The 111,540-nt window shown below is 64.8% G+C and carries 111 protein-coding genes and 4 tRNA genes (1 of these 115 only partly in view); 63 read left to right on the top strand and 52 right to left on the bottom strand.

The genetic code is table 11. The annotated features are described in order from the left end of the window. The 6 genes from BLT16_RS09010 to BLT16_RS08985 all read right to left on the bottom strand — a co-directional run. On the bottom strand, positions 1 to 649 hold the 5' portion of the coding sequence (locus BLT16_RS09010) for an ABC transporter permease (protein WP_089658204.1). The gene continues 113 nt to the left of window position 1, outside the view; only the first 649 of its 762 coding nucleotides appear in the window; it begins with the start codon at positions 647 to 649; its stop codon lies off the left edge, out of view. Continuing rightward, positions 646 to 1,638, bottom strand: a complete 993-nt coding sequence (locus BLT16_RS09005; RefSeq protein WP_422717926.1) for an ABC transporter ATP-binding protein — start codon at positions 1,636 to 1,638, stop codon at positions 646 to 648. The genes BLT16_RS09010 and BLT16_RS09005 overlap by 4 nt, the downstream gene beginning before the upstream one ends. Beyond that, the gene (locus tag BLT16_RS09000) at positions 1,631 to 1,837 is read right to left on the bottom strand and encodes a DUF6494 family protein (RefSeq protein ID WP_089658202.1); all 207 of its coding nucleotides are present in this window, start codon (positions 1,835 to 1,837) and stop codon (positions 1,631 to 1,633) included. Before BLT16_RS09000 ends, BLT16_RS09005 begins: the two co-directional genes overlap by 8 nt. Positions 1,838 to 1,898: 61 nt before the next feature. After that, positions 1,899 to 2,177 (bottom strand): peptidylprolyl isomerase, encoded by a 279-nt coding sequence (locus BLT16_RS08995; RefSeq protein WP_089658201.1) that lies wholly within the window; start codon positions 2,175 to 2,177, stop codon positions 1,899 to 1,901. An 18-nt stretch (positions 2,178 to 2,195) separates the two neighbouring features. Beyond that, positions 2,196 to 3,314, bottom strand: coding sequence for a serine hydrolase (locus BLT16_RS08990; protein ID WP_245701560.1), 1,119 nt, complete (start codon positions 3,312 to 3,314; stop codon positions 2,196 to 2,198). Beyond that, positions 3,311 to 4,465 carry a heparan-alpha-glucosaminide N-acetyltransferase domain-containing protein gene (locus BLT16_RS08985; protein WP_089658199.1) on the bottom strand — a complete coding sequence of 385 codons (1,155 nt, stop codon included), beginning with the start codon at positions 4,463 to 4,465 and terminating at the stop codon, positions 3,311 to 3,313. The genes BLT16_RS08990 and BLT16_RS08985 overlap by 4 nt, the downstream gene beginning before the upstream one ends. Positions 4,466 to 4,602: 137 nt before the next feature. On the opposite strand from BLT16_RS08985, the gene BLT16_RS08980 reads away from it, so the two are divergent. Then, positions 4,603 to 7,746, top strand: a complete 3,144-nt coding sequence (locus tag BLT16_RS08980; protein WP_089658198.1) for a transglycosylase domain-containing protein — start codon at positions 4,603 to 4,605, stop codon at positions 7,744 to 7,746. 8 nt (positions 7,747 to 7,754) lie between these two features. Here the strand turns inward: BLT16_RS08980 and BLT16_RS08975 are convergent, their stop codons facing one another. Both BLT16_RS08975 and BLT16_RS08970 read right to left on the bottom strand, forming a co-directional pair. Beyond that, positions 7,755 to 8,159 (bottom strand): hypothetical protein, encoded by a 405-nt coding sequence (locus tag BLT16_RS08975; RefSeq protein ID WP_245701558.1) that lies wholly within the window; start codon positions 8,157 to 8,159, stop codon positions 7,755 to 7,757. Between the two features lie 104 nt (positions 8,160 to 8,263). Further along, on the bottom strand, positions 8,264 to 8,533 hold the full coding sequence (locus BLT16_RS08970; protein ID WP_089658197.1) for a hypothetical protein: 270 nt from the start codon (positions 8,531 to 8,533) through the stop codon (positions 8,264 to 8,266). 179 nt (positions 8,534 to 8,712) lie between these two features. Here BLT16_RS08970 and BLT16_RS08965 point away from each other — a divergent pair, with 179 nt between their 5' ends. The 3 genes from BLT16_RS08965 to BLT16_RS08955 all read left to right on the top strand — a co-directional run bounded on the left by BLT16_RS08965 (position 8,713) and on the right by BLT16_RS08955 (position 12,069). Next, positions 8,713 to 9,342: a glutathione S-transferase family protein gene (locus tag BLT16_RS08965; RefSeq protein WP_089658196.1), complete on the top strand. Its 630-nt coding sequence runs from the start codon at positions 8,713 to 8,715 to the stop codon at positions 9,340 to 9,342. 115 nt (positions 9,343 to 9,457) lie between these two features. Beyond that, the gene (thiI, locus tag BLT16_RS08960; RefSeq protein WP_089658195.1) at positions 9,458 to 10,942 is read left to right on the top strand and encodes a tRNA uracil 4-sulfurtransferase ThiI; all 1,485 of its coding nucleotides are present in this window, start codon (positions 9,458 to 9,460) and stop codon (positions 10,940 to 10,942) included. A 26-nt stretch (positions 10,943 to 10,968) separates the two neighbouring features. After that, positions 10,969 to 12,069 carry an LBF_2804 family protein gene (locus tag BLT16_RS08955; RefSeq protein WP_143025056.1) on the top strand — a complete coding sequence of 367 codons (1,101 nt, stop codon included), beginning with the start codon at positions 10,969 to 10,971 and terminating at the stop codon, positions 12,067 to 12,069. Positions 12,070 to 12,075: 6 nt separating this feature from the next. Here BLT16_RS08955 and BLT16_RS08950 read toward each other — a convergent pair whose 3' ends face one another. Then, a complete protein-coding gene (locus BLT16_RS08950; RefSeq protein ID WP_245701556.1) occupies positions 12,076 to 14,451 on the bottom strand; it encodes a DNA polymerase II in 2,376 nt (791 codons plus the stop codon). 153 nt (positions 14,452 to 14,604) lie between these two features. Here BLT16_RS08950 and metG point away from each other — a divergent pair, with 153 nt between their 5' ends. The 5 genes from metG (at position 14,605) to BLT16_RS08925 (ending at position 21,196) form a co-directional block, all read left to right on the top strand. Continuing rightward, on the top strand, positions 14,605 to 16,650 hold the full coding sequence (metG, locus tag BLT16_RS08945; RefSeq protein WP_089658192.1) for a methionine--tRNA ligase: 2,046 nt from the start codon (positions 14,605 to 14,607) through the stop codon (positions 16,648 to 16,650). A 147-nt stretch (positions 16,651 to 16,797) separates the two neighbouring features. Further along, the gene (locus tag BLT16_RS08940) at positions 16,798 to 18,396 is read left to right on the top strand and encodes a sensor domain-containing diguanylate cyclase (RefSeq protein ID WP_089658191.1); all 1,599 of its coding nucleotides are present in this window, start codon (positions 16,798 to 16,800) and stop codon (positions 18,394 to 18,396) included. 78 nt (positions 18,397 to 18,474) lie between these two features. Further along, entirely contained in the window at positions 18,475 to 19,470 is a 996-nt protein-coding gene (locus BLT16_RS08935) for an RnfABCDGE type electron transport complex subunit B (RefSeq protein ID WP_089658190.1), read from the top strand. Then, positions 19,467 to 20,102 (top strand): endonuclease III, encoded by a 636-nt coding sequence (nth, locus tag BLT16_RS08930; protein WP_089658189.1) that lies wholly within the window; start codon positions 19,467 to 19,469, stop codon positions 20,100 to 20,102. The genes BLT16_RS08935 and nth overlap by 4 nt, the downstream gene beginning before the upstream one ends. A gap of 20 nt (positions 20,103 to 20,122) precedes the next feature. Beyond that, positions 20,123 to 21,196: a carboxysome shell carbonic anhydrase domain-containg protein gene (locus BLT16_RS08925; RefSeq protein WP_089658188.1), complete on the top strand. Its 1,074-nt coding sequence runs from the start codon at positions 20,123 to 20,125 to the stop codon at positions 21,194 to 21,196. Here the strand turns inward: BLT16_RS08925 and BLT16_RS08920 are convergent. The 3 genes from BLT16_RS08920 to BLT16_RS08910 all read right to left on the bottom strand — a co-directional run bounded on the left by BLT16_RS08920 (position 21,193) and on the right by BLT16_RS08910 (position 24,420). Continuing rightward, on the bottom strand, positions 21,193 to 22,200 hold the full coding sequence (locus BLT16_RS08920) for an ArsA family ATPase (protein ID WP_089658344.1): 1,008 nt from the start codon (positions 22,198 to 22,200) through the stop codon (positions 21,193 to 21,195). The genes BLT16_RS08925 and BLT16_RS08920 overlap by 4 nt on opposite strands. A gap of 215 nt (positions 22,201 to 22,415) precedes the next feature. Then, the gene (locus BLT16_RS08915) at positions 22,416 to 22,718 is read right to left on the bottom strand and encodes a cory-CC-star protein (RefSeq protein WP_089658187.1); all 303 of its coding nucleotides are present in this window, start codon (positions 22,716 to 22,718) and stop codon (positions 22,416 to 22,418) included. Positions 22,719 to 22,740: 22 nt separating this feature from the next. Further along, a complete protein-coding gene (locus tag BLT16_RS08910) occupies positions 22,741 to 24,420 on the bottom strand; it encodes a carbon starvation CstA family protein (protein ID WP_089658186.1) in 1,680 nt (559 codons plus the stop codon). Between the two features lie 241 nt (positions 24,421 to 24,661). Here BLT16_RS08910 and BLT16_RS08905 point away from each other — a divergent pair, with 241 nt between their 5' ends. Then, on the top strand, positions 24,662 to 24,940 hold the full coding sequence (locus tag BLT16_RS08905) for a hypothetical protein (RefSeq protein ID WP_089658185.1): 279 nt from the start codon (positions 24,662 to 24,664) through the stop codon (positions 24,938 to 24,940). A gap of 234 nt (positions 24,941 to 25,174) precedes the next feature. Then, a complete protein-coding gene (locus tag BLT16_RS08900) occupies positions 25,175 to 26,233 on the top strand; it encodes a phytoene/squalene synthase family protein (RefSeq protein WP_089658184.1) in 1,059 nt (352 codons plus the stop codon). A 24-nt stretch (positions 26,234 to 26,257) separates the two neighbouring features. On the opposite strand, the gene BLT16_RS08895 is transcribed toward BLT16_RS08900, so the two are convergent. Further along, entirely contained in the window at positions 26,258 to 26,938 is a 681-nt protein-coding gene (locus BLT16_RS08895; protein ID WP_089658343.1) for a glutathione S-transferase family protein, read from the bottom strand. 130 nt (positions 26,939 to 27,068) lie between these two features. Here BLT16_RS08895 and BLT16_RS08890 point away from each other — a divergent pair, with 130 nt between their 5' ends. The 5 genes from BLT16_RS08890 to BLT16_RS08870 all read left to right on the top strand — a co-directional run bounded on the left by BLT16_RS08890 (position 27,069) and on the right by BLT16_RS08870 (position 33,854). Further along, positions 27,069 to 27,440 carry a response regulator transcription factor gene (locus tag BLT16_RS08890; protein ID WP_089658183.1) on the top strand — a complete coding sequence of 124 codons (372 nt, stop codon included), beginning with the start codon at positions 27,069 to 27,071 and terminating at the stop codon, positions 27,438 to 27,440. Then, positions 27,440 to 29,527, top strand: a complete 2,088-nt coding sequence (locus tag BLT16_RS08885; RefSeq protein ID WP_089658182.1) for a 3'-5' exonuclease — start codon at positions 27,440 to 27,442, stop codon at positions 29,525 to 29,527. The genes BLT16_RS08890 and BLT16_RS08885 overlap by 1 nt, the downstream gene beginning before the upstream one ends. Beyond that, complete coding sequence (locus tag BLT16_RS08880) at positions 29,524 to 29,802, top strand: hypothetical protein (RefSeq protein WP_340148253.1); 279 nt, start codon at positions 29,524 to 29,526, stop codon at positions 29,800 to 29,802. Before BLT16_RS08885 ends, BLT16_RS08880 begins: the two co-directional genes overlap by 4 nt. After that, on the top strand, positions 29,799 to 32,534 hold the full coding sequence (locus tag BLT16_RS08875) for a sensor histidine kinase (protein WP_089658181.1): 2,736 nt from the start codon (positions 29,799 to 29,801) through the stop codon (positions 32,532 to 32,534). The genes BLT16_RS08880 and BLT16_RS08875 overlap by 4 nt, the downstream gene beginning before the upstream one ends. A gap of 96 nt (positions 32,535 to 32,630) precedes the next feature. Further along, complete coding sequence (locus tag BLT16_RS08870) at positions 32,631 to 33,854, top strand: EAL and HDOD domain-containing protein (RefSeq protein ID WP_089658180.1); 1,224 nt, start codon at positions 32,631 to 32,633, stop codon at positions 33,852 to 33,854. Between the two features lie 7 nt (positions 33,855 to 33,861). Here the strand turns inward: BLT16_RS08870 and BLT16_RS08865 are convergent, their stop codons facing one another. The 3 genes from BLT16_RS08865 to BLT16_RS08855 form a co-directional block, all read right to left on the bottom strand. Continuing rightward, the gene (locus BLT16_RS08865) at positions 33,862 to 34,995 is read right to left on the bottom strand and encodes a DUF294 nucleotidyltransferase-like domain-containing protein (protein ID WP_089658179.1); all 1,134 of its coding nucleotides are present in this window, start codon (positions 34,993 to 34,995) and stop codon (positions 33,862 to 33,864) included. Positions 34,996 to 35,132: 137 nt separating this feature from the next. Continuing rightward, positions 35,133 to 35,423 carry an HlyU family transcriptional regulator gene (locus BLT16_RS08860; RefSeq protein ID WP_089658178.1) on the bottom strand — a complete coding sequence of 97 codons (291 nt, stop codon included), beginning with the start codon at positions 35,421 to 35,423 and terminating at the stop codon, positions 35,133 to 35,135. A 25-nt stretch (positions 35,424 to 35,448) separates the two neighbouring features. Further along, complete coding sequence (locus BLT16_RS08855) at positions 35,449 to 36,669, bottom strand: argininosuccinate synthase (RefSeq protein WP_089658177.1); 1,221 nt, start codon at positions 36,667 to 36,669, stop codon at positions 35,449 to 35,451. Between the two features lie 163 nt (positions 36,670 to 36,832). On the opposite strand from BLT16_RS08855, the gene rnt reads away from it, so the two are divergent. Continuing rightward, positions 36,833 to 37,498: a ribonuclease T gene (gene rnt, locus BLT16_RS08850; RefSeq protein WP_089658176.1), complete on the top strand. Its 666-nt coding sequence runs from the start codon at positions 36,833 to 36,835 to the stop codon at positions 37,496 to 37,498. Between the two features lie 152 nt (positions 37,499 to 37,650). On the opposite strand, the gene grxD is transcribed toward rnt, so the two are convergent. Further along, the gene (gene grxD / locus BLT16_RS08845; protein ID WP_089658175.1) at positions 37,651 to 37,986 is read right to left on the bottom strand and encodes a Grx4 family monothiol glutaredoxin; all 336 of its coding nucleotides are present in this window, start codon (positions 37,984 to 37,986) and stop codon (positions 37,651 to 37,653) included. Between the two features lie 150 nt (positions 37,987 to 38,136). Between grxD and argF the strand changes: the two genes are divergently transcribed. After that, positions 38,137 to 39,057: an ornithine carbamoyltransferase gene (argF, locus tag BLT16_RS08840; protein ID WP_089658174.1), complete on the top strand. Its 921-nt coding sequence runs from the start codon at positions 38,137 to 38,139 to the stop codon at positions 39,055 to 39,057. Positions 39,058 to 39,179: 122 nt separating this feature from the next. Here argF and BLT16_RS08835 read toward each other — a convergent pair. Beyond that, positions 39,180 to 39,255, bottom strand: a tRNA-Ala gene (locus BLT16_RS08835). 243 nt (positions 39,256 to 39,498) lie between these two features. Here BLT16_RS08835 and uvrY point away from each other — a divergent pair. The 7 genes from uvrY to nadB all read left to right on the top strand — a co-directional run bounded on the left by uvrY (position 39,499) and on the right by nadB (position 44,805). Beyond that, on the top strand, positions 39,499 to 40,152 hold the full coding sequence (gene uvrY / locus BLT16_RS08830) for a UvrY/SirA/GacA family response regulator transcription factor (RefSeq protein ID WP_089658173.1): 654 nt from the start codon (positions 39,499 to 39,501) through the stop codon (positions 40,150 to 40,152). 52 nt (positions 40,153 to 40,204) lie between these two features. Further along, positions 40,205 to 42,019: an excinuclease ABC subunit UvrC gene (gene uvrC / locus BLT16_RS08825; RefSeq protein WP_089658172.1), complete on the top strand. Its 1,815-nt coding sequence runs from the start codon at positions 40,205 to 40,207 to the stop codon at positions 42,017 to 42,019. A 73-nt stretch (positions 42,020 to 42,092) separates the two neighbouring features. Further along, positions 42,093 to 42,641 (top strand): CDP-diacylglycerol--glycerol-3-phosphate 3-phosphatidyltransferase, encoded by a 549-nt coding sequence (pgsA, locus tag BLT16_RS08820; protein WP_089658171.1) that lies wholly within the window; start codon positions 42,093 to 42,095, stop codon positions 42,639 to 42,641. Positions 42,642 to 42,724: 83 nt separating this feature from the next. Beyond that, positions 42,725 to 42,799 (top strand) — tRNA-Gly (locus BLT16_RS08815). Between the two features lie 105 nt (positions 42,800 to 42,904). Continuing rightward, a tRNA-Cys gene (locus BLT16_RS08810) sits at positions 42,905 to 42,978 on the top strand. 36 nt (positions 42,979 to 43,014) lie between these two features. Beyond that, a tRNA-Leu gene (locus tag BLT16_RS08805) sits at positions 43,015 to 43,101 on the top strand. 117 nt (positions 43,102 to 43,218) lie between these two features. Continuing rightward, positions 43,219 to 44,805, top strand: coding sequence for an L-aspartate oxidase (gene nadB, locus BLT16_RS08800; RefSeq protein WP_089658170.1), 1,587 nt, complete (start codon positions 43,219 to 43,221; stop codon positions 44,803 to 44,805). Here the strand turns inward: nadB and BLT16_RS08795 are convergent. Beyond that, entirely contained in the window at positions 44,802 to 45,149 is a 348-nt protein-coding gene (locus BLT16_RS08795) for a hypothetical protein (RefSeq protein ID WP_089658169.1), read from the bottom strand. The two genes, nadB and BLT16_RS08795, sit on opposite strands and share 4 nt — an antisense overlap. Positions 45,150 to 45,156: 7 nt before the next feature. Next, positions 45,157 to 45,450: an FAD assembly factor SdhE gene (locus tag BLT16_RS21020; protein ID WP_281243301.1), complete on the bottom strand. Its 294-nt coding sequence runs from the start codon at positions 45,448 to 45,450 to the stop codon at positions 45,157 to 45,159. A gap of 151 nt (positions 45,451 to 45,601) precedes the next feature. Between BLT16_RS21020 and BLT16_RS08785 the strand changes: the two genes are divergently transcribed. Genes BLT16_RS08785 through lapB form a run of 3 tightly spaced genes read left to right on the top strand, consistent with a single transcriptional unit; the run spans position 45,602 to position 47,454 of the window. Then, positions 45,602 to 45,928, top strand: coding sequence for an integration host factor subunit beta (locus tag BLT16_RS08785; RefSeq protein WP_163504325.1), 327 nt, complete (start codon positions 45,602 to 45,604; stop codon positions 45,926 to 45,928). A 44-nt stretch (positions 45,929 to 45,972) separates the two neighbouring features. Next, positions 45,973 to 46,278 (top strand): lipopolysaccharide assembly protein LapA domain-containing protein, encoded by a 306-nt coding sequence (locus BLT16_RS08780; protein ID WP_089658167.1) that lies wholly within the window; start codon positions 45,973 to 45,975, stop codon positions 46,276 to 46,278. Then, positions 46,279 to 47,454 carry a lipopolysaccharide assembly protein LapB gene (lapB, locus tag BLT16_RS08775; RefSeq protein ID WP_089658166.1) on the top strand — a complete coding sequence of 392 codons (1,176 nt, stop codon included), beginning with the start codon at positions 46,279 to 46,281 and terminating at the stop codon, positions 47,452 to 47,454. Positions 47,455 to 47,463: 9 nt separating this feature from the next. Here the strand turns inward: lapB and pyrF are convergent, their stop codons facing one another. Next, positions 47,464 to 48,165, bottom strand: a complete 702-nt coding sequence (gene pyrF, locus BLT16_RS08770; protein WP_089658165.1) for an orotidine-5'-phosphate decarboxylase — start codon at positions 48,163 to 48,165, stop codon at positions 47,464 to 47,466. A gap of 237 nt (positions 48,166 to 48,402) precedes the next feature. Here pyrF and BLT16_RS08765 point away from each other — a divergent pair, with 237 nt between their 5' ends. Then, positions 48,403 to 48,669: a ComEA family DNA-binding protein gene (locus tag BLT16_RS08765; RefSeq protein WP_089658164.1), complete on the top strand. Its 267-nt coding sequence runs from the start codon at positions 48,403 to 48,405 to the stop codon at positions 48,667 to 48,669. A gap of 123 nt (positions 48,670 to 48,792) precedes the next feature. Here the strand turns inward: BLT16_RS08765 and BLT16_RS08760 are convergent, their stop codons facing one another. Beyond that, the gene (locus tag BLT16_RS08760; protein ID WP_089658163.1) at positions 48,793 to 49,554 is read right to left on the bottom strand and encodes an SDR family oxidoreductase; all 762 of its coding nucleotides are present in this window, start codon (positions 49,552 to 49,554) and stop codon (positions 48,793 to 48,795) included. Positions 49,555 to 49,824: 270 nt separating this feature from the next. Here BLT16_RS08760 and BLT16_RS08755 point away from each other — a divergent pair, with 270 nt between their 5' ends. The 4 genes from BLT16_RS08755 (at position 49,825) to BLT16_RS08740 (ending at position 53,478) form a co-directional block, all read left to right on the top strand. Further along, positions 49,825 to 50,343: an FxsA family protein gene (locus BLT16_RS08755; RefSeq protein WP_089658162.1), complete on the top strand. Its 519-nt coding sequence runs from the start codon at positions 49,825 to 49,827 to the stop codon at positions 50,341 to 50,343. 212 nt (positions 50,344 to 50,555) lie between these two features. Then, complete coding sequence (locus tag BLT16_RS08750; protein ID WP_089658161.1) at positions 50,556 to 50,849, top strand: co-chaperone GroES; 294 nt, start codon at positions 50,556 to 50,558, stop codon at positions 50,847 to 50,849. A 59-nt stretch (positions 50,850 to 50,908) separates the two neighbouring features. Next, entirely contained in the window at positions 50,909 to 52,549 is a 1,641-nt protein-coding gene (gene groL / locus BLT16_RS08745; RefSeq protein ID WP_089658160.1) for a chaperonin GroEL, read from the top strand. 158 nt (positions 52,550 to 52,707) lie between these two features. Then, positions 52,708 to 53,478, top strand: coding sequence for an RNA methyltransferase (locus tag BLT16_RS08740; protein ID WP_089658159.1), 771 nt, complete (start codon positions 52,708 to 52,710; stop codon positions 53,476 to 53,478). Positions 53,479 to 53,663: 185 nt separating this feature from the next. On the opposite strand, the gene BLT16_RS08735 is transcribed toward BLT16_RS08740, so the two are convergent. From BLT16_RS08735 to BLT16_RS08695, 9 genes are all read right to left on the bottom strand, one after another. Continuing rightward, positions 53,664 to 54,635, bottom strand: a complete 972-nt coding sequence (locus BLT16_RS08735) for a branched-chain amino acid transaminase (RefSeq protein ID WP_089658158.1) — start codon at positions 54,633 to 54,635, stop codon at positions 53,664 to 53,666. 29 nt (positions 54,636 to 54,664) lie between these two features. After that, entirely contained in the window at positions 54,665 to 55,939 is a 1,275-nt protein-coding gene (locus BLT16_RS08730) for a D-amino acid dehydrogenase (RefSeq protein WP_089658157.1), read from the bottom strand. A gap of 53 nt (positions 55,940 to 55,992) precedes the next feature. Continuing rightward, a complete protein-coding gene (locus BLT16_RS08725; protein WP_089658156.1) occupies positions 55,993 to 57,096 on the bottom strand; it encodes a class II histone deacetylase in 1,104 nt (367 codons plus the stop codon). Beyond that, complete coding sequence (gene lhpI, locus BLT16_RS08720; protein WP_089658155.1) at positions 57,093 to 58,034, bottom strand: bifunctional Delta(1)-pyrroline-2-carboxylate/Delta(1)-piperideine-2-carboxylate reductase; 942 nt, start codon at positions 58,032 to 58,034, stop codon at positions 57,093 to 57,095. Before lhpI ends, BLT16_RS08725 begins: the two co-directional genes overlap by 4 nt. A 1-nt stretch (position 58,035) precedes the next feature. Beyond that, a complete protein-coding gene (locus tag BLT16_RS08715; protein ID WP_089658154.1) occupies positions 58,036 to 58,392 on the bottom strand; it encodes a RidA family protein in 357 nt (118 codons plus the stop codon). A gap of 56 nt (positions 58,393 to 58,448) precedes the next feature. Continuing rightward, the gene (locus BLT16_RS08710; protein ID WP_089658153.1) at positions 58,449 to 59,483 is read right to left on the bottom strand and encodes a histone deacetylase family protein; all 1,035 of its coding nucleotides are present in this window, start codon (positions 59,481 to 59,483) and stop codon (positions 58,449 to 58,451) included. A gap of 12 nt (positions 59,484 to 59,495) precedes the next feature. Then, on the bottom strand, positions 59,496 to 60,791 hold the full coding sequence (locus tag BLT16_RS08705; protein WP_089658152.1) for a TRAP transporter large permease: 1,296 nt from the start codon (positions 60,789 to 60,791) through the stop codon (positions 59,496 to 59,498). Then, a complete protein-coding gene (locus tag BLT16_RS08700; RefSeq protein ID WP_089658151.1) occupies positions 60,791 to 61,333 on the bottom strand; it encodes a TRAP transporter small permease in 543 nt (180 codons plus the stop codon). Before BLT16_RS08700 ends, BLT16_RS08705 begins: the two co-directional genes overlap by 1 nt. A gap of 85 nt (positions 61,334 to 61,418) precedes the next feature. Continuing rightward, positions 61,419 to 62,396 carry a TRAP transporter substrate-binding protein gene (locus tag BLT16_RS08695; RefSeq protein WP_089658150.1) on the bottom strand — a complete coding sequence of 326 codons (978 nt, stop codon included), beginning with the start codon at positions 62,394 to 62,396 and terminating at the stop codon, positions 61,419 to 61,421. A gap of 268 nt (positions 62,397 to 62,664) precedes the next feature. On the opposite strand from BLT16_RS08695, the gene BLT16_RS08690 reads away from it, so the two are divergent. After that, a complete protein-coding gene (locus BLT16_RS08690) occupies positions 62,665 to 63,453 on the top strand; it encodes an SDR family NAD(P)-dependent oxidoreductase (protein WP_089658149.1) in 789 nt (262 codons plus the stop codon). On the opposite strand, the gene BLT16_RS08685 is transcribed toward BLT16_RS08690, so the two are convergent. Beyond that, positions 63,429 to 64,322, bottom strand: a complete 894-nt coding sequence (locus BLT16_RS08685; protein WP_089658148.1) for a LysR family transcriptional regulator — start codon at positions 64,320 to 64,322, stop codon at positions 63,429 to 63,431. The genes BLT16_RS08690 and BLT16_RS08685 overlap by 25 nt on opposite strands. 139 nt (positions 64,323 to 64,461) lie before the next feature. Here BLT16_RS08685 and BLT16_RS08680 point away from each other — a divergent pair, with 139 nt between their 5' ends. After that, on the top strand, positions 64,462 to 65,667 hold the full coding sequence (locus tag BLT16_RS08680; RefSeq protein WP_089658147.1) for a CaiB/BaiF CoA transferase family protein: 1,206 nt from the start codon (positions 64,462 to 64,464) through the stop codon (positions 65,665 to 65,667). 15 nt (positions 65,668 to 65,682) lie between these two features. Continuing rightward, positions 65,683 to 66,609, top strand: coding sequence for a hydroxymethylglutaryl-CoA lyase (locus tag BLT16_RS08675; RefSeq protein WP_089658146.1), 927 nt, complete (start codon positions 65,683 to 65,685; stop codon positions 66,607 to 66,609). A 21-nt stretch (positions 66,610 to 66,630) separates the two neighbouring features. On the opposite strand, the gene BLT16_RS08670 is transcribed toward BLT16_RS08675, so the two are convergent. Both BLT16_RS08670 and BLT16_RS08665 read right to left on the bottom strand, forming a co-directional pair. Then, positions 66,631 to 67,893, bottom strand: a complete 1,263-nt coding sequence (locus BLT16_RS08670; protein WP_089658145.1) for an ArgE/DapE family deacylase — start codon at positions 67,891 to 67,893, stop codon at positions 66,631 to 66,633. Next, positions 67,887 to 68,627 carry a GntR family transcriptional regulator gene (locus tag BLT16_RS08665; protein ID WP_089658144.1) on the bottom strand — a complete coding sequence of 247 codons (741 nt, stop codon included), beginning with the start codon at positions 68,625 to 68,627 and terminating at the stop codon, positions 67,887 to 67,889. The genes BLT16_RS08670 and BLT16_RS08665 overlap by 7 nt, the downstream gene beginning before the upstream one ends. A gap of 201 nt (positions 68,628 to 68,828) precedes the next feature. Between BLT16_RS08665 and BLT16_RS08660 the strand changes: the two genes are divergently transcribed. From BLT16_RS08660 to BLT16_RS08630, 7 genes are all read left to right on the top strand, one after another. After that, complete coding sequence (locus BLT16_RS08660) at positions 68,829 to 70,382, top strand: ABC transporter substrate-binding protein (protein WP_089658143.1); 1,554 nt, start codon at positions 68,829 to 68,831, stop codon at positions 70,380 to 70,382. A 75-nt stretch (positions 70,383 to 70,457) separates the two neighbouring features. Continuing rightward, a complete protein-coding gene (locus BLT16_RS08655) occupies positions 70,458 to 71,435 on the top strand; it encodes an ABC transporter permease (RefSeq protein WP_089658142.1) in 978 nt (325 codons plus the stop codon). Next, complete coding sequence (locus BLT16_RS08650; RefSeq protein ID WP_089658141.1) at positions 71,432 to 72,268, top strand: ABC transporter permease; 837 nt, start codon at positions 71,432 to 71,434, stop codon at positions 72,266 to 72,268. Before BLT16_RS08655 ends, BLT16_RS08650 begins: the two co-directional genes overlap by 4 nt. A 12-nt stretch (positions 72,269 to 72,280) precedes the next feature. After that, positions 72,281 to 73,903, top strand: a complete 1,623-nt coding sequence (locus BLT16_RS08645; RefSeq protein WP_089658140.1) for an ABC transporter ATP-binding protein — start codon at positions 72,281 to 72,283, stop codon at positions 73,901 to 73,903. A gap of 19 nt (positions 73,904 to 73,922) precedes the next feature. Then, positions 73,923 to 75,317 (top strand): FAD-binding oxidoreductase, encoded by a 1,395-nt coding sequence (locus BLT16_RS08640; protein ID WP_089658139.1) that lies wholly within the window; start codon positions 73,923 to 73,925, stop codon positions 75,315 to 75,317. Continuing rightward, on the top strand, positions 75,314 to 76,237 hold the full coding sequence (locus BLT16_RS08635) for a DMT family transporter (protein ID WP_089658138.1): 924 nt from the start codon (positions 75,314 to 75,316) through the stop codon (positions 76,235 to 76,237). Before BLT16_RS08640 ends, BLT16_RS08635 begins: the two co-directional genes overlap by 4 nt. A gap of 14 nt (positions 76,238 to 76,251) precedes the next feature. Then, positions 76,252 to 77,358, top strand: a complete 1,107-nt coding sequence (locus tag BLT16_RS08630) for a pyridoxal phosphate-dependent aminotransferase (protein WP_089658137.1) — start codon at positions 76,252 to 76,254, stop codon at positions 77,356 to 77,358. A gap of 16 nt (positions 77,359 to 77,374) precedes the next feature. Here the strand turns inward: BLT16_RS08630 and BLT16_RS08625 are convergent, their stop codons facing one another. Beyond that, entirely contained in the window at positions 77,375 to 77,593 is a 219-nt protein-coding gene (locus tag BLT16_RS08625) for a hypothetical protein (protein WP_089658136.1), read from the bottom strand. Positions 77,594 to 77,793: 200 nt separating this feature from the next. Beyond that, complete coding sequence (locus BLT16_RS08620) at positions 77,794 to 78,678, bottom strand: helix-turn-helix transcriptional regulator (protein ID WP_089658135.1); 885 nt, start codon at positions 78,676 to 78,678, stop codon at positions 77,794 to 77,796. A gap of 118 nt (positions 78,679 to 78,796) precedes the next feature. Here BLT16_RS08620 and BLT16_RS08615 point away from each other — a divergent pair, with 118 nt between their 5' ends. The 3 genes from BLT16_RS08615 to BLT16_RS08605 are packed head-to-tail and all read left to right on the top strand — an operon-like array spanning position 78,797 to position 81,108. After that, positions 78,797 to 79,501: an ABC transporter permease gene (locus BLT16_RS08615; RefSeq protein ID WP_089658134.1), complete on the top strand. Its 705-nt coding sequence runs from the start codon at positions 78,797 to 78,799 to the stop codon at positions 79,499 to 79,501. After that, positions 79,498 to 80,253: an ATP-binding cassette domain-containing protein gene (locus BLT16_RS08610; protein WP_245701553.1), complete on the top strand. Its 756-nt coding sequence runs from the start codon at positions 79,498 to 79,500 to the stop codon at positions 80,251 to 80,253. Before BLT16_RS08615 ends, BLT16_RS08610 begins: the two co-directional genes overlap by 4 nt. A 39-nt stretch (positions 80,254 to 80,292) precedes the next feature. Then, positions 80,293 to 81,108, top strand: a complete 816-nt coding sequence (locus tag BLT16_RS08605; RefSeq protein WP_089658133.1) for an ABC transporter substrate-binding protein — start codon at positions 80,293 to 80,295, stop codon at positions 81,106 to 81,108. A gap of 124 nt (positions 81,109 to 81,232) precedes the next feature. On the opposite strand, the gene BLT16_RS21110 is transcribed toward BLT16_RS08605, so the two are convergent. Next, positions 81,233 to 81,367, bottom strand: coding sequence for a hypothetical protein (locus BLT16_RS21110; protein ID WP_281243300.1), 135 nt, complete (start codon positions 81,365 to 81,367; stop codon positions 81,233 to 81,235). Positions 81,368 to 81,609: 242 nt separating this feature from the next. Here BLT16_RS21110 and BLT16_RS08600 point away from each other — a divergent pair, with 242 nt between their 5' ends. After that, positions 81,610 to 83,055 (top strand): GntP family permease, encoded by a 1,446-nt coding sequence (locus BLT16_RS08600; RefSeq protein ID WP_089658132.1) that lies wholly within the window; start codon positions 81,610 to 81,612, stop codon positions 83,053 to 83,055. Between the two features lie 67 nt (positions 83,056 to 83,122). Here BLT16_RS08600 and yddG read toward each other — a convergent pair whose 3' ends face one another. Next, a complete protein-coding gene (gene yddG / locus BLT16_RS08595) occupies positions 83,123 to 84,019 on the bottom strand; it encodes an aromatic amino acid exporter YddG (protein WP_089658131.1) in 897 nt (298 codons plus the stop codon). A gap of 42 nt (positions 84,020 to 84,061) precedes the next feature. Continuing rightward, a complete protein-coding gene (locus BLT16_RS08590; RefSeq protein ID WP_089658130.1) occupies positions 84,062 to 84,793 on the bottom strand; it encodes an AraC family transcriptional regulator in 732 nt (243 codons plus the stop codon). A gap of 145 nt (positions 84,794 to 84,938) precedes the next feature. Between BLT16_RS08590 and BLT16_RS20820 the strand changes: the two genes are divergently transcribed. Both BLT16_RS20820 and BLT16_RS08585 read left to right on the top strand, forming a co-directional pair. Then, the gene (locus BLT16_RS20820; RefSeq protein WP_176817197.1) at positions 84,939 to 85,097 is read left to right on the top strand and encodes a hypothetical protein; all 159 of its coding nucleotides are present in this window, start codon (positions 84,939 to 84,941) and stop codon (positions 85,095 to 85,097) included. Next, the gene (locus tag BLT16_RS08585) at positions 85,088 to 85,270 is read left to right on the top strand and encodes a VOC family protein (protein ID WP_218124428.1); all 183 of its coding nucleotides are present in this window, start codon (positions 85,088 to 85,090) and stop codon (positions 85,268 to 85,270) included. The genes BLT16_RS20820 and BLT16_RS08585 overlap by 10 nt, the downstream gene beginning before the upstream one ends. Positions 85,271 to 85,287: 17 nt before the next feature. Here BLT16_RS08585 and BLT16_RS08580 read toward each other — a convergent pair whose 3' ends face one another. Genes BLT16_RS08580 through cysK form a run of 3 tightly spaced genes read right to left on the bottom strand, consistent with a single transcriptional unit; the run spans position 85,288 to position 87,772 of the window. Next, positions 85,288 to 85,632 carry a TfoX/Sxy family protein gene (locus BLT16_RS08580; protein ID WP_089658129.1) on the bottom strand — a complete coding sequence of 115 codons (345 nt, stop codon included), beginning with the start codon at positions 85,630 to 85,632 and terminating at the stop codon, positions 85,288 to 85,290. A 51-nt stretch (positions 85,633 to 85,683) separates the two neighbouring features. Then, positions 85,684 to 86,268, bottom strand: a complete 585-nt coding sequence (locus BLT16_RS08575; protein WP_089658128.1) for a carboxymuconolactone decarboxylase family protein — start codon at positions 86,266 to 86,268, stop codon at positions 85,684 to 85,686. Positions 86,269 to 86,281: 13 nt separating this feature from the next. Next, the gene (cysK, locus tag BLT16_RS08570; protein ID WP_089658127.1) at positions 86,282 to 87,772 is read right to left on the bottom strand and encodes a cysteine synthase A; all 1,491 of its coding nucleotides are present in this window, start codon (positions 87,770 to 87,772) and stop codon (positions 86,282 to 86,284) included. A 148-nt stretch (positions 87,773 to 87,920) separates the two neighbouring features. Between cysK and BLT16_RS08565 the strand changes: the two genes are divergently transcribed. The 4 genes from BLT16_RS08565 (at position 87,921) to BLT16_RS08550 (ending at position 92,795) form a co-directional block, all read left to right on the top strand. After that, positions 87,921 to 90,185 carry an ATP-binding protein gene (locus BLT16_RS08565; protein ID WP_176817199.1) on the top strand — a complete coding sequence of 755 codons (2,265 nt, stop codon included), beginning with the start codon at positions 87,921 to 87,923 and terminating at the stop codon, positions 90,183 to 90,185. After that, entirely contained in the window at positions 90,182 to 90,730 is a 549-nt protein-coding gene (locus tag BLT16_RS08560; RefSeq protein WP_089658125.1) for a DUF4242 domain-containing protein, read from the top strand. Before BLT16_RS08565 ends, BLT16_RS08560 begins: the two co-directional genes overlap by 4 nt. Positions 90,731 to 90,978: 248 nt before the next feature. After that, entirely contained in the window at positions 90,979 to 91,539 is a 561-nt protein-coding gene (locus BLT16_RS08555) for an OsmC family protein (RefSeq protein ID WP_089658124.1), read from the top strand. Continuing rightward, complete coding sequence (locus BLT16_RS08550) at positions 91,536 to 92,795, top strand: flavin-containing monooxygenase (RefSeq protein WP_089658123.1); 1,260 nt, start codon at positions 91,536 to 91,538, stop codon at positions 92,793 to 92,795. The genes BLT16_RS08555 and BLT16_RS08550 overlap by 4 nt, the downstream gene beginning before the upstream one ends. A 53-nt stretch (positions 92,796 to 92,848) precedes the next feature. Here the strand turns inward: BLT16_RS08550 and BLT16_RS21105 are convergent, their stop codons facing one another. Both BLT16_RS21105 and BLT16_RS08545 read right to left on the bottom strand, forming a co-directional pair. Then, positions 92,849 to 92,983: a hypothetical protein gene (locus BLT16_RS21105; RefSeq protein WP_281243300.1), complete on the bottom strand. Its 135-nt coding sequence runs from the start codon at positions 92,981 to 92,983 to the stop codon at positions 92,849 to 92,851. A 541-nt stretch (positions 92,984 to 93,524) separates the two neighbouring features. Continuing rightward, positions 93,525 to 94,322, bottom strand: a complete 798-nt coding sequence (locus BLT16_RS08545) for an amidohydrolase family protein (RefSeq protein WP_089658122.1) — start codon at positions 94,320 to 94,322, stop codon at positions 93,525 to 93,527. Between the two features lie 154 nt (positions 94,323 to 94,476). Here BLT16_RS08545 and BLT16_RS08540 point away from each other — a divergent pair, with 154 nt between their 5' ends. From BLT16_RS08540 to BLT16_RS08525, 4 genes are read left to right on the top strand one after another with little or no spacing between them, the layout of a single operon-like run. Then, on the top strand, positions 94,477 to 95,235 hold the full coding sequence (locus tag BLT16_RS08540) for a GntR family transcriptional regulator (RefSeq protein ID WP_089658121.1): 759 nt from the start codon (positions 94,477 to 94,479) through the stop codon (positions 95,233 to 95,235). Positions 95,236 to 95,288: 53 nt separating this feature from the next. Then, positions 95,289 to 96,251, top strand: a complete 963-nt coding sequence (locus tag BLT16_RS08535; RefSeq protein WP_089658120.1) for a tripartite tricarboxylate transporter substrate binding protein — start codon at positions 95,289 to 95,291, stop codon at positions 96,249 to 96,251. 23 nt (positions 96,252 to 96,274) lie between these two features. After that, the gene (locus tag BLT16_RS08530; RefSeq protein ID WP_245701551.1) at positions 96,275 to 96,733 is read left to right on the top strand and encodes a tripartite tricarboxylate transporter TctB family protein; all 459 of its coding nucleotides are present in this window, start codon (positions 96,275 to 96,277) and stop codon (positions 96,731 to 96,733) included. Between the two features lie 12 nt (positions 96,734 to 96,745). Beyond that, positions 96,746 to 98,236 carry a tripartite tricarboxylate transporter permease gene (locus tag BLT16_RS08525; protein ID WP_089658118.1) on the top strand — a complete coding sequence of 497 codons (1,491 nt, stop codon included), beginning with the start codon at positions 96,746 to 96,748 and terminating at the stop codon, positions 98,234 to 98,236. A gap of 103 nt (positions 98,237 to 98,339) precedes the next feature. On the opposite strand, the gene BLT16_RS08520 is transcribed toward BLT16_RS08525, so the two are convergent. From BLT16_RS08520 to BLT16_RS08510, 3 genes are all read right to left on the bottom strand, one after another. Further along, complete coding sequence (locus BLT16_RS08520) at positions 98,340 to 98,717, bottom strand: group I truncated hemoglobin (RefSeq protein WP_089658117.1); 378 nt, start codon at positions 98,715 to 98,717, stop codon at positions 98,340 to 98,342. A gap of 108 nt (positions 98,718 to 98,825) precedes the next feature. Further along, complete coding sequence (locus BLT16_RS08515; protein ID WP_245701549.1) at positions 98,826 to 99,416, bottom strand: TetR/AcrR family transcriptional regulator; 591 nt, start codon at positions 99,414 to 99,416, stop codon at positions 98,826 to 98,828. Positions 99,417 to 99,458: 42 nt separating this feature from the next. After that, positions 99,459 to 100,442 (bottom strand): LysR family transcriptional regulator, encoded by a 984-nt coding sequence (locus BLT16_RS08510; protein ID WP_089658115.1) that lies wholly within the window; start codon positions 100,440 to 100,442, stop codon positions 99,459 to 99,461. Between the two features lie 112 nt (positions 100,443 to 100,554). On the opposite strand from BLT16_RS08510, the gene BLT16_RS08505 reads away from it, so the two are divergent. Further along, positions 100,555 to 101,496 (top strand): sodium-dependent bicarbonate transport family permease, encoded by a 942-nt coding sequence (locus BLT16_RS08505; RefSeq protein ID WP_089658114.1) that lies wholly within the window; start codon positions 100,555 to 100,557, stop codon positions 101,494 to 101,496. Here the strand turns inward: BLT16_RS08505 and BLT16_RS08500 are convergent. Further along, positions 101,493 to 102,377: a class I SAM-dependent methyltransferase gene (locus BLT16_RS08500; RefSeq protein ID WP_089658113.1), complete on the bottom strand. Its 885-nt coding sequence runs from the start codon at positions 102,375 to 102,377 to the stop codon at positions 101,493 to 101,495. The genes BLT16_RS08505 and BLT16_RS08500 overlap by 4 nt on opposite strands. A gap of 258 nt (positions 102,378 to 102,635) precedes the next feature. Between BLT16_RS08500 and BLT16_RS08495 the strand changes: the two genes are divergently transcribed. From BLT16_RS08495 to BLT16_RS08475, 5 genes are all read left to right on the top strand, one after another. Next, a complete protein-coding gene (locus BLT16_RS08495) occupies positions 102,636 to 103,805 on the top strand; it encodes an isovaleryl-CoA dehydrogenase (protein ID WP_089658112.1) in 1,170 nt (389 codons plus the stop codon). A gap of 149 nt (positions 103,806 to 103,954) precedes the next feature. After that, positions 103,955 to 105,562 carry a carboxyl transferase domain-containing protein gene (locus tag BLT16_RS08490; protein ID WP_089658111.1) on the top strand — a complete coding sequence of 536 codons (1,608 nt, stop codon included), beginning with the start codon at positions 103,955 to 103,957 and terminating at the stop codon, positions 105,560 to 105,562. Positions 105,563 to 105,777: 215 nt separating this feature from the next. Further along, entirely contained in the window at positions 105,778 to 106,593 is an 816-nt protein-coding gene (locus BLT16_RS08485) for an enoyl-CoA hydratase/isomerase family protein (RefSeq protein ID WP_089658110.1), read from the top strand. Beyond that, complete coding sequence (locus BLT16_RS08480; RefSeq protein ID WP_089658109.1) at positions 106,590 to 108,617, top strand: acetyl/propionyl/methylcrotonyl-CoA carboxylase subunit alpha; 2,028 nt, start codon at positions 106,590 to 106,592, stop codon at positions 108,615 to 108,617. The genes BLT16_RS08485 and BLT16_RS08480 overlap by 4 nt, the downstream gene beginning before the upstream one ends. 81 nt (positions 108,618 to 108,698) lie before the next feature. Continuing rightward, on the top strand, positions 108,699 to 109,598 hold the full coding sequence (locus tag BLT16_RS08475) for a hydroxymethylglutaryl-CoA lyase (RefSeq protein WP_089658108.1): 900 nt from the start codon (positions 108,699 to 108,701) through the stop codon (positions 109,596 to 109,598). 73 nt (positions 109,599 to 109,671) lie between these two features. Here BLT16_RS08475 and BLT16_RS08470 read toward each other — a convergent pair whose 3' ends face one another. The 4 genes from BLT16_RS08470 to BLT16_RS08455 all read right to left on the bottom strand — a co-directional run. Further along, complete coding sequence (locus BLT16_RS08470) at positions 109,672 to 110,091, bottom strand: VOC family protein (protein ID WP_089658107.1); 420 nt, start codon at positions 110,089 to 110,091, stop codon at positions 109,672 to 109,674. A 94-nt stretch (positions 110,092 to 110,185) separates the two neighbouring features. Further along, positions 110,186 to 110,653 (bottom strand): nucleotidyltransferase, encoded by a 468-nt coding sequence (locus BLT16_RS21180; RefSeq protein ID WP_089658106.1) that lies wholly within the window; start codon positions 110,651 to 110,653, stop codon positions 110,186 to 110,188. Between the two features lie 86 nt (positions 110,654 to 110,739). Then, entirely contained in the window at positions 110,740 to 111,165 is a 426-nt protein-coding gene (locus BLT16_RS08460; protein WP_089658105.1) for a GNAT family N-acetyltransferase, read from the bottom strand. A gap of 200 nt (positions 111,166 to 111,365) precedes the next feature. Next, positions 111,366 to 111,540: transposase (locus BLT16_RS08455; protein WP_176817198.1), on the bottom strand; the 175-nt coding region annotated here is incomplete at its 5' end.

Here is a 111,540-nt window from a genome sequence, read left to right as displayed (position 1 = left end):
CGTAGAAGCTCCAGCGAAACCCGCTGACCAGATAGAGCACCGGATTGAACAGGGTCAGGGTCTGCCATATCGGTGGCAGCATGTCGATGGAGTAGAAGCTACCGCCGAGAAAGGTCAGCGGGGTAATCACCAGCAGCGGTACCAGCTGCAGCTTGTCGAAGCCGTCAGCCCAAATGCCGATGATGAAACCCAGCAAGCTGAAGGTCACTGCGGTCAACACCAGGAAGGTTAGCATCCACAGCGGATGAGCAATCTCCAGGGGCACGAAGAAGCCTGCCGTGGCCAGGATGATCAGCCCCAGCACGATCGACTTGGTGGCCGCGGCACCAACATAGCCGATGACGATCTCGACATGCGAGATCGGCGCCGAGAGGAGTTCATAGATACTCCCCGAGAACTTGGGAAAGAAGATCCCGAACGAGGCATTGGAGACGCTCTGGGTCAGCAGCATCAGCATGATCAACCCCGGCACGATAAAGGCACCGTAGCTGACCCCTTCGATCTCGCTGATGCGCGAGCCGATGGCAGCACCGAATACCACGAAGTAGAGCGAGGTGGAGATCACCGGCGAGACGATGCTCTGCAGCAGCGTGCGACGCGTACGCGCCATCTCGGCGGCATAGATGGCGCGTACCGGGAACAGGTTCATGTCCGCTCCTTGACTAGATCGACGAAGATATCCTCCAGCGAACTCTGACGAGTATGCAGATCCTTGAAGGCAATGCCGGCAGCGTCGAGATCACCCAGAAGCGCAGTGATACTGCTTCCTTCATCACCATCGCGAGTGCCGTCGTAGGTATAGATCAGCTCGCTGCCGTCGGCGGCCAACTGCAGATCGTAGTCCGCCAGGGCCACCGGCACCTCGGCCAACGGTGCATGCAGGTGCAAGGTCAGCTGCTTGCTGCCGAGCTTGCGCATCAGCGCCGCCTTCTCTTCCACCAGTACGATCTGGCCGCCGTTGATCACGCCGATGCGATCGGCCATCTCTTCGGCTTCCTCGATATAGTGAGTCGTCAGAATGATGGTCACGCCGCTGTCACGCAGCTGTCTTACCACGTCCCACATATCACGGCGCAGCTCGACGTCGACCCCCGCGGTGGGCTCATCAAGAAACAGGATGCGCGGTTCGTGGGACAGCGCCTTGGCAATCAGCACCCGGCGCTTCATGCCGCCGGACAGGGTGATCAGGCGGTTGTTGCGCTTGTCCCAGAGCGCCAGCGACTTGAGCACCCGTTCGATGTGAGCCGGGTCCGGCGACTTGCCGAATAGCCCACGGCTGAAGCTGACCGTGTTCCACACCGTCTCGAAGGCCTCGTTGGTCAGCTCCTGCGGCACCAGACCGATCAGCGCGCGCGCCTGGCGGTAGTCGCGCACGTTGTCGAAGCCGTCGACGCGCACCTCGCCGCCGGAGGGATTGACCAGCCCGCAGACCACGCTGATCAGCGTGGTCTTGCCGGCACCGTTGGGGCCAAGCAAGGCGAATATCTCGCCGCGACGAATGCTGAGGTCGACCGCCTTGAGGGCATGGAAACCGCCGGCATAAACCTTGTCGAGACCGCTTATGCTGATCACCGGCTCGGCGACTGAACGGCTCGCGTCCGGGTCGTTGAGCCGCGACGCCTGATGCAGGTCATTCAAGCTCGATGGATCCATCGAAGGTGACGGTGAGATCGAGGCCCTCGACGTTGAGCGTCATGGTCGCCGGCAGCGACTCGTTACCGCTGAGACGCCCTTCGGCGCGGGCCTTGTCGACGGCCTGCTCGATTTCACGCTGCGAACTGACACCCACGGTCTTGAGAAACTTGCGCAGGCTCAGGTTGAAGGCTTCTTCGTTCATGACAGACTCCTAGGACAAAGGAGGCCCACCGACGCGCACCGATGGACTCCCTGTCAGTAGTTCAAGTGCGCTCGGTGACTTCCAGCAGATGATAGCCGAACTGGGTCTTGACCGGGCCCTGGACCTGATTCAGCTCGGCACTGAATACCACCTTGTCGAACTCGGGCACCATCTGGCCCGGGCCAAAGCGACCCAGATCGCCGCCCTGACGGCCCGAGGGACAGGACGAGTGGGCTTTGGCGACCTCGGCAAAATCCTTGCCGTCTTCGATCTCCTGCTTGAGGGCGAGACACTTCTCTTCAGTGTCGACCAGAATGTGACGTGCGCTGGCGCTTGCCATGGTTCGGTACTCCTGACATCAGTCTACGGATGGGACTGGCAAGCTTAGCACGCCACTGGCCTCGATGGCCGCCCCTACCTCGGCCAGCAGCCGTTCATGGGGCACTACGTCAATCGGGCCACGGGTACAGGCCACCACCGCCACCTCACGGGCCTCGCCGCGGTGGGCGATGCCGGCATCGCAGGTACGGCGATGCTGGGTGCCGGTCTTGTGAGCGAAGCGAACGTCGTCGCCAAAGCCCGCTTTGAGTCGCGCCTCACCGGAGCTCGTGCGCTGCATGATCGTTAGCAGCGCCTCGCGGCTGGCATCGCTCAGCCCGGCCTGTGCCGGACCACCGCGGACCAGGGTGGCAAGCAAATCGCCGAAGGCCGCCAGCGTGCCGGTATTGAGACGGCCGGCCTCGTAGGCGTCGAAGGCGGCATCGTAACCATCCAGCGCCAGTTCGCCAGGCGCCAGCCCGAGGCGCTCGGCGAAGGCGGCCACCCGCGTACCCAGATCATCATTGTGGCGCAGCGCGATATAGTCCATGCCACCGAGTTCGCGGGCGTCGGGATGAAGTTCACCGAACAGCGCCCGCCGCACCTCGAGCAGGCTGGTGATCTCACCCAGCTGGTCGGGGTCGCCCCCCGCGGCGGCCACCATCTCACGAGCACGACGGTTGCTGGCGGCAAGCCCCACTCGGCGAATCAGCATGTCGCTTGCGGTGTTGTCGCTGACGGTCAACATCTCGTCGAGCAGAAAGCCCAACGTCAGCCGACTGCCGGGCTCCTGCCAGTTGGTCTGGCCGGCGCCGTCGACGTAGTCGCTGCGGGTCAGGGTCATGCGCTCGTCGAGGCTCAGCGTACCCTCATCGCGTCGCGCGAAGACCTCCACCGCCACCGGCACCTTGATCAACGAGGCCAGGTACCACTGCCGCTCTCCCTGCCACGACAGTGCCTCGCCACTGTGCAGGTCCTGGACGTAGACACCGAGCTCACCGGCGAAATCACGCTCCAGCTCGGCCAGACGCCCCTCGAGCGGGGTCTGCCAGGCGCTACGCTTGTCGACCTGGTAGTACCAGTCGCCGTGCATCTCGTCGGCGTAGACAGCGACGCTCGCCAGCAGCAGCGTCATACAGCACAAAGCGCGGTATATCACTTGTTGGCTCCTATCCAGCGGGTCAGGGCGATCCAGCCTGCCGCACCCAGCACCAGGGCAACGCCGATGCCCAGTACCTGGGGGTAGCTGTAGACCTGCCAGCTGTCGAGCAGGAAACGCAGCACCAGGAAGATCGCCACGATATGAAAGATGAACGCCTTGAGGGCATCGGAACCGACCAACGTGATCGGCAACAGCAGTCGTGACAGCCGCTCGCCGCCGGCCAGCGCCGCCGCCAGGATGACCAGCGCACCGCCAATGCTGAACAGCATGAAGGCCAGCCCCGGTGGATGCTTGCCGACATTGCGCGCCACTGCCACCAAGGCAGCGTAAATATCGCCGCCGAGGGTAGCGATCACAAAGAACCCTGCCAACATGGCAACGCCCAGCCCCATCAGCGTCACCAACAGCCGACGCCGCCATATCGGGTCAAAGTAGCAGCGCAATAGCGCTTCGCCGATCAACAGCCCGGCCATGATCAATGGCGCACGGGACAGCTGCCCCCAGGCATAGTGATCCTCGTGGTCGACCAGCAAGGCCTGGAGAATCTCCAGGTCGCCAAAATCGATGCCCTGCAGCCAGGCAGCCAGCGCCGTAACCAGAAACATCGCTGCCAGACGCCCCCATAGCGGGGCCCGCGCCCACAGCGGCAGCACCAGCGGCACCCACACCAAGGCAAGCGCATAGAAACCGAGGATCTCGACCCAGATTGCAAAGTTATGCCACAGCAGGGTGTCGAGTATGTCCTCAGGCGCATACAGCGGCAGCATCTCGACGACGGTCAGCGCCTTGTACCAGAACAGCACCTCCACCCCGCGCAGCCACAGTTTGAGGCGACGTCGCGGCCAGTCTGCGCCACGCGCATGGGGTAGGAAAGCCACCGCCAGCGCAATGCCGAACACCAGAATGAACAGCGATGAAGAGAACTTGGTGAGCAGATGCACCGGCACCATGCCCCAATCCGGGACCAGGCGCAGGCCCAGTAGTCCACTCACGGCGTGACTGACGATCATCAGCGCGATCGCCACGCCACGTGCCAGGTCGATGGCCGCGATACGGCCCTCGGCACGCGGCAGCCGCGGCGCTTCGCGCAGGAGATGCCAACGCACACCCGCGCTAGCGCGCGGCAACTCGGCGGTAGTGTGGGTCATGGAACTCGTCCCTGTGTCGACCATGAGAAAGAATAAATAAAGGCATCCACTTTTGCGTACGCAGACTACGCTACAAAGTAAGGCGAAGCTTATGCCGAAATCACCTTATCGGGCTACGTATGCGCTGGGGGTGGCACATGAGCGCAACCGTCTCGTCTCATGCAGGGCAGACGTCAGCGGGCCACAGTGAGCTGGTGCCACTGCCGCAGCCGGTCAAGCGCCGCCACTGGCTGCGCAATACCCTGCTGATCTTACTGGCGCTGATGTCGATCAGCCTGGTCACGCTATTGGTCGCTGAAGCGCGCACCTCGCACTTCCAGGCTCAAGAACTATCACGCTATGCCGGCACCCTCACCTATACCTTATCGCCGGGGCCCAGTGAACGCATCGTGTTTCCGCAGTACGGTCCCTTTGACATCCGCCTCGGCTATACCCGCCTGCCGCAGTTCGAGGCACGCCTGCGCGCCCGCGACTTCGTGGTCGAGCGCCAGGCACGCTTCTCACCGGCACTGCTCGACTACACCCAACGGGGGTTTTTCCCACCCTACGCCGAAAAGACCCGCGCCGGGCTGACGCTGCAGGAGTGCCGCGGCGAGACGCTATACACCTTCCGCCACCCACAACGCCACTATCCGCATTTCGATGCCGTCCCACCGCTGGTGCTGCAGGTACTGCTGTTCATCGAGAACCGCGAACTGCTCGACGCCCGCTCGCCCTACGCCAACCCGGCAGTGGACTGGCCGCGCTTCGCCAAGGCGGCGATGTCGCAGGTGGGGCGCGCCCTGGATATCTCGGGGCAATCATCCGGTGGCAGTACCCTGGCCACCCAGGTAGAGAAGTATCGCCATTCCCCGCAGGGCATGACCGGCTCGGCCCGCGAGAAGCTGCGCCAGATGATCTCTGCCAGCGTACGCGGCTACCGCCAGGGGCCACAGACCCTGGCCGCTCGTCAGGACGTGGCACTCGACTACCTCAACAGCGTGCCGCTTTCGGCCGCACCGGGCTACGGTGAAGTGCACGGCATCGGCGACGGCCTGTGGGTGTGGTTCGATACCGACTTCGATGCCCTCAATCGGCTGTTGGTCCCCAGCTTCAACGGACCCGCCAACCTGCAGCAGCAGGGGCTCGCGCTGCGCCAGGTGGTGGCGCTGATGATCGCCCAACGCCGCCCCTCCTGGTACCTCACCACCGGCCGCCAGAGTCTAGAACGACTCACCGACAGCTACCTGCGAATCCTCGCCGAGGCCGACGTCATCGACCCGCTGCTGCGCGACGCGGCGCTGGCCCAGCAGCTGAGTTTCCGCGACTTCGCTCGCGATCCGGTGCGCCTTCAGGTCGAGCGTGACAAGGGGCTGCAGGTTGCCCGTGGTCAGCTCGGCGGCTTGCTCGGCAGCTCCTTCTATGACCTCGACCGCCTCGATCTCTCGGCACGCACCACGCTGCACGGCGGCCTGCAGCGTCAGGTCACCGACTACCTTTATCGCCTTGCCGACCCCGAATTCGCCGACGAGATCGGCCTGATCGGCGAGCGCTTGCTGTCACCTGAGAAGACTGCCGAGGTCAACTATAGCTTCACGCTGTTCGAGCGCGGCGAAGACGGCTATCGCGTACGCATTCAGACCGACAACACCGGCCAGCCCTTCGACATCAACGAGGGCAGCAAGCTGGAGCTCGGCTCCACCGCCAAGCTGCGCGTGCTCGCCACCTACCTGGAAGTCATCGCCGAGCTCCACCAGCGTCATGCAGGGAAACCGATCGACGCACTGCGCGCCATCGAGGTCGACCGTCAGGATGCGCTGAGCCGCTGGGTCATCGACCAGCTGACCACCCACCCCGAGCTGGCACTGCGCGAGCTGCTCGACGCGGCCATGCAGCGCCGCTATTCGGCTAGCCCCCACGAAGCCTTCTTCACCGGTGGCGGACGTCACACCTTCAGCAACTTCCGGCGCGAGGACAACGGCCGCAACCCGACCCTCAGCGAGTCGATGCAAGAGTCTCTCAACCTGCCCTTCGTACGCCTGCTACGCGACCTGGTGCGCTACAGCATTCACCAGAACGAGCGCCGCAGCCAGCTGCTCGAGGATGATCAGGACCCGCGCCGCCAGGACTACCTGCAGCGCTTCGCCGATCGCGAAGGCCGGGTCTTCCTGCAGCGCTTCTGGAGAAAGTACCGCGACAAGGAGAGCGACGAGCGACTGGCGCTGTTCCTCGACGGGCTGCGCACCACGGCCCCACGCCTGTCGGCGGTGCATCGCTACCTGTTCCCGGAGGCGGACGAGGCCAGTTTTGGTGCCTTCATCCGCGAACGGTTGCCCAACGAGGTGCTTAGCGAGCAGCGCATCGCGTCGCTCTATCGCAACTATGCACCGGGCAGCTACGATCTCTCCGATCAGGGCTATATCGCGCGGGTACATCCGCTTGAGCTGTGGCTGCTGGGCTACCTGCTCGATCATCCCGAGGCCACTTTCGGCGAAGCCGCTCACGCCAGCCGCAGTGAGCGCCAGGAAGTCTACGGCTGGCTGTTCAAGACCCGCCACCGTAATGCGCGAGACGTGCGCATCCGCACCATGCTCGAGGTCGAGGCATTTCTCGACATCCATCAGCGCTGGGCGCGACTCGGCTATCCGTTTGAGCACCTGGTCCCATCGCTGGCCACCGCCGTGGGCAGCTCGGGGGACCGTCCGGCGGCGCTGGCCGAGTTGATGGGGATCATTCTCAACGACGGCGTGCGCCTGCCGACGCTGCGCATCGATGACCTGCACTTCGCCGCTGACACCCCCTATGAGACCCGCTTCGTGCCAGCCGGCACCCGCGGTCAGCGGGTCATGGAAGCCGAGGTGGCCGCGGTACTGCGCGAGACGCTCTCCGAGGTGGTCGAAGGCGGCACCGCCCGCCGCCTGCAAGGCAGCTTCAGCCTCGACGAGGAGACACCGCTGGTGATGGGTGGCAAGACCGGCACCGGTAATAACCGCTTCGAAACCGTGGGGCGTGGCGGCCAGGTGCTCAGCTCTCAGGCGCGCAACCGCACCGCCACCTTCGTCTTCTACCTGGGCGACGACCACTTCGGCACCTTAACCGCCTTCGTCCCGGGCAGCACCGCGGATAACTTCCGTTTCACCTCGGCGCTGCCGGTGCAGGTACTCAAGGGCATGCAGGAGATCCTGCGACCGCTGTTGGCCCAGGAAGGCGACGGCTGCCTGCCGGGCAGCGGTCAGGAGCTGCTGGTCGCCGAGCATCGTGTCGCCCCAGGATCGGCCAGCGCACGCGCGTCGGACGACTAGCCAATCGGCTACTCTTCCAACACGACCAGGCTCGACACCGTCAAACGGCGGCCGCCGCGCTCGCTGAGGCGGAAGGTGCCGCTCACTTGCACCCGCTGCCCAAGCTGCTCGACCACAGCGTCATGGGGAAACAGCTCGACGCGGTTGAGATCCTGATCCTCGATCCAGTAGTGCAGCGGGTCATCGAAGCGCCGCACCACGCCCTGGGTGACCACGCGCTGGCCATCATAGGCGCTGCCCTCTCCGGCCAGCACGTACAGCGGCACCTCACGGTCGTCCCCGCCGCCACAGCCGCTCAAGTTGATTGTCATCGCCACTATTAGCATTAGCGACGCCACCAGTCGCAGCCACATCCGCGACGAAGGCAGGATCTGATGCCACATCGCTTGGTTCCCGAAGTGCGTCTTGGACATGGACGTTGCTCCTGCCGAGATCGAGGGAGTAATAGCATACTAAACGCAGCGACCCCGGTGTGAGAGACACACCGGGGTCGCTGTGATGGGGCCAGCCGCGGGGATCAGCGGCAGGGCACCACCTTGCGCATGGTGTCCTTGGCCCAGAGCGTCTGGCCATCGGGCGTCTTGCCATGCTCACTCCAGCGCTCGGTAATCTCGAGACAGAAGGAGCCGGCATTTTCGGTACGCCGATCCGGGTTGGCCGGACGCTCACCGCCAATCCTCAGGACATCGGGATTGTCGGTGGTATAGCGTGGCGCAATGGTATTGCTGGCACAGCCGGTGGCGAAGGCAGCCACCAGCAGAATGGGTAAACAGCGGCGCAGAGGCATGTTCACGAACCCTCGAAGAGCGTTGATAGGCCCGGCACAGATTGCCGGTAGCGCTAGATATCACCGCTTTCAGATCCGCGTCAACACTTTTCGAACAGCGTTTGACATCATCACCATGACAGCTCACCGCATCTATGCGACGCTGGCTAATCGATCCCCTTCGCCACGAGGCTGCGCGCATGATCGATTTCTGGACCTGGACCACCCCCAACGGCCGCAAGGTCTCGATTCTGCTCGAGGAACTGGGGCTCGATTACCGCACCCATGCGGTCGACCTCACCCAGGGCGAGCAGCATACGCCAGGATTTCTCGCCGTTAGCCCCAACAACAAGATTCCCGCGCTACGCGATGAGGAAACCGGGGTCACGCTGATGGAGTCGGGAGCGATCATGTACTACCTGGCCGAACGCCATGGGCGCTTCCTGCCTGCCGAAGGCGAGCCACGCTACCGAGTGATGGAGTGGCTGATGTGGCAAATGGGTGGCCTGGGGCCGATCCTCGGCCAGACGCATCACTTCCTGCACTTCAATCCCGGCAAGGCGGCCTATGCCGAGACGCGCTTCTTCGACGAGACCCAGCGCCTCTATCGAGTGCTGGATACCCGCCTCGACGAGCGAGCCTATCTAGCCGGCGACTACTCCATCGCCGACATGGCGGTGTGGCCCTGGGTCTCGCGCTTCGAGTGGCAGCGCATCGACCTCGACGCCTATCCCGCCGTCAAACGCTGGTACCTCGAGATCGCCGCCCGCGCGGCGGTACAGCGCGGCTACCACAGCCCGCACAAGGTCAACGAGATTCCACTGCCCTGAATCACGCGTTTCTGCCGCCGTAGCGAGGAGCGCCGGCGGTAGGTCGAAGAGGAGGTTCTACGCCATGGGGGAGGATTGCTACCATAGCCGTTCGTGACCTGTCGAAGTGAAACGCATGCGCTATCGGATCAAGCTGTTTGGCGAAATTACCATCAAGTCGCGCTCGGTGCGCAAGGAGATGGTGCGCTGCCTGCGCACCAATATCCGTAATACGCTGCGTGATATCGACCCGACGGTGCGGGTCGCCGATCACTGGGACGCGCTGGAGATTCGCCCCTCGGCGCCGCTCGATGACGCGGCACATGCCACCATCGAGGCCAGCCTGACCCGCATCCCCGGCATTCATGAAGTGCAGGTGGTAGAGGCGCATCCCTTTACCGATTTTGCCACCGCGGCCGAGCGGCTGGTACCGCTATGGCGCGAAGCCCTCCCGGGCCGACGCTTCCGGGTCAGTGTCAAACGCCGCGGCCAGCACGACTTCAGCTCGGAAGACCTCGAACGCTACCTGGGCAGCGCCCTGCTCGATGCCGTGCCCAGTGCACGCGTCGACCTACGCCATCCCGAGATCGACGTTGGCCTGGAACTCAAGGATCGTCGGCTACTCCTGGTCAGCCGACGGCTGCCGGGACTCGGCGGCTATCCGCTGGGGACCCAGGGCCAGGCATTGGCGCTGATCTCTGGCGGCTTCGATTCTCCGGTGGCCGCCTGGCGCCTGATGCGTCGCGGTCTCAAGACCCACTTTGTGTTCTTCAATCTCGGTGGGCCGGCCCATGAACAGGGCGTTCGCGAGGTCACCCACCATCTCTGGCAGCAGTATAGCGCCTCGCATCGTGTCAATTTCATCAGCGTGCCCTTCGACGGCGTGGTCGACGAGATTCAGCGTCAGGTACCTGCCGGCCTGGCCGGGGTGGTGCTCAAGCGCATGATGTTGCGCGCTGCCAACCGCGTCGCTGCCCGCGCCCGGCTCCCGGCGCTGGTCACCGGCGACGCCCTGGCGCAGGTCTCGAGCCAGAGCCTGGCCAACCTGGGGCTGATCGATGCGGTCAGCGAGCGGCCGATCCTGCGGCCACTGGTCGCCAGCGACAAGCAGACGATCATCGCCGACGCCCGGCACATCGGTACCGCCCGCTTTGCCGAGGCACTGCCGGAGTATTGCGGCGTGATGTCGCATCGCCCCCACGTGCGCCCCAGCCCGGCTCAGATCGAGGCCGCCGAAGCAGGCTTCGATGATGCCATACTCGAGGCGGCCATCGCGGCAGCGAGCATGACCCGCAGCGACCGCCTGCTGGAGAGCGCCCCGACGCTTGCCGAGATCGACGAGATCGCCACCCCCGGTGCGTTGCTCGATGCACCTGACGCCACCGTGATCGACATCCGCCACCCCGATGAACGCGAGGCTGCGCCGCTCACGCTACCTCGGGGCGAACCGCTGGCGATTCCGTTCTTCGAGCTTGCCCAACGCGCGCCCTCCTTGCCACGCCGGCGCTACCTGCTCTACTGCGAGCAGGGCGTGATGAGCCGCATGCAGGCACTGCATCTCGCCGACCGCGGCCTTGCCCACTTCGGCGTCTACCGGGGCGATGACCGAGGCAGGGTGTGAGCCCGCCGTCACCGGACAGAGAGTATGTGACAACACCCAGCATGCTCGAGCGCTGGGCCGGCGACTACCTGGCACAGCGCCATCCCCGCCGGGCATTGCCATCGCGGGCACGCAGCGATGCCGAACGTCGGGCGCTGTCCCGCAGTTGCCGACGTACCGTGCTCTACGCCGCCCTGGCCGGCATCCTCTCCGGCGCCGTGATCGGCGGCATGGAGTGGTACATGCGTCAGGCCGTTGCCGGCGGCCTGCAGGACATGTCACTCACCGAGCAGTTGCCCTACTGGGCCGGCTTTCTTGCCGTGGCCGGGGTCGTGAGTGCCATCGAGATCCTGTTCCTGTACTGGAATGCGCTGCGCGGGGTGCTGGCAGTGAGCCGCATCGCCGAGGTGCCGCTGCAGCATGGCCCTCATGGGCTGCTGATCAAGCGTGGCCTGGCGCGGGTGGCGCTGGAGTTTCCCAGCCCCCGCGACCGCGTCTACGGTATCGATCCCTACGCCCAGATGCAGCGCTGGAAACTCACCGCCCGCGCCCTGCTGTATCGCATGAAGGTCGGCGTCACCAGCTTCGTGCTGCGCATCCTGATGCGGCGGATCTTCGGCCGCATGGCGCTGCGCGGCCTACTGCCACTGATCACCGGCCCGCTGTATGCCGTATGGAACGGCCTGATCAGCTACTGGATCATGCAGCAGGCGCGCGAGAATGCGCTCGGCCCCTTCGCCATCGACAGCCTGATAGCCGACCTCGAGCAGCACCTAGAGCGCCTTGGCGATAGCGCCCGCGAGGCGATCCTGCACAGCGTTGGCGAAATGCTCATGCGCCACCAGGACGCCCACGCCAACCACGTCTATCTGCTGTCGCGGCTGCTCGACGCCTTCGCCTGGGAAAGCCACAGGCTCGATATCGACTGGCCTCGCCAGGCGCGCTCCCTTGACCGGCTGAGCGAGGCCGAACGGCGCTGGCTACTGGATATCCTCGGCCTGGCAGCGGTGCTGGTCGGCCCATTGCGCGGGCGCCGCAAGGCATTCCTCGAGGAGGTATACCGTAACTGCGGGGAGCCTTTCGCCACGGCCCGATTGGACCGCCTGCGCCGTGCCGTGATGAACGGAGAAGCACTGTCCCACGCCTAGGCATGCCTAGAACAGGCCCAGCTGCTGGTCGATCAAGGCGCTGAAATCATCGCCGACGAACGGCAGAATGGCATCCGCCACCGGCTGCAGCTGTCGCTCGATATAATGCTGATAGTCGATAGCCGAGCGGCGCAGCTCCAGCGGCTCGGGACCGGCTACGGTGATCACGTAATGGATCCAGCCGCCATGCTGGTACTGACGCGGACGCCCAAGACGCTCGTTCAGCTCATCGGCCATGCGGGCAGCGCGAACGTGGGGCGGCACGTTGCGCTGGTAGTCGCCAAGCTTGCGGCGCAGCCGCTTGCGGTACACCAGTTGGTCGTCGTACTCCCCTGCCAGGGTGCGGCGCACGTAGTCGCGTACAAAGTCGCGGTAGGGCTCAGCGAGAAATATCCGCCGGTAGAGGCGCTGCTGGAAGGTCTTGGCCAGCCCCGTCCAGTCGGCACGCACCGCCTCGAGCCCCTTGAATACCAGCTGCGGCTGCCCCTCGGCATCGTCGATCACCCCCGCATAGCGTTTCTTGCTACCCTCCTCGGCGCCGCGAATGGTGGGCATCAAGAAGCGCCGGTAGTGGGTCTCGAACTGCAGCTCCAGGGCACTCTCCAGGCCATAGGTCGCGTGTAGATGATCGCGCCACCAGGCGTTGACCCCGGCCGCCAAACGGCGGCCGATGGCCTCGGCCGTAGCGCCATCGTGGGCGCCCTGGAGCCACACGAAGGTGGAATCGGTATCGCCGTAGATCACCGTATAGCCTTCGGCCTCGATCAGTTCGCGAGTGCGCTGCATGATCTGGTGGCCGCGCAGGGTAATCGATGAGGCCAGCCGTGGATCGAAAAAACGGCAGCCCTTGGAACCGAGGACGCCGTAGAAGGCGTTCATGATGATCTTCAGCGCCTGGGAAAGCGGCGCATTGCCGTCTCGCTTGGCGGCCTCTCGGCCCTGCCATACCCGTGCCACGATCTGCGGTAGCGCGTGCCGGGTACGCGAGAACTGGGCACCGCGAAAGCCGGGTACTGTCAGACCGGTGCCGGGGTGAGCCTGCTCCTCGGCCAGGCCCGCCACCAGGCCGACCGGATCGATCAGGAAGGTACGGATGATCGATGGGTAGAGGCTCTTGAAATCGAGCACCAGCACCGAATCGTATAGCCCCGGGCGCGAGTCCATCACGAAACCGCCGGGGCTGTTGTCGCCCTGCAGCTCGCCGAGATTGGGCGCCACATAGCCGAGGCGATGCATGCGCGGCAGGTACAGGTGGGAGAAGGCCGCCACCGAGCCGCCCATGCGGTCGACGGGCAGGCCGGTCACCGCAGCCCGCTCGAGCAGGAAGTCCATCAGCTCGGTCTTGGCGAAAATCCTAGTGACCAGCTCGCAGTCCTTGAGGTTGTAACGTGCCAGCGCCGGCTTATCCTCGGCGAACATGCGGTTGATGTCGTCCATTCGCTGGTAGGGATTGTCGATGGCCTTACCCTCGCCGAGCAGCGTCTGGGCCACGTGCTCGAGGCTGAAGGAGGGAAACTGCCAGGTCGCCTGGCGCAGCGCTTCGATACCGTCGATGATCAACCGCCCCGGTGCCGAGGCGAAGTAGTGGTTGGACTGGCTGCCATGGGCACGCCAGCTCATCGCCTCGCCGCCACGACCGAGCCGCAGCGGCACGCCAAGGGATTCGGCATGCCGCTGCAGAATGCGCAGATCGAACTGCACCAGGTTCCAGCCGATGATGGCGTCCGGGTCGTGGCGGGCGATCCAGTCGTTGAGGCGCTCCAGTAGCTCGGCGCGGGTGGCGCAGTAGCGCAGACAGACATCTTCGAGCGTTGGCGCCGCGCTCCCCTGCTCGTCGAGCATATAGACCTGACGCTGGCCGCAGCCCTGCAGCGCGATCGAATAGAGCGCGCCGCGCTCGCTGGTCTCGATATCCAGCGAACAGAGCCTGAGCGTGGGACGGTAGTCATCGTCCGGCGTGAGCTCGACTTCGGGTAACCGCCCATCATCCAGTGCAGTGCCGTTGAAGCGCACGCCCGCGGTGATGAAGCGCTCCATCAGGTAGCGCTCCGGGGGGCGAATATCCGCCTCGAGCAGCGCGATGCCGGCGTCGCGCAGGCGCTTTTCCAGTTGCATCAACTGCCGCTGATAGGTGCAGTAGAGCCCCAGCACCGGGCGCTGCTGAAAATCACACAGAGCCAGCTCTCGCAGCGTCACGCTGGGGGCGCCTTCGAGCAGCCGCTCGACCCGCGCCCGCGCGTCGGCAGGGACGAATGCCACCGCGGGCCGCGCCGCTAGCACCAGATGCCGCGGGCCGGCGTCGCTCGCCACCCAGAATGACACCTCGCAGCCTTCCGGCGTATCTCGCCAGTGCCGGGTGAGTAGAAAGCCCTGCTGCGCCACCGTGATGTTCCGCCAGTTGGTTTCAAGCTGGGATGTTACGCGCTAGGGGCGCTGCTGTCGTCAAGCCACCAGTTGAGGTAGGGCACGGATGCAGCGGCGCGCGAAGATGGCTACAATCGGGGGTCTGATTTTTTGGGGAACGTCATCGCCACTATGTCCAACTCGCCACGCCACCACGCGCGCAAGATTCTCGTTACCAGCGCCCTGCCCTATGCCAACGGCGCCATTCATCTGGGCCACCTGCTGGAATATATCCAGACCGATATCTGGGTACGCTTTCAGAAGAGCCGCGGCAACGAGTGCCACTATGTCTGCGCCGACGACGCCCACGGCACCGCCATCATGCTGCGTGCCGAGCAGGAGGGCATTACCTCCGAGGCACTGATCGAGCGAGTGTCCCGCGAGCACCAGGCGGATTTTGCGCGCTTCGGCGTGGCCTTCGACAACTACCACTCGACCCACTCCGACGAGAACCGCACCTTCAGCGAGCTGATCTACACCCGCCTGCGCGATGCCGGCCATATCGCCACCCGCGATATCGAACAGATGTACGATCCGGTCAAGGGCCTGTTTCTCGCCGACCGCTTCATCAAGGGCACCTGTCCCAAGTGCAAGGCCGAGGACCAGTACGGCGACAACTGCGAGGCGTGCGGTGCCACCTATACGCCGGCCGAGCTGATCGATCCGGTCTCGGCGATCTCCGGTGCCACCCCGGAGGTGCGCAGCTCTACTCACTACTTTTTCAAGCTGCCGGAGTTCGCCGACTTCCTCAAGCGCTGGACCCGCGGCGACCACGTCCAGAGCCAGATCAGCAACAAGCTGCAGGAGTGGTTCGAGTCGGGGCTCAACGAGTGGGATATCTCCCGTGATGCGCCCTACTTCGGCTTCGAAATCCCCGACGCACCGGGCAAGTACTTCTATGTCTGGCTCGATGCGCCGATCGGCTACCTGGCCAGCTTCAAGCACCTCTGCGACCGCGAGGGCATCGACTTCGACGACTACTGGAAACGCGACAGCGACGCCGAGGTCTATCACTTCATCGGCAAGGATATCGTCTACTTCCACGCGCTGTTCTGGCCAGCGATGCTCGAGGGTGCCGACTTCCGCACCCCAACCGGGGTCAACTGCCACGGCTTCGTCACCGTCAACGGCGCCAAGATGTCCAAGTCGCGTGGCACCTTCATCAAGGCCGCAACCTACGCTGAGCATCTCAATCCCGAGTACCTGCGTTACTACTTCGCGGCCAAGCTGACGTCTGGGGTTGACGACCTGGACCTCAACCTCGAGGACTTCGCTCAGCGCGTCAACTCGGACCTGGTCGGCAAGGTGGTCAATATCGCCAGCCGCTGTGCCGGTTTCGTCAAAAAGCTTGGTGACGGCAAGCTGTCGGCCCACTGCGCCGAGCCGGAGCTGGTGGCCCGCTTTATTGCTGCCGGCGACAACATTGCCGCCGATTTTGAGGCACGTGAGTTTGGCCGTGCCATGCGCAAGGTGATGGAGCTCGCCGACGAGGCCAACGCCTATATCGCCGACACGGCGCCGTGGGTGCTGGCCAAGGAGCCCGGCCGCGAGCAGGAAGTGCTGGATATCTGCTCGGTGGGCGTCAACCTGTTCCGCCAACTGATGGTTTATCTGGCCCCGGTTGTGCCGGCCATGGCCGAGGGCGCGCGTGAATTCCTCAAACTCGACAGCCTCGCCTGGCATAGCCGCCACGAGGTGCTGCTGGATCACGAGGTCGCCAAGTTCAAGCCGCTGATGACTCGCGTCGAGCGCGACAAGATCGATGCCATGATCGAGGCATCCAAGGAGGACCTGGTGGAAGAGCAAAAACTCAAGGACGCCCCCAAGGGGCCGCTGAGCGATGACCCCATCGCCGCCGAGATCGCCTTCGACGACTTTATGAAGGTCGACCTGCGCATCGCCCGCATCGCCAAGGCCGACTACGTTGAGGGCGCCGACAAGCTGCTGCAGTTGACCCTCGACCTCGGCGGCGAGACCCGCACGGTCTTCTCCGGCATCCGCTCCGCCTACGCGCCGGAGGCACTCGAGGGACGCTTGACGGTGATGGTCGCCAACCTGGCACCGCGCAAGATGCGCTTCGGGGTCTCCGAGGGCATGGTGCTGGCCGCCGGCAACGACGACGGTATCTACCTGCTTTCGCCTGACTCCGGCGCCGAACCGGGCCAGCGCGTGGTTTAATACCTCAGCGGGGATCGCACAGCGGGCGCCTGGCATATCCAGGCGCCCGCTTTTTATGCGTCCTGAACTAAAGAATCGTTAGTGCTCGCCGATAGGCTTTGTAGGATATTTCGTACATAACCAGGCCACTTAGCGCCGGGGAGCCTGATGCCACGCACCTTCGCCTCGTTACGCCTTCGTTTCCTGCTCGCGCTGGGCGGTGTACTGTGCCTTGCGCTGCTGGCGTTGGTGCTGGTCGCCCGTTATCAGATCATGCCGATCCTGCTCGAGGACGAAGAGCAGTTCGCCGGTAGCGAACTCGACAGGGCCGAGCGCGCCATCGGCAGCGAGCTTGGCCACATGAGACGCGTGGTCGAGGACTGGGCCTGGTGGGACGACACCTACCAGTTCGTGCTCGGAGAACGGCCCGAGTATGTCGACTCCAATCTGTATCAGAGCACATTGGAAACCCTCGACCTCAAGATGATGATCTTTTTCGATGCTCAGCACCGCCCCGTCTGGGTAGCGGGCTTCGACGAGGACGGCGAGTTCACCTCATGTAATGGGTCGAAAACGCCCTGCCACTGGGTCGTTTCCTATATCGACGCCATGCAATCCAAGCTTGAGCGCCAGAGCGACGAGACTCAGACCTGGCTGCTGGCCAGTCCTGACATGGCCATGGCGTCCATGTCAGGCATCTACCGCAGTCACGAGACATCCCCCTCGGCCGGCTCGCTGCTGATGGTACGCCCGCTCTCGACGTCGTGGATCGAGCAGCTGCGCGACACTACCGGCATTGAACTGGACGTGAACAGCGTTTCGAACAGCAACGCCGACGCCAACGATAATCTGAGACGGGTATCATCGACCCGCATGGCCGCCAGCCGCACCCTCGACGCCATGCCCGACGATCACCTGATTCGCGTCGACGCACTGCTCCCCCGCCAGCGTTATCAGGCCAGCCTGGAGACCTTTCGGTTCGCCCTTTACTGGACCAGCGGTGTGCTGATCGTGACCCTGCTGATCGTCCTGTGGCTGCTCGAGAGCATCGTGCTGGCACCGATTCGCCAGCTCTCGCGATTCACTCAGCGCGTACACCTCGAGGCAGCACCGCCCCCAATGCCTGCGCACCTGCTGGCGCGTCGCGATGAAATCGGCACGCTGGCCCAGGAATTTCGCGACCTGGTCGACCACCACTACCAGCAGTCGTCGCTGCTACTCGAATTGTCACAGCACGATTCGTTGACCGGCCTTGCCAACCGTCGACTGTTCGATCAACGCCTCGAACAGGCGTTACACAGCGCCCAGGCCTCGGGCCATCAGGTCTCGGCATTGATGATCGATATCGACCATTTCAAGCTATACAACGATTACTACGGTCATCTTGCCGGCGATGATTGCCTGATTGCACTCGCCGAATGCATGCAGCAGCACCTAGGCGGCAAGCGTATCCTGGCGGCCCGCACTGGCGGCGAAGAATTCAGCGTACTGATGCCGGACACCTCTCTCCAAGCGGCCATGCTCCAGGCAGAGTCGCTGCGCTTGGCCATCGAAGCGCGTGCGCTTCCTCACGCCACGTCTCCCACCGCCCCCCACTTGACGGTCAGCATCGGCGTCGCCAGCTGTCACCCCACTGGGCTGGACGACGCCGTATCGCTGATGCAGGCCGCCGATCAGGCGCTCTACCGCGCCAAGGAGAGTGGCAGAAATCGGGTCGCAACCATCCCTGGCCATCGCCACGCGACTACCACGGCCCCTTCACAGTAGCCCAATGGCAGGCGGTACCCGCTCTCGCGCTAAGCACGTACAATATCTGCCTGCCGAGACGCCCAAAGAGGAGCCACTGTGACGGGCCAGCACGACTTGATCGACGCCATCGACGCCGAGCTTCCCCAGACCCAGTGCGGCAAGTGCGGCCAGCCGGGTTGCCGCCCCTACGCCGAGGCGATCGCCCAAGGTGAGGCCATCAATCGCTGCCCACCAGGCGGCGAGCGCACCGTGGCGCGGCTGGCAGCGATCACTGGGCGGCCCGAGATCGCACTCGAGCAGCCGGCCCAGCCACCGCTGACCGCCTATATTCGCGAAGATGAGTGCATCGGCTGCACCAAGTGCATCCAGGCCTGTCCGGTGGACGCCATCCTCGGTGCCGCCAAGCTGATGCATACCGTCATCGTCGACCAGTGCACCGGCTGTGAGCTATGTGTTGCCCCCTGCCCGGTCGACTGTATCGATCTGCTACCGCATCCGCAGTGGCAGGCCGCCACCAGCGAACCACAGCAGCAGCGCTATCTGGCCTATCGTGCAGACCAGGGCCGCAAGCGTTTCGAAGCGCGCCAGCGACGTCTGGCTGCCCAGGCCGAGGCCAAGCGCCAGCGCCGCGCCCAGCGGCTGGCCCGGACCGAGCACCAACCGGCAAGCGCCGCGCAAACGCCAGCGCTGTCACCCAGCGCCCTGCGTGCCAATCGTGTACGCCTTGCGGCCGCCCTAAAGCGCCTTACCCGCCAGCAGCAGAACGCCAGTGACGTCGCGCAACGTCAGGCCCTGGCGGCACGTATCGCCGAGCACCAGGCTCAGCTAGATGCCCTCGATCGGCAGTTGGGCCAGCACGCATCCCAGGCCACAGCGCCTCGCGACCCGGGGCCGCATCAGAAGCGCATGGCGGTCAATGCCGCCGAGCAGTCGCTGCGCAAGGCGCACCAACAGCTGGCTCACGCCGAGCGTCAGCATGACCCGGCCGCCAAGGCCAGTGCCCAGCAGCAGATCGACCGGGCCAGCGCGATGCTCGAACAGGCCCGCGCCGCCCTCGCCTCTCAATCACCGTCACGGGGCCAACCCTCATGAATGCCCACAAACGCCATGAGATATTTACCCGGCTACGCGAGCATATGCCCGAGCCCACCACCGAGCTGAACTGGACCACGCCCTTTGAACTGCTGGCGGCCGTGCTGCTCTCGGCGCAGGCCACCGACGTTGGCGTCAACAAGGCCACTGCACGGCTGTTCCCGGTGGCCAACACCCCCCAAGCGATCATCGAACTCGGCATCGACGGCCTAAAACAGCACATCAAGACCATCGGGCTCTACAACACCAAGGCCGAGAACCTGATGAAGACCTGTCACATCCTGGTCGACAAGCATGCCGGCGAGGTGCCGCAGACACGCGCGGCCCTGGAGGCGCTGCCAGGCGTGGGCCGCAAGACGGCCAATGTGATCCTCAATACCGCCTTCGGGCAGCCGACTATCGCTGTGGACACCCATATCTTCCGGGTCTCCAACCGCACCCGCATCGCCACGGGCAAGGACGTGGTCGAGGTCGAGAAGAAGCTGATGCGCCATGTGCCCAGGGAGTTTCGCCAGGATGCCCACCACTGGCTGATACTCCACGGCCGCTATACTTGCCTAGCACGCAAGCCGCGCTGCGGCAGCTGCGTGATCGAGGACCTGTGTGAGTTCAAGGACAAGGTCGACCTCTAACAACGCCGAACGAGCCGCCCATGGAGATTCACGACCGCCCCCTGACACAGCGCATCGAGTGGCTGCTGACCCTGTCCCGTGATCACGCCGAGACGTTCGGTAGCCCCTCGGCGTGGCTGGCCCGGGAGCGCTATCTGGCCGCGCACCCTACGCGTATCGTGGCGATGAAGTGCATGGACGGACGCATTCATCTGCCCCACGCCACGCGCACGCCGCTGGGCATCATTCGTCCATTTCGCAACCTTGGCGGCATCTTCCACCTCGGCTGGCCCTACCTGGGCGAGATGCTTGCCGAGAGCGTCAGCGAAGCCGCCCGCGCCGGTCATGGCGTACTGATGCTGATCACCTACCACTTCTCCCGCGGAGAGCGCTCCCGCGGCTGCGCCGGGTTCGACTGCGACACTCAGGCGGCGCTGGCCCATGCCTACCAGATCCGCGCCCAGGCCGAGCAGCTGTTCGGCGCTGACCACCGTCACGTCTACCCGCTGGTGTGCGGTTTCGAAACCGACAACGATGCCCTGATCGTTCACGGCGACGACGGCAGCGTGCTCGACATCAGCACGCTGGATGCCCATCAAGCCAATGGCCTGACCCAGCGTATAACCGCGCTGTGCCCCGATATGCCAGCGGCCACGCTGCGCGACCTGTTGCCACTGCTGGAGGGCAACCTGGCACACGTCGAGTCGCTGCGCGGGGTATCCCGGGCGCTGGATATCGAGCATCGCGAATGGGTGATCTGCGTCGGCCGCGGCTTCGACTTCCTGCATGTGCCCAATACCGCGCTTATCGTCGGTCCCTACAGCCCCAACCTCTCGGAACCGGTGGGCACCGCGGCGAGCATCATCGACGCCAATATGCGCGCCGGACGGATTCCCGACGACGGTTTCATGCTGCTAGCGTCAACGCCCTATCAGGACATCGGTGTCGATCGCGCCCGTGCCGAGCTCAAAGCACGCTTCCTGTCGGACTTTGCCAGCCAGGTGATCAGCCGCGAGCACCCGGCGCTTGCCGAGCGCATGGTGCGGCACACCGCCGTCGTGCACTGGCCGACGCGGCGTCTCGACCTGCTCGACACCCACGCCGCCTCGAGCTAGAACCCTAAGGCATCGAGGCGGTCGGCCAGGTCATCGAGAATCTCGATGCCCTGTACATCGGTGGGCAACCACGGCAAATGTGGCCTGGGCAAGTGGCTGAAGGTCTGGTCGATGCTGGCCAGATAGACCGACTCCTGATCGCGCCGCGCGCGCAGGAAGTCGCCGCCGGCGTCCGCCGGAATCACCCGATTGACCAGGGTGCCGGCCACCGGGACCTTGGCCGCCTCCAGTGCCTCGACGGCGCGGGCGGTCTCGAGAATCGGCAGCCGCTCCGGGGTCATCACGAACAGGAAATTGCTCTCATCGGGATTCTCGATGCGCCGCCGGGCCTGATGAAACAGGCGACGTCGATTGAGCAGCGTCTGGGCCACGTCGCGGGTCCGCTCGTCGAGATCACTGAAGGCGTCTTCCTGGGGATCATCGAACGGCGTGGCAACGTCGCGACCGCGCTTCGGGGTCAGGTGCTGGAGCACCTTGCCCAGCTCCTCGGACTTGCGATTGTGTGCCAGCAGTCCATCGGTCCACGCCGCCATCGCCTCTGGCAGTGTCAGCAGACGCAGGGTGTGGCCGGTGGGTGCGGTGTCGAAAATAATCAAATCATAGGGCAGCTGGTCATCGGTCATCAGCCGTGCCAGACGCTCGAGCAGCGCCGCCTCCTGGGTCCCGGGCGACTGCCGGGTGAGGCGCATCTGGCGCTCGAGCTCCTTCATCATCTCCGGTGCTGCGTAGCGGCGCATCTGCTCGGTGACCCTCGTCAGGTGCGCCTCGACCTCGATGTCGGGGTCGATCTCCATGGCATCGAGGTTGGGTAACAGGCGCCGCGGGGTATCGTTCAGCTCGCGGTCGAAGACATCGCCCAGGCTGTGCGCCGGGTCGGTGGAGACCACCAGCACGCGCCGCTCGCGACGCGCGGCCAACACCGCCAGCGAGGCGGCCACGGTGGTCTTGCCCACCCCACCCTTGCCGCCGACCCATAGCAGGCGTTTCTGCAGTAAATCTTTCATCATGCACTAATCCCAATGTCACGGGGCTATCGCAAGGGCCTGCCGCGAGGGGCGCCGGGGACAAGCCGAAGAGGGGGTTCTGGACCAGGGATGGTCCAGGTAGCCCCCAGGGAGGGGTTCATGGCGCCCCCTCATAGGCTTGTCGACGGATCAGCCCCGAGCACTACCACTCAAGCAATGCTAATGGGTACGCTCGTGCGTCGAAGCAGCTGCCGCTAACAGCACCTGAAGTGATCCAGCGGCGAGCGCTCCATCCCCATCCGTTTATGCCAGTCGTGGAAGCGTTCGAGCAGCAGCGGTTGCAGTTCCAGGGTGTAATAGGCGGCCGGATTGGGCACGCCCATCATCTCCGAAAACACCAGCAGCATGAACAGATCGTCCTCATCGCGACGGGCGCGAGCGATCGCCCCGCGATAGCGCGAGGAGTAGACCTCCTCGGCGAAGAAACGGGCCTGGCTAAGCCAGGCCCGGATTTTTTCGCGACGAGGATCATGCCCGGTGTCATGATCGTCGTGCATCAGTCGCTCCTTGGGGCGTCAGTCACCCCTCACCCTGTTCGGCCATTTCCGTGCGGGCGCGCTTGAGCGCCGCCGCACACTCCATGGCCACCATTATCGCAGCAATCAGCACCACGATATCCAGGAACAGCAGGAAGTAGTTACCGTCGTTGAAGAAGGTGCGCAGCTGCATCAGCAGCGCGGCAATGGTCATCACCAGCAGGAAGCACAGCGGCACCAGGGTGTACCACATCGGCCGACGCAGGCGCACCAGCATCACCGTGATCACCAGCAGGGTCAGACCCGCCAGCAGCTGGTTAGTGGTACCAAACAGCGGCCAGATGATCATGCCACCGGTGCCATCGGCACCGCCGGCACCGAAGGCCAGCAGCAGGCAGCTACCCACCGCCAGCAGCGTCGCCGGGGCCGACTTCTTCATCCATGGCTGCTGATAGATCTCGCCCCACTCCTGGAAGATATAGCGCTGCAGGCGCAGGCCAGTATCCATGGTAGTACCGGCGAACAGCGCCGCCATTACCGTCAGCAGGGTCGCGGCGGTGGCTTCCGGCAGCCCCAGGCCATTGTGGATCATGAAGGCGCCGCCCTCGACGAAGGCATTCACGCCGCCCGCACCGAAGGCAGTGTACATGGCTTGCCAGTCGGCCAGGCTCGCAAAGCCAGCGGTGGCGGCGAGGATCGCGGCCAGCGCCAGCATGCCTTCACCCACGGCACCAAAGTAGCCGACGAAGCGGGCATCGGTTTCCTTGTTGAGCTGCTTGGACGTGGTACCCGACGAGACCAGCCCGTGAAAGCCGGAGATCGCGCCGCAGGCGATGGTCACGAACAGCAATGGCAACATCGACGGCGTTCCTGCCGGTACGTCGCTGTTGACCATCGGCGCGACAACGCTCGGATTGAGCAGCAGAATGGCGCCATAGAGCACGATTAGGCCAATAAACAGCTGCAGGCCGTTGATGTAATCGCGCGGCTGCAGCAGCACCCAAACCGGCAGCAGCGAAGCGATGGCGGCATAGCCAAACAGAATCAGGATCCATACCGCATTGCCAGAGAGGCCAGCCACCTCAGCGGGCATCTGCAGCGGCACCGACGGCCCGAGGCCAATCAGCGCGTAAAGCGCGATCACCCCGATCACCGAGACCGCCGGCAGGCTCAGCATGCGGCGATAGATCAACTGACCGATGATCAATGCCACCAGGATCGCACCCCACACCGGGACCACGGCGCTGGAGAAATTCATCATCAGCCCGGCGATGACCACCGCGAACACCGCGTTGACCATCAATAGCACCAGGAAGATCACGATCATGAAGATGCTACGCGCACGGCTACCTACCACATCGCCGGTAAGGGCCCCCACCGACTTGGCCTTGTTGCGCACGCTGGCCCAGATGGCGCCGAAGTCGTGCACCCCGGCAAAAAAGATGGTGCCGAACACCACCCACAGGAAGGCCGGCAGCCAGCCCCAGATCACCGCAATGGCCGGCCCGACAATAGGCGCGGCACCGGCCACCGAGGTGAAGTGGTGGCCCCAGAGAATGAAGCGGTTGGTGGGCACGAAGTCGACGCCGTCCTCGTACTCATGGGCAGGCGTCTTGAAGTCGGGATCGAGGCGATAAATCTTCTCGGCGATGAACTTGGAGTACACGAAGTACCCCCCGGCCATCCCGGCAAGACCTAGCACCAGCAGAACGATAGCACTCATGAGGCAGGCTCCTAGCACAGGGAAAATGCCACGCGGTCATTTTCCGTCGTCTCATTTTTATCGGGCAGTGGTACGCCGGCTAATGATGGCGTGTGAATGACGATAAATCCATTGCACACAAGGCGTTTCTGGGCAAATTACATCGAAGGTCGAAAGGCAGCCGGGGCTGGTCGGCGATAGGCTGCCAGCATGGCCACCGCCGTCGGCGATGGCCCGCCATCACCGCGAAGAGGCTTGCCCCATGGAGACATTCTGGACGCCCCTGGCCATGTCCGCCGCCTTCGGCGCCTTCACCGGCTCGCTATTCCGGCTTAGCCGCCGTCCCGGCTACCGGCGTCCCTTCCTGTTCCCGCTGGTCGGCTTGCTGGCCGGCATAACGGCCTTCTTCATCTACCGTATCCTGCTTGCGGTGACCGGGGCACCGGTCTGGCTGATGCCGTTGCTGGTGGTACTGCAGGTGTGGCTATGGCTGGGGCCGCTGGCACCGCGCTTCACCCAGGCCAACGGCGACAGCAAATAGCCGAGCGTCCCGACAAGCCGTTGCGGCCCGGCAGTCAGGCCGGTACCCTTTCATCAGCGCATGACTGGCCACACTAGGTGATGCGGAAAACCCGTCCGCATATTCGTAAAAAGAATTCACCTTGCAAATCGCCCATGGTCCTAATCCCGTCAATCCCGAGAGATCTGACACATTCGACATGATCTGGCTTGAGCAGGACACTCACCTGCTCCCGACACCGGAGATGATGCTGCCATGAGGCCTGCCTCGCTCGCCCTGCAGAACCAGCTATTGCCCGGTGTCTCGCGGACGTTTGCCCTGACCATCCCTCAGTTACCGTCCCGCCTGCGCCCAGCGATCACCAATGCCTATCTCCTATGTCGCATTGCCGACACGGTGGAAGATAGCACCGCCATAGCGCCCGACGACAAAGACGCTCACTACCGGCGCCTGCTGGCAGGTCTGAGTGATGCCAGCGCCGCCCGAGAGTTCTCTGAGGCACTGCTCGGTACCGGATTGTTACAAGACCCTCTGGAACGAGACCTCATAGTCCAGACACCCGGCGTGCTGCGCGCTTTCCGCGAACTGCCGGACGCGCAGCAGGGAGCGTTGCGCGAGTGCGTCTCCACCATGTGCCTCGGCATGGCTGAGTTCGAGCGCCTGAAGAACCCGCATGGCCTTGAGGACAGCGGCTGCCTGCGCGATTACTGTTACGTGGCGGCTGGCTGCGTTGGCGAAATGCTGACCCGTCTGTTCGCCGACATCAATCCACACATCCACGACCAGCGCGACGAGCTTCAGCGGCTGTCGTTGGCCTTCGGTCAGGGGCTGCAGTTGACCAATATTCTGAAAGACGTCTGGGAGGATCGCCAGCGCAGCATCTGCTGGCTCCCGCGTGACGTCTTCATGGCGCGAGGCGTTGACCTGATGCAGGCGCATGACTGGCAGGATCATCCAGGCTATCGCGACGGCATCCGCTTTCTGGTCGCCGTTGCCCACCATCATCTGCGCTTGGCACAAGACTACACGCTACGTATTCCGGCTGCCGAGGTCGGTATTCGACGGTTCTGCAGCTGGTCGATCGGCATGGCGCTCGCAACGCTGCGCAACATTGCCGACAACCCCGGCTATACGGCCGGTGAACAGGTCAAGATCTCGCGGCGACGCCTGCGCATGATCGTCGCTACGAATAACGTCTCAATCGGCAGCAATGTACTGATGCGCGGTGTTTTTCGGTTGAGCTGCTTTGGGCTTCCCAGGGTTCAAGCACAGGAGATCGGCCTCCTGCAGTCAGGCCATGAAGGGAGTCGATGAAATGGCGCACCAGGCGTCGAAGCGTCAGCGCCCCGGCGACGAAAACTCACCTATCTGCGCCACCGTACGCTGGTAGGCGGGCCGTTCACGAATACGCGCCAGTGCGCCCCGCAGCGACGGGTACCCCTCGAGCCCGCGACGCCTCTCGGCCGCCAGCAGCGGAAAGCTCATCTGGATATCCGCCGCACTGAAGGCGTCGCCGGCAAACCACGTCGAGCGCTCGAGTTCGGCCTCCCACAACGCCAGCAAATCCTTGATCTGCGGATCGAGGAATTTCTGCTGCACGCCCTGCCCCAGCAGCTTGCCGATCGGCCGAATCAGGGCCGGCACCGGCGGCTTGCCGAGCATTGAGAAGACCAGACTCATCACCAGCGGCGGCATCGCCGAGCCCTCGGCATGATGTAGCCAGAAACGATAGCGCAGGTGCTCGTCGCTGCCCACTGCTGGCACCAGGCGCCCATCGTCGAAGCGCTCCAGCAGGTACTCGATGATCGCGCCGGATTCTGCGACTGCCCGGCCCTCATGCGCCTCATCGGTGATCACCGGCGACTTGCCCAGCGGATGCACCTGCTTGAGCGATGGCGGCGCCAACATGGTCTTGGGATCGCGGCGGTAGGTGACGATCTCATACTCGGCGCCCAGCTCCTCGAGCAGCCAGACCACCCGCTGTGAACGGGAGTTTTCCAGATGGTGAACCTTGATCATCGAGCGCTCCATGTCGATGGAAAGAGGAACGTAAACCCTACCACCTCCTGCCAAGGTCGTCTTTCCCCTCCCTTGCCTGCCCCACTAGACTGCAGTCAACAGACACGCCATCGCAGAAGGGAGAGCCGCCATGGCCAAGGTACTGGTGGTGGACGATGAGCCCAACATCGTCCTGTCACTGGAGTTTCTGATGCAGCAGGCGGGTTTCGATGTGGTCACCGCCGAGGATGGCGAAAGCGCCCTGGCCAGTGTGGCCGAAGGCGCTCCCGACCTGGTCCTGCTGGATATCAGCCTGCCCGGCATCAGCGGCTTCGACGTGCTCGAGCAGCTGCGCGCCGACCCCGCCCATACCGACTTGCCGATCATCATGCTGACCGCCCACGGACGTGAAGTGGAGCGCGAGAAGGGCCTGGCGCTGGGCGCCGACGACTACATTACCAAGCCGTTCTCTACCCAGGCGCTGGTCGACAAGGTACAGGGCCTGCTCGGCGAGGCAGGCTGATGGCGCCGCGTCCCGCCCGTGGTCACCTGCCCCGCCGCCAGCGGCTGGTCGGCGCCTGGCTGCTGGTCAGTGGGTTGGCCTTCTTCAGCGGCGCCCTGCTGGCGCTGTGGCTGGATGCCGAGCTGGCGCCCAGTGGTATCCAGCGGATCGCGCTGTGGGCCGGTAGCCTCGGCGGCGGCGTGCTGATCCTGCTGCTGGGGTTGGTGCTAGAACGTCGCCTGTTCACCCCGCTGCGCCATCTGCAAGTACAGATGGCACGCCTGGCGGCCAACCCCGACGCCCGCGACGACTACCCCCCCGAAGGCTGGCTCAAGGGCCTCGGCCCCGACCTGGCACGCCTACGCGACGGCTGGCGCCAGGACCGCCAGCAGCTGGCCACCGCCCATACCGAGGGCGCACGCAGCGCGGCACGCATTCGCCTCGAGCTGGAGTCGCTGCTACAGGTGCTGGAGACGCCGCTGCTGCTGTGTGACCAGCACCGCCGCATTCTGCTCTTCAATCACGCCGCCGAGACGCTGTTCGACGGCCACCCCGGGCTGGGCCTGGGCAAGCGACTGGAGGGGCTCATCGGCGTGGCCAGCCTGCAGGATGCCCTGGCACGGCTGCCCGACGACGGCGCCCCCCGCGAGCTGCTGGTACCCAGCGACGAGCGCTGGCTGCGTTGTCTGCTCAAGCGGGTTCCCCAGAGCCAGGGCGAGACCCTGATCACGCTGACCGACACCACTGCCAGCCTCACCGACGAGAGTCATACTCGCGCCGCGCTCGGCGAGCTGCTGCCCTCGCTGCGGCGTCACGGCGCCGGCCTGGCCAGCGCCGCCGAGACCCTGTCACGACTCGCTGCTGACCAGGCAGCCAGCGACAGTCATCCGCTGCGCACGCGCATTACCGCCGCCATCGACGAAGAGAGTCGCGCGCTGACTACCGAAATCGAGCGACTCAGCCAGCGTATCGACGACCTGCAGCAGCAGGGGGAGCGCCTGGTGCCGCTGTGGTCCAACGATCTCTGGCAGTCGCTCAATGAACGCCTCGACCACCTGCCCGAACTGCCCCGTGTCACGCCGATCGGCATGCCGGCCTGGTTCAAGGGCGATGCCCCGGCGCTGCTGGCGCTGCTCGAGGCACTGCTCGAGCGGCTGCATCAGACCACCGGTCGTCACGCCCTCGAAGGCGAGCTGTGCCTGGGCAACCGCCGTGTCTACCTCGACCTGATCTGGCGCGGGAGGCCACTGCCCCAACGCACCCTTGCCGAATGGCACGCCGAGCACCTCGAGAGCCTCCCGCTGGCGCCCAGCATCGGCGAGCTGCTCCTGCAGCACGGCAGTGACGCCTGGAGTCTGGCCGATGCCGACGGCGAGCACGCCCGCCTGCGCCTGCCGCTCCCCGCCGTCGAGCGGGTCGGCGCCCCCGCCGCCCACAAGACCCCACGTCCGGAGTTCCATGACTTCGGCATCGCCGATCTGCCACCACCGGATGCCGAGTTGGCTGCCTGCTCGCTGCGTGCCTTGGAGATCGTCGCCTTCGATACCGAGACCACCGGGCTCGAGCTTCGCCGCGGCGATACCGTCATCAGCCTCGGGGCCTGCCGGGTGGTCAACGCCCGCCTGCTGGCCGACGACACCTTCGACATGCGGGTCGATCCGGGCCGCCCGATTCCCCCGGCCAGCACGGTGATCCACGGCCTGCGCGATGCCGATGTGGCCGGCGCCCCACCGCTGCATCTGGTGCTGCCGCGCTTTCGCCGCTATGTCGGCGAAGCGGTGTTGCTGGCCCACAACGCCGCCTTCGACCTGTTGGCGATCCAGCCCCCCGGCGCCGGCGTCGACTTCCAGCTGCCGGTACTCGACACCCTGCTGCTGTCCCGGGCACTGGACCCCAGCCTCGACGGTCACGACCTCGACAGCCTGGCCAGTCGCTTCGACCTCAACATACCCGAGGGCGCCCGGCATACCGCGCTGGGTGATGCCCGCCTGACCGCCGAGCTGTGGCTGGCACTGCTGCCGCGCCTGGAGGCACGAGGCGTGGTCACGCTACAGGAAGCGCTGACCCTGCAGGCCGGCGCCTTCGACCGTGAGGATGCCAGCGCATGAAGACACCGCGTCTCGGTGAACGACTGGTCGCCCTGATCGGCGTAGCACTGGTGCTGTTCAGCCCGCCGCTGATCCTGATCGCCGATCGTCCCGCCGCCAACGGCCTGTCGTGGCTGGCACTCTATCTGTTCGTCGCTTGGGCGCTGGTGATCGCGCTGGCAGCCTGGCTGCTCGAGTATCGCCACGACCCCGCAGGAGGCCACGACGACACGTCTCGGCGGCCCGCCACCCGCGCTGACGAGATGTCCGAGCCGCCGTCGCGAGGCTCGCAGTGAGAACCGATCCGGTGGTGTTGACGGTGGCCTTCGGCTACCTGGCGCTGCTGTTCGTGATCGCTGCCTGGGGCGACCGCCGCGCCGAGCAGGGACGATCGCTGATCGGCTCACCCACCATCTACGCACTGTCGATTGCCGTCTACTGCACCGCCTGGACCTTCTACGGCAGCGTCGGCCGCGCCACAGAGTACGGCCCCAGTTTCCTGCTGATCTACCTGGGGCCGACCCTGGCGATGCTCGGCGCACCGTTTCTGATCCGCAAGATGGTGCGCATCGCCCGTGCCCAGCGCATCACCTCCATTGCCGACTTCATCAGCGCCCGCTACGGCAAGAGTGGCAGCCTCGGGGCGCTGGTCGCGCTGATCGCCCTGATCGGCATCACCCCCTATATTGCCCTGCAGCTCAAGGCCATTACCTTGAGTCATGCGGTGTTGGTCAACTACCCGGCAGCACCGGAACTGAGGCTGGCCGAGGAGAGTTTCTGGGTCGACAAGTCGTTCTGGGTAGCATTGGTGCTGGCGGTGTTCATTATCCTGTTCGGCACTCGCCATCTGGACGCCAGCGAGCGCCACGAGGGCATGGTCGCGGCCATCGCCTTCGAGTCGCTGGTCAAGCTGGTGGCGTTCCTGGCGGTGGGCATCTTCACCGTGTTCGTACTGTTCCACGGGCCCGCCGACCTGTTCGCGCGCACCGCCGAACATCCGGCGCTGGTCGATGCGCTGAGCCTCGACGCCGTGCCCGGCGGCGCGCTGGGCTGGGTCGGCACCCTGGCACTGGCGTTTCTGGCGTTTCTGACCCTGCCCCGCCAGTTTCAGGTACTGGTGGTGGAGAACGTCGACGAACGCCACCTCAAGCGTGCCAGCTGGCTGTTCCCCCTCTACCTGCTGGCCATCAACCTGTTCGTGATCCCCATCGCCATGGCCGGTATGCTGCTCGGCAACGGTGCCAGCGACCCGGATAGCTTCGTGCTCACCCTGCCCCTCTCGGCGGGGCTCGAGGGACTGCCGCTGCTGGTCTTCATCGGCGGGCTCTCGGCGGCTACCGGCATGGTCATCGTCGAGACCATCGCCCTCTCGACCATGGTCAGCAACCATCTGGTGATGCCGCTGCTGCTGCGCTCGTCGCGCTTGCACCTGGGCTCTCGAGGCGAGCTCACCGGCTGGCTGCTGGGCATCCGTCGCGTGGCGATCGTGCTGATCCTGCTGCTCGGCTATCTCTACCACGCGCTGGTCGGCGACTCCTACAGCCTGGTGACCATCGGGCTGGTCTCCTTCGCCGCCGCCTGCCAGTTCGCCCCGGCGCTGCTGATCGGTCTCTACTGGCGCGGCGCCACCCGGCTCGGCGCTACCGGCGGCCTGATCGCCGGCTTCCTGGTGTGGGTCTACACCCTGTTGCTGCCGGGCTTCGCCCAGTCCGGCTGGCTGGATCCGAGCTTCGTCGAGTCCGGCCCGCTGGGCATCGCCTGGCTGCGCCCCTACGCCCTGTTCGGCCTCGAGAATGCCGACATCTACAGCCACTCGCTGATGTGGAGCCTGCTGGCCAACGTCGGGGTGCTGGTGGGCGTGTCACTGTTCACCCGCCAGAGCCGTCTCGAGCAGACTCAGGCAGCCTTGTTCGCCGGTGCGTTGGATTCTGCTGTTAGCTATGCCAGCCTGTGGCAGGGTCAGACCACCCGCGGCGAACTCGAAGCGCTGCTGGCGCGCTACCTGGGCGCCGGCGCCGCGACTCGAGTGTTTGCCGGCCAGCGTGACGACGGCGACCAGCAGGCGGTGCCCCCGGAGGTGATTGCCAGCGCCGAGCAGGCGCTGACCGGGGCATTGGGCAGCGCCTCGGCGCGGGTGCTGATCAACTCGGTGGTGCGCGGCGAGGCGCTCGATCTGGAGGCAGTGCTGAGCATTCTCGACACCACCTCGCAGACCCTCGAGTACAACCGCCGCCTGGAGCAGAAGTCCGCCGAGCTGGCACGCATCGGCGAGGAGCTGCGTGCCGCCAACGAGCGGCTGCGCGAGCTCGACCGGCTCAAGGATGAGTTCGTGGCCATGGTCAGCCACGAGCTGCGAACGCCGCTGACCTCGATTCGCGCCTTTGCCGAGATACTCCGCGACGGCCAGTCGCTGCCCGACGACAAGCGCGCGCACTTCCTCGACGTGATGGTATTGGAGAGTCAGCGTCTTTCACGGCTGATCGAGGAAATCCTCGACCTGGCGCGCCTCGAGAGCGGGCGCCTGACCCTCAATCCCCAGCCGCTGGACCTCGCCGCACTGGCCCACCAGAGCGTGGCCGCGGTGCAGCGCGTCCAGGAGCAGCGCGGCGTGTCCCTGAGCGTCGACCTCGAGGCAGAGGAGGCCTGGGTGGTCGGCGATCCGGATCGCCTCGAACAGGTGATCATCAACCTGCTCGATAACGCCAGTAAGTTCGCCGACGAGCAGGCACCGCGCGTGCGCTTGCACCTGTGGCGTCACAAGCAACAGTGGTGCCTGGCCGTGGAGGACAACGGTCCCGGTATCAGCGCCGAAGAGCGCGAGCGGGTGTTCGAGAAATTCCATCAGATCAAGCAGCAGCACGACAGTGGCAAGGCCCGCGGCCGTCCACGCGGCAGCGGCCTGGGCCTGCCTATCAGCCGCGGCATCGTCGCCCACCTCGGCGGCCGGCTATGGGTCGAGGAGGCCCCCACTCTGGGCGGCGCCTGCCTGGTGATGGAGCTACCGGAGGCACACCCAGAAGAGCGCTAACTGCCTCTCCAGAACCAGGCAATTGGCTAGCTCAGGTTAAAGAAGATGCTGGCAGCGTCGATATATCATTCTGCGTCCTAACTTGAGGCCAACGGAATGTCCAAATCAACGACTGGCGTTAATTCTCTGCTACTGGCGTCGCAGCCAATCTTTGATGGCCATGATGCGATTCATGGGGTGGAACTTCTCTACCGAAGCGACACCGGACTAGGAGCGCTTGACGTTGGTGATGAAGTGGCCACGGCCGAAGTCGTTTACCATCTTAATACTGCAATCATGCAGCGCATCAGTTTTTCCAAGGTGCCGACCTTTATCAATGTCTCTGCAGCACTATTGCTGTCACCACACTTCCTGCCCGTTTCCCCTGATCAGGTGGTGATCGAACTCGTCGAACGCACCACACCGGACCAGGCCTTGATCGATGCAGTTAGATGCCTACACAATCAGGGCTACCGCTTCGCCTTAGACGATTTCAACTTCACCCCCGAATGGGCGCCTCTGCTCGAGCTGTCATCCTACCTCAAGGTCGATATTTCCTCGGTCGAGGCGTCAAAAGTGGCACGACACAAACAACGATTATCGCACTTGGATCTCAAGTGGATCGCTGAACGCGTGGAGACCCGAGAGGAGCGCGACGCGTACCGCCAAATGGGGTTTGAGCTCTTCCAAGGCTACTACTATGCACGGCCGCAACCCGTGTATGGCAAGAAACTTCCCGCCACCACCCTATACGCCACGCAGCTGCTCAAGACTCTCCGTCATAGCGAACCAAGCATTGATGCCATCATCGCATTGATACAGGCCGATCCTGAGCTCGCCATCAAGTTAACTCGCATTGCCAACAGCGCCTACTTCAATCAACACGCCCCCATTAGTTCGCTGCGCGATGTGGTGGCCAGGATCGGCTTCCAGCAGCTCTCCAGCTGGGCCGCCCTGTTTGGCCTGCTGGGTAGTGCCAGCTCAGCGCATAGCGAACTGGCATTGACCCGGGCCAAAGCCTGCGAGCTGTTGGCCAAGCGGGATGGCTTGAACGGCCAGGACGCCTACTTTATCGGGCTGCTCTCCTCGGCCGAGTTACTCCTTGGCATTCCCGGCGAAGAATTTTTAACCAGCCTTGGACTCGATTCATCTACCATGGCCGCCACGCTAGGTCGCGAAGGTCCCTACGGCAAGGTCTTGCAGCGTATCGAAATCACCGAGAAATGCCTGGCCATGCGGGAGTGGTCGTCGGAGAGTGAAGACTTGCGGCTCTTCAATATCTACCAGCAGGCACATCAAGATGCACTCGCGCTGTTGACGACACTATCTACATCGCAATAAGGCAGCGTTATCTATTCATGCTTTTCGCCGTCTTGATCAGGCGCCGAATCTCCTGAAGATCGTGGCGCAGCAGTAACTGCTGCGCCGCATCGAGACGCGCCGTATCGACCCAACCATCGGCACTGCGGCCGGCGGACAGGCTGGTCAGCTGGGCATCCAGCACCAGGCCCTGTAGGCGGCCCAGTGCGTCGCCAAGCGCAGCGGCACGCGGCACATCCAGCACCCCCGCCATCACCAGCTCGCTCAGCCGGCCGCGGGTATCCGGCACCCTGCAGCCCTGGCGCATCGCCAGTAGACGCACGGCCCCGCTGAGCGGCAGCAGCCCCTGACGTTTGAGATTGATGGCGCGCTCGTGCGGGGCGCCATCGTCGTCGCCTGCCAGGCGACCAAGACGGTCGAGCGCCACCGGCGTCTCGTCCAGCAGGCTGGCCATCTCGTCGAGGAACAGCGCCGAGCGAGGGACCAGTGCCGCGACCACGTCATGCAGCGACTCTGCCAGCGCAGAGTCGCCGTATACGGGGTAAAAATCGAGCAGGATATTGGCCTGCTGCACGCGCTTGACGCGGCGTTCAGCGGTCCAGATATCCAGCTGTCGCCCCCACTCGCCAAGTCGTTTACGCCACATTGGCCAACGCGCCATTACGTGGCCGTTGCAGAGTGGAATACCGGCGTCATCCAGCGCATCGGTCATGCGCTCGCCAAGCGCCTGAAAGTAGCCATCGATCTCGGTATGCGCACTGTCCGGGTAATCCTCGAGAATCATGGCGTTGTCCTGATCCGGCCCCAACAGGCTCTCATGGCGGGCGCCAGAACCCAGCGTCAATACGCAACACCGCGCCGGCGGCTCGCCCCAGCCCGCTGCGCGCATGGCATTCAGGCTCCGCTCTATGGCCTGGCGGTAGAGCCAGTCGTTGTGATCACTGAGCAGCTGGCTGATCCGCCAGGCAGGCAGATCGAGACGCTGCAGCGCCTCGACCAGCTGCGGCTGCCAGGCCTTGGCAGCGGCGAGGCTCGGCGCCGGTCCCAGGGCGGCGATGGCATCGGCCAGCGGAGCCAGCAGCGGCGGCCAGTCACTGGAATCGGGAGGCGCGTCGCTGGCGAACAGCGTGCGCCAAGGCGAGGCTCGATGCAGCAGACGCATGGCAGGCTCCTTGGTGGTGCCCCCAGTGTAGCGCCCTGTCCGGCGGTGGCGCGCTTGGCCAAAGGGCGCATGGTACCTGACGCTGAATACGCGCGCGGCGCCCCTGGGGGCGCCGCGCCGTTGGGAGCGATGGCAGGCTACTTCTCGAAGATGGCATCGCCCAGATCATCAATGAAGCGCTGCGCCTTGCTGATCATCAGCGTCTCGCAGGCCTCGCGACCGGACACCACGTCGGAGCGCTCGAAGCGGTGCTCGAGGGTCTCACCCTCCGTCACCGGCTTACGGATCCATCCGCTGACGCGATACTGGCCGTCACGATCCTGCGGATCAGGCACGATCAGGTAACCCTTGTACTCGACCGGCTCGGCCTCGGCAGCGGCCTTGTCGCCACCTCCGCCGAGCAGCCCGGAAAACAACTTCTTGAGCATCTAAGCCTCCTCGCCCAGCGAGCGCTCAATCCTGCTTACGGCCTTTGCCTGCAGCAATCCGCAGGCGCAGGGCGTTGAGCTTGATGAAGCCTTCGGCATCCTTCTGGTCGTAGGCACCGGCGTCGTCTTCGAAAGTGGCAATCGACTCATCGAACAGCGACTGCTCGGACTTGCGACCCACCACGGTAGCGCTGCCCTTGTAAAGCTTCATGCGTACCACGCCGTTGACACTCTTCTGAGTCTCATCGATGGCCGCCTGCAGCATGCGCCGTTCCGGGCTCCACCAGTAGCCGTTGTAGATCACTTCGGCATACTTGGGCATCAGCTCGTCCTTGAGGTGCGCTTCCTCGCGGTCGAGGGTCAGCGACTCGATGGCGCGGTGGGCGCGCAGCATGATGGTGCCGCCGGGCGTCTCGTAGCAGCCGCGGGACTTCATGCCCACATAGCGGTTCTCGACGATATCGAGACGGCCGATGCCGTTGTCGCCGCCCAGCTTGTTGAGCTTCTCGAGCACCTCATGGGGCTTCATCGGCTGGCCGTCGATGGCCACGATATCGCCCTGCTCATAGGTCAGCTCGACATAGGTGGGCTGCTCCGGCGCCGCCTCGGGCGACACGCTCCAGCGCCACATATCCTCCTCGGCCTCGGCCCAGGGATCCTCGAGGTTGCCGCCCTCATAGGAGATATGCAGCAGGTTGGCATCCATGGAATAAGGGGATTTCTTCTTCTTGGTGGAGAAATCCACCGGAATCTCATGCTGCTCGCAGTAAGCCATCAGCTTCTCCCGCGAGTTGAGGTCCCACTCGCGCCACGGCGCGATCACTTTGACGCCGGGCTTGAGCGCATAGGCGCCGAGTTCGAAGCGCACCTGATCGTTGCCCTTGCCGGTGGCGCCATGGGAGATGGCGTCGGCGCCGGTATCGTTGGCGATCTCGATCAGCCGCCGGGCGATCAGCGGGCGCGCGATGGAGGTGCCCAGCAAGTACTCGCCCTCATAGATGGTGTTGGCGCGGAACATCGGATACACGTAGTCGCGCACGAACTCCTCACGCAGGTCCTCGATGTAGATCTCCTTGACCCCGAGCGCCTGAGCCTTGGTACGTGCCGGCTCGACTTCCTCGCCCTGACCGATGTCGGCCGTGAAGGTCACGACTTCGCAGCCGTAGGTTTCCTGCAACCACTTGACGATGACGGACGTGTCCAGGCCGCCGGAGTAGGCGAGGACGACCTTCTTGACATCGGACATTCTGGGCTCCTTTTGATGAACATCGAAACCGCACGATTATAGCGCCGATGGGCAGCCACGAATACCGCCGCACCGCGGCAAAGGGCTGGCAAAGCTGATAAACTCTCATTCAGCCAATGCGGGTGACCGCCAGGGAATTTGTTAATCGGTAGTGGAGAGGTGCATGAGCGAGGCAATCGCCTGCGATCTGATGGCTAAGCGTTTTCGCAGTTTCCTGCCTGTAGTGGTGGACCTCGAAACCGGCGGCTTCAACGCCCAGGGAGATGCAATCCTCGAGATTGCCGCGGTCACACTGTCCATGGATGCGGATGGCGTACTCGCGCCCGACGCCACCTATGCCTTTCATATCGCCCCTTTCGAGGGCGCCAACGTCGAGCAGTCGGCGCTGGATTTTACCGGCATCAAGCTAGACGATCCGCTGCGCCAGAAGGTGGCCCTAAGCGAAGCGGAAGCACTGGGTGAGATCTTTCGCCCGGTGCGCAAGGCCATCAAGGCCAACGGCTGCACCCGTGCGGTGCTGGTCGGCCATAATGCCGCCTTCGACCACGGCTTCCTCAACGCTGCCGTGGCCCGCTGCGGTATCAAGCGCAACCCCTTCCACCCCTTCTCGAGCTTCGACACCGCCTCACTGGCAGGCCTCGTCTACGGCCAGACGGTACTGGCCCGCGCCTGCCGTGCCGCCGGCATCGAGTTCGACAACTCATCGGCGCACTCGGCACGCTACGACACCGAGCGCACCGCCGAGCTGTTCTGCGCCATGGTCAACCGCTACAAGGACCTTGGCGGCTGGCATCTTGCTCAGCGCGAACAGGGGATGGAGGAGGACTAGCGCCGAACGCCACATGATAACACCACCGTGAAAGCTGGCACCAAGCCAAAAGCCCCGCTGGAATCATTCCAGCGGGGCTGATGTTTGCTCTCACTGCACCAGTTGCCCGTCACCCAGCAGCTTGGCGCTGGGCGCTTGCAGCTCGGTGCGGGTTACGCGTCGTCCTGCTGCTTGGCGGCGGCATCCTTGACCAACTTCTCGAGCTCGCCGTTCTGGTACATCTCGACCACGATATCGCAGCCGCCCACCAACTCACCGTTCAGCCACAGCTGCGGGAAGGTCGGCCAGTTGGCCACTTTGGGCAGCTCGGCGCGAATATCGGGATTGTCGAGCACGTTGACGAAGGCGAAACGCTCGCCGCAGGCCATCAGCGCCTGCACGGTCTGGGCGGAGAAGCCACACTGCGGCAGCTGCGGGGTGCCCTTCATGTAGATGAGAATCGGATTTTCACTGATCTGCTGCTGAATGTTCTCTACGGTAGTGCTCATGAGCAATCCTGTTCGGTTGGCTTGGCGTTCCGACCATTCTACTGATCAGTGCGCATCGAAAACACCCCTGCCGCTGGATGCTGGGGAGCGCGCATTGCGCCGCAGCGGAGGGATGGCTAGGATGATTGTTTTTTCTCGCGGAGCGACATCATGGCGACTCGCCATTTCCTGACCCTGCTGGATTTCTCGAGCGACGAACTGAGCTACCTGATTCGCCGTGCGATCACCATCAAGAACGGCCTCAAGACCCACGGCCCGACCTATACGCCATTCTCCAACCGCACCCTGGCGATGATCTTCGAGAAGTCCTCGACCCGCACTCGCGTCTCCTTCGAAACCGCCATGGCCCAATTCGGCGGTCATGCGCTGTTTCTCTCCTCGCGGGATACCCAACTCGGACGCGGCGAACCGATAGAGGACACCGCACGGGTACTCTCGGAGATGGTTGATGCGGTCATGATCCGTACCTTTTCCCATCAGGGACTGGAAGCCTTTGCGGCCGCCAGCGAAGTGCCGGTGATCAACGCCCTTACCGACGACTACCACCCCTGCCAGCTGCTCGCCGACGTCATGACCTGGACCGAACTGCGCGGCCAGGTTCGCGGCAAGACCGCGGTGTGGATCGGTGACGGCAACAACATGTGCCACTCGTGGATCAATGCCGCACGCCAGTTCGACTTCCAACTGCGGGTGTGCTGCCCCGAGGGCTACGAGCCCCGCCAGGACATTCTCGACGCGGCCGGTGAGCGAGTCAGCATTCTGCGTGACCCGCAGCAGGCGGCTCAGGACGCCGACCTGATCACCACCGACGTGTGGGCCTCTATGGGGCAGGAAGAGGAACAGGCCAAGCGCGAGGCCGATTTCTCAGGCTTTCAGGTCAGCGAGGCGATGCTCGACCGCGCCGCCAAGGACGTACTGTTCCTGCACTGCCTGCCGGCGCATCGCGGCGAAGAGATCAGCGCGACGCTGCTCGACGACCCGCGCGCCGTGGTCTGGCAGGAGGCCGGTAACCGCCTGCACGCCCAGAAGGCCCTGCTGGAGTTCTTGCTGCTGGGCCGTGTAGAACACTGAGCGGCGCCGCCCCCGCTGCAAGCGGGGGCGCGGCAACCACCACGCTGCCTGCCGCGACAATTATTCAAAACACGAAAAAGCCGCTTATCGCAGTACGACAAGCGGCTGATTCGGGAATTATGTGGTGGAGCCTAGCGGGATCGAACCGCTGACCTCAACACTGCCAGTGTTGCGCTCTCCCAGCTGAGCTAAGGCCCCACATAGGCAATCAATATGCGCCTTCAAGCCTTGTAATGGATCTCTCCTGACAAGACGAAGCGCATATTATACAACGGGTTGGATGGCGTCAAGCGACACCTCACGGCGGCTTGCCATCGCGAGTTACGATAGCACCATCGCCAGTAACGATAACGCTATGGATCGGCATGCTAATTAAAGCTAAGCTTGGCCGGGCGAATCGCTCGCACGCCGCCGACCACTCGGATAGATACGGGAGCTGACTTGATCAAGGTCCTCGTCGCAGACGATCACCACTTGGTGCGCACCAGCATAGCCCGGTTACTCGACGGCGAAGACGGTATTGCCGTGATTGGCGAAGCCATCGACGGCGAAGAGGCCATCAGCATGGCGCGCCAGCTTCGCCCCGACATCGTGCTCATGGATATACGCATGCCAGGGATCGGTGGCCTCGAGGCCACGCGCAAGATTGCCAAGGGCATGGCCGATATCCACGTACTGGTATTGACCGCCTTTCTCGAGGAGACCTTTGCCCAGCGCCTGCTTGACGCCGGTGCCAGCGGCTTCATCAGCAAGGGGGCCGAGCTCGATGACATGGTGCTGGCAATCCGCAATGTTTTCTCCGGCCAGCGCTACATCAGCCCCGATATCGCCCAGCGCCTGGTGCTCACCAAGATGGAGGCCAGCGACAACCCCTTCGACAATCTCTCTCACCGCGAGCTGCAGGTGGCGATGATGATCGTCAACTGTCAAAAGGTCAGCGAGATCTCAGACCGGCTCTACCTGAGCCCCAAGACGGTCAACACCTACCGCTACCGGATCTTCGAGAAACTCGGCGTGCACTCCGATGTCGAGCTGACCCACCTGGGCCTGCGACACGGCCTGGTCGACGGCTACCGCAGCAGCGAAGAGGCCTGAGCGAAGTACAGCGATCTGTTATGCTGGCCGCAGTGACGGCCAGTGATTCCCCATGAGTTTTGATTCCAAGCACTTTCTCGCCTCGGTCAGCGCCGCCCCCGGCGTCTATCGCATGCTCGACGCTCAGGGCGAGACCCTCTATGTCGGCAAGGCCAAGCGCCTAAAGTCGCGCCTGGCCAGCTATTTCCGCGGCACCCTGAATGCCAAGACCCAGGCACTGGTGAGCCGGATCGCCGACGTCCAGGTCACCATTACGCGTACCGAAACCGAGGCGCTGCTGCTCGAGCAGACCCTGATCAAGGAGCTGCGCCCGCCCTACAACATCCTGCTGCGCGACGACAAGTCCTATCCCTTCGTGTTCGTCAGCGACCGTCACCCCTACCCGGCGCTGGAGTACAAGCGAGCACGGGCACGCCGCGATGACGGCCGCTACCTGGGCCCCTATCCCAGCAGCGGCGCAGTGCGTGAGAGCCTGTCGCTGATGCAGAAGATATTCCGCATCCGCAACTGCGAGGACAGCGTCTTCGCCCATCGCACCCGCCCCTGCCTGCAGTACCAGATCCAGCGCTGCAGCGCGCCCTGCGTCGATTACATCAGCGAGGACGACTACCGCCGCGATCTCGAGCACGCGGTGATGTGCCTGGAGGGCAAGAGCGAGCAAGTGACCGATGAGCTGACCGCCGCCATGGAACATGCCAGCCAGGCGCTGGCCTTCGAGGAAGCTGCCCGCCTGCGCGACCAGATCCAGCATCTTCGCCAACTCCAGGCTCGCCAGTTCGTCGACACTGAAGGCGGCGACGCCGATATCATCGCGCTCGCCGAGCGCCCCGGCGCGCTATGCGTGTCGGTGCTCAGCGTCCGCCAGGGCCGCATGCTAGGCGCCAACCACCACGCGCCCAGCAATGGCCTCGACCTGAGCAGCGAGGCACTGCTCGGCGACTTCGTCAGCCAGCTCTACCTGGGACAGAGCCGCGAGGTGCCCAGCGAGGTCATCACCACCCATCCGCTGCCCGACAGCGACCTGCTGCAGGACGCCCTGTCCACCCACGCTGGCAAGCGCGTTCGCCTGACCCATCAGGTGCGTGGCCATCGCGCCCAGTGGCTCCAGCTGGCCCGCACCAACGCCGAGCAGCAGCTGGCCAGCCAGCTCGCCAACCAGCAGCAACTGGCCAAGCGCTTCGCGGCGCTGCGCGACGCGCTGGAGATGCCCGACACCCCACAGCGCCTGGAGTGTTTCGATATCAGCCACAGCCACGGCGAGGCCACGGTGGCCTCCTGCGTGGTGTTCGACCACCAGGGCCCAGTCAAGTCGGACTACCGACGCTTCAATATCGAGGGAGTGGCAGCCGGCGACGACTATGCCGCGATGCGCCAGGCGCTGACGCGACGCTTCAAACGCCTGCAGGACGGCGAGGGCAAACGCCCCGACGTGCTGGTCGTGGATGGTGGCAAGGGCCAGCTGAACATGGCCCGCGAGGTCTTCGAGGAACTCGGCGTCACCGACGTTCGACTGCTCGGGGTCGCCAAGGGCACCACCCGCAAGGCGGGCCTCGAAACACTGTTCATCGAAACCGTGGAGCGCAGCCTGGCGCTGGACGGCGCCTCCCCGGCACTGCATCTGATTCAGCATATACGCGACGAGTCGCACCGCTTTGCCATCACCGGCCACCGCACGCGACGCGACAAGGCACGCCGCACCTCGACCCTGCAGGACATTCCCGGCGTGGGTCCCAAACGCCGCCGTGAGCTGCTGCGCTATTTCGGCGGCCTGCATGGGGTACGCAAGGCCAGCCGCCAGGATCTCGCCAAGGTGCCCGGGATCAGCGACAGCCTGGCTGGCGCTATTCATCAGGCGTTACATGGCTGAGCGCATGGATGAATCATGCCAAGACCGCTAAGATAGGGCCTTCCGTCCACCCGCCAGGACCTGCGACGCCCCAATGAATATACCCAATATCCTGACACTAGCGCGTATCGCCTTCATTCCGCTGCTGGTGGTGGTGTTCTACCTGCCCTTCAGTTGGAGCATGCCGCTGGCCGCAGGACTTTTCGCGGTTGCGTCAATCACCGACTGGCTGGATGGCTACCTGGCACGACGCTGGGATCAGAGCACCCCGTTCGGCGCTTTCCTCGACCCGGTCGCCGACAAGCTGATGGTCGCGGTGGCCCTGGCGCTGCTGATCGAGCGCTACGACGTGGTGTGGCTGACCCTGCCGGCCCTGGTCATCATTGGTCGCGAGATCGTGATCTCGGCGCTGCGCGAGTGGATGGCGGAGATGGGCAAGCGCGGCACGGTGGCGGTCTCCTGGATCGGCAAGTACAAGACGACCCTGCAGATGGTGTCGATCTTCCTGCTACTGGGCTTCTCACCCGGCTCGCTGGTCGCCAATCTCGGCGTGTTCACGCTGTTTGTCGCCGCCAGCCTGACGCTTTGGTCGATGATCCAGTACCTGCGTGCCGCCTGGCCACACCTGAGCCGCGCGATGTAATCCGGCGGGGCCGTGCCGCCCCGCAGCAAGCAATAAACGATTGACAAGTAGCGTGTTATCCGTAGAATACGCACTCGAGTCAGGCGGGAATAGCTCAGTGGTAGAGCACAACCTTGCCAAGGTTGGGGTCGCGAGTTCGAATCTCGTTTCCCGCTCCATGATTCAACATGGGACAAGTCAGAAGCGAACAAGGTCGCGACCCGGTGCGCCGGTCCGATCGGATCTCGTTTCCCGCTCCAGATTTTTCTGGTCCTGACGTGTGAGGCTGGATGGCAGAGTGGTTATGCAGCGGACTGCAACTCCGTGTACGCCGGTTCGATTCCGACTCCAGCCTCCATCTTTGAGTGACTCACTATCTCCCCGCTCGAACCCCGCCCGGATGGCGAAATTGGTAGACGCAAGAGACTTAAAATCTCTCGGTGGCAACACCGTGCCGGTTCGAGCCCGGCTCCGGGCACCATTGCCTAGCCAACCTCTGCTTTGCCCCGCTCACCCAACGCCTTATGCTGCTTCGACATATGCGAGTGCCGCTGCCTGATGTCTGGCGCACGGCCACGCGTCCGACAAGGAAGCCCCTATGCGTGACGTACTGATCATTGGCGGCGGCGTGGCCGGCCTCACCCTGGCCCTCAGCGTGGCCGAGCATCGCCAGGTTACCCTGCTGCGCCCGCTACATGACCATCAGGGTGCCAGCCAGTGGGCCCAGGGCGGAATCGCGGCAGTGCTATCGCCCCAGGACGATATCGAGGCCCACATCGCCGACACCCTGACCGCCGGTGATGGTCTATGTGATGCTGCAGCGGTGCGCTTCACCGTCACTCACGGCCCTGCCGCCATCGACTGGCTGCTCGAACTGGGCATGCCCTTCACGCCGGACACCAGCCCCGACGCGCCTTACCCCTATCACCTGACCCGCGAAGGCGGCCATGGGGTACGTCGCGTCATCCACGCCGACGACGCCACTGGCCGCGCCCTGATCGACACTCTGCTGGCCCAAGCGGCCCGCCATCCCGCCATTACCCTGCGCGACGACCTGACCGCGGTACGCCTGGCCAGCGACAGCCACGGTCGCTGTTGCGGCGCCCACTGCCTGACCGCCAGCGGCAAGCCGCTGACGCTGCCGGCCCGTGACACCGTACTCGCCAGCGGTGGTGCCAGCGGGCTCTACCAGCATACCACCAGCCCTCAACCCGCTTGCGGCGAGGGCATGCTGATGGCCGCCGAACTGGGCGCCGAGCTGATGAACCTGGAGTTCCAGCAGTTCCACCCCACCTGCCTGTACGACCCGGGGGGCGCCCCGTTTCTGATTAGCGAGGCGCTGCGTGGCGAAGGGGGCGTGTTGAAAAATCTCGCCGGTGAGCGTTTCATGCCGTCGCTCGACCCGCGCGGCGAACTGGCGCCACGAGATATCGTGGCGCGTGCCATCGATGCCGAGATGCAGCGCGAAGGAGGCCAGCACCTTTGGCTGGACATCAGTCACTTGCCCGCCGACGACATTCGCCGCCAGTTCCCCACCATCCATGCCCACTGCCTGTCGCGGGGCATCGACATTACCCAGGCGCCAATCCCCGTGGTGCCGGCCGCCCACTACAGCTGCGGCGGCATCGCCACCGACCTGCATGGCGCCAGCAGCGTACCGCACCTCTACGCCATCGGCGAAAGTGCCTGCACCGGTCTGCACGGCGCCAACCGCATGGCCAGCAACTCACTGCTCGAGTGCCTGGTGTTCGCCCGTGCTGCCGCACAGCACCTGCTCGACGGCGCCTCATCCGAAGGCAGCCAGCCGACAACAACCGCGATACAAGGCGCGTGGGAACAGCAAGCCGCGACGACTGATAGCCCCGAATGGGTCGCCGAGCGCTTTGCGACGCTACGCCGGGTCATGAGCCGCCAAGTGGGTATCGTGCGCAGCGACGCCGGGCTCGCCAATGCCGAGCAGGCGCTCGCCGCGCTCGAACACGAAGTGCGCCACGATGCCCGCCAGCACTCTGTCAGCGTGCCCCTGGCGCGTCTTCAGCACGCCCTGAGACTGGCTCGCCTCAGCGTCATGGCGGCCCGCCAGCGGCGCGAGTCACGTGGCCTGAACTTCAACCGCGACTGCCCCTTCCAGGCGCCACTGGCGCTTGCTTCGCGGTTGACGCTCGACGATCTCAGCACGCGCTAGACGGCGCGCTGGCCGGCCAACAGGCAGCGGCGCAGCTCGCGCCGCGCTGCGGGCGTGGCACTATCGGGCCACAGCCACACCGGCCGCTGATCAAGCCTGAGCCCGATCAGCCACGGCCCGAGATAGACCACGGCAACCCTTGTCCCGCGCCACTCACCACCAGCCCCGGCGATTTGCCAGCCGCCCTCGCCGCTTGCGTGGCGCAGCGACCAGGTCCGCTGCATCGTCCACCAGTGACCGATCACCATCGCCATACACAGCAGCGCCGCGGCGGCTAGCCACGGCGCTGCAACCCAGCCCAACACGCCACTGACTGCCAGTGCCAGGCCTGTCTGAGCAGCCAATGCCAGTCTAGAGGGTGCGATACTGATCGTTACCGGTGGTTTCGGCATACTCGACGATCATCTGCACGATACGCCGTTTCGACGGCTCAGTGGGCCACTCGCGGCGCATCAACCATACGAACAGGTCCTGATCCTCTTCGGTGATCAGCGCCTGATAAGCCGCCTGGTCGGCGACATCGAGGCCGTCGTAGCGATGCTCGAGAAACGGGATCAACAGCAGATCGAGCTCCCACATGCCACGCCGGGAGTGCCAATATAGGCGCTTGCGGGTGATCTCTTCGGCAGACGCTTGTTCGCTCAAGGGAACCTCGAAACTCTGTGTGGATGTAGACGCAGTATACCCGAGCGCCACCTGCGGCACACGATAGTGCCGACAGGTAGCGAATGGTCGCAGTCTAGTGCGTTGTTTTATCACGGTTTGCGCAGTATGCTGAAGACAAACAACAAGCCGGATATGGCGTAGACCGCATTGGAGACGAGCAATGACCAAGTCCGAACTCATCGAGCAGATTGCAATGCGGCAGCCCGAGCTGTCGATCAAGGAAGTCGAAGCGGCCGTGCGCCTGATTCTCGACGATATCACCGACGCCCTAGCTGACGGCGGGCGCGTCGAGATTCGCGGTTTCGGCAGCTTCTCCCTGCACTACCGCGAACCGCGGGTAGGGCGTAATCCCAAGACCGGCGATCCGGTCGAACTGGACGGCAAGTTCGTGCCACACTTCAAACCTGGCAAGGAACTTCGTGAGCAGGTCAACGCCAGCCGTGCCCTCGGTTACTGACGCCTCGCTCCGGCTTTATTGAACGACTGAAGGAATCCATCACCATGCGTTGGCTAAAAGGCGTGATCCTGGCAATAATCCTGCTGGCCGTGCTGCTGGTCGGCATCCTGTTTGCCGTCAACAACCAGCAGGCCATGCCGCTCAACCTGATCTGGCTCGAGCTTCCCGCCGCGTCGCTCTCCGTATGGCTACTCGGCGCACTGGCCTGCGGGGTACTGCTCGGCATGCTGGCGATGAGCGGCGTCTACCTGCGTCTGCGCGCCCTGCTGACGCGCGCCCAACGCCACAATCAGCAGCAGCGCAAGGAACTCGACCGCCTGCGCGTTCAGGAGCTTAAGGAACTGCCCTAAATGCTCGACCCGATGCTGCTGGCACTGGTGTTGGCAGCGGTCGCCATCGGCTGGTGGCTGGGCCGCCGCCAGCGCCCTCCCAACGACGCCTCGCCGCAGCCGTCACTGACGCGTGACTATTTCCTGGGCCTCAACTACTTGCTCAATGAGCAGCCCGACCGCGCCATCGAGACCTTCGTTGCGGCCCTTGAAGTCAATAGCGATACCATCGAAACCCACATCGCCCTGGGCAACCTGTTCCGCTCCCGCGGCGAGGCCGATCGTGCTGTCAAGATCCACCAGAACCTGCTGGCCCGCCCGACCCTCAGTGCCCATCAGGGCGACAGCGTACAGCTCGAGCTAGCCCGCGATTTCTTTCACCTCGGCCTGCTCGATCGCGCCGAAAAATTACTGCAGGGCCTGATTCACGACGCCCATCTCGACGAGACCCGGCGCCACGCCAAGCGCCTGCTGGCCGACCTGTTGGAGCGTGAAAAGGAGTGGCAGGCGGCCCTCGACGTAGCCCAGCCGCTGATTCGCGAAGATCAAGGCCTGCGACGGGCCGCTGCGCACTGGTGGTGCGAACTGGCCCAGCAGGAACTGGACTCGGCGAGCCCGTCACGCGCGCGCAAGCGACTCAAGCAGGCGCTGAAAACCGACCCGACCTGTGTGCGCGCCACGTGGATGCTGTCACGCATGGAGCATGACACCGGCCACTACAAGACCGAAATCAAGCTGCTCAAGCGGATTCCCGACCAGGACCCCGACTTCACCGCCCTGATACTGCCCCCCCTGCGCGATGCCTATCTGCGGCGAGACGACCCCGCTGGCCTCGAGCAAGCGCTGCAGGTGCTGGTCGAGACCACCCGGTCGACCAGCACCATCATCATGCTCGCCGAGTGCCTGCAGCAGCGCGAAGGCAGCCAGGCTGCCGCCGACTTCGTCAGCCAGCAGCTGCAGCAGACGCCCAACCTGCGCGGTATCGACTACCTGGTCGATCTCTACCGCCACCAGCCCGGACTCGCCGAGAGCGAGCCGATGGCGCTGCTCAAGCAGCACACCCAGTCGCTGCTCGACGTCAGCCCCCACTACCGCTGCCAACGCTGCGGTTTCGATGGCCGCCAACTGCACTGGCAGTGCCCCAGCTGCCGCAGTTGGGGCACCACCCGGCCGATTACCGGCCTGCGCGGCGAGTAGCCACTGTCGTCAGTTGGCCGCCAATTCCGCCTCGATGGCCGCTAGCGCCGCCATCGGGTCTTCGGCCTGGGTCACCGGACGCCCCACCACCAGGTGCGTACTACCCGCTGTCATCGCCGCTCGCGGGGTCATGACACGGCGCTGATCGCCAGCCTCGGCGCTGGCCGGGCGAATGCCTGGGGTGACCTTGAGAAAGTCCTCGCCGCACAGCGTACGTAGCCGCTCGGCCTCCTGGGCAGAGCACACCACGCCGTGCAAGCCGCTAGCGTGGGTCAACTGCGCCAGCCGCTCGACATGCTCGGCAGGACTGGCCGTGATACCTACCTCCAACAGGTCGGCGGCGGCCATGCTGGTCAACACCGTCACCGCGATCAAGTGCGTTTCCAGCCGCCCCGCCTCGAGCCGCTCACGCGCGGCCTCCATCATCCGCCGCCCACCGCCGGCGTGGACATTGACCATCCACACGCCTTGCTGGGCGGCAGCCTCGACGGCGCCGGCCACGGTGTTGGGAATGTCGTGGAACTTGAGATCCAGGAACACCTCGAAACCACGGCCGTGCAAGGCATCCAGAACATCGGGGCCGCTGCGGGTAAACAGCTCCTTGCCCACCTTGACCCGGCAGCGACGTGGATCGAGGCGATCGGCCATGCACAGGGCAGCGTCGAGGGAGGCGTAGTCCAGGGCGATGATCAAAGGAGAGGAAGTCGACATGCTCGAGTAGGGCTCCGGCCGGGCTGATGAATATGGCCTCAGTATATCAGCCCAATGGGAGCTATCGCGGGTAAGCCATGGCTGTCATCACGTGTTATATAAGTCTTACAGGAAATGGCGAAATGACTCACACCACAACGTCCTCACCCCCGCCTATGGTTAAGGAGCACGCAGGGCCCAGGCAGAATCATCGCCCGGCGGCGACGACCCACTCGATACCTGTAGAAGGAGTACGACATGCAAGGACTCTTCAAGGCACTCGCGTTCAGCCTGCTGCTGACGTTTGCCCTACCCGCCCTGGCTCAGGACATGGCCCCCATCGACGTCAACACCGCCGACGCGGAATTGCTGCAAGAGTTGCCGGGCATCGGGGAAACCCGCGCCCAGGCGATCGTGGAAGAGCGTGAAGCCAACGGCCCCTTCGAGAGCGCTGATGACATGACCCGAGTCAGCGGCATCGGCGCCACTACGATAGACGGTTTCCGCGACCAGGTCAGCTTCTGACAGGTACCGCGAAGACCTAACCGGTGTGTCCGGCCTTGGAGCTCGACTTTCTCCCTCCCACCCTGCTGAGCTCACCGGGCGGCCCTATCTGGGGCGCCCGGCTTCTTGATGGCAAACATCAGGCTAGATCCGCAAGCCGCCATCGCACTCGATCACCCGCCCTGTGAAGTAAGCGTTATCGAAGATGAACGCGACGCTCTCGGCGATATCTTCCGGCTGCCCCAGGCTCCCTAGCGGAACCCCCTTGGTGATCTTCTCCAGCACGTCAGGCCGGATGGCTGAGGTCATCTCGGTCTCGATGAACCCCGGCGCCACGGCACCGACGCGAATACCGTGACGCGCCAGCTCCTTGGCCCAGGTGACGGTCAACGAGGCGACCCCGGCCTTGGCCGCCGAGTAGTTGCTCTGGCCCATGTTGCCGGCGCGGGAAATGCTCGAGATGTTGACGATGACCCCGCCTTGACCGGCCTCGACCATCTGACTGGCCGCCTCACGACCACACAGGAACACCCCGGTCAGGTTGACATCGATCACCTGGCGCCACTGCTCCAGCGACAGGGTACTTTCCACCTTGCCGTCGCGAGCCTTGACCAGCAGGCCGTCGCGGGTGATACCGGCGTTATTGACCAGCCCGCTGACCGGGCCCAACTGTGCGGCAATATCGGCAAAGGCTTGGCGCACTGAGGTTTCGTCGGCCACGTCGACCACGAAGCCGGTCGCCTGCACGCCCTGATCAAGCAGCGCGTTGGCCGCATTGTCGAGTGCCTCGCGTTCGAGATCGAGCAAGGCGATCCGTGCGCCCTTGCGCCCCAGTACCGCGGCCATGGCCAGGCCAAGTCCTCGCGCCCCGCCGGTAATCGCCACTACCGAATCGTTCCACTGCATGATGGATATCTCCTGATGGGGCCAGTGCGCCTGACCCTCTCGCTAAATGCGCGCTCGCGCCGCCACTCGTCATGCCCGGCCCGAGGTGACCGATGCCGTTGTGCATCGCAACATAAAGTACCCTAGCACGAGTCGCCGACTTCGCCCAGCCAACCATCGGCGAAGGCCCGCAAACGACGCCGCCTCCCCCGGTTATCGGCCAAGCTGCCACTCGACTTGAAAACGCCTGTGCCACCTCCATATCAGGATCAAACTACACCAGGAGTCATCATGCCCTTCCTGTTGCTCTTTACCCTCTTCGCCCTGCTCGATTTCGTCATCCTGTTTTCGGTGGGCAGCCAGATCGGTCTGCTCACCACCCTGTTGCTGGTACTCGCCACCGGCTTCATCGGGCTACATCTGGTACGGCGCCAGGGCGTTGCCACTCTACAGCGCGCCCAACAGCGCTTCGCACAGGGAGAACTCCCCTCCGCGGAACTGATCACCGGCGCGGCCTTGATCTTCGGCGGCGCCCTGCTGGTGGCCCCCGGTTTCGTCTCCGATGCGCTGGGATTCATGTGCCTGATTCCCGGCACCCGCCAGCTGCTTGGTCGGGCCTTCGGGCGGGTCGGCGTCAAGGCTCGCGGCTTCAGCTTTCAGCAGCAGCCGGGACCGCGTCCCGATGACTGGCACCAGGCCGCGGGACAGCGCCCGAGCGACGATTGGCAGCCACATCGGAACGGCGATACCGGCAGCACTCAGGGCCCTATCGAAGGCGATTTCATCAGCCGCGACGACGCTCGCCGCTGAGTGGCTGATAAACGTAAATTTTTTTTCTTGGCGGCCTTGAAAGGCTTCCTCCAGCCCCCACTGTTGGGGCTAGTAGCCGAGCTTCGGTTGCCGAGGCCACCTCGGCACCAATGACATGAAGGCATCCGCCTTCCCGGGAGTTCGCTTCCGGAGCTGTTATGGACCCGTCGTGCACAATCACGACACAGCAAACCATCAGGAGAACGTGAGCAATGAACATCCGTCCCTTGCACGATCGCGTCGTCGTCCGTCGCGTCGAAGAAGAACAGAAAACTGCTGGCGGCATCGTGCTCCCGGGCAATGCCCAGGAAAAGCCGACTCGTGGCGAAATCCTCGCCGTCGGTAACGGCCGGATTCTCGACAACGGCGAAGTGCGTCCGCTGGACGTCAAGGTCGGCGACACGGTGATCTTCAAGGATGGCTTTGGCGTCGAGAAGCAGAAGATCGACGGCGAAGAAGTCCTGATCATGAGCGAGTCCGACATTCTCGCCGTGGTTGAAGGCTAAGCCCATACCCGTTACTGCACTGCGCTAGATTCACGAACTCAGATTAGGAAGCGTTAACAATGTCAGCGAAACAGATCAAATTCTCCGATGATGCCCGCAAGCGCATGGCGCGAGGCGTTGACGTCCTGGCCAACGCCGTCAAGGCGACCCTGGGCCCCAAGGGACGCAATGTGGTAATCGAAAAGTCCTTCGGTGCGCCGACCGTCACCAAAGACGGTGTATCCGTGGCCAAGGAAATCGAGCTCAAGGACAAGTTCGAGAACATGGGTGCCCAGATGGTCAAGGAAGTCGCTTCCAAGACCTCTGACGTGGCAGGCGACGGCACCACCACCGCCACCGTGCTGGCGCAGTCCATCGTCAACGAGGGCATGAAGGGCGTTACTGCCGGCATGAACCCGATGGACCTCAAGCGTGGCATCGATCAAGCAGTCATCGCCGCGGTCAAGGAAATCGAATCCCTGGCGGTACCCTGCACCGACGCCAAGGCCATCGCTCAGGTCGGCACCATCTCCGCCAACGGCGACTCGCGCATCGGCGAGATCATTGCCGATGCCATGGAGAAAGTCGGCAAGGAAGGCGTGATCACCGTCGACGAAGGCCGTGGCTTCGAAGACGAGCTGGAAGTCGTCGAAGGCATGCAGTTCGACCGTGGCTATCTGTCGCCCTACTTCGTGACCAACCAGGACACCATGGCGGTGGAACTGGAAGACCCGTACCTGCTGCTGGTCGACAAGAAGATTTCCAACATCCGCGAACTGCTGCCGGTGCTGGAAGCCGTCGCCAAGGCTGGCAAGCCGCTGGCCATCATCGCCGAGGACATCGAAGGCGAAGCCCTGGCAACCCTGGTGGTCAACACCATGCGTGGCATCGTCAAGGTAGCTGCCGCCAAGGCACCTGGCTTCGGTGATCGTCGCAAGGCCATGCTGCAGGACATCGCGATCCTGACCAACGGCACCGTGATCTCCGAGGAAGTGGGTCTGACCCTCGAACAGGCCACCCTGGATCACCTGGGCAGCGCCAAGCGCATCACCATGTCCAAGGAAAACACCACCATCATCGATGGTTCCGGCAACGAGGCTGACATTGAAGCTCGCGTCGGCCAGATCCGCACCCAGATCGAAGACACCTCCTCCGACTATGATCGTGAGAAGCTCCAGGAGCGTGTCGCCAAGCTGGCTGGCGGTGTCGCCGTGATCCGTGTCGGTGCCGCGACCGAGATTGAAATGAAGGAGAAGAAGGCCCGCGTCGAAGACGCCCTTCACTCCACCCGTGCCGCGGTCGAGGAAGGCGTGGTGCCTGGCGGCGGTACTGCCCTGGTGCGCGTCCTGACCAACATCAAGGACCTCAAGGGCGACAACGAGGACCAGACCCACGGCATCGCCATCGCGCTGCGTGCCATGGAAGCCCCGCTGCGTCAGATCGTCACCAACGCCGGCCAGGAAGCCTCCGTGATCCTCAACAAGGTCAAGGACGGTGAAGGCAACTTCGGCTACAACGCCCAGACCGGCGAGTACGGTGACCTGTTCGAGATGGGTGTGCTGGACCCGGCCAAGGTAACCCGCTCTGCGCTGCAGTCAGCCGGTTCCGTGGCAGGTCTGATGATCACCACCGAAGCCATGATCGCCGATGACCCGGACGAGAAAGAGGCCGGTGGCGCCCCAGACATGGGCGGCATGGGTGGCATGGGCGGCATGATGTAAGCCAGCCCCCCGCCCCAGGCACTGCCTGAGACAGACCCCGCCGGTGACAGCCGGCGGGGTTTTATTTTGTGGGAAGTAGGAAGACCAAGCAGTGTAGAATGACGTCTTTCAGGCACGAAGTGCCGGTCTTTAATCTTCCCTCTAACGTCTTGTCTTCCATGCTCTCCAATATCCGCATCGTCCTCGTCCAGACCTTTCATCCCGGCAACATCGGCCAGGCCGCCCGCGCCATGAAGACCATGGGGCTAAGCGACCTGGTGCTGGTCCGGCCGCGCTGCTACCCCGACCCGGACGCTTCGCGGCTGGCCGCAGGCGCCGAGGATGTACTCGACGGCGCCCGGGTGGTCGACGAGCTGAGCGAAACGCTTGGCGACTGCGTACAGGTGGTCGGTGCCAGCGCCCGTCTGCGCAGCCTGCCGCTCCCCCACTACGATGAACCCGACGCCATGGCCGGGGCAGTGGTTGAGCACGCTCGCCAGGCGCCGGTAGCACTGGTCTTCGGCCGCGAGCGCTCGGGGCTGACCAACGGCGAGATTCGGCTATGCAGTCATCAGGTCAGCATCCCGGCCAATCCTGACTACGGCATCCTCAATCTCTCCCAAGCGGTGCAGGTGCTGGCCTATGAGGTGCATCGCGCCTGGCGGCGCCATCCTGCGGGAGATTATCGCTACCAGCTTCCGCCTCAGGCTGCGCTACCGACCCGCGAGCAAGTCGGCCATTTTCAGGCGCATCTCTCGCGGGTCATGACCACCAGCGGTTTCCTGACCCAGCCCCATGCCAACACTGAGCAGCAGCTGCAAGCGCTATTCGCCCGCGCCCAACCCTCGCGTCGCGAGCTTTCGCTGCTACGTGGCCTGCTCAGCGCACTGGAGCAGCATTTGCCCGCTGACTTGCTCAGTGACAAGGCAAGTTCACGCAATCGTGACTAGACTGTCATCTAACCGGCCTATAACGGGTTGGGTGGGCGCAACGGACACTGCTTCTACCTCGTCAAGGATGCGACGGCGCAGGGAGCGCCAACAGGAAATGGCCACGGCCATGGCACCCGGACGGTGCCCAGGGAGGAGGGAATACGCCATGAAGCGTCGGGCTTCATGGCGTTTTCTTTGGACGGCTACTGGCTCTGTGTGACCGGTGTCAGCCACGCCTCGTAGCCAGCCAGCTCGCCCCGCGTAAGGCGTCGATAGAGCCCCTGCAGGCGCGCCGTCACGCTCTCCGGGTCGATCTCCTCAAGGGCCTGGTTGGCATCGGCGCCACGGGCGCCAATGCGCCGTCCGTCGAGCTCACGCAGCGGCAGGATCTCCGCAGCGGTACCGGTGAGAAAGGCCTCGTCGGCGGTATATAGCTCGTCGCGGGTGATGCGCCGCTCGCCTACCTCCAGGCCCAGCTCGCGGCGCGCCAGCTGAATCACGCTGTCGCGGGTGATGCCCTGCAGGCAGGAGGTGACCTCCGGGGTGTGCAGTACGCCATCGCGCAGCAGGAAGACATTGGCCGCGGAGGCCTCGGCGACATAACCCTCCGGGTCGAGCATGATGGTCTCGTCGAAGCCCGCCTTGACCGCGGTATTCAGCGCCAGAATCGAGTTGACGTAGTGGCCGTTGGTCTTGGCGCGACACAGGCTGATATTGACGTGGTGGCGTGCCCAGGAGGAGGTCAACGCCCGCAGACCGACGCGCGCAGCGCGCGGGTCGAGGTAGTCGCCAAGATCCCAGGCGGCGATCATCACGTGGGTGGTCAAGCCCTTGGCACGCAACCCCAATCCCTCGGCGCCAAAGAACACCGTCGGCTTCAGGTAGGCATTGCTGAGCTGGTTGCGTTGCAGACACTCGCGCTGTGCCTCGATCAGCGTTGCGGCGTCCCAGGCCAGCGGCATATCCAGCGAGTGGGCGCTGTCCAGCAGACGGCGCGTATGCTCGGCGGCCCGGAACAGATGGGTCCCCTTTGCGCCTGCGTAGGCGCGCACGCCCTCGAAGCAGCCCATGCCGTAGTGCAGGGTGTGGCTCAACAGATGGGTAGTAGCCTCGCGCCAGGCCAACCATTCACCGTCCTGCCAGATCCATCCGTCGCGGTCGTAAAGGGGCGTCATGGTCGCGTCCTTGCCAAATGAATGAGCCGTTAGCCGAAGCGCCCGGGGCGAAACGCCTCAAGTGCCAGCGCCGGTTTATCGCCATCGATCAGTTGGGCGATCAACTGGGCGCTGGCCGCTGAAAGCGTCCAGCCGAAGGTGCCGTGGCCAGTATTGAGAAACAGGTTGTTGCGCTTGCCTTCGCCGATCACCGGCGGCCCGTCCGGGGTCATCGGTCGGAACCCGGTCCAAGGCTCTGCGGCATCGAAATCGGCGGCCCCGTCGAAACGCGACGCCAAGGCGTGACGCAGCGTCGCCAGCCGCTGGCTCGGGATCTCACGATCATGCCCCGCCAGCTCGACAAAGCCGGTGACCCGTAGACGCTCGCCAAGCCGCGTAACCACGACTTTATGGCGATCATCGATCACCGTCGAGCGGGGTGCCCGCGACGCATCGCGCAGCGGCATGGTGAGCGAATACCCCTTGACCGGATAGATCGGCAGGCGGGCACCAAACAGCTCCCCGAGTCGATGCGAGGCAGTACCGGCGCAGAGCACGAAGGCGTCGGCGGCCAACGGCTCAAGCGCCTCGCCGTCGTTGGCGGCCAGCGTCAGCGCTCGCAGATGCCCCCCCTGATCACGCTGCGCGCCGGTCACCTGGGTATCGAACAGGAAGCGTACCCCGCGGGCCTGGCAGACCGCCGCCAGCGCCTGGGTGAAACGGTAGCAGTCGCCGGTGCCGTCACCAGGCAACCAGATCCCCCCCACCAGCGGCTGGCTGTGGGCAAGGGCCGGCTCGTGCTCGGCAACCTCAGCGGCGGTCAGCAACTGATGCTCGATACCCATCTCGTCCAGCAGCCCAGCGTTGACCTGCAGCCCCTTGAGCGACTCGACGTCGCTGGCGAGATCGATCAGTCCGCCGTGGCCACCGTCGAAGGCCAGCGTCGCATCGTCTTCCAGGGCCTGGAAACATTGCCGACTGTAGGCACCAAGGCGCAGCATGGCACGCTTGTTGGCCTCGAACAGGCCGGGCGCCTGGGCAAACCGCCAGGTCGCCGCCAGAAAGCGCAGGGTATCCCGCGATGGCGGCAGCTGCAGCTTGAGTGGCCCGTCACGCTTGACCAACCACGGCAAGGCCTTCTTGAGCATGGCCGGCGAGGCCCAGGGGTAAACATAGCCATAGCTGCGTTGGCCGGCATTGGCGCGGCTGGTTTCGAGCCCGGCGGCAGCGTGACTCTCTACCACCGTGACCCGGTGACCGCGCTGCTGCAGCGCGTGCGCGGTGGTCACACCCACCACCCCGGCTCCGATCACCGCAATCTCCACGACGTCTCTCCCCGACACTGGTTGTTATAGTGATATGCCTTGCTGCCACCAGCCTACTGCGTTATCGCCTGGCGCCGCCAGTCGTCGATCAGCGCCTGCTGGTGAGGTTGGAGCGCCTGATACCCCCAGGCGGCGATTTCGTCATTCTGCGGGTCGGCCACGCCGATCCGGCTGCCGGCCAGCGTCTGGATCACGGCATGCCCGCACAGCGGCACATAGCCTTCCGAATAGCCCCCTTCGTGAGCCATCACCAGGCGCCCCTCGCAGACGCGACCTGCCACCGCCATGACCTGGTTCGTCATCGCCGCGAAGGCTGCACTGTTGAGCAGCATCTTGCCCAGCGGATCCTTGGCGCCGGCGTCATAGCCACACGCCACCACGATCAGCTCGGGGGCAAAGGCCTCGAGGGCCGGCACCACTAACTCACGCATGGCGTAGTCGTAGGCGCCGATCCCACAGCCCGGCGGCAGCGGCAGATTGAGATTGGCGCCTACCCCTGGCCCGACACCCCGCTCGTCGAAACCGCCACTCTCGAGGGGGTAATTGGCAGCCTGGTGCAGCGAAATGGTCAGCACGTCTGGATCGTCGTAGAAGGCAACCTGCTGGCCGTTGCCGTGGTGAACATCCCAATCCAGAATCGCCACCCGCCCGAGTCGTCCCTCGGCTCGGGCACGCATCACCGCCACCGGGATATTGCCCAGCAGGCAGAAGCCACGCCCGCGATCCGGCTCGGCGTGGTGCCCCGGTGGCCGGCACAGCGCATAGGCATTGGTCAGCTCGCCGCTGGCCACCGCGTCGACCGCGGCAATGGCCAACCCCACCGCTTGGCGGGCCGCCCCCAGACTGCCGTACGAATAAGGCGCGGCCTCGCCGGCATCGCCGCCGCGTGCAGCATCGCCGCGTTCCAGCGCGTCGAGATAGCGAGCGGTGTGAAAATGCTCGAGGTCCTGGCGGCTCGCTGGCAGCGGCTTGCGAACCGCCAGTTCATCGATCAATCCTGAGACTTCGAGCAGGTTCTTCAGACGCCGCTTGCTCTCGGGGCTTTCCGAGGCCGGCTGCGGCTGCAGAAACGCCCCCGGCGCAGAAAACACACCGATCGCACCGGGGTCGTGCCAGAAACAGCGCTCATGCCAGAAGAAGCCGGTGGGCCGCGTCATCCGCGCCCCTCGAGCTGTTCCCATACCTCAATGGCCGCCGCCAGGTCCTCCAGCGAAGCACCCACCGACTTGAACAGGGTGATCGCCTGGTCGCTGCTGCGCCCCGGCTTCTCACCGCGCAGCAGCTCTGCCAGCTCGGCGCCGATGGCATCGAGCTGGAAACGCCCCTCGTCGATGGCCTGGAGAATATCGCCCGCCTCGCCCTTGGCCCCGGCGTAGGTGTCGACGAACACCTCGCTGCGCGCCAGGCAGTCGGCGTCGGTCTCGCGCATGCTCGGGCGAAAGGCGCCGATCAGGTCGAGATGGGTGCCGGGAGTGAGCCAGGCGCCGCGGATCAGCGGCTCGCTCGACAGCGTTACGCAGCTGACGATATCCGCCTCGCGGGTGGCCGCCTCGAGGTCAGTGACCGCGGCGGTCTCGAAGCGCCCGGCATACTCGGCCGCCAAGCGTTCGGCCTTGTCGACGTTGCGCCCCCATATCCGCACGCGCTTGATCGGGCGTACTGCGGCATGCGCCTCGATCACCATCGGTGCCAGCTTTCCGGTCCCCACCACCAGCAGGGTCTCGGCATCGTCACGGGCCAGCTCGCGGGCCGCCAGTGCCGACGCCGCCGCGGTGCGTCGCCGGGTCAGCTCGCTACCGTCAAGGCACGCCAGCGGGCGTCCGTGTGCCCCCTCGCTGAGCAGATAGACCCCGGCGATAGCGGGCAGGCCATGGTCGGCATTCTGGGGAAAGACGTTGACCATCTTGACCCCGATGTAGCCGGCCTTCTCCCAGGCCGGCATCAGCAGCAGCGTCGCCTCTCCGTCGGGGCGCTGCATGGCGTGGTGGTGACGTGGCGGAGATTCCACACCGTCACGAAAGGTTTGCCCCAGGCGCTCCACCAGCGCCTGCCACGGCAGCGACGCGGCTACCTCTTCGGCCGATACCACGCGCATGTTACGCCTCCGGAATCGCCGCCGTGACCATGATCTCGACCTTCCATTCGGGCTTGGCCAGTTTGGCCTCGACGGCAGCACGCACCGGCGGGCGTCCGGGCACGACCCAGGCGTCCCAGGCGGCATTCATCTGATCGAACTCGGCCATGCTGGTCACCCAGATCTGGGCGCTGAGCAGCTGCTCCTTGGAGGAGCCGGCGGCGGCCAGCAGACGCTCGATCTTGGCCAATACCTGCTCGGTCTGACCGCGCATATCGGCGCTGGCATCGTCCGGCACCTGGCCGGCCAGGTAGACGGTACCGTTGTGCACGGCGGCCTGACTCATGCGGGTATTGCTGTCGTGATACTGGATGCTCATAGGTGACGCTCTCTCATGATGGGTTGACCAACGAGGCCAACCAGGTGAAACAACGATCAGGACTGGCAGTAGCCGCGCATGAACGCGGCCAGGTTGGCCGCCAGCCATTCGGTCGGGTAGCCCCCCTCCTGGACGATCACCGTCGGCAGGTCGATGGCTGCCAGCCGCTGCCCCAGGGGCGTGAAGTCCTCGGTCTCCAGCATCAGACCGGCCAGCGGATCGGCCTTGTGGGCGTCGAGCCCCAATGCCACCACCAGCGCGGTGGGCCGAAACGCCTGCATCGCGTCGATAAGGCGTTCCAGCGCCGCCATGAAGGCAGCCCCGTCGCTGCCCAACGCCAGCGGAATATTGAGGTTGGCGCCAACCCCTTCGCCGTCACCGGTTTCGTCGGCCCCGCCCCAGAAGAACGGATAGAAATCTGCCGGGTCAGCGTGCAGCGAGCCAGTCCAGACATCGCCCCGGGCGTAGAAGATATCCTGGGTGCCGTTGCCATGATGCAGGTCGACGTCGAGAATCGCCACCCGCGCATGCTGTTCGCGCAGCACCGTAGCGGCCAGCGCCGAATTGTTCAGGAAGCAGAAGCCGCCGGCCCGCTCCGGCCCGGCGTGATGACCCGGGGGACGGCACAGCGCATAGGCGTGGCGCTGGCCTGCCAGTACCGACTCGGCGGCGGCCTCGGCGGTGGCAGCACTGGCCAGGATGCCGGTGAAACTCTCCGCGGTCATCGGACAGGCCATGTCGTGCATGTGCCAGCCAACCTGCCCCACCGCATGGCGTGGGTAGTGGTGGCCGCCGCCGCACGGGTGCACGTTGGGCGCAACGATCTCGGCGGCATCCGGCAGCGCCTGCCAGCGGGCATGAATGGTCTCGAGGAACTCGAGATAGCGTGGCGAGTGCACCCGCGCGAGCCGCTCGCGCAGGCGCTCGCCATCCCCCGCAGCGGGAACCGACAGGGTAAATCCACACTCCGCCACACCCGCTGACAGCAGCTCGGCGCGTACCGGCCCCTCCGGGGAGGCCACGGCACGGCCGCGCAGAAGAAAGCTGGGCGGCGCGTGGCGTGCCTGATCAGGGTGGTAATAGAGTTGCATATACGTCGCTCGTCAATAGCCCAATCGCGCCGGTAACCAAGTCACCAGTCCGGGAAACGCGATCAGGACCAGGATGGTGGTGAAAATCGGCACCAGAAAGGGCAGCACCGACATGACTACCTGACCATAGCGTAGCCGGGTAATCCCCACCATCAGGAACAGCACCGTGCCGAAGGGAGGGGTCACCACACCCACCGAGAGGGTAATGACCATCACGATACCGAAGTGCAACGGATCGAGCCCCGCCGCCAACGCCGCCGGCACCACGATCGGCGTGAAGATCAGGATGCTCTCGATCACCGACATGAAACAGCCGATCAGCAGGAAGAACAGCGCAAAGCCCAGCAGCAGCACCAGGGTCGACACCTCCAGCCCGGCCACCTCACCGGCCAACGCCTGCGGAATGCCTATCCGCACCAGCAGCCAGCCATAGAAGCTCGATACCGCGATAATCAGCAGGATCGCCGCGCTGAACATCAGCGTGCGGCGGAAGGCACGATAGACATCGAGCAGACTCAGGTCGCGGTAAATCAAGCCGCCAAGGATCAGCGCATAGAGCGAGGCCACTGCACCGGCTTCAGTGGGCGAGAAGAAACCGCTCCAGATACCGCCGACGATGATCGCCGGCATCACCAACGGCAGAATCGCCCGACGCCCGGTACGCACCACCTCGCTGCCCGAGAAGGGTGTCGGTGCCGGCATCTTGACCCGATTGGTGGCCGCCAACCCTACGGTCAACCCCATCAGCATCAACGCCATCAGGACACCCGGCACCAGGCCGGCCATGAACAGCGCCCCGATGCTGACATTGGCCAGCCAGCCATATACCACCAGGGCAATCGAGGGGGGCAGGATCGGACCGATCACGCTGGACGCCGCGGTGATCCCCGCCGAATAGCCCAGATCGTAGCCGCGCTCCTTCATCGCCTTGATCTCGACGCTGCCAAGACCTGCGGCATCCGCTACCGCGGTACCCGACATGGTGGCGAACAGCGAACTGGCCACCACATTGGCGTGCCCCAGCCCGCCTTTGGTAAAACCGACCAGGGCAGTAGCAAAGTCGAAGATCCGCGAGGTGGTCGAGCCCGAATTCATGATATTGGCCGCCAGGATGAACAGCGGTATCGCCAGCAAGGTATAGTTATTCAGGGTCTGCACCATGCGCAGCGACATCAGTTCCACCGACAACCCCGTGGCACTGGTCACTGCCAGGGCAATGAAGGAGGTAATCCCGATCGCCACGACGACCGGTAGGCCAATGGCCATCAACAGCAACAGGGCGCCGACAAAGATCACCAGCTCGAGCATCAGGCACCCTCCTCGTTCATGTCCGCCACGGGTCGCCACTCGACCGGCCCTCTCAGTACCTGCCAGGCGGAGAGCACCGTCATACCGGCGAAGCCAATCAGGATGCCCAGGTAGAGATAGCTAAAACTGATCCCCAGCGACACGGTGCGGTTGTTGGCGCTGGCGCCCATCATGATCCAGGCCCCCCAGGCGGCGAGCACGAAGAAGCCGCAGGAAAGCAGCGCCACGAGCCGATACTGCAAGCCCCGAGACACGCCGGAGAGTCGGTGGCTGAAGAGATCCACCACCAGATGTTCGCCACGCACCCAGGCAGAGAGCGAGCCGAATCCGATCGCATAGATAGCCAGCAGCGAGGCAACCTCCTCGGACCAGGGCATCCCCAGACCGAGCAGATCGCGAGCCACCACGGCGCCCGAGAGCAGCAGCAATACACCCGCCAGCAGCAGCACCCCCAGGAGATCGCAACCCAAGGTCAGCCCCCGCAGAAGATAAAAGGCCACCCGGTCCACGGTGGCGGCGGGCGGCGTTGGAGAACGGGACACGGCAGACTCCTCCTCAGAGGTTGTTCACAATGCAACAGCGGCGCCCCGTAGGGTCGCCGCTGTTGCCGGTCATGACGAAAACGCGTCAGGCATCATCGCCGAGGGCATCGTCCATCACCCCATCGGCCATCTCTTCGAGCAGTCGCTCGATGGCCGGCATGGCGGCATCGCGGAAGGCATCGATATCGGGCTCGATAATGGTCATGCCCCGTTCCTCGAGCTGCTCCAGGTAGTACTCATCGAGTTCGCGTTCGCGCTCGGTACCGTACTCGCGGGCGACATGGATCGCCTCGGTAATGACCTCCTGGTCTTCAGCGTCGAGACCGTCCCACCACTGGCTGCTGGCCACCCAGTTCCAGGGGAACTGCACATGGCTGGTGAGAATGATGTGGTCTTGCACCTCCCACAGCTGGCGAGTGTAAGGCGAGGAGAGCGAGTTCTCATGGCCATCGACCTGACCGGTCTGCATCGACAGGTAGATCTCGGGTGCCGGCACATTGACGACCTGGGCGCCGATCTCTTCCCAGACTTCCAGCCACACCGGCAGTGACGGCAGACGCAGGCGGAATCCATCGAGGTCATCCGGTGAGTGAATCGCCTGGTTGGCGGTCATGTGGCGCGGCCCGCGGTGCTGGGTGCCAAAGTACTTCAGCCCGCCTCGCTCCTCGGCCTGCTCGATCAACCGCTGGCCAGAAGGACTCTCCATGAAGGCATCGACCTCCTCCCAGGTCGCGAAGACGAACGGCACGGTAATGGCGTCATACTCCTCGGCGTACTGCTGGCGCCAGTTGCCGCCGGTGATCGATATCTGGGTCTGGCCGAGATTGAGCAGCTCAAGCACCGAGTTCTCACCGCCCAGAGAGCCGGCGAGGAAGGGACGCACATCGAAACGGCCAGGGGCATGCTCCTCGAGATACTCGGCAAAGCGCTCGACGGCATCGCTCTCGGAGCCGCCTTCACTCATGGTGTTGTTGACCTGGATCTCGATGGTATCCGCCATGGCATGGGGGGCAGCTGCCAGCATGCCGGCAGCGATCAGGGTAGCGAGCAGTGATTTTTTCATCAGACTCTCCCTTATATGTTGTGGTTATGGTTGAGGATGGCGTGTCGTGAACTCGATCTTGGTACAAGCGCAGGCCACGCTCAAATCGACGTTGATGAAGGGGGCCTTCGTCAATGGCGATGTCAGAGCCTACCCCATGACAGCCAGGCTTCCCGCCACCAGCGCGTCTCGACACGACTAAAGATTAATACCCGAACGCCATCAGCGCGCATCTCAATGGAGGGCGACTGGCCATCCACTGGCCGACTACGTCTGAGGAGATTTCACCATGCACGAAGCCAGCCCCGTCGTCTTCATTACCGGTGCCACCTCCGGTATCGGCCGCGCCTGTGCGCTGCGTTTCGCCGCTGCCGGCTGGGCGCTGGTGCTGACCGGCAGGCGGCAGGCGCGGCTCGATGAGCTGGCCGCCGAGCTGGGTGACCAGGTCCCCGTTCACACCGCCGTGCTCGACGTCAGCGACCCAGACGCCATCGTCCGCGTCACTGACAGCCTTCCGGAGCGATTTGCCACCCCTCACGCACTACTCAACAACGCCGGCCTGGCGCTGGGCAAAGGGCCCGCCCAGGAGGCAGACCTGGGCGACTGGCAGCGCATGATCGAGACCAATATCACCGGCCTGGTGAGCGTGACGCGCCAGCTGCTGCCACGCCTGATCGAGAGCGGTGCCGGCGCCACCGTCATCAATATCGGTTCGATTGCCGGCCGCACGCCCTACCCCGGTGGCCATGTCTACGGTGCCACCAAGGCCTTCGTCGAACAGTTCAGCTACAACCTGCGCTGCGACGTCAGCGCGCATGGCGTGAGGGTCACCGACCTGGCACCGGGCATGACCGAAAGCGAGTTCACCCTGGTACGCATGAAGGGAGATGCCGGCGTGGCCGATGACTACTACCGTGGCACCCAGCCTCTGCAGCCCGATGACGTGGCGGTGCAGGCCGTGCAGATCGCCGAACTGCCTCCTCACGTCAACATCACGCGACTGGAAGTGGCTCCTCTCTGCCAGCAGTGGGCGCCCTTCAACGTCTTAAGGGATCACGCCTCCTCGCCGACCAGGTGATCGACCAGATGACGGGCGATCACCGGCAGGGTGTCGTAGCGCCGCATGCCGATCACCAGCTCGCGTCGCGCCCAGGGATCGGCCAGGGGAATGCTGCACAGCTCGAGGTCGCGCAGGTCGCGGTAGATGGTGCGCTGGGGCAGTACGCCGACCCCCATGCCGTGGTGAATCATCCGGCAGATGGCGTCGAAGCTGCGCACCTGGATGCGCATGCGCAGGTTGCGCCCGCCACGACTCGCCTGCTCATGCAGCAGTGACTGCAGGGAGGTATCCTGCTGCAGGCCGATGAAATCGTAGGCGGTGGCCTCCTGAAAATCGAGGGTCTCGCGACCCGCCAGGGGGTGATCGCGCGGGGTCATCAGTACCAGTCGATCACTGCGATAGGGCATCACCTGCAACTCGGGCGCGGCGACATGCCCGGCAAAGATCCCGACATCGGTCAGGCCGTCACGCACGGCCGCGATCACCTCGCCGCTGACCCGCTCCTGCAGATCGATCTTGACCTCGGGATAGCGCCGCGAGAAGGCACTCAGATCCTGGGGCAGAAAGGCGATGATCGCCGAGGTGTTGGAGTGGATGCGCACATGGCCCTTGATCCCCTCGCCGTATTCGCTGAGTTCCGCCTGCAGCCGCTCGATATTCTCGAGGATCCGGCGCGCATGGTGCAGGAAGGCGTGACCCGCGGGAGTCAGCTCCACCCCCCGGGAACGGCGGTAGAGCAACGTGGTCCCGACCAGCGACTCCAGGTCCCGGACGCGCTTGCTGACCGCCGCCAAGGCCAGATGTTCGCGTTCGGCGGCGGCGGTCAACCGCCCCTCGTCGGCGATGGAGACGAACAACTTCAGGGTAACCAAGTCGAAACGGCGCATGGTGACTCTCGAGGAGGTGAGTAGAGCCTTATCCTAGCGAAGTGTTCGCCAACGACGAAGCCCGGCTTACCCATCGCCTAATTGTTTCCCCCCTGTGCCAGGCGCCATTCTGTTACACAAACTGCCGAGGAGTGCTGCCATGACAACTGCGGAGACTCGCCAGCTCCCGCTAGAGGACCTCAAGGTGCTGGAACTGGGTCAGCTGATTGCTGGACCCTTCGCGACCAAGCTGCTGGGTGAATTTGGCGCCGACGTGATCAAGATCGAACCCCCCGGCACCGGCGACCCACTTCGCAAATGGCGAATCATAGAGGACGGGACCTCGCTGTGGTGGCATGTCCAGAGCCGCACCAAGCGGTCGGTGTCACTCGACTTGCGTTCCGCCCAGGGGCAGGACCTGGTGCGCCGCCTGGTCAGCGAGGCCGATGTGCTGGTCGAGAACTTCCGCCCCGGCACGCTGGAAGGCTGGGGGCTCGGCTATGACGCGCTTGCCGCTCTCAACCCAAGGCTGATCATGGTGCGCGTTTCCGGCTACGGCCAGACCGGCCCCTACCGCGACAAGCCCGGCTTCGGGGTCATCGGCGAAGCCATGGGTGGGTTGCGCTACCTCACCGGCCAGCCCGGGGAGCCCTCGGTGCGAGTCGGGGTCAGCATCGGCGACTCCCTCTCCGCCCTGTACGCGGTGATTGGCACCCTGCTGGCACTGCAAGAGCGCCAACGCAGCGGACTCGGCCAGGAGATCGACGTGGCGCTCTACGAATCGGTGTTCGCCATGATGGAGAGCCTGCTGCCCGAGTACGACGCCACCGGCCAGGTACGCGAACCCGGCGGCAGCGCCCTGCCCGGCATCACCCCGTCGAATGCCTACCGCACCCGAGACGGTGACTTCGTGCTGATTGCCGGCAACGGCGACAGCATCTTCAAGCGCCTGATGGACGTCATCGGCCGCGCCGACCTGGCCGAGGATCCAGCGCTGGCCCACAACGATGGCCGCAGCCAACACGCCGCGAAGATCGACGCCGCCATCGAAGCCTGGAGCGTCACGCTCGGCCGCGACGACATCCTCGCGGCACTCGACGCCGCCCGGGTGCCCGCCGGCTTCCCCTATACCGCTGCTGACATTGCCAGCGACCCGCACTACCTGGCCCGGGAGATGATCCAGTCCATCACCCGACCCGACGGTCGTCCGCTCAAGGTTCCCGGCGTTCTGCCCCGCCTCAGCGCCACCCCGGGCCGGCTGGGCAATGGCGGCCCGGCACTTGGCCAGCACACCGACGAGGTGCTCGACGAGCTGGGCATCGATGACGAGACCCGCACCAAGCTGCGTAGCGCCGGCATCATCTGACCCCAAGGAGCTCCCATGTCTTCATTACAGATCAACGAGGTGGCACCCCGCGACGGCCTGCAGATCGAAACCGAGTTCGTGCCCACCGCCGACAAGATCGGCCTGATCGACGCCCTTTCCGCCACCGGCCTTGCGCGGATCGAGGCGACGAGCTTCGTCTCGCCCAAGGCGATCCCCCAGCTGCGTGACGCCGCCGAGGTGGTAACCGGGATCCAGCGCCGACCGGGGGTAGGGATCACCGTGCTGGTGCCCAACGTCAAAGGCGCCGAACGGGCGCTGGCCTGCAGCGTGGACGAGATCAATCTGGTGATGTCGGCGAGCGATTCCCACGGCGTGGCCAATCTGCGCATGACACCGCAGCAGTCCCTCGAGCAGTTCGCCGCCATTATTGACACCGTCCGCGCCCACCCGCAGGGGCGCGACGTCTTCATCAACGCCTCGCTCTCCACCAGCTTCGGCTGCCCCTTCGAGGGCGAGGTGCCCGAGGCGCAGGTGCTCGATCTGGTGGAACAGCAGCTCACCCTGGGGGTCCAGGGCGTGAGCCTGTGCGATACCACCGGCATGGCCAACCCGGCCCAGGTCGCAAGGCTGTGTGAAGCGGTGCTCGAGCGCTTCCCCGAGGTCCCCTTCACCCTGCACTTCCACAACACTCGCGGCATGGGCCTGGCCAACGCCATGGCCGCCTGGCAGGCCGGCATCGTTCGCTTCGATGCATCGCTGGGTGGACTCGGCGGCTGCCCCTATGCGCCCGGCGCCACCGGCAACGTCTGCACCGAGGATCTGGTGCATATGTTCGAGGAGATGGGCGTGTCCACCGGTGTCGACCTGGACGCCCTGCTTGACGTCTCTGCCCGCCTGCCCCCCCTCATCGGACACGAGACACCGGGCCAGGTGGTCAAGGCCGGCAAGGCCGACCGCCGCTATCCCATGCCGACGCGCTAACAACGGGAGCAGCCCGCAGGGTCACCCTGAGCCGCGTTGCCAGCGGCACACGAACAGCGCATAGGCCTTGAGGGTATCGCGGATCGACTCGATCTCGACCCGCTCGTCGATGCCATGGATGCGTTCCGCCACCGGCCCGTAGCAGGTGCCGGGCACACCGCCTGCGACGTGAAACGCGCACAGGTCGGTGATGCAGGTCGACAAATAGTGCTCAGGAGCGCGGCCAGTCAGTGCCCGATGGCACTCATCGAGCAGTCCGATACCCGGCGCCTCGAGATCGACCAGATGCCCCGGCGAGCGAAAGCCATGAAACTCGACGTTGGGCGCCGCGCCGGGTAGCGCCAGCTCACGATGCGCGCGTGCGACGCAGGCCTCGAAGCGCTGCATGACCTGCTCCGGCGCCACCCCCGGCGCGAAGCCGATGCGCCCCTCGATTTCCGCATGAGCCGCCACGCTGGAGGCCCAGTTGCCGCCCTCGAAGCGGCCGATGTTGAGGTTGAAGGGGTGCTCGTAGGCGTCGTAGGGCGGCTCACGCTCGGCGTTGAGTTCATCCTCGAACGCCTTGAGCGCCGGAATCAGCCGCTGCATGGTCTCGATGGCGTCGCTGCCGGCGGTGGTATCGAGCACATGCGCCGGCACTCCGTCGACCCGAATCCTGAAGCGCAGCACGCCGGTCTGGCCAGTGTAGAGGCGCGGCCCGAAGGGCTCGGGGATCAGCACGAAATCGCCGCCGTGGCCCGCATTGACGCAGGCCAGCGCGCCGTTACCGCTGCACTCCTCCTCGATCACCGTCTGCAGCGTCAGCGGCGCCTCGATCGCCACGCCGGCACGACGCACCGCGACCACGGCCATGATCATGGCCGCCACCCCGGCCTTCATGTCGCCAGCGCCGCGCCCGTAGAGCCAGCCATCCTGCCGCCAGGGCTCCCATGGAGGACGGGTCCAGGTATCGGTGGGCTCTGCCGGCACCACGTCGAGATGGCCGTTGAACACCAGATGCCGCCCAGGGGCATCACGGTTCAGCGCCGACACCAGGCAGTAGCGTCCGGCACCGGACCAGGGTACCGGCGCGTGCCGAGGGTGCGATAGCAGGCTCGGATCATCCATGGGCACCCGTTCCACCGGTAGCTCGAGCCGCTCGAACGCCGCCTCCATCGCCGATAGCGCGCCCTGCTCCTCACCCAGCACGCTGTACTCGCGCACCAACGTCTCGGTCAAGGCGAGCGTCTCCTCCAGGCAGGCATCGCACTGCGCCAGTACTTGCTGTTCCTGATCGCTTAACATCGCCCCTCCTCGCTTGTTGCACCAGCCCCGCTCATCGGGCGTTCAGTGCCTGAAGCGCCCCCAAGTCCTTGGATCACATAGTCCCGCGCCACGCCGATGTGGTAGTCCACCGCCTCGCGGCAGCGCTGCGCCTTACCGCTCGCCAGCGCCTCGATCAGCGGCCAGTGATTGGCGGCGATGCGTCCGGGCTCGGCGTGGGTGCGCTCGTTCAGCGCCATGCACAGCCTCAGCTCGTGGGACAGGTCGTCGAAGGCCTTGAGCAGGCGCCGGTTGCCGGCCATGTCGAATACCAGGCGATGGAAGCGCAGGTCGGCCTCGATCTTGCGCCCGTCATCGCTGCCCTTGGCCAGCTCGCACATCGTCTCCACCTGCTGCGACAGCTGGGCATGGGCAGCCTCGTCGAAGCGCACCGCCAGCAGTTCGAAAGCGTGGCGTTCATAGCAGAGCCTGAGATCGAAGACGTCGGCCAGGTCATCGCCGTTGAGTTCGCGCACGAAGAAGCCCTTGCGGGGCCGCGATATCAGCAGGCCGCGACTCTCAAGCAGCCTTGCCGCCTCGCGCACGGGTGCGCGACTCACGCCCAGGTCGCGGGACAGCTGCACCTCCGAGAGCCGCACGCCGGGGGCAAAGTGGCGCGCAATGATCGCCTCAGTGAGGTAGTCGGCCACCTGCTCGACCAGGTTGGTCTGCTGCAATCGCGGCGCTGCGGGGGGGCTATCGGTTGGCATCGACATCGTCCTGCTCCAGGCGCGGATGACACTACTATGATGACAGTATGGCCAATCGTCGCGCCATGTCGACCACCGACTGTCGACAGTTCAGAGAGTCATTGCTATGTTCAAAGACGACCGATGATTTGCCATCGACGTACAACAGCAACAAGACGTACCAAAAGAAACTAGACGTACCAAGACCAACAACAAGGGACGTACCTTATGAAAACTCCTCTGGCCCTGGCCATTGCCGCCGCGGCACTAACCGTCTCCGCCGTTCATGCCGATGAGCCCCGCCATGGCGGCACCATCAATACCATCATCCAGCCCGAGCCCCCTGGTCTGGTGCTGGGCATGATCCAGAATGCCCCGACGCGCACCGTGGCCGGCAATATCTATGAGGGCTTGCTGCGCTACACCACCGATCTCGAGCCCATGCCGCAGCTCGCCACGGACTGGGAGGTCAGCGAGGATGGTCGTACCTGGACTTTCCATCTGCGCGACGACGTGACCTGGCACGACGGCGAGCCGTTCACCGCCGACGATGTCGTCTTCTCCGCCGATGTCTTCCATCGCGAACTCAATCCCAGTGCCCGTGCCGTGCTTCAGCACATCGATTCCATCGAGGCGATTGACGACTACACCGTCGAATTCACCCTCGACGAGCCCTTCGGCCCTTTCCTGATCTCCTTTGAGGCCGGCACCTTCACCATGATCCCCAAGCACCTCTACGAGGGGACCGATTTCCGCGACAACGAGCACAACAACCACCCCATCGGCACCGGCCCGTTCAAGTTCGAGAACTGGGATCGCGGCACGGTGATCCAACTGGTGCGCAACGACGACTATTACGAGGATGACCTGCCCTATCTCGACGGCATCAACTGGCACATCATCCCCGACGGTGCCTCCCGCGCCGTGGCCTACGAGAATGGCACCGTCGACGTGCTGCCCTATGGCACCGTCGAAAACTTCGATATTCCGCGTCTTTCCGAGCTCGACAACACCTGCATGACAGAGGCGGGGCACGAGTACTTCAGCCCCTTCGCCATGCTGTGGATGAACAACCGCGAAGGCCCCACCGCCGACAAGCGTTTCCGCCAGGCGGTGATGTATGCCATGGATCGCGAGTTCGCCCGTGACGTGCTGTGGAACGGCCTGGGCAACGTGCCGCTGGGCGCCTTCGGCTCCAACGCGCGCTTCCAGAATCCCGATCTCGATCCTTACGACCACGATCCCGAGCGCGCCCGTGAGCTGCTCGACGAGATGGGCTATGACGGCGAGGAGGTGCGCCTGCTGCCGCTGCCCTACGGCGAAACCTGGACGCGCTGGGCCGAGGCGGTACAGCAGAACCTGCGCGAGGTGGGCATCGAAGTGCGCACCGAAGCCACCGACGTCGGCGGCTGGAACCAGCGTCTCGGCGATTGGGACTATGACCTCGCCTTCACCTACCTCTTCCAGTACGGCGATCCGGCGCTGGGCATCTCACGTACCTACCTCTCCACCAACATCGAGCGCGGCTCGCCGTGGAACAACGTCGAGGGGTATGAGAACGAGCGTGTCGACGAACTCTTCAACGAGGCGGCCACGGCCTTCCCCGACGAAGAGCGCGAAGCGCTCTACCACGAGGTCCAGGAGATCCTCCAGGAGGACGTGCCGGTGGGCTGGTTGCTGGAACTTGGCTTCCCGACCCTCTACCGCTGCGATGTCCAGGATCTGGTGACCTCCGGCGTGGGCGTCAACGACGGGTTCAAGGACACCTGGCTCGATCGCTGATTCGACTCCACCAGATTGCCCCGGGGCGGTGAATCGCCCCGGGGCAAGGCGTTTCCTCCAGCCTGAGGCCTTCGCATGCTCTATCTCCGATTGATCACGATGCGCCTGTTGAAGGCCGTGGTCGTGCTGTTCATGATCATCATCTTCAACTTCGTGCTGATCCAGCTTGCCCCCGGCGATCCCGCGGCCATCCTGGCCGGCGAGGCTGGCGCCACCGATGAAGAGTTCTTGCGCCAGCTGCGTGAACGTTTCGGCCTCGACCAACCCATGTACGTGCAGCTATGGCGCTATGTCTCGGGCATCGCCATGCTCGACTTCGGCTTCTCCTACCGCCAGGGCGTGCCGGTACTCGACCTGATCCTGGCGCGTCTGCCGGCGACCCTGTTGCTCACCGGCACCGCCTTCGTGCTCTCCCTGGCACTCGGCATTGTCGCCGGCTCGCTGGCCGCGGCGCGGGTCAAGAAGCCTTCCGGCTCGATCATCATGACCCTGGCGCTGCTGTTTTATGCCACCCCGCTGTTCTGGGTGGCGCTGATGTCGGTGGTACTGTTCTCGGTCTACCTGGACCTGCTCCCCGCCTACGGCATGTACACCGTGGGTGCCGGCCATACCGGCCTGGCCCTGGTGCTCGACGTGGGCAAACATCTGATCCTGCCTGCTACGACCCTGGCGCTGTTCTTCATGGCGATCTACACCCGCATGACCCGCGCCTCGATGCTCGAAGCCAGCCAACAGGATTTCGTCAAGACCGCCCGCGCCAAGGGGCTCAAGAATAGCGTCATCCAACGACGCCATATCCTGCGCAACGCGCTGCTGCCGATCATCACCCTGGCCGGTCTGCAGGCCGGGCAGATGGTGGGCGGCGCCATCCTCACCGAGACGGTGTTCGCCTGGCCTGGCATCGGACGGCTGATGTTCGAGGCACTCCAACAGCGTGACTACAACCTGCTGCTGGGGATCTTCTTCTTCTCCGCCGCCCTGGTGATCGTGTTCAACATCATCACCGATCTCGTCTACGGACTGGCCGACCCGCGCATCAAGGAGGGCTCATGAGTTTCTTCGCTCGCTTCGCCCAGAACCGCGGCGCCCTGTTCGGGCTGATCATTCTGTTAGGCATCATTGTGATGGCGATCCTGGCACCGCTGGTGTTTCCCGAGTCGCCCTGGCGTATGGTCCAGCGCCCCTTCTTGCCGCCCATGGAGGTCGACGGCTTCCTGCTGGGCACCGACACCATGGGCCGCAACGTGGCCGCGGGGCTGATGCACGGCGCCTGGGTGTCGCTGATGATCGGGCTGGTCTCGACCCTGGTGGCACTGATGATCGGCGTACCGCTGGGCGCCGTTGCCGGCTACTACGGTGGCCTGATCGATGACGGCCTGATGCGCTTCACCGAGTTCTTCCAGACCATCCCCAACTTCGCCCTGGCGATCGTGCTGGTGGCGATCATGCAGCCCAGCATTACCTCCATCGTGCTGGCCATCGCCATCGTCAGCTGGCCGCCGGTGGCGCGCCTGGTGCGCGCCGAGTTCATGTCGCTGCGTAACCGCGAGTACGTCGAGGCGGCGCGACTCGTCGGCCAGTCCAACGCCACTATCATCGTGCGCCAGATTCTGCCCAACACCCTGTCGCCAATCATCGTGCTGGCTTCGCTGATGGTGGCCACCGCCATCCTGCTGGAATCCGCGCTCTCCTTTGTGGGGCTTGGCGATCCCAATGTGATGTCGTGGGGCTACATGATCGGCGCGGCGCGCACCGTGATCCGCCAGGCCTGGTGGCTGAGCTTCTTCCCGGGGGTGGCGATCCTGCTCACCGTGCTGGCCCTCAACCTGGTGGGCGAAGGGCTCGACGATGCCTTGAACCCGAAACTCGCCCGCGAGCGCTCTTGAGGGGACACCACCATGACCGATACCCAGACGCCCCTGCTCAGCCTGCGCCACCTGAGCATCTCGTTACCCAAGGGCGCCGACCGCGCCCTGGCCGTGGAGGATGTCAGCTACGACGTGTTTCGCGGTGAGATCCTGTGCGTGGTGGGCGAGTCCGGCTCCGGCAAGTCGATGGCCGCCAATGCGGTGATGGGCCTGCTGCCCAAGGGGGTATACGCCAGCGGCGGCGAGGCAATCTTCGATGACCAGGATCTGCTCAAGCTCTCCGAGCACCAGCATCGCACGCTGCGCGGCCTGCGCATCGGCATGATCTTCCAGGAGCCGATGACCGCGCTCAATCCGCTGATGCGGGTAGGCGACCAGATCGCCGAAGTGTTCGAGGCCCACGGCCAGCTCAGCGGCCGGGAGCGCCAGCAGCAGGCCCTGGCGCTGCTCACCGAAGTGGGTATCCCGCAGCCCGACAAGGCGATTCGCGCCTACCCTTTCCAGCTTTCGGGTGGCCAGCGCCAGCGGGTGATGATTGCCATGGCCCTGGCACTGGAACCGGAGCTGCTGATCGCCGACGAGCCCACCACGGCGCTGGACGTCACCACCCAGGCCCAGATCCTCGAGCTGATCCGCGACCTGCAACGCCGCCGCGGCATGGCAGTGATGTTCATCACCCATGACTTCGGGGTGGTCGCCGAAGTCGCCAACCGGGTCTGCGTGATGCGCCACGGCAAGATCGTCGAACTCGGCGAGGCCGACGAGGTGCTCAAGCACCCGCGGCACGACTACACCCGGGCGCTGATCGAGGCGATTCCCAGTAATGTGATCCCCGAAGCCCGCGGCGCCGAAACCGATACCGCGCTGCTCGAGGTCAAAGGGCTCAGCAAAGTATTCCGCTCCAAGGGGGGGCTATTCAAATCGGCGCGGGAAGTACACGCCCTGCAGGACGTCTCCTTCTCGCTGGTCAAGGGCGAAACCATCGGCATCGTCGGCGAGTCGGGCTCCGGCAAGTCGACCCTCGGGCGCTGCGTGGTGCGTCTGGAGCGCCCGGACAGCGGCACCCTGAGCCTGTCCGGCACCGACTTCATGCACCTGCAGGGCGAGTCGCTGCGCCGCGAGCGCCACCGCGTGCAGATGATCTTCCAGGACCCCTACGCCTCACTCAATCCGCGCCATCGGGTCGGCTATGCCATCGCCCAGGGGCCCATGGCCAACGGCATGTCCAAGGCCCAGGCCTTCGCCAAGGCCAAGGAGCTGCTGGCGCTGGTGGGCCTGGGCGGGACCGACGACCGCTACCCCCACGAGTTCTCGGGTGGTCAGCGCCAGCGCATCGGCATCGCCCGGGCGCTGGCCATGGAGCCCGAGCTGATCGTCGCCGACGAAGCGGTCTCGGCGCTGGATGTCTCGATCCAGGCGCAGATCCTCGAACTGCTGGAGGAGCTCAAGCAGAAGCTATCGCTGTCGCTGCTGTTCATCACCCATGATCTGAGGGTGGCCGCACAGATCTGCGACCGCATCATCGTCATGCAGCACGGCCGCATCGTCGAACAGGGACCGGCCAGGGAGGTGTTCCTGGCGCCCCGGGAGGTCTACACGCGTGAGCTGCTCGACGCCATTCCCGGGCGCGAGCACGAGCTCGCCGACGCCTGACAAGGAGACAACGCAACGAATGGATGCCCTGCTCGAAGAGATCGCCGCCATCGTCGGCGACACCCATGTACTGACCGGCGAGGCGGTCACTGCCCGCGCGGTGGACTGGATGACCGGCGCGCCCTGTCAGGCCGCGGCGATCGTCCGCCCCGCGGATACCGCGGAACTGGCTGCGGTGATGCGCGCCTGCCATGCCGCCCACCAGCCGGTGGTCACCCACGGCGGCCTGACCGGCTTGGTGCACGGCGCCGAGGCCGGCAGTGATGAGTTGGTGATCTCGCTGGAGCGCATGACCGCCATCGAGGCCCTTGACCCGGTGGGCGCGACACTCACCGTGCAGGCCGGCGCGCCGCTGCAGCGAGTCCAGGAGGCCGCCGAACAGGTCGGGCTGCAGTTTGCCCTCGATCTCGGGGCCCGCGGCAGCTGCACCATCGGCGGCAATATCGCCACCAACGCTGGCGGCATCCGGGTGATTCGCTACGGCATGATGCGCCAGCAGGTGCTGGGGCTGGAGGCGGTACTCGCCGACGGCAGCGTGGTCAGTTCGATGAGCCACATGCTCAAGAACAACGCCGGCTACGACCTCAAGCAGCTGTTCATCGGCAGCGAGGGGACCCTGGGCATCGTCACCCGCGCCGTGCTTCGCCTGCATCCACCAACGACAGCGGTGCAGACCGCCATGGTCGCCTGCCCGAGTTTTGCTGCCCTGACCGCCCTGCTTGGCCACCTCGGACGCTCGCTGGGCGGCAGCCTCGCCGCCTTCGAGGCGATGTGGCAGAGCCATTTCCGGCTGCTCACCGTGGACAGCGATCGCCACGCGCCACCGCTGGCGCCAGATGCGCCCTACTATGCCATCGTCGAGTCGCTGGGCAGCGATCCTGACAGCCATGCCGCCCAGTTTGCCCACGCCCTGGAGACGGCCCTCGAACAGGAGCTGATCAGCGATGCCGTACTGGCCCAGTCCGACAGTCAGCGCCAGGGGCTATGGGCCATTCGTGAAGATATCGAAGGACTGATCCAGGGCCTGGCGCCGCTGTTCACCTTCGATGTCAGCCTACCGATCGCCGCCATGGAGGGCTACGTGGACCGGGTCGAGGCGGCGATCCGCCGCGACTGGCCCGAAGGCCGGGTGGTCACCTTCGGCCATCTCGGCGACGGCAACTTGCACCTCTCCGTCGGGGTCGGCAGCGACGCACCGGCCACCCGGCGCGCGGTGGAACAGCACGTCTATTCACCGCTGGCCGAGCTCGGCGGCTCGATCTCCGCCGAGCATGGCGTCGGGATCGAGAAACGCGATTATCTGCCGCTCTCCCGGACCCGTGAAGAGCTCGCCCTGATGCGCACTCTCAAGCACGCCATGGACCCCCTGGGGTTGCTCAACCGCTACAAGGTGCTGATGGACGCTAGCGGATGAGCCTGGCCCTGGCCCGCGCGCGCCTGCGAGCCTCACCGCGCCTCGCGGCCGTTCTGCTGATCGCTGCGATCGGCCTGTTCTGGGGTGGCAACTGGCCGGCGGTGCGCTTCGCCCTGATGGAGCTGCCGCCCTTCACGCTCAGGGCCATCGGCTTTACCACCGGGGCGGTGCTGCTGCTGGCCTGGGCGCGCTGGCGACGCCTGCCGCTGGCGGTGCCGGCGGCCGAGTGGCCCTGGCTCGCCGCCACGGGGCTGTTCACCATTCTCGGCTTCAACCTGGCCACGGCCTTCGGCCAACTGCGGATGCCCACCTCCCAGGCCGCCATCATCGCCTTCAGCATGCCCTGCTGGGCGCTGCTGTTGGCCTGGTGGCTGCTCGGCCAGCGCGTCACTCGCCGCCAGGGCTGGGGGCTGGCGTGCGGCCAGGCGGGCCTACTTCTGCTGCTCGGCCCGGCGGCCCTGGCCGGCGGCGTGCAGGGCTTGGCGGGGCCGCTGATCATGCTCGGGGCGGCACTCTCCTGGGCACTGGGCACAGTGCTGATCAAAAAGCGCGGCAGCTGGCAGAGCCACGCGGTAGTGGTGACCGGCTGGCAGTTCGCGCTCTGTGCGCTGCCGATGATCGTGATGATGCTGGCGCTGGAATCACCGCCCCCGCCGGCCAGCTGGCAGGCCAGTACCTGGCTGGCACTGGGCTATCATCTGCTGTTCTCGATCTGCCTGGCGCAGATGCTGTGGTTCATGAACGTAAAACGGCTGAGCGTGGCGCAATCCACCATCAGTACCCTGATCATTCCCACGGTGGGCGTCTCCAGCGCCATCCTGCTGCTTGGCGAACCGCTGACGCCGAGGATCCTGATCGCCCTGCTATTGACCCTGGCCGCCGTCGCCATTGTCATGCTACATGGCCAAAAATCATCATGATGGAGGAGGACCCAATGCCGAGATTCCCCAAACACCTGACCGGCGACGGCCCCCATAACCCCTTTCCCGGGGTCCGCGTGCTGGAACGCCGCCTGGGCCGAGACATCCCCGACCAGTTAGGCTCCAACGAGGGCCTCGACATGCCCCATCGAGCGCTGCGCCAGCACTTCGGCGATGCCATGGCACAGCACGTCTACAGCTACGGCGACGCCGAGGCGCTGGGCATTCGCCAGCGCCTGGCCGCTCGTCACGGCATGCCGCTGGACGCCATGCTGGTGGATGCCGGTGCCGACAGCCTGATCGCCCTGGCGCTGCGGGCCACCGTGATGCCCGGCGAATGCGTGGTCGGCACTGCCGGCACCTACCCCACCTTCGGCTATTTTGCCCGCGGTCAGGGCTGCCGAGTGGAGGAGGTTTCCTACGACGAGGGACCTGGCCGCCTGGCGCCGGATCTCGACGCCCTGGCCCGCGCCGCCCACGACCACGATGCGCGGCTGGTGTATCTGGCCAACCCCGACAACCCCAGCGGCCACCTCCACGGCGACGACGCCATCCTGTCGCTGCAGGCGGCCCTGCCCGACGACTGCTGGCTGCTGCTCGACGAGGCCTACCACGACTTCCGCGAGGATGCCGACGGCGAGTTCGGGCGCCGCGTACTGCCCGGGGTGATTCGCCTGCGCACCCTCTCCAAGGCCCACGGTCTGGCCGGGCTGCGGGTCGGCTACGCCATCGCCGAGCCGCAGACGCTGGAAGTACTGATGAAGGTGCGGATTCACTATGCGGTCTCGACGCTGACCCAGGCCGCCGCCGAGGTGGTGCTGGACGCCCCTGGGGAGACGGCCGCTCACGTCGATGCCGTACGTAAGCGCCGCGCACGGCTCAGCGAGCACTTCCGTGCGCTGGGCGCCGACGTGCTGCCCAGTGCCACCAACTTCGTCGGCCTGCGCCTGCCCAGCGCCGAACTCGCCGGACGCGTGCATCGCGAGATGCTCGAAGCCGGCAAGCTGATTGCCCGCCCTGCCGACCCGGCGCTAGGCCACGTGTTGCGCGTCACCGCAGTGGAGAACGCCCTGGCCCCGGGGCAACTGGCGATACTCGAGCAGGCCCTGCAGCAGCGCTGAACAGGGCGTCACTCTCTCAGCAGCGCCCCTGCTTGCGCAGCCCCGGCGGGCAGAAGCCACCGCGACGGCGGTCGTCGTAGTGATAGTAGTGATGGCTGTGGCGGCCACTACGATGATGGCGGTGATCACGGCCATCGATTTCGATCAGCGGTTCGGGGGTGATCCTCGCCGGCGAATAGCTACAGCCGGCCAGGGTCAGCGCCACGGCAGCAATCATCAGGGGTAACAGTCGCATGGTCTTGCCTCATGAGGATAAAGGTAATGCCCGTTATCCCCTTCGCTCCCGGTTCGGCCTGCATCACAGCGATGCCCGGCAAGGGCATCCCGCGCCTCTGATGGGCGGGCAGGCTCGAACAGCGTTCACTAATTACTATACCTCACGCCCGCCACGCCTCTGGTCCCAGAATATGGAAACAATGTGGTGCTTGACCGAGTTCAGGCGTTATAGACCACGGTGCCGTGTTCGCTGAGGTCGTAGCCGCCCGCCCTCACCGCCCACTCCTGGCAGCGCGGCTCCCGGGCGAAGCGCATCAGGCGCTGTAGCGGCGCCTCGAAATAGCTGCGACGGCGCAGCAGCAGGTCGAAGCACTCGTCGTGCAAGCCGATGAAATCCAGCCCATGGCGACGGGCCGCCGCCTCCACGCCGAGCCCCGCATCGGCATCGCCACGACGCACCGCCAGCGCCAGGTCATCTTCGCTCAAGGCCACGTCGGGGCTCAGGTTAAGCGTCTCCAGGCGCATCCCTGCGCGCGTAAGCAGCAGCGACAGAAGCCGCTCGGCGCCGGCGTCCGGCTGGCGATGGGCCAGCACCACCTCGGGACGCGCCAAATCGGTAAGCCCTTCGATGCCCAGCGGGTTGCCCGGGGCCAGCATCAGCCCCTGGCGGCGCCGTGCCCAGCGGATCGCCACCAGGTCACGCATGCCGCCCAGCCCCAGCGCTTGGGGGTCGTTGTAGCGGCCAGTGTCGGCATCGAGTAGATGCACGCCGGCTACCAACGCCCGATCCGCCAGCAGCCGGCGCACGCCGTCGCCGCTGCCGTGGCACAGCGTCGCCAGCTGCGAGCCCGACTCACGCACCGCCCACTCCAGCAGCGGGTCCTGACTGCCGGCGAGGATCGCCGCCAGCGGCGCGCGACTACGCTGGTCCCCCTCAAGGTGATTCATCAGCCACAGGTCCAGCGCCTGGCGCGGAAACAGCAGCTTGCCGGTGACCCGTGTGCAGGGGATCAGCTCCTGGCGCACCAGATCGTAGAGCTTGCGCTCCTTGAGGCGCAGGTAGTCGGCAGCCTCGCGGGTGGTGAGGTAGGCGTGGGCGGTCATGGCAAGCGTTCTCGCGCGTCAAGGTGGCATTCAGCTGCGTATGGCTGCATTGATTACAGCACAGGATGCATAGAGTCGCATAACGCCACATCATGCAAGAGCTTGCAGGGAGCCCGAGATGCCAATCGCCGATAACGCCTTCGCCACCGCACTAACCTTGATCGTTACTCTCGATCCGACACTGCTGAATATCGTGCGCTTGTCGCTACAAGTGTCGCTGAGTGCAGTGCTGATCGCCGCGCTGATCGGCCTGCCGCTGGGTGCATCGCTGGCCTTATGGGCCTTTCCCGGGCGCGGCGCAGTGGTCGTGGTGCTCAACGCCTTCATGGGGCTGCCGCCGGTAGTGGCCGGTCTAATGGTCTACCTGATGCTGTCACGGGCAGGACCGCTGGGCGAGCTGGGGCTGCTGTTTACCCCCACCGCCATGGTCATCGCCCAGGTGGTACTGGTGCTACCCATCGTCGCCGCCCTGAGCCGCCAGCATATCGAAGCGCTGCTTGGCGAGTACCGCGAGCAACTGGCCTCGTTCGGGCTAGGCCGCGCACGCATGATGCCCACCCTGCTGTGGGATGCCCGAGTGGCCCTCACCACCGTGGTGCTGGCCGGCTTCGGCCGCGCCAGCGCCGAGGTCGGCGCAGTGCTGATCGTGGGCGGCAATATCGACGGCGTCACCCGGGTGATGACCACCGCCATCGCCCTGGAGACCAACCGCGGCAACCTGGCGCTGGCGCTGGGCCTGGGGCTGGTGCTGCTGCTGCTGGTAGCCTGCGTCAACGCGGCCGCCCACCTGCTCGGCGAACGCGCGCGGAGGCAGATGGGATGAACGACCTGACCCAGCCCGGCATGCCACGCACCGCGGTCGACCCGATGTTGCCGCTGACCCTTGCGGGCGTCGGCTTCGCGCATCGCGGCCAGCACCTGCTGCACGACATCGATCTCCGTCTCGGCGCCGGACGCACCCTGATCATGGGACCCAACGGCGCCGGCAAGAGCCTACTGATGCGCCTCTGCCACGGCCTGCTGACACCAACGAGCGGAACGATCCGCTGGAACGGCCGGGTGCCCAATCCGCCCTTGGCACTACGCCAGGCGATGGTCTTCCAGCGCCCGGTACTGCTCAAGCGCAGCGCCCTGGCCAACCTCACCTACGTGTTGGCGATCCGCGGCTGCCCACGACGCCAGCGCAAGGCCCGCGCCCAGGCGGCGCTGGAGCGCTTCGGCCTGGCCCAGCTCGCCCAGCGACCGGCCCCCGTACTCTCCGGTGGCGAGCAGCAGCGACTGGCGCTGGCCCGAGCCTGGCTGCTGGCACCCGACGTGCTGTTTCTCGATGAGCCCACCTCGGCGCTGGATCCCGCCGCGATCCGCGCCGTCGAAGAGGCCGTCGATCACTTCCATCACAGCGGTACCAAGATCGTCATGACCACCCACGACCTCAATCAGGCGCGGCGCCTGGCCGACGACGTGGTGTTCCTCAATGCCGGCAGGCTGCTCGAACACAGCCCTGCCGAGCGCTTCTTCGCTGCCCCCGAGAGCAGCGAGGCCGCCGCCTTCGTGCGCGGCGAGCTGCCCTGGTAACCCCAGTAGCAACATCACTACGACAACAAGGAGTTCCACATGCAACGTCGCCATCTGCTCTCGACATTCGCCCTCGGCATCGCCCTTTCGGCGCCACTTGCCGCCGATGACGAGCGCTATATCACCCTGGCCTCGACCACCTCCACCGAGCAGTCGGGGTTGTTCGCCGATATCGTGCCGCAGTTTCGCGAGACCACCGGCATCGACGTCCGGGTCGTCGCAGTAGGCACCGGCCAGGCCTTCGAGATCGCCCGCCGCGGCGATGCCGACAGTTTGCTGGTCCACGATACACAGGGCGAGGAGCAGTTCGTCGCCGACGGCTATGCCAGCGAGCGCCTCGACGTGATGTACAACGACTTCGTGCTCATCGGCCCCAGCGACGACCCGGCCGGCATCGCCGACGCCGACGATGCCCTGGATGCCTTCAGCCGCATCGCCGCCAGCGGTTCACCGTTCACCTCCCGCGGCGACGACAGCGGCACCCACCGCGCCGAGCAGCGCTTCTGGGAAGAGGCCGGGGTCGATACCACCGGCGGCTGGTACCGCGAGCTGGGCAGCGGAATGGGCCCGACCCTCAACACCGCGGCGGGCATGGACGCCTATGTGTTCGCCGACCGTGCCACCTGGCTGGCCTTCGACAACCGCCAGGATCTCGCCATTCTGTTCGAAGGCGACGAAGCGCTGTTCAACCAGTACGGCAGCCTGCTGCTGGACCGCGAGCGCCATCCGCACCTCAAGCACGACCTCGCCGAGCAGTGGCACCAGTGGCTGGTCTCGGACGAGGGCCAGGCGGCGATTGCCGGCTACGCCATCGACGGCGAGCAGCTGTTCTTCCCCAACGCCGGGCACCACTGAGGCTCCCACACGCCTCGTCCGGCGCCCATCCTAACGTGACAAGGGGCCCATGCCTGATGGCATGGGCCCCCTTGTCGTTAATACCTGTGCGACGCGATAACGACCGTCAGCTTGCCGCGCGATCTTACTTCGCCTGCTTGGTGGGCAACGACACATCCCAGATGGTGGGAAACCGTTCCTTCGTAGCCGGGGTATCCTCGGCCTCGCTACGCGGTGTAGCCAGCAGGTCGCGGATCAGGGTAAGCAGTTGAGTTGCCATGAGTCATAACGGTCCGTGCAGACCGCCTCCTTTATTTAGTGGAAATATTTTCCAACATAATGCATGATATTAGACTTTAGTTCAAGTCAGGCGACGAGCGATCCTCGCCGAGGGAAGGAAAATCAGACACGAACCGCTATACTGCATCGCAACATGAATGATATAGAAGCTGACATGACCAAGGAAAAAGCCAGCATATCGTTGGGCGGCGTGACCGGCACCGACGCCGAGGAAGACACGGCATGAGCGGCATTCTGGCCATCGGCGTTGCGCTGCTGCTGTTGATATATCTGGCCTATCGCGGTTTGAGCCTGCTGATTCTGGCCCCGGCGCTGGCTGCCCTGGTGGCGCTGGTGTCGGTGGATACCCCGCTGCTGGCCAGCTACACCCAGGTGTTCATGGGCTCGGCGGGTAGCTTCATCGTCCAATACTTCCCGCTGTTCCTGCTCGGGGCGATCTTCGGCAAGCTGATGGAGGATTCCGGCAGCGCCGAGGTACTGGCCGGCGCCATCGTCCAACGCCTGGGCGAGAGCCAGGCGATTCTCGCCGTGGTGCTCTCCTGCGCGGTGATGACCTACGGCGGCGTGTCGCTATTCGTGGTGGCTTTCGCCGTGTTTCCCATCGCCGCGGCACTGTTTCGCAAGGCCGACCTGCCCAAGCGGCTGATCCCGGGCACCATCGCCCTGGGCGCTTTCACCTTCACTATGACCGCTCTGCCCGGTACACCGGCCATCCAGAACGCCATCCCCATGCCCTTCTTCGGCACCTCGCCCTTCGCCGCCCCGGGGCTCGGCATCATGACTGGGCTGATCATGCTGGGCCTGGGCCAGGCCTGGCTCAGCTACCGCGCCCGGCAGGCCCGGGCAGCGGGCGAGGGCTACGGCAAGCATGACAGCGATCCCACGCCCCCCGATCACCTGCGCGAGCACGCCGCCGGCGAAGGCTTCGACCTGGCCGAGGTCCAGCCACAGCCACACGGCGGACTGCCTAGCCTGCCTCTGGCACTGCTTCCCATCGTGCTGGTGATCGCACTGAACCTGCTGTTCACCGCGGTTGTCATTCCGGCCATGGACACCGGCTACCTGGCGGACCCGGTCTACGGCGCCACCAGTATCGAATCGGTGCGCGGGGTATGGTCAGTGATCTCCGCCCTGGTGCTCTCCATACTCGTGCTGATTGCACTCAACTGGCCGCGACTGCAGCAGCTGACCGCCTCGCTGGATAGCGGCGCCAGTGCTTCGCTGCTGCCGATCTTCAACACCGCAAGTCTGGTCGGCTTCGGCTCGGTGATCGCCTCGCTGGCGGCCTTCGACGCCATCAGTGCCTGGGTGACCACCGCTGGCGGCGACAACCCGCTCATTTCGCTGGCCATCGCCGTGAATCTGCTGGCCGGCATGACCGGCTCCGCCTCCGGTGGTATGAGTATCGCGCTCTCCACCCTCGGCGACACCTACCTGGCCATGGGCCAGGCGGCCGGCATCTCACCGGATCTTCTGCACCGGGTCACCGCGGTGGCCACCGGCGGACTGGACGCCCTGCCCCACAACGGCGCAGTGATCACCCTGCTCTCGATCTGCGGCCTGACGCACCGCCAGGCCTACCTGGACATCGCCGCGGTGGCCGTGGTGGGGCCGATCATCTCGCTGATTGTGCTGATCCTGGTGGGCTCGCTGGTGGGCTCGTTTTGAGAGGTTCGTTATGAGCGACTCGTTTTAACGGCTCGCTCTCAATGCTCCGCTCACCCGTGCGCCTGTCTCAGGCGGAGCGCACGGGGACTTCCCGCCGCTTGCGACGTACCAGCGCACCGCTACCAACCAGCATGCCCAGGGTGATCACGCCTGCCGCCAGGGCCAGCAACGGCGTGGCCTCGGCGTAGCCGGCCACGATCAGCACCAGTGTCGAGAGCAGCGGCGTGGCGTAGGCCAATAGCCCGAGCAGGTGCAGCTCGCCGTGCTTGACGCCGATGTCCCAGGTGAAGAAGGCACTACCCACCGGCCCCAACCCCAGCCCGATCACACCCAGCCACTCGATGCCCTGGGGCCAGCGCGTGGCCTCGAACAGGCCGTGACAGGCGAAGGCCAACAGCGCCGTGACCAGGCAGAAACCGCCCACGGCGCTGGTCGGAACCGCCTTCTTGGTTCGCGACAGCACTGAATAGCCGCTCCACACCAGGGCACAGGCGAAGGCCGCCCCATAGCCCAGTACGCTGCCGCCAGCGCCCAGGTCGCCGCCGATCAACAGCGCCGCTCCGGCAAAGCCCAGCAGCCCACCCACCACGTGCCTAGGCAGCAGCCGCTCCCCCGGCAGCAGGCCGACGAACAGCACGATCAGTAGCGGCCACAGATAGCTGATCAACCCCGCATTGGCCGGCGGTGCGTTCTGCTGGGCGACGAAATAGAGCGCGTGATAGCCAAACAACCCGCCGACACCAAGTGCCCACACCGAAGGCGCCTGGCGCAACGGCGCGACGAACGACTCACGTCGCCCCAGGCTCCAGGCAAGAAAGCACAGGAAGGCAATGCAGAACGCCAGCCCGGTGAGCTGGAACGGCGGCACCGGCCCGGAGAGCTGGGTCAGGGTGGCGAGCAATGCCCAGTTGAGAACGGTGGTGGCCCCGATTACCGTGGCCTGACGGCGGGAGAGCGATAACATTGCGCAAGCCTCATCAACAACGTCGAGGCTTCAGCATGCCGTTCAGGCCAGGCTGTCGCTTGTCGAATCCTGACCTCTACGCCGCCACTCGCCGGGCGACACCCCATGCCACTGGCGGAAACTCTTAGAAAAATGGGCGCTGTCGGCAAAGCCGCAGGTCTGGGCCAGCTCGGTCAGCGAAATGGCATCGCTCAACAGCAGCACGCGGGCCAGTGCCAATCGTTCCCGCACCAGCCACTCGTGGGGCGATTGGCCGGTCAGCGCGCGGAACTGGCGGGCGAAGACGGCCTCGGCCAGGTGGCAGCGGCGGGCCATCTCGGCCACGCGCCAGGGGTGCGCCAGGTCGGCGCGCATGGCAGGCAGCAGATCGAGCAGCTTGATCCGCGGCGGCACCAGCCGACGCCCACCGGCTCCAAGCGCCAGCTCGAGCCAGCGGGCCAGCGCTTGGTCGGTACCGCCAAGCCTTTCCCCCTGGGCCACCAGCGGCTCCGGCAAACGCCGCGCCGAGCCTTCGAACAAGCCATCCAGGACCAGCGCCTCGCACCACCCCTCGGGCAAGTCGAGCACCAGCACGCGGTTGTCTCCCGGCGCCAGATAATGATGCAGGTCGCCGCTGGCTACCGGGGCCAGCACACCGCGGGTCACGTGAATGAGCCGCCCTGCCGCTTCCAGCTCCAGGGCACCGTCTAGCCCCAGCAGCAACTGGTGAAAACCGTGGCGATCGCTCAGTTCGCGATCGGGATAGCTGCGGGTTTCGACAAGAGGGCTGTCCATGACATGTCCAGGCATTATGGTAGTGCTTCTAGAACCGTCGGGTAATGGGTTCTGGTCCCGTATCGAGCATGCTACGACCGAAACAGGATAACGTATCGCATCCTTGGACGGTGGCCGAATTCAGCTAAGCTGAACCACGTAATGCATGGCAGGCAGCGACCCAAATGCGCTGCCGCTCATCGCCCAGTTCGGCGCACCCACCATTCTTGGCTTCACGCTGATACTCACCCTGGCCTGGCTGAACTTCGGCCTGCTCTACTTCGGCCGCATGGTATCGGAGCGAGGGCGTGGCAGGTGGAAGTGACTCAAGCGCTGGAGCCCTTCGACGAGGAGGAGATTCGCCGACACCTGGCCACGCACGACATCGAGGCCGGCGAACTCGTGCAGCGCTACGGCGCCGAGGGTTCGGGTCCCTCGCTCTACCTCGCAGACCCCGAAGGCAACACCGTCGAACTCAAGGGGCCGCCCACCACCTGAACGCCACCGGCCAGACCTCAGGATTTCGTCTTGCGCTTGCCCGCCTGAGCGCGCAGGGCGGCCTCGAAGGAGCGGCGTGCCCAGGCTGCGGCCAGCTCGCGGTCCTCGAACAGCTCCTCCGGCGCCTGGTAATAGGACATCTGCACCACCCTGCCGCCCTTGTCGTACGCGAACGGCTCGAGCCCCTCGCGCTCGAAGTCGCCCAGGTTGTACTCATCGAACTTGAGATAGAGCGTCTCGTCGGCCACCAGCGCGAACATCAGGCCATCGTGATAAATGCCGTGGCCGCCGAACATGCGCCGCACGGTAATGGGGCCGAACAACTCGAACACGTCGCGCAGCGAATCGGTGTATTCGCTCACGGCATCTCCTCCATGCCTATGGGGTGTCCGTTATTCTGGCTCACGACCGGCTCAGCTCAAAGCCATGGGCCTGCCCACGCAAAGCGCCTCACTCAGCTCGGTGGGCAGCTCGCGGTAGGCGGCATCGGGTTCGGCCCCCAAGCCGTCGAGAATACGGGTGAAAAAGGCGCGCCCGGCGACCACGGCGACGATGTCGAATATGTCGTCGTCGGCAAGCCCATGGGCGCGCAGTGTTTCGATATCCTCGGCGCCGACCTCCTGGGCGCGGCAGGCCACCTTGGCGGCAAAGGCCATGATGTCGCGCTCGACCGGGTCGGGCGCGCCTTCCTCACCGAGTAGCATCGCCTGGGTGGCCGCCATGCCCACCAGCTCCGCCAGGAACTTGGCATGGGCCAACGAGCAGTAGGAGTTGCCCAGGGCCCGGGCGGCGGCAACGGTCACCAGCTCGTAGCGGCGCGACTCCATGGGGCGGCGGATGGTGGCGATCAGCGTCGCCCAGGCCTTCATCACCTCGGGGCGATGACAGAACAGCCGGGCATAGTTGGGCAGGTAGCCGAAGTGCGCCTGCTGGCGCTGATACATGGCCTGCACCTCGCCTTCGGCCTGCTCGGGTGGCGTCGTTGCGATATAGCTCATGGGTCTCTCTCCCTCAGGCCGTGGCGGAACGCGGATGAAGCCAGGCCGGCAGCAGCAGCCCGGTGTCGATGACGGCCTCGGCATCAAAGGCGACGCCGCAGGCGGCGAGTCGCCGCCCCAGGCTGCCGTCGTGCCATGCCTCGAACAGCTCGCTGCAGCCGCCGAGGGGCTCGCCACCGATGAAGATCTGCGGGATGGTCGGCGCTCCGCAACGCCGCGCTAGCTCCGGGCGCAGGCGCACGCCCATGTCGTCGGCCTGATAAACGGGTGAATCGAGATCCACGCTCAGGTAGTCGACCCCCAGCCGGGCAAACAGCTTGCGCGCCGCCCAGCAGAACTCGCACCAGGCAAGGGAGAACATCACCACCGGCGTCTGGGCCAGGCACGCCTCCAGGCATCGCTCGGCCTCGACATCGTACGCCGTAGCCACCGGCTGTACGGCCCGGGGTGCGGCAACGGCCGCCGGACGTGGCGCGGGCACATCGAAACGACAGCCGGGCGTTGAGCGCGACAGGGCCAGCTCTTCCTCATTCATCTCGTCCTCGATGCCCTCGAACAGCGGAGTGGACTGGTAGCGCTCACCGGTGTCGGGCAGCATGCAGACGATATGGCTGCCGGCCGGCGCTCGCCTTGCCACCTCCAGCGCCGCGGCCAGGGTCGCGCCAGCGGAAATGCCGACGAAGATGCCCTCCTTGCGGGCCAGCTCACGGGCCAGCCGCAGCGCTTCCTCCCCGGCCACCGGCACGATCTCGTCCACCATGCCGGCGGCCACCGCCTGCTGGGTCAGCGGCGAAATGAAATCGGGGCTCCAGCCCTGCATCAGGTGCGGACGGAAACGCGGATGGCTGGTGCCAGCCGGTTGCGCCTCGCCGCTACCCAGCAGCGGGGCGTTGTCGGGCTCGGCAACGACGATGCGAATACGCGGATCGGCCGCCTTGAGCACCCGCGACACGCCCTTGAGCGTGCCGCCGGTGCCGAAGCCGCTGACCCAGGCATGAATCGGCTCGCCCTGCATGTCGTCGAGTATTTCCCTTGCCGTGGTGCGGCTGTGCACCTCGGCGTTGGCTTCGTTCTCGAACTGGTGGCACAGGAAGTAGCCGTGCTTCTCTGCCAGTTCGATCGCCTTGGCCAGCATGCCGCTGCCCTTCTCGGCGGCCGGCGTCAGTACCACGCGGGCACCGAGGAAGCGTAGCAGCCGTCGCCGCTCCAGGCTGAAGCTTTCCGCCATGGTCACCACCAGCGGGTAGCCCTTGCGTGCGCAGACCATGGCCAGGCCGATGCCGGTATTGCCGCTAGTTGCCTCGATGACCGTCTGGCCCGAGCGCAGGTCGCCGCTGCGCTCGGCCGCTTCGATCACCGCCAGCGCCATACGGTCCTTGACCGAGCCCATGGGATTGAAGGCCTCCACCTTCACGTGCACGTTCACCGTCGGCGGCGCAAGCCGGGCGAGTCGCACCAGCGGAGTGCGGCCGATGGTGTCCAGAATGCTGGCGTAGCGGGTCATGGTGAGTCTCCTCGGATGGGTATGCCGACAGCATTGCCCCATGCCGAGGAAGCCGGCGTGTGAGCCAGCGTGGTTTTTAGCATCGCAGAGACGAAACCGAACGCTCGGCGCGGACTATACTGCTAACGTGACAACATCGGGTCCGGACATGAACACGCTGACCCTCAACCTGCTTGGCGATCTCGAAGTCATTCGGGACGGGCAGGTATTGTCGCTGCCGCCCTCGCGCAAGACCCGCGCCCTGCTCGCCTACCTGGCCCGTCATTCGCGCCCCCTGAGCCGCGAGCACCTGTGCGATCTGCTGTGGGAGCTTCCCGACGATCCCCGGGGCTCGCTGCGCTGGAGCCTGTCGAAGCTGCGCCGACTGGTGGACACACCAGGTCGGCCACGACTGCGAGCCGACCGCCTCGCCGTGAGCCTGGATACCTCCGACATCGACATCGACGTGGCCGGCCTGCATGCGCTGTGCAACGGCGGCCTGGCCGAGGCCGACATCGAAGCGCTGGATCATACGGCCAACCGCTACCGTGGCCCCTTTCTGGAGGGGCTGGTGCTGGACCGCTTTCATGATTTCCACGGCTGGTGCCTGGCCGAACGCGAAGCGGCCGTACGCGCCCAGACGACCCTGCTGACGACCCTGGTCGAGCGTCTGGCCGACTCTCCGCTGCATGCCCTGCCCCACGCCCATGCCTGGGTACGCCTGGCGCCCTTCAATGAAACGGCGCGTGCGCAGCTGGTGCGTCTGCTGCTGGCGTTGCACCGCCCGCGCGAGGCCGAGCAGCAGCTGCAACTGGGCGTGCGGCTCATCCGCGAGGCGGGCCTGCCGCTCAACGGCCAGTTGCTGCGTGCCTGGCGGGAGCCGAAGTCCTCACTGCCTCCCCTGCCGGAGAATGTCGATACCGCGACTCCACACGCCTCGGGAGCGGTGGGCACGGGGGAAATCCATCCGGAGCTGACGGGCGACACCCTGGAAGTGATGCGCTGGGCCGCGCTGCTGGCACCGGATCCCGATTTCACCACCCTGGGCCAGGTCTCGGGGCTCGATACCAATCGTCTCGGTATCGCCCTGGAAGTAGCCGAACGCCATCAGTGGCTCTCCATCAGCGCCGAGGGGCTGCGCTTTACGCACGACGCCATGGCAACCGAGCTTTACGAGGCCATTTCCCCGGTACGCCGCCAGACCATGCACCGGCGCATCGCCGAATGGCTGGCCGCAAGCCACCTCAACGACATGTGCCAGGCTACCAGCCTGGTTCACCACGCCCAGGCCAGCGGCGACCTCGACCTGGCAGCCCGGGCCATGATCGAAGCCGGGCGCTTCTGTCTGCGAAACTTCGCCAACGAAGCAGCCCAGCGCTTCGCCCAGCAGGGCCTGGCCCTGACCGATGGCATGACCGGCACCCGGCGTGTCTGTCTCGCCATCGAACTGCACGAGGTTCTTTACAGCGCCGCCCCACTGGCGGACTGGGAGGCCGGTGTCGGCGCAGTGGTGGCGCTGGCCGAGCAGGCGCTGGAGCACGGCGCCCTGGCCCATGCCCGGCTCGGCTATCAGTTGGCCAGCCATATCCGTTGGGCTCACGGCCAGTGGAGCGACGCCCATGAGCAGACGCTCCAGGCGGAGCGCGCAACCCGCTGCGGCGACGACCGCGAGCAGGTCATCGCCATGGCGGAAACCGCGCGCTGTCTGGCCATGCTGGAGCGCGACCTGGGCCAGGCGGCCGAGCTGCTCGAGCAGGCGCGCGAACGGGCCACTCGCCAACACATCGGCCATCCCGCCATTCCCCTGGCACAAGGCCTGCTCAGCCTGCATGAGGACCGCTTCGACAAGGCGGCGAGCTACTTTCGCGAGGCGCGTACCCTGTGCAAGGCCATGGGCGACCGACTGGGCGAGTTCCAGGCTCAGGAGTCGCTGCTGCTGATCGACCTGGAGCGGGACGATTACCAGCAGGCCCAAGAGCGCTGCGTCCAGCTGCAGGAACTCGGCAAACGCCTGCGCGACGGCAGCGAGGCGCCATATGCCGACGCTGCCGCGGCCCTGTGTTCGTATGCCCTCGAGGACGACTCCGCCCCCTTCGGCGTCGCGCTCGTCACCCTGCGCCACGCCGATGCCCGCCATCGCCTGGCCACGCTGCTGCTGCAGGCGGCACGGCTCGATCTCGCTCGCGCTCGAACCGAAACGGCTAGGCAGCGCGCCGGCGAGGCCCTGGAGCATGCCCATGTGCTCGAACGTCGCAGCGAGCAGCTGCTGGCCCACGCCCTGCTGACCGAGTGCGCCCGCCGCCTGGGTGACGAAGACGAACGGCGTGAGCATGCCCAGGCCGCCGAAAGTCTGCTGCAAGAGCCCATTGCGGGTTGGGTCAGGCGACGCTGTCACACGCTATTGGAGCAACCTGCCGCCGAGGACGAAGCATGATCGACGTGTTCCTGGAGCGCCGCCTCCCGCGCCCTCTCGGATCGAAGTTGGTGCGTGCCCTGACCCTGGAAGGACAGCCATGCTTCGATCTGCATCGGATCCAATGGCAGGAAAGCCTGCTGGCACGAGATGGGCAACGCCTGGTCTGTCATTTTCAGGCGCCCGACGTGGAATCGGCGCGTATCGGCCTGCGCCAGGCTGGGGCCGATGTCAGTTCACTGTGGGGCGGCACCGTGCATGCTGCACCGGGCCTGAAAGACTCAGAGCTGGCGGAAGGCAACGTGCTGGTCGAACGTCACTTCGCCGCCCCGGTCACCTTCGAGGCGATCCAGGCCCTGGAAAACGCCGGGGCCGCCTGTCTGTCCAACCATCACGTGCGTTTCCTGCGCAGCCACTTCTCCCTCGACCGGCAGCACATGCACTGCCTCTACCAAGCGCCCGATGCCGAATCGGTACGCCTGGCCCAGCATCAGGCCGGCATGCCGGTCAACCGCATCTGGGCCTTTCAACGCATCGCACCGGCCGATACCACGGCGCAGCCCTGAAAAACCACGCCCTCTCCCACGCTGGGTCTCACGTGCCCCAGCGAGTCTCGCAGCTGACCGCTGACGGTCACCCACGACGAGAAAGGAAACGCTGAACGAATTGACGAGCGAGATGAAGCGCAAGGCGCACGGAGCACAGGAACCGGAGCCTATGGGGTATAGGTGAGGATTCCGAGCACCGCGCAACGCAGTGATTCGCTCGCGCAGACATTTGTGCAGTGTTTCCAGAACAATACGAGGAGAGCTCCATGCACACCACTACTCAACAGATCGACAACGGCGTCAACGTCACCGCCCTGCTGGGCGCCCGCGAAGCGCTGGCCCAGGCACCGCAGGCCGCCCGCTTCACCTGGCGCGCTCACTGCGACTGGATTCGCGGCACGCACAGCCAGATCGCCGTCGAGGATTTCCACGGCCTCGGCGAAACACAGCGGCATCGCTCACGCTTCACCTACCAGGCGGACCACCCCGAAGTGTTCGCCGCCGAAGACCAAGGCCCCACTCCGGTGGAGTATGTGCTGGTCGGGCTGGCCGCCTGTCTCACCGCCGGTGTCGCAGCCGTGGCCCAGCATCGCGGCATCCAGCTGCGCTCGGTCAAGGCCATGGTGGAGGGCGACATGGATATCCAGGGCATCCTCGGGATGGACCCGGAGGTGCGCAACGGCTTCGACGACATCCGCGTGACGTTCGAGATCGACGCCGACGCCAGCCGCGCGGATATCGAGGCGCTGGTCGCCCAATCGCAAAAGCGTTCGGCCGTGTACGACCTGCTGACCAATCCCACCCACGTGAAGGTCGAGCTGAAATGAAGCGTGTGACCGCCGTGGTCATCGGCGCCGGCCACGCCGGGCTCGCCATGAGCCATCATCTGGCCCGGCACGGCATCGACCATGTGGTGCTGGAACGCGGCGAGGTGGCCAACGCCTGGCGCCACGAGCGCTGGGAGTCGCTGCACCTGCTCACGCCCAACTGGCAGTGTCGCCTGCCCGGGCAGTCCTATGCCGGCCCGGAGCCGGAAGGCTTCATGAGCATGCCGGAGCTGATCGCCTTTCTCGATGACTATGCACGGGGCCTTTCGGCCCCGCTGCATACCGCGACCGAAGTGCTCACTCTGCGCCAGGTGGAGGGAGGCTACCGGATCGTCACCAATCGGGGCGAATGGCGCTGCCACGCGGCGATAATCGCCACCGGTGCCTGCCAGCTTCCCGTCGTGCCTGCCATGGCGGCAGCCCTGCCGCCATGGATCATGAGCCTGACGCCACATGCGTACCGTCGACCGGAGCAGCTGCCAGAAGGCGGCGTGCTGGTGATAGGCGCCTCGGCCACCGGCGTGCAGCTGGCCGACGAGCTTCAGCGCAGCGGTCGAAGCGTCACGCTGGCCGTGGGGCAGCACCTGCGCCTGCCGCGGCGCTACCGCGGCCGTGACATTCAATGGTGGCTGGAGCATGCCGGCTTGCTCGACCAGCGCTTCGACGAGGTGGAAGATCTCGCCCGCGCCCGGCGTCAGCCCTCGCCGCAATTGCTGGGCAGCGCCACGCCCGAGGATCTCGACCTCAACGCCCTGAGCGAGCGTGGCGTGCGCCTGGTGGGGCGTCTGGCCGGCTTGGTCGGCACCCGCCTGCAGTTCTCGGGCTCGCTGGCCGTTCACTGCACCGCGGCGGATCTCAAGCTGGCGCGGCTGCTCGACAACCTGGACGCCTGGGCCATCGCCCACGGCTGGCACGAGGCCCTGCCCGCCCCGGAGCGCCCGGCGCCCACCCGGGTGCCACCGCGGCCCTGCCTGGGCCTCGACCTGGCTGCCGGTGAGATCAAGACGGTGCTCTGGGCCACCGGCTTTCGTCCCGACTTCCGCTGGCTGCAGGTACCGGTGTTCGATGCCCGAGGGCGCCTGCGCCACGAAGGCGGGGTGGTGGCTCCCGGCCTCTACGCCATGGGTCTGCCCTTCATGCGAAGGCGCAAGTCGGGCGCCATCCACGGCGCCGATGACGACGCCGCCGAACTCAGCGCCCATCTGGTTGCCCAGTTGGCTCTGCGCCAGCGGTCGCCGTCGATCCTCACAAACTGACAGGGCGCCCATGTCATACGACATGGGCGCCCTGAATTGATAACCGCGCGATCTTACTTTGCCTGCTTGGTGGGCAACGACACATCCCAGATGGTGGGAAACCGTTCCTTCGTGGCCGGGGTATCCTCGGCCTCGCTACGCGGTGTAGCCAGCAGGTCGCGGATCAGGGTAAGCAGTTGAGTTGCCATGAGTCATAACGGTCCGTGCAGACCGCCTCCTTTATTTAGTGGAAATATTTTCCAACATAATGCACGGGATTAGACTTTAGTTTAAGTCAGGCGACGAGAGATCCTCGCCGAGGGGAGGAAAATCAAACACGAACCGCTATACTGCATCGCAACATGAATGATATAGAAGCTGACATGACCAAGGAAAAAGCCAGCATATCGTTTGGCGGCGTGACCGGCACCGACGCCGAGGAAGACACGGCATGAGCGGCATTCTGGCCATCGGCGTTGCGCTGCTGCTGTTGATATATCTGGCCTATCGCGGTTTGCGCCTGCTGATTCTGGTGGGCTCGCTGGTGGGCTCTTTTTAACGGCTCGTTTTCCACTCGGACTGGCGTGGCTATTCGATAGCCTGGACGCCTGAGCCTGAGCCATCGTCCACGGCTGGCCAAGGTAAAAACACCGCACGGCAGCTTCGCCTGCATCCTGAAACGCCACGGCCCCAGCCGCTCGATGAGAGCGACCGGGGTCTTCGTCCGCCCTAGTCCCTCTCGAACCATCGTCAATCGAGACGAAATAGCCGCCGCGGAGAATCGTTCAGGATAACGCGCCGGTCATCGTCATCGTGGACCCAGCCAGCCAGCCAGTCGAGAGTAGCCGGGTAATCGTGCTTGCCTTCATGGCGAGTCCAGGGCCAGTCGCTGCCCCATACCAGCCGATCTGGTCCCAACTCATTGAGCAGGGCACCCACGTGTGGTCTGAGATCGCGCACTGGTGAGCGATATGGCGCCGACAGCTTGACCCAGGTGCGACCGGACGTGGCCGTCTGCAACAGCAGGCGAAAGCCGTCATCAGCAGATGGCCGTGGCTCGTTCGGCAGCCCCAGGTGATCGATCACCAGGTTGACACCATGCTCATGCAGCGCGGGCAAGAGTTCTGGCAGACGATTTCCCTCCAGGTGCAGCTCCAGGTGCCACGCCATCACTTTCAGCCGGTCGAGGAAGTCGATCCATTGAGGATCGTTCAGGTCGGGAAGTTCGCGGCGCCGCTCGATCAGATTCCAACGCACGCCGACGATGCCGGCCGCATCGAGCTGGCGCATCTCGGTCAGGCTCGTATCCTTGGGAAGCTGCACCACTCCGCGGTAGTCCTCACCCAGCTGGCCGAGAATCCGCAGCAGCTCACGATTGTCGTGACCGAGAAAACTCGGCTGCACCAGCACACCACCACGCAGCCCACAGGCCATCAGGTGCGCCTGCCACTCATGCAGTGGCGCCGGCCGCGAAGGGCGGTAATTGGAACCGTTGTTCTCAACCACTTGCGCATAGACGTGGGCGTGACAGTCGAAGCCTAGCGTCACTCTGGATTCCTCCCTCTCCGGCCATGCGAGCCGCCATCCATACTCGACACGCCAATTAGACATAAGTCTAGTTCTCTAGAGAACTGATTGACTAGAAGTATACACTGGTCTTTAGTGACATCAACCAGACAGCGGAATCTGCCAGGAGCCCCCGATGCAAGCGCTACACACCCCACGCAGCGATGGACGTCTACCGCTCTATGCACGGCTACGCGATCAGCTGGCATCGCGTATCGCCAATGGCGAATGGTCGCCTGGCGATATGCTGCCGTCCGAGAATCGGCTAGCCGAGGAGTATGGCGTAGCGCTGGCGACCATGCGTATGGGCCTTAAGCAGTTGGTGGACGAGGGCTTGCTCGAGCGCCGCCGCGGCACCGGTACCTTCGTCAAGCAACCGGCATTCCGCGCTGACCTATTCCGCTTCTTTCATGTTCACGATGTCGAGGATCCTGACCGTCCGGTGATCCCCGAGAGCCGTATCCTGACGCGTCAGGAGGTCGACTTGCCTCCCGCGGTCAAGCAAGCCTTCGGCGACGATGGCAGCACACGCTGCCTCAAGCTGGAACGTGTCCGTCTCTGGGCAGGAGATCCACTGCTGTTCGAGGAGATATTCCTGCGCCTACCCGACTTCGATGGACTGATGACACTCGATCCCAAGGAGATGGGGCCGCTGCTCTATCCGGTATTCCTGCAGACACTCGGGATCCTCATCTCGTCTGCCACCGATGAGCTCTCGTTCGGTACCGCCACGTCGGCCAGCGCCAGGCACCTCGCGCTTCCCGCCGATTCACCGGTCGCCGTCATAGAGCGCGTTGCGCGCAACCCTGTGGGCCGCGTGATCGAGTACCGCCGCGTACACGGTCGCCCCGAGCGGTTCCGTTATCGCGTCAACCTCGGTGAACACACCTCCTGATGCCCCGGCACAGCGCCACCACGCCAAACGACGTAAAACGATAGGTACAACAAATGAAAACCACGCTGCTCATTACTGCCACTGCCATGTCCGCCGCGGCTTTCGCTCCCGTCCTGGCAAGCGACTACCCCAACCGCCCCATCGAGATCATCGTGCCGGCCCCCGCCGGCGGCGGCACCGACAACGTCGCCCGTATGCTCAATCAATATCTCGAGCAGGAGCTCGGGCAGGCCGCCGCGGTACTCAACGTCGCCGGTGGCGGTGGTGCCATCGGGGTCAACCAGTTGGCGCGTTCACGCGCCGATGGCTACACCCTGCTGTCGACCTGGAACAGCCCCATCACCACGGTGCCGCATATGCAGCGCGTGCAGTACTCCTACGAGACGCTGACCCCGATTACCAGCACCTCGCAGAGTGCCTATACCCTCTGCGTATCGCCTGATTTCCCGGCAGACAACGCCGAGGAGCTACTCACCGAACTGCAGGCCAATCCCGGTCGCTACACCTACGGCAACGATGGCGTCGGCGGCACCATGCGCCTGGCCGCCGAACGGATCTTCGATGCCTTCGACATCACCGCCCGCCCGATTCCGTTCGGCGGTGCCGGCGAGACCCTGCAGAACTTTCTCGGTGGCCACGTAGACATCTACGGCGGCTCCATCACGCCTGTGCTGCCGTATGTCGAGGACGGCCAGGCCAAGTGCCTGCTGGTGACCTCCGCCGATGACAACGATGCCCTGCCCCAGGCATCCGGGCTCGCCGCACTGGGCCATGCGGAGCTGGAAACCGTGCTATGGCGCATGATGCTCGGGCCTGAGGGCATGGATGAAGCACGCGCCGAGGTGATTGCCGACGCCGTGGCGCGTGCCGTAAAGCATCCGGAGTTCCAGGCGTTCCTCGCCGACCAGGGCGAAACCCTCAATCTGGTGCGAGGAGAAGCGCTACGCGAGCGTCTGCAGCAGGAAGCGCAGGCCATTGGCGAGACCCTGGAAGGGCTTGGCCTCAAGCAACACTGACCCGCGTCTGCAGGGGAGCCATCATGTCAATGACTTACAGAGACCTCTTCTCTGGCCTCGCCTTCCTCATCATCGGCGCCATCACCGCCTGGATGGGGAAGGATTTTTATGACGATGCCGCTTATGTCCCCCTTGGGGCAGGCAGCCTGATGAGCCTGTTCGCACTGCCGCTTATCTGGCGAAGCTCGCGACGCCTGCTGGTCGGGAGCCCCGGGGGACAGGCCGTGGCAACGGCGCTGGTGGATCACCCCGGTCGCTTCCTGGCCACGCTTGGCTGCTGCCTGGTCTATTACGTGACCCTGCCACACATCGGCTTCTATACCACCAGTGCGGTGTTCGTCCTGGTGCTGGCCGCGGTGCTGGGAGAAAGGCGCCCCAAGGTCGTCGTGGGTATTACCGTGGTCTTCATCACCCTGCTATATGGCTTGTTCGCCATGGTGTTGAGGCGCCCCTTGCCCGTCGAGTTCTTCCTCGCTTCGTAACAGGGTGTCCCCATGTTCGAATCACTATTGAATGCGCTCCCGGTAGCGCTGCAACTCGGATCGCTGGTCAGCCTCGTGGTTGGCACCCTGGTCGGCATTCTGATTGGTGCTCTGCCGGGGCTCAACCCGGTCATGGCGATCGCCCTGATGCTGCCGCTGACCTATGGCTTCGACCCAGTGATCGCCCTGGGCTTGGTGGCTGGCATTTATAACGGCTCCATGTACGGCGGCTCCATTCCAGCCATTCTGCTCAATATCCCGGGCACGCCAGCGGCCATTGCCACCACCTTCGATGGCTACCCGATGACGCGTAAGGGACAGGGCGGCCTCGCCCTCAAAACCGCATGCTGGTCCTCGGCCATCGGCGGGATCGTCAGTGCACTGGCCTTGATGACGCTAGCCCCGATGCTGGCCAAGGTGACCCTGGCCTTCGGCCCCTCGGAGTATTTTTGGGTGGCGGTCTTCGGCCTGGTCAGCATTGCCGTGCTGGTGGGCAAGGAGGCTAGCAAGGGGATGCTCAGTGCCCTGCTCGGGGTCATCATCGGTCTGGTCGGCGTCGACGCCATCAGTGGCGCCGAGCGCTATACCTTCGGCACCCTCTATCTGGTGGGTGGCTTCGAACTGCTGATCGTGCTGATCGGCCTGTATGCCATACCACCGGTGCTGGAGATGGCGGAGAAGCCCAATGCCTCCTACTTCAATGCCGACAGTTTTCGTGTCTCGGCTGGCGATGGTGGCTTCGGGCTGATACGCCGCTACTGGCCGACCTGGGCCCGCTCATCGCTGACCGGTGTCTGTGTCGGCATCCTGCCCGGAGCAGGCGGCAATCTGGCAGCTCTGCTGAGCTACAACGAGGCCAAGCGCAGAGCGTCCGATCCCGATAGCTTCGGCACCGGCAACCCCGTCGGCGTCGCCGCGGCAGAATCCGGCAACAGTGCCGACAATGCCTCGGCGATGATTCCCTCGCTCACGCTGGGTATTCCCGGCAACTTGATTGCTGCCCTGGTGCTCGGCGCATTGATGATCCATGGTTTGCAGCCCGGTCCACAACTGTTCACCCGCTCACCGGACGTGGTGTTCGGCTTCATGTGGCAGCTGCTGTTGACGGCCATGCTGCTACTGCTGCTGGGTGGCATGATCGCCACTCGCCTGTTCGCCCAGATACTGCGCATGCCTACCGCGCTGCTGGTACCCACTACCCTGGTGTTGATGGCCATTGGCATCTACACCGTCAACGGCAATGTGGTGGACCTCTACGTAATGCTGGCCTTCGGCATGCTCGGCTATCTGCTCAACCGCCTCGCCTTTCCACTCGCGCCCGTGGTGCTCGGTGTCTTGTTGGGCCCCATGGCCGAGCAGAACCTGCGCCTGTCCATGCTGATTTACCAGAACGACTGGACGGTGCTGTTCAGCCGACCGATCTCACTGGGCATCGTGGCGCTGCTGACCGCGGTGCTGTTCTCCCAGGCGTGGAGGGCCTGGCGTTCCCAACAGCATTCGTAAGGACGAGCAAGTAGCGCTGCCCTCGCCGAGATTATCCAACCAACAGCACCATCGCAGACGTCCGGGCCTGCCGGACGTCTGCGCTTTCCGCCTTCTCGTTGGCTCAAACGTGCAGTATCTCCTCCTTCAGTGAGTAGACGATGCCCAGCATCTCCTGACGGGTCTGTGGATCGACGCCGTGACGATCGAGCACGCCGAGGATGTCATCCATGACGGCCATGTACTCGGCCTCGCCGACGTTCATGCCGCGATGCGCCTCGAGCATGTTCTTGCCGCGGTACTCCGCAGGGCCGCCACTGCCGGCGGAGAGGAAGTCCCGCAGGTGCCCTTTCAACTCCTCGAGATGCTCTGGATCGTCCAGCGCGGGCAGATAGCGGGCTTGAACCGTCGGGTTCTGCATATGCGCCTCGACAATATCGTCGACCAGCAAGGCAATGCCCTGCTCGCCGCCCAGACGCTGGTAGAGGCTTGTGGTTGTCATCTGATACCTCCCGGGCCGGTCATGGAGCCGACCCTTGCCACTCGTGAGGGACGGCTGGCAGCCGTCCGGAACAGACCGGTCGGTCTACCCCTCGGCGCAAAAAAACGCTTAACGCGTTGCGGCCGCGAAATAGAAGTCGAGCATGGCCCCCAGCGGGCCGGGGTCACGACGCAGGCGACTGCGAAGCGCAGCCCCCTCCCAGCAGTCCAGCAGCCGGTCCGCCAATTGGCGTGGGTCCTGCTCCGCCGCCAGCTCCCCGCACTGGCGTGCCTCCTCCAGACAGTCGGTAATCCGCTCGGCGATCAGGTTGAAACAGCCCTCGATCTTGTGCCGAAAGGTGTCGCTGACCCCGGACAGTTCCTGGCCAAGCCCACCCAACAGGCAGCCGAGGTAACCCTCGCTGCGGTACTTCTCCCGCGACAGCTCGAAGAAACGACGCACCCGCTGCAGAGGTGGCAGGGCACGATTGCCCAGGCTCATATCCAGCCCCTGGTGAACCTGCTGCATATAGCGGTCCACTACCTGCAGAGCGAAATCCTCCTTGCTGCGGAAATAGTGGTAGAAGGACCCTTTGGGGATCCCCGTTTCCGCCAGCAGCGCCTGGATACCCAGGTGGTTGTAGCCTTGTTTCAATAACATGGCGAGTCCCGCCTCGAGCAGGCGATCCTTGGTGGACATTTCCTTAGCTTCAGCCGTCATGCACGCTCCCCGTAGACCGACCGGTCTACTCTTTACTATGGCTCAGTTCGCCGAGTCGTCAAGCTCCGGGCGCACTTCCGCGAGTCGCGCCAGCAGCCCTTCCAGCTCGTTGCTCAAGAAGCGCGGCTCGACGCACTCGTCCAGGTGGCCGGCGGCGAAGTGCAGAAAGCCCAGCGCCGCATGGGAGAGTCGCCGGTCGCGGCGTACGATGAACTGCCAGTGACTCTCGATGGGTAGCCCCGTCACCGGCAGGATGACGATATCCGGGTGCTCCGCCGGCAGCACATGCTCGGATAGCACGGCAAGGCCCAGCCCCGACGCCACGCCGACGCGGATCGCTTCATTGCTGGCCATCTGCAGGGTCGCCCCGAGCGTCAGCCCCTGCTCCTGCAGCCAGCTCTCGAACAGCATGCGAGTGGCCGAACCCGGCTCGCGCAGCAGCATGCGCTCGCCGAGCAGCTCGCTCATATCGATGCGCTCACGGCCGGCTAGCGGATGGCCCCGCGGCGCCACCGCTACCAGTGGATTACGCAGAAAGCGCCCGGCCTGGGCGTGGGCCAGCGACGGCGGATGACTGAACACGTAGAGGTCATCCTCCTGGCGCTCGAAGCGGGTCAGCATCTGGCGGCGGTTGCCGATATGCACGGTGATCTCGACCTCGGGAAATGCCTGACTGTGCGGCCCCAGCAGCCGCGGCAGCACGTACTGGGCGGTATTGACCAGGGCAATCGAGAAGCGGCCACGCTCGCCGCCGCGCAGCGCCGCGAGGTAGTCATCGAAGTCGTCGAAGCGTCCCAGCACCTCGCGGCTGGCGCGATAGAGCTCGCTACCCGCCTCGGTGGGCAGCAAGCGCCCCTGGCGGCTCTCCAGCAGCGGCTCGCCGACCGCCTCGCTCAGCCGCTTGAGCTGCATCGATACCGTCGGCTGGGTGAGGTGGAGTCGCCGCGCCGCCTCGCTCATGGTGCCGCTCCTGACCACGGCGACATACACCTGCAGCAGGCGGAAGGTGAGATGGCGGATATTCATCCCAGCCCCCATATAGATAAATATCTATAAAGGATTGCTCAAATTTTGATTAGCCGCAATAGCCTTACCTTTGCAGAATGCGCAGCACCTTCTCCCAGCCCGAGATGTCCTGATGCCCGATATCGTGGTGATGTTCTTCCTGCTTGGCCTGCTGGCCGGCGTGGTGAAATCCGACCTGGCCATCCCCAAGGCCGCCTACGACACCCTGAGCCTGCTGCTGATGCTGACCATCGGCCTCAAGGGCGGCATGGCGCTGTACGGCAACCTGGGCTGGTCACTGCTGCCCGAGCTGCTCGCAGTGGCCGCCCTGGGGGCGCTGATTCCCCTGGCACTGATGCCGCTACTGCGGCGCCTGGTGCGCCTGTCACCCGCCGACAGCGCCAGCATCGCCGCCCACTACGGCTCGGTGAGCGCCGGCACCTTCGCCGTGGCATTGGCTTTCGCCGAGGGGCGCGGCCTGGCGATCGGTGCAGAAGTCACCCTCTACCTGGTGATGATGGAGCTGCCGGCGATCATGGTCGCCATCGCCCTCTACCGCCGCTACAAGGGCAGCGACTCCAGCCAGGCCCTGCAGGGCATCTGGCACGAGACCCTGACCAATCGCGGGGTGATCCTGCTGGCCGGCGGCGCGGTGATCGGCGCCATGTACGGCCCCGCCCAGGGCAGCAACGTCACCGAGCTGTTCACCACCGCCTTCCATGCGGTGCTGGCGCTGTTCCTGCTGCAGATGGGCCTGACCGCCGCCGAAACCCTGCGCCCCATCCCCTGGTTCCACTGGCGGCTGCTGACCTTCGCCCTGGTCGCCCCGCCGCTGCTGGCCATGACCGGCCTGGGCGTCGGCTTGCTGCTGGGCCTGCCCAGCGGCTCGCTGCTGATCCTCACCGCGCTTGCCGCCAGTGCCTCCTATATCGCCGCCCCGGCGGCCATGCGCAGCGCCATCCCCGAGGCCAATATCGGCCTGGCGATGCTCGCTGCGCTGGGGTTTACCTTCCCCCTCAACGTGATCGTGGGGATCCCCCTCTACCAAGGACTGATCCAGTTAGTGACGAGTTAGCCGGCCATCGCTGGCGCCGCCGGCTTGCGCGCCGTGATGGTCCAGGAGCTGGAGTCCATGACGATCTTGCCATCCTGCTCGAAGGGCGCCAGGACGTCACGCAGCGCCGCTTCGATCTGGGGTCGCTGCCGCTCCGCCTCCTCCCCGGCTTCGCGAAATACCTCCCCCGCCGGCCCCAGCGCGAGCTGGAAACGCATGGCATTCTCGACTGAATCGCCCACCTCCACCGGGCCATCGTTACGCTCGAAGGCCACCTCCTCGAAGCCGGCGATCTCCAGCTGCTGGGTCACCACCTCGGGATTGGCCATCGAGAAGGGGCCTGGGCCACAGGTGCGGGCGTCCTCCCCCGGCGGCGGCAGAAAGTCCAGCACCACCTGCTTGGGCAGGCCGAGCCAGGGGTTGTCCTGGATATCGCGCCAGACGATGAACATCAGCTCCCCGCCGGGGCGCAGTGCCTTGTACACGTTGCGCATGGCCACCACCGGATGCTCGAAGAACATCATGCCAAAGCGCGAAAAGCACAGGTCGTATAGCGGCTCGAAGGGGTAGCGCTCGACGTCAGCGGTCACGAAGCGCACATTGCTGACGCCGGCCTCGTCGGCCCGTCGTCGCGCATCCTCAAGAAACTCTTCGACGCAATCCAGCCCCAGCACCTCCCCCTCGGGGCCGGCCTTGCGCGCCAGTGCGATGGCAGTGTCACCCCAGCCACAGCCGACATCGAGGATGCCTGCGCCAGCGGGCACGTCCAGGTGTTCGAGGGGGACACGGCTGTGATAGCTCAAGCCGTTCATCAGGATGTCCTGGTAGCGAGTAAACTTCTCGGCCAAGGTATCGTTCCAGAATTCGACATATTCGCTGGCGGGTTGTCCAGTCTGATTCATGACGGTCTCTCCGCATGACGGAACCAAGGCGTCGCCGCCAAGCGGCAACGCCAACGGGCGAGCGACCCGCAGGTGCCCACCATCGTTTTCGTGACGTTCTCTCACACCATCAGTAGTAGCAGCCTTCGTCCATCGTCACCTCGCGTTCGCTACTGACATTGTTCTGGACCTTTCGTCTAACCCTCGCCACGTGCACTTTACGTCAACGTCAACTTTGCCTAGGCTGACAGCCAGCACCAGACGCTTTCGGAGCCCGCCATGCATAGCCCCTACACGCCTCTCGATTTCGGCCTCGACGACGAGCTCAACATGTTGCGCGACCAGGTCAACGCCTTCGCCCGCAACGAGATCGCCCCGCGCGCCGCCGAGATCGACGCCAGCAACGACTTCCCGGCCGACCTGTGGCGCAAGTTCGGCGACATGGGCCTGCTCGGCATCACCGTGCAGGAAGCCGACGGCGGCAGCGGCATGGGCTACCTGGCGCACTGCATCGCCATGGAGGAGATCTCCCGCGCCAGCGCCTCGGTGGCGCTCTCGTTTGGCGCCCACTCCAACCTGTGCGTCAACCAGATCGCCCTCAACGGCTCGACCGAGCAGAAGGCCCAGTACCTGCCCAAACTGATCAGCGGCGAGCACGTGGGTGCCTTGGCTATGTCGGAGCCCGGCGCCGGCTCCGACGTGGTCTCCATGCAGCTACGCGCCGACAGGCGCGGCGACACGTACGTGCTCAACGGCAGCAAGATGTGGATCACCAACGGCCCCGACGCCGACGTGCTGGTGGTCTACGCCAAGACCGACCCCAGCGCCGGCGCCAAGGGCATCACCGCCTTCCTGATCGAGAAAGGCATGCCCGGTTTCTCGACGGCCCAGAAGCTCGACAAGCTTGGCATGCGCGGCTCCAACACCTGCGAGCTGGTGTTCCAGGACTGCGAGGTGCCGGCCGAGAACGTGCTGGACGAAGTGAACAAGGGCGCGCGGGTGCTGATGAGCGGCCTGGACTACGAGCGCACCGTGCTCGCCGCCGGGCCCATCGGCATCATGCAGGCCGCCATGGACGTGGTGGTGCCCTATATCCACGAGCGCAAGCAGTTCGGCCAGGCGATCGGCGAGTTCCAGCTGGTGCAGGGCAAGGTCGCCGACATGGCCACCACCCTCGACGCCTGCCGCGCCTACCTCTACGCTGTGGCCGGCGCCTGCGACCGCGGCAAGGTGTCTCGCAAGGACGCCGCCGGGGTGATCCTCTACTGCGCCGAGAAGGCTACCCAGGTGGCGCTCGACGCCATCCAGCTGCTCGGCGGCAACGGCTATATCAACGAGTATCCCACCGGCCGCCTGCTGCGCGACGCCAAGCTCTACGAGATCGGCGCTGGCACCAGCGAGATAAGGCGGATGTTGATCGGTCGCGAAATCTTCAACGAATCGGCCTGAACAAGACGGAAGAACGAAGAATGAAGAGGGAAGTAAGGAAGCGCTTTTCTTCCCTCTTCCAGGCACGAAGTGCCGTCTTCTCTCTTCACCCTTGCCAAATCCCAGCACCTCATGTGCCGTGCCACGCGAGTCAGCCAAGGAACCGAGAGATGGCTATTCTGCAAACCCAGATCAATCCGCGCAGCGAACTGTTCCAGGCCAACGAGGCGGCCATGCGCCGGGAGGTGCTGGCGCTGCGCGAGCTGAGCGCGGCGATCCGCCGGGGCGGCGGCGACAAGGCCCGCGCCCGCCACGAGTCTCGCGGCAAGCTATTCGTGCGCGACCGCATCGACCACCTGCTCGACGAGGGCTCGCCCTTCCTCGAGCTCTCGGCCCTGGCCGCCCATGAGGTCTACGACGATGCGGTGCCCGCTGCCAGCATCGTCACCGGCATCGGCCGCGTCTCGGGCGTGGAGTGCGTGATCGTCGCCAACGACGCCACCGTCAAGGGCGGGACCTATTACCCGCTCACGGTGAAGAAGCACCTCCGCGCCCAGGAGATCGCCCGCAAGCATCGCTTGCCATGTATTTATCTCGTCGACTCCGGCGGCGCCTACCTGCCCCTTCAGGATGAGGTATTCCCCGACCGCGACCACTTCGGCCGCATCTTCTATAACCAGGCCACCCTCTCTGCCGAGGGCATCCCGCAGATCGCCGTGGTGATGGGCTCCTGCACCGCCGGCGGCGCCTACGTACCTGCCATGGCCGACGAGTCGATCATCGTCCGCGAGCAGGGCACCATCTTCCTCGGTGGCCCACCGCTGGTGAAGGCCGCCACCGGCGAGAGCATCAGCGCCGAGGCGCTGGGCGGCGCCGACGTCCACGCCAAGCTCAGCGGCGTGGCCGACCACTACGCCGAGAACGACGCCCACGCCCTGCAGCTGGCCCGCGCCTGCGTGGCGCGGCTCAACTGGCAGAAGCGCGGCCGGCTCGCCATGCAGCCTCCCAAGCCGCCGCGCCTCGATCCCGCCGAGCTCTACGGTATCGTCGGCACCGACCTCAAGAAGCCCTTCGACGTGCGCGAGGTGATCGGGCGCATCGTCGACGACTCCGACTTCGACGAGTTCAAGCGCTACTACGGCGACACCCTGGTCACCGGCTTCGCGCATATTCACGGCCACCCGGTGGGCATCGTCGCCAATAACGGCGTGCTGTTCTCCGAATCCGCGGTCAAGGGCGCGCACTTTATCGAGCTGTGCGCCCAGCGCAAGATTCCGCTGGTGTTCCTGCAGAACATCACCGGCTTTATGGTCGGCTCCAAGTACGAGCACGAAGGCATCGCCAAGCACGGCGCCAAGCTGGTTACCGCCGTAGCCTGCGCCCGGGTGCCCAAGTTCACCGTGCTGATCGGTGGCAGCTTCGGCGCCGGCAACTACGGCATGTGCGGCCGCGCCTTCGAGCCCAACCTGCTGTTTATGTGGCCCAACGCGCGCATCTCGGTGATGGGTGGCGAGCAGGCCGCCGGAGTCCTCGCCCAGGTCAAGCGTGAGCAGCACGAGCGCGAGGGCCGCGAGTGGAGCGCCGAAGATGAGGAAGCCTTCAAGCAGCCCACCCGCGAGCAGTACGAGCACCAGGGGCACCCCTACTACGCCAGCGCGCGGCTATGGGACGATGGCGTGATCGACCCGGCCCAGACTCGCGACGTGCTGGGGCTCGCGCTCGCCGCCGCCATGAACGCCGAGATAGAAGACACCAAATTTGGTGTTTTCAGGATGTAGCACCGAGGCAAATGTAGGAGCGGTTTCAACCGCGATGCAGGGCGTAGTAGCCCTACCGGGCAAACACCCCATCGCGAATACATTCGCTCCCACAGGGGAATGGTGCCGAGGCAAATGTGGGAGCGGTTTCAACCGCGATGCAGGGCGTAGTAGCCCTACCGGGCAAACACCCCATCGCGAATAAATTCGCTCCCATACAGGAGGGATATTTCACCATGGCAACGTCTTATTCCCAGATGATCATCGACGAACGCGGCGTCGCCTGGCTAACGCTGAACCGCCCCGAGGTCCACAACGCCTTTGACGACCGCCTGATCGCCGAACTCAACGCGCACCTGACACACCTGCATGAGGCCGCCACCCGCGGCGAGGTGCGCGTGGTGGTGCTGGGCTCCGAAGGCAAGCACTTCTCCGCCGGCGCCGACCTTGGCTGGATGCAGCGCATGGTCGAGTACGACATCGAAGCCAACCTGGCCGATTCGCGCAAGCTCGCCGAGATGATGCAGCGCCTCGACACCCTGCCCTGCCCCACCGTGTGCCGGGTGCAGGGAGCGGCCTTCGGCGGCGCCGTTGGCCTGGCCGCCTGCTGCGATATCGTCATCGCCTCCGAGCAGGCCAGATTCTGCCTCTCCGAGGTCAAGATCGGCCTCTCGCCGGCAGTCATCAGCCCCTACGTGCAGCGCGCCATTGGCCCGCGCCAGATGCGCCGCTTCGCGCTCAGCGCCGAGGAGATCGACGCCGCCACCAGCTTAGGCCTCGGTCTGGTGCACCAGGTGGTGGGCCATGACGACCTGGATGACGAGATCGACGCGATGCTCACCACGCTGCTGGCCGGCTCTCCCCAAGCCCAGCGTGCCACCAAGGCGCTGCTCGCCGAGGTCGCCCGCGAGCCCGACAGCGATGCCACCCGCGAGCACAGCTGCCGCGTGATCAGCGAGCTGCGCGTAAGCGACGAAGGCCAGGAGGGCCTGGCCAGCTTCTTCGACAAGCGCGCCCCGTGCTGGCGCCCGCCACAGGACGACACCCCATGACCACCGCCCGCTTCGATACCCTGCTGGTGGCCAACCGCGGCGAGATCGCCTGCCGCGTGATGCGCACCGCTCGCCGCATGGGCCTGCGCACCGTGGCCGTCTACTCGGATGCCGACGCCAATGCCCGCCACGTGCGCGAGGCCGACGAAGCCGTACGCATCGGCCCCGCCGCCGCCCGCGACAGCTACCTCAACATCGAGGCGGTGGTGGAGGCCGCCCGGCGCAGCGGCGCCGGCGCCATTCACCCCGGCTACGGCTTCCTCTCCGAGAATGGCGCCTTCGTCGAAGCGCTGGACGCCGCCGGCATCGTCTTCGTCGGCCCGCCCGCCGCGGCAATTGCCGCCATGGGCGACAAGTCCGCCGCCAAGGCGCGCATGGCCAACGCCGGGGTGCCGCTGGTGCCCGGCTACCACGGGCACGACCAGGACGACGTCCTGCTGCGTCGCGAAGCCGACAAGATCGGCTACCCGGTGCTACTCAAGGCCAGTGCCGGCGGCGGTGGCAAGGGCATGCGGGTGGTGGAGTCCAGCGCCGACTTCCAGGCCGCGCTAGACAGCTGCCGCCGCGAATCCCGCGCCGCCTTCGGCGACGACCGTATGCTGATCGAGAAGTATCTGATCCAGCCGCGTCACGTCGAGGTCCAGGTGTTCTGCGACCGCCACGGCAACGGCGTCTACCTGTTCGAGCGCGACTGCTCGGTGCAGCGCCGCCACCAGAAGGTGCTCGAGGAAGCCCCCGCCCCCGGCATGACCGCCGAACTGCGCCGCGAGATGGGCGACGCCGCGGTGCGCGCCGCCCAGGAGATCGGCTACGTGGGCGCCGGCACCGTCGAGTTTTTATTGGATGCGAGCGGAGCCTTCTACTTCATGGAGATGAATACCCGCCTGCAGGTGGAGCATCCCGTCACCGAGATGATCACCGGCCAGGACCTGGTCGAGTGGCAGCTGCGGGTGGCCATGGGCGAAGCCCTGCCCTGCACCCAGGACGAACTGACCATCAGCGGCCACAGTTTCGAGGCGCGGCTCTACGCCGAAGACCCGGACCAGGACTTCCTGCCCGCCACCGGCACCCTGGCGCGCTTCGCCATGGACCTCGAAGGCGCCGGGCTCGACCCTCAGCGAGTGCGCCTGGATAGCGGCGTGGAGAGTGGCGACGTCGTGTCCATGCACTACGACCCGATGCTCGCCAAGCTGATCGCCCACGGCGACGACCGCGATCAGGCCCTGGCCACCCTCAACCGAGCGCTGGCCGCGCTCGACGTACAGGGCGTGGTGACCAACCGCGCCTTCCTGCAGCGTCTGGCCACCCACCCAGCGTTCAAGGCCGCCGAGCTGGATACCCGCTTTATCGAGCGCCACCACGCCACCCTGTTCGCCGCCACGCCCTGCAGCATCGACGAGTACGCCAGCGCCGCGCTGATCGCCCTGGACCAATTGGGCCGCGAACGCGAAAGCGACTCGCCCTGGGACCGCCACGACGGCTTCCGCCTCAACGCTCCGCACGGCATCCGCATCGCCCTGTGCGACCGGCAGGATGAAGCCAGCGCCGTCGTGGTAGAGGGCACCCGCGAGAGCGACGCCGACCCGTGGTGCCTCACCATCGGCAGCGAGACCCTCACCGCCAGCCTGCAGCCACTGGAAGGCGACGCCGTGGCGATAACCCTCGATGGCCATCGCCGCCGCCTGCAGGCACGGCTGGTTGGGGAGGGGGAGCGTCATATCATCGTCATGGTCGATCCCGCCGGCGAAACCCGCCTGCTCTGGCGGCGCATCGACGCCATCGACCATGGCCACCACGAAGTCGAATCGACCCTCACCGCGCCCATGCACGGCATCGTGGTCGCGCTGCTGGTGGAGCCAAGCCAGCCGGTGGAGAAAGGCATGCCGCTGATGGTCATGGAAGCCATGAAGATGGAACACACCCTCACCGCCCCCGCCGACGGCCAGGTGGCAAGCTTCCACTTCGCCGCCGGCGATACCGTCGGCCAAGGGGATGTGCTCCTCGAGTTCACACCAAGCGGGTAACCCCCCCTTTGTGGGAGCGAATTCATTCGCGATTGCAGCGCGCAGCGCTGCCCGTCATAAGCCAGTTACCAGGAGGCCGCCATGCCCTTCCCAACACACGTCCGCCTGGTCGAGGTCGGCCCCCGCGACGGGCTGCAAAACGAGCCCAACCCGATCGACACGGCCACCAAGCTGGAGCTGATCGACCGCCTGGGCGCCGCCGGGCTCAAGTATATCGAAGCGGCCAGCTTCGTCTCGCCCAAGTGGGTACCGCAGATGGCCGACCATCGCGGGGTGATGGCCGGTCTCAAGCGCCGCCAGGGCGTGACCTACGCCGCCCTAACCCCCAACCTCAAGGGGCTGGAAGCGGCGCTGGAGTGCGGCGTGGAAGAAGTGGCGGTATTCGGCGCGGCCAGTGAAGCCTTCTCGCAGAAGAACATCAACTGCTCCGTCGCCGAATCCCTGGAGCGCTTCGCCCCCGTGCTGGAGCGAGCCAGAGAAGCCAACGTACGCGTGCGCGGCTACGTCTCCTGCGTGCTCGGCTGCCCCTACGAAGGCCAAATCGCCCCGGCCAAGGTGGCCGAGGTGAGCAAGGCGCTGTTCGATATGGGCTGCTACGAAGTCTCGCTCGGCGACACCATCGGCGTCGGCACCCCGCTCAAGGCCAAGCGCATGCTCGAGGCCGTGGCCAGGGACATCCCCATGGCCCAACTCGCCGCTCACTTCCACGACACCTACGGCCAGGCGCTGGCCAACCTCTACGCCGTACTGGAAGAAGGCGTCGGCGTAGTCGACAGCTCCGTCGCCGGCCTCGGCGGCTGCCCCTACGCCAAGGGCGCCTCCGGCAACGTCGCCAGCGAAGACGTCGTCTACCTGCTCAACGGCCTCGGCATTGAGACCGGCATCGACCTGAACACGCTCGCCGAGACCGGCACCTGGATCACCCAGACCATCGGCCGACCGAACCGCTCGAAGGTAGGCGTGGCGCTGGCGGCGAAATAATCAGATGGTAAAAACGAAAAGCCCCCGAGCCAGGTGAACGGCTCGAGGGCTAGAGTAACTATCATTCCAGGAGTTACGAACGTTCTACATGAAGCCATGGCGCATAGCTCAGCCCCACCAGTACACCCTCGGGACTCATGAACCTTGCGACGGTCTGCCCCCACGGCTCTGTCCGGGCCTCGTGGATGAAGGCCTGACCATTCTCTTTCATTTCCTGCACTGCCGCCTCCACAGCAGCGGCATCTTCCAACTCGAACTCAATCGTAGCCGTGGGCTCAGGAACACTCTCTGGCCATTCATCCTGCCCATAGCAGGACTGCGCGGCCATTGATAAGGGCCATACTCCAAAATGGTGCGCTCCAGGAAAATTATCCATGAAACGATAATCGTCCATCGCCTCAAGCGGCAGACCCAGTGCCTTCTGGTACAAGGACGCACTTGCTGCCGGATCTTTTGTTATGGAAGCAAAACCGGCAATGCACTTGACTTTCACAGGCTCCTCCGTGACTGATTTGGCTTAATACCCGCCATCACCGATGGCAAAAACGGCGCAAAGCAGAGGTTTTCGCATCCGGTACATGGCTTGATCATGTACTCTGACGAATAGCATGAATGTCCTCGATATCTACTGGCCTTGAGAGCGCCAATTTATATCTTACCAGATCTTCCTTAAGCATAAGGGGCAAATCCACACCTAGCAACTGCACTATTTTATGGCGAGAAAAATCTATGTCTAGCGGAACCCAAATTTGACTATATATATCAAAGATTCGCGGGCCATCAGCGTTACCTACCTCCACTTTGATACCCCCATACATGAATTGTACGTATGTTAGATCCCAGCCTTCCTCCCGGTAGTGCCTAGCGGCCTTGGACACATACTCTTGGCCAGCCAAAACCACTGACGAAAAATATTCGCCGGGAACGAAGAGATCAATGTCGTTCAGAACACGTTCAGAGCCGTATCCCTTTGCGGCGAGCCCCCCGCAAATCAGAAAAGGAATGTTCCTATCTCTCAGTAACGCCACGATCCATTGTACTGCTGCTTGATGCAAGCCTCCCCCTTTTGCGCATAGCGCCAGCCATAAATGCCAAGCATAACCAGGTCTGACACACGAAATATTATGACCCCATGGTTGTTTTACGAGTTGAACACCATGACCAACTCAGCGCAACCTGTATGTGGGTCCGCTTTTTCGGACACTACCCGAAAGCCGCAACGCTTATAGAAGTCCACGGTCTTCTTATTCTCTTTGTAGACATCCAATGTAATACGCTCACGCAGCGATTTTGCCTTTGCCATCAGAGCCTGACCAATGCCTTCTCCCTGGCAGCCAGGCGCCACGAAGATAGCCGCCAGCGTATCGCCATGCAGCGAGAAAAAGCCTTTCACCTCACTGCCCGATTTGTACACGTAAGTCTCTGAGGCTGGTATATAGATGTTTCTCATATCATCCAGCTTGGATTCCCAGAATGCGCGGTCGACAAAGTCGTGCGCCTCGGCCGAGGATTCTAGCCAGATACTAAGCACACTATCCATATCTGAAGCGATAAAATCACGGATCATGTTAATCCTCATAACGAGGCTGTAGAAAAACTCGATTCTGAGTCCTCCCCACCGCCTGTTTTCTGATTTTGTGTACCGCCCACCAAATAGACAAATTTTTTGGGTCAAGGGGCCTAGCTGACCATCTCGGTACCTGGATGATGTCAAAGTCACTCATCACAAGCATTTGGCGGCCACATTTAGGCCTTGTAGCCCCTTTATCACGTGCCTAACCGACCATAATTGGCGAGCTTCTCAATGTTGTGTATTAAGCAGTATAACTGCCACTGACCCTGTACCTTCTTCTTGCCACGAAGCCCGAATCGGTTCAAACGTTTCGTGGTGCCGATGTTGCCGAATACCGGCTCCACCACTGACATTCGATGGCTATATATC

Source organism: Franzmannia pantelleriensis (assembly GCF_900102875.1).
Taxonomy (GTDB): Bacteria; Pseudomonadota; Gammaproteobacteria; order Pseudomonadales; family Halomonadaceae; genus Franzmannia; species Franzmannia pantelleriensis.
The sequence above is the reverse complement of the archived record's forward strand: the minus strand, read 5'-3'. Positions and strand labels throughout refer to the sequence as shown.

Coding starts and splice junctions, on each gene's coding strand:
- BLT16_RS09000 (WP_089658202.1), bottom strand. CDS start 1,837: ATGAACGAAGAAGCCTTCAACCTGAGCCTGCGCAAGTTTCTCAAGACC.
- BLT16_RS08995 (WP_089658201.1), bottom strand. CDS start 2,177: ATGGCAAGCGCCAGCGCACGTCACATTCTGGTCGACACTGAAGAGAAG.
- BLT16_RS08985 (WP_089658199.1), bottom strand. CDS start 4,465: ATGACCCACACTACCGCCGAGTTGCCGCGCGCTAGCGCGGGTGTGCGT.
- BLT16_RS08980 (WP_089658198.1), top strand. CDS start 4,603: ATGAGCGCAACCGTCTCGTCTCATGCAGGGCAGACGTCAGCGGGCCAC.
- BLT16_RS08975 (WP_245701558.1), bottom strand. CDS start 8,159: ATGTCCAAGACGCACTTCGGGAACCAAGCGATGTGGCATCAGATCCTG.
- BLT16_RS08970 (WP_089658197.1), bottom strand. CDS start 8,533: ATGCCTCTGCGCCGCTGTTTACCCATTCTGCTGGTGGCTGCCTTCGCC.
- BLT16_RS08965 (WP_089658196.1), top strand. CDS start 8,713: ATGATCGATTTCTGGACCTGGACCACCCCCAACGGCCGCAAGGTCTCG.
- thiI (WP_089658195.1), top strand. CDS start 9,458: ATGCGCTATCGGATCAAGCTGTTTGGCGAAATTACCATCAAGTCGCGC.
- metG (WP_089658192.1), top strand. CDS start 14,605: ATGTCCAACTCGCCACGCCACCACGCGCGCAAGATTCTCGTTACCAGC.
- BLT16_RS08940 (WP_089658191.1), top strand. CDS start 16,798: ATGCCACGCACCTTCGCCTCGTTACGCCTTCGTTTCCTGCTCGCGCTG.
- nth (WP_089658189.1), top strand. CDS start 19,467: ATGAATGCCCACAAACGCCATGAGATATTTACCCGGCTACGCGAGCAT.
- BLT16_RS08925 (WP_089658188.1), top strand. CDS start 20,123: ATGGAGATTCACGACCGCCCCCTGACACAGCGCATCGAGTGGCTGCTG.
- BLT16_RS08920 (WP_089658344.1), bottom strand. CDS start 22,200: ATGAAAGATTTACTGCAGAAACGCCTGCTATGGGTCGGCGGCAAGGGT.
- BLT16_RS08915 (WP_089658187.1), bottom strand. CDS start 22,718: ATGCACGACGATCATGACACCGGGCATGATCCTCGTCGCGAAAAAATC.
- BLT16_RS08910 (WP_089658186.1), bottom strand. CDS start 24,420: ATGAGTGCTATCGTTCTGCTGGTGCTAGGTCTTGCCGGGATGGCCGGG.
- BLT16_RS08905 (WP_089658185.1), top strand. CDS start 24,662: ATGGAGACATTCTGGACGCCCCTGGCCATGTCCGCCGCCTTCGGCGCC.
- BLT16_RS08900 (WP_089658184.1), top strand. CDS start 25,175: ATGAGGCCTGCCTCGCTCGCCCTGCAGAACCAGCTATTGCCCGGTGTC.
- BLT16_RS08895 (WP_089658343.1), bottom strand. CDS start 26,938: ATGATCAAGGTTCACCATCTGGAAAACTCCCGTTCACAGCGGGTGGTC.
- BLT16_RS08890 (WP_089658183.1), top strand. CDS start 27,069: ATGGCCAAGGTACTGGTGGTGGACGATGAGCCCAACATCGTCCTGTCA.
- BLT16_RS08885 (WP_089658182.1), top strand. CDS start 27,440: ATGGCGCCGCGTCCCGCCCGTGGTCACCTGCCCCGCCGCCAGCGGCTG.
- BLT16_RS08880 (WP_340148253.1), top strand. CDS start 29,524: ATGAAGACACCGCGTCTCGGTGAACGACTGGTCGCCCTGATCGGCGTA.
- BLT16_RS08870 (WP_089658180.1), top strand. CDS start 32,631: ATGTCCAAATCAACGACTGGCGTTAATTCTCTGCTACTGGCGTCGCAG.
- BLT16_RS08865 (WP_089658179.1), bottom strand. CDS start 34,995: ATGCGTCTGCTGCATCGAGCCTCGCCTTGGCGCACGCTGTTCGCCAGC.
- BLT16_RS08860 (WP_089658178.1), bottom strand. CDS start 35,423: ATGCTCAAGAAGTTGTTTTCCGGGCTGCTCGGCGGAGGTGGCGACAAG.
- BLT16_RS08855 (WP_089658177.1), bottom strand. CDS start 36,669: ATGTCCGATGTCAAGAAGGTCGTCCTCGCCTACTCCGGCGGCCTGGAC.
- rnt (WP_089658176.1), top strand. CDS start 36,833: ATGAGCGAGGCAATCGCCTGCGATCTGATGGCTAAGCGTTTTCGCAGT.
- grxD (WP_089658175.1), bottom strand. CDS start 37,986: ATGAGCACTACCGTAGAGAACATTCAGCAGCAGATCAGTGAAAATCCG.
- argF (WP_089658174.1), top strand. CDS start 38,137: ATGGCGACTCGCCATTTCCTGACCCTGCTGGATTTCTCGAGCGACGAA.
- uvrC (WP_089658172.1), top strand. CDS start 40,205: ATGAGTTTTGATTCCAAGCACTTTCTCGCCTCGGTCAGCGCCGCCCCC.
- pgsA (WP_089658171.1), top strand. CDS start 42,093: ATGAATATACCCAATATCCTGACACTAGCGCGTATCGCCTTCATTCCG.
- nadB (WP_089658170.1), top strand. CDS start 43,219: ATGCGTGACGTACTGATCATTGGCGGCGGCGTGGCCGGCCTCACCCTG.
- BLT16_RS08780 (WP_089658167.1), top strand. CDS start 45,973: ATGCGTTGGCTAAAAGGCGTGATCCTGGCAATAATCCTGCTGGCCGTG.
- lapB (WP_089658166.1), top strand. CDS start 46,279: ATGCTCGACCCGATGCTGCTGGCACTGGTGTTGGCAGCGGTCGCCATC.
- pyrF (WP_089658165.1), bottom strand. CDS start 48,165: ATGTCGACTTCCTCTCCTTTGATCATCGCCCTGGACTACGCCTCCCTC.
- BLT16_RS08765 (WP_089658164.1), top strand. CDS start 48,403: ATGCAAGGACTCTTCAAGGCACTCGCGTTCAGCCTGCTGCTGACGTTT.
- BLT16_RS08760 (WP_089658163.1), bottom strand. CDS start 49,554: ATGCAGTGGAACGATTCGGTAGTGGCGATTACCGGCGGGGCGCGAGGA.
- BLT16_RS08755 (WP_089658162.1), top strand. CDS start 49,825: ATGCCCTTCCTGTTGCTCTTTACCCTCTTCGCCCTGCTCGATTTCGTC.
- BLT16_RS08750 (WP_089658161.1), top strand. CDS start 50,556: ATGAACATCCGTCCCTTGCACGATCGCGTCGTCGTCCGTCGCGTCGAA.
- groL (WP_089658160.1), top strand. CDS start 50,909: ATGTCAGCGAAACAGATCAAATTCTCCGATGATGCCCGCAAGCGCATG.
- BLT16_RS08740 (WP_089658159.1), top strand. CDS start 52,708: ATGCTCTCCAATATCCGCATCGTCCTCGTCCAGACCTTTCATCCCGGC.
- BLT16_RS08735 (WP_089658158.1), bottom strand. CDS start 54,635: ATGACGCCCCTTTACGACCGCGACGGATGGATCTGGCAGGACGGTGAA.
- BLT16_RS08725 (WP_089658156.1), bottom strand. CDS start 57,096: ATGACGCGGCCCACCGGCTTCTTCTGGCATGAGCGCTGTTTCTGGCAC.
- lhpI (WP_089658155.1), bottom strand. CDS start 58,034: ATGCGCGTGGTATCGGCCGAAGAGGTAGCCGCGTCGCTGCCGTGGCAG.
- BLT16_RS08715 (WP_089658154.1), bottom strand. CDS start 58,392: ATGAGCATCCAGTATCACGACAGCAATACCCGCATGAGTCAGGCCGCC.
- BLT16_RS08710 (WP_089658153.1), bottom strand. CDS start 59,483: ATGCAACTCTATTACCACCCTGATCAGGCACGCCACGCGCCGCCCAGC.
- BLT16_RS08705 (WP_089658152.1), bottom strand. CDS start 60,791: ATGCTCGAGCTGGTGATCTTTGTCGGCGCCCTGTTGCTGTTGATGGCC.
- BLT16_RS08695 (WP_089658150.1), bottom strand. CDS start 62,396: ATGAAAAAATCACTGCTCGCTACCCTGATCGCTGCCGGCATGCTGGCA.
- BLT16_RS08690 (WP_089658149.1), top strand. CDS start 62,665: ATGCACGAAGCCAGCCCCGTCGTCTTCATTACCGGTGCCACCTCCGGT.
- BLT16_RS08685 (WP_089658148.1), bottom strand. CDS start 64,322: ATGCGCCGTTTCGACTTGGTTACCCTGAAGTTGTTCGTCTCCATCGCC.
- BLT16_RS08680 (WP_089658147.1), top strand. CDS start 64,462: ATGACAACTGCGGAGACTCGCCAGCTCCCGCTAGAGGACCTCAAGGTG.
- BLT16_RS08675 (WP_089658146.1), top strand. CDS start 65,683: ATGTCTTCATTACAGATCAACGAGGTGGCACCCCGCGACGGCCTGCAG.
- BLT16_RS08670 (WP_089658145.1), bottom strand. CDS start 67,893: ATGTTAAGCGATCAGGAACAGCAAGTACTGGCGCAGTGCGATGCCTGC.
- BLT16_RS08665 (WP_089658144.1), bottom strand. CDS start 68,627: ATGTCGATGCCAACCGATAGCCCCCCCGCAGCGCCGCGATTGCAGCAG.
- BLT16_RS08660 (WP_089658143.1), top strand. CDS start 68,829: ATGAAAACTCCTCTGGCCCTGGCCATTGCCGCCGCGGCACTAACCGTC.
- BLT16_RS08655 (WP_089658142.1), top strand. CDS start 70,458: ATGCTCTATCTCCGATTGATCACGATGCGCCTGTTGAAGGCCGTGGTC.
- BLT16_RS08650 (WP_089658141.1), top strand. CDS start 71,432: ATGAGTTTCTTCGCTCGCTTCGCCCAGAACCGCGGCGCCCTGTTCGGG.
- BLT16_RS08645 (WP_089658140.1), top strand. CDS start 72,281: ATGACCGATACCCAGACGCCCCTGCTCAGCCTGCGCCACCTGAGCATC.
- BLT16_RS08640 (WP_089658139.1), top strand. CDS start 73,923: ATGGATGCCCTGCTCGAAGAGATCGCCGCCATCGTCGGCGACACCCAT.
- BLT16_RS08635 (WP_089658138.1), top strand. CDS start 75,314: ATGAGCCTGGCCCTGGCCCGCGCGCGCCTGCGAGCCTCACCGCGCCTC.
- BLT16_RS08630 (WP_089658137.1), top strand. CDS start 76,252: ATGCCGAGATTCCCCAAACACCTGACCGGCGACGGCCCCCATAACCCC.
- BLT16_RS08625 (WP_089658136.1), bottom strand. CDS start 77,593: ATGCGACTGTTACCCCTGATGATTGCTGCCGTGGCGCTGACCCTGGCC.
- BLT16_RS08620 (WP_089658135.1), bottom strand. CDS start 78,678: ATGACCGCCCACGCCTACCTCACCACCCGCGAGGCTGCCGACTACCTG.
- BLT16_RS08615 (WP_089658134.1), top strand. CDS start 78,797: ATGCCAATCGCCGATAACGCCTTCGCCACCGCACTAACCTTGATCGTT.
- BLT16_RS08610 (WP_245701553.1), top strand. CDS start 79,498: ATGAACGACCTGACCCAGCCCGGCATGCCACGCACCGCGGTCGACCCG.
- BLT16_RS08605 (WP_089658133.1), top strand. CDS start 80,293: ATGCAACGTCGCCATCTGCTCTCGACATTCGCCCTCGGCATCGCCCTT.
- BLT16_RS21110 (WP_281243300.1), bottom strand. CDS start 81,367: ATGGCAACTCAACTGCTTACCCTGATCCGCGACCTGCTGGCTACACCG.
- BLT16_RS08600 (WP_089658132.1), top strand. CDS start 81,610: ATGAGCGGCATTCTGGCCATCGGCGTTGCGCTGCTGCTGTTGATATAT.
- yddG (WP_089658131.1), bottom strand. CDS start 84,019: ATGTTATCGCTCTCCCGCCGTCAGGCCACGGTAATCGGGGCCACCACC.
- BLT16_RS08590 (WP_089658130.1), bottom strand. CDS start 84,793: ATGGACAGCCCTCTTGTCGAAACCCGCAGCTATCCCGATCGCGAACTG.
- BLT16_RS20820 (WP_176817197.1), top strand. CDS start 84,939: ATGGCAGGCAGCGACCCAAATGCGCTGCCGCTCATCGCCCAGTTCGGC.
- BLT16_RS08575 (WP_089658128.1), bottom strand. CDS start 86,268: ATGAGCTATATCGCAACGACGCCACCCGAGCAGGCCGAAGGCGAGGTG.
- cysK (WP_089658127.1), bottom strand. CDS start 87,772: ATGACCCGCTACGCCAGCATTCTGGACACCATCGGCCGCACTCCGCTG.
- BLT16_RS08565 (WP_176817199.1), top strand. CDS start 87,921: ATGAACACGCTGACCCTCAACCTGCTTGGCGATCTCGAAGTCATTCGG.
- BLT16_RS08560 (WP_089658125.1), top strand. CDS start 90,182: ATGATCGACGTGTTCCTGGAGCGCCGCCTCCCGCGCCCTCTCGGATCG.
- BLT16_RS08555 (WP_089658124.1), top strand. CDS start 90,979: ATGCACACCACTACTCAACAGATCGACAACGGCGTCAACGTCACCGCC.
- BLT16_RS08550 (WP_089658123.1), top strand. CDS start 91,536: ATGAAGCGTGTGACCGCCGTGGTCATCGGCGCCGGCCACGCCGGGCTC.
- BLT16_RS21105 (WP_281243300.1), bottom strand. CDS start 92,983: ATGGCAACTCAACTGCTTACCCTGATCCGCGACCTGCTGGCTACACCG.
- BLT16_RS08540 (WP_089658121.1), top strand. CDS start 94,477: ATGCAAGCGCTACACACCCCACGCAGCGATGGACGTCTACCGCTCTAT.
- BLT16_RS08535 (WP_089658120.1), top strand. CDS start 95,289: ATGAAAACCACGCTGCTCATTACTGCCACTGCCATGTCCGCCGCGGCT.
- BLT16_RS08530 (WP_245701551.1), top strand. CDS start 96,275: ATGTCAATGACTTACAGAGACCTCTTCTCTGGCCTCGCCTTCCTCATC.
- BLT16_RS08525 (WP_089658118.1), top strand. CDS start 96,746: ATGTTCGAATCACTATTGAATGCGCTCCCGGTAGCGCTGCAACTCGGA.
- BLT16_RS08520 (WP_089658117.1), bottom strand. CDS start 98,717: ATGACAACCACAAGCCTCTACCAGCGTCTGGGCGGCGAGCAGGGCATT.
- BLT16_RS08515 (WP_245701549.1), bottom strand. CDS start 99,416: ATGACGGCTGAAGCTAAGGAAATGTCCACCAAGGATCGCCTGCTCGAG.
- BLT16_RS08510 (WP_089658115.1), bottom strand. CDS start 100,442: ATGAATATCCGCCATCTCACCTTCCGCCTGCTGCAGGTGTATGTCGCC.
- BLT16_RS08505 (WP_089658114.1), top strand. CDS start 100,555: ATGCCCGATATCGTGGTGATGTTCTTCCTGCTTGGCCTGCTGGCCGGC.
- BLT16_RS08500 (WP_089658113.1), bottom strand. CDS start 102,377: ATGAATCAGACTGGACAACCCGCCAGCGAATATGTCGAATTCTGGAAC.
- BLT16_RS08495 (WP_089658112.1), top strand. CDS start 102,636: ATGCATAGCCCCTACACGCCTCTCGATTTCGGCCTCGACGACGAGCTC.
- BLT16_RS08490 (WP_089658111.1), top strand. CDS start 103,955: ATGGCTATTCTGCAAACCCAGATCAATCCGCGCAGCGAACTGTTCCAG.
- BLT16_RS08485 (WP_089658110.1), top strand. CDS start 105,778: ATGGCAACGTCTTATTCCCAGATGATCATCGACGAACGCGGCGTCGCC.
- BLT16_RS08480 (WP_089658109.1), top strand. CDS start 106,590: ATGACCACCGCCCGCTTCGATACCCTGCTGGTGGCCAACCGCGGCGAG.
- BLT16_RS08475 (WP_089658108.1), top strand. CDS start 108,699: ATGCCCTTCCCAACACACGTCCGCCTGGTCGAGGTCGGCCCCCGCGAC.
- BLT16_RS08460 (WP_089658105.1), bottom strand. CDS start 111,165: ATGATCCGTGATTTTATCGCTTCAGATATGGATAGTGTGCTTAGTATC.